This is a genomic window from Nocardioides sp. SLBN-35 (assembly GCF_006715725.1).
GTDB lineage: Bacteria > Actinomycetota > Actinomycetes > Propionibacteriales > Nocardioidaceae > Nocardioides.
Map to the genome: position 1 here is coordinate 3,483,368 of NZ_VFNU01000001.1, position 115,343 is coordinate 3,598,710.

Here is a 115,343-nt window from a genome sequence, read left to right on the forward strand (position 1 = left end):
ACGCGGGCCTCGAGCACGACGTCGAGGTTGGCGCGCTCGGCGCGCGCGGGATGGAGGTAGTGGACGGATGTCGACGAGCGGAGGTTGGTGTCGGGGGTGTAGCCGACCTCGAAGAAGCCCGCACCCTCGGCGCGCTCGTCGAGCCGGCCGTCGTTCCACGCCTCCTGCAGGGGTACGTCGAGCGCGGCCGCCGCGGCGGTCACCATGTCGGCGACCATCGGGTTGCGGTCCTCGGGCGCGACCGGCTGGATCGGCGTCCGCAGGCGGTCGAAGTACGGCTGCACCGTCGCGGCGTCCCAGCCGGCGGCGCCGCGCTCGACCCACTCGTCGAGGTCGGCGGCGAGCGTGCGCCAGGAGATCATGGTGTTGCCGTCGGAGCAGCCGCCGAGGATCCGCAGCCGGGCCTGGCGGATCGCGGAGTTGCCGCGCTCCTGCGCGACGCTGCGGTAGTCGAGGTCGTACTCCCCCTCGAGCATCTCCGCCCAGCGCCGCAGGTCTCGTGCCCGCGGCTCGTACTCGTCGTCGGGACCCCACTCGACCAGGGTCACCGACACGGCGGGGTCCTCGCTGAGCCGCGCGGCGAGCAGCGAGCCCGCCGTACCGCCGCCGATGACCAGGTAGTCGGAGGTCGCGACGGTCTGCGTCACGCGACGCCGCCCTGGGGCGCGGCCTCCAGCACCGGGCGGTGGCCCGAGAACCGGCTGAACCGTCGCATCAGGAACAGGTAGAGCGGGCAGATGACCGCCAGCCCGACGATCCAGGAGATGTCGACGTAGTTGAGCCTCTCGCCGATCGGGCCGGTGTACTTGGTGGTCACGAGGAACGGGACCTGGACCGCGATGCCGAGGAAGTAGCAGCCGACGGCGATCAGGTTGAACTTCCCGTAGCGGCCGCCGTCGCGCTCGAAGAGCGAGTCGATGTCGTACTCGCCGTGCTTGAGCAGGTAGTAGTCGACCAGGTTGACCGCGGTCCACGGCACCAGCACGCACAGCAGCAGGAGCATGAAGTTGGTGAAGTTGACCAGGAAGTTGTCCTTGCCGGCCAGCGCCATCACGACGGCGGCGAGGAAGAGCACCGCAGACACGACGCCGCGCGCGGCCGCGCCGGGCACCCACTTCGGGAAGATCGTCTGCCCGACGGTGATCGTGGAGAGCGCGCCGCAGTAGAGGTTCATCGCGTTGGTGCACGCGATGCCGATGCCGAAGACCGCGATCACGAGGCCGCCCACGCCGTGGGTCAGGTCCTGCAGGCCCGAGACCGTGTCGGACTCGGGCAGGGCGGCGCCGACGACGGCGCCGAGGATCATCGGGAACAGCGAGCCGAGCACCGCGCCGGCGTACGTCGCCCAGAACGCTGGGCGCACGCCGGTGTCGCGGGGCATGTAGCGGGTGTAGTCGGAGACGTACGGCGCGTAGGCGATCTGCCACAGGGCGGCGAGCGAGATCGTGCCCATGAACCCGGCGAGGGTGGCGCCGTCGGAGTGGAAGGTGCCGGTCGGCAGGTCGTTGACCGCGAGGATCCAGACGAACGCGAGGGCCAGGACCAGGCCGGAGACCAGGCTCATCAGTCCGGTCAGGGCGTGGATCATGCGGTAGCCGACGATCGCGCCGGCCACGCTGACCAGGCCGATCAGGATGATCGAGACCGTCTCGTCGAGCCCGAACAGGCTGGAGACCGCCTGGCCGCCGAGCACCATGTTGGAGGCGAAGAAGCCGACGTACATGAAGATCACGAGCACGACGACCAGCAGGCTGCCGTAGGAGCCGAACTGGGCGCGGGTCTGCAGCATCTGCGGGACGCCCATCTGCGGGCCCTGCGCGGCGTGCAGCGCCATCACGACGCCGCCGAGCGCGTGGCCGATGACGAGCGCGACCACGGCGGCCCAGATCGGCAGGCCGTAGACCGCCGTCGCGACGACGCCCGTGGCGACCGTGAGCAGCATGATGTTGGACCCGAACCAGATCGTGAACAGGTCACGAGCCTTGCCGTGCCGCTCCGTCACCGGGATGTGGTCGATGGTGCGCTTCTCCACCGTCATGGTGGTCTCGATCGCCTCGTCGTGCATGGGTCCCCCTCTGGGCCGTGATCCCGCTCACCGTAGGCCGCGGAGGAGGCCGCCGACCAACACCGGTTTTCGTTGCTCAGCATCGACAAAAGCGATGACCTGACGCATTGACATCACCTGGACCGCCACATGGGATGAGAGCTCCCACCGTCACGAAGGAGCACCCATGCAGGACAGCGTCACCATCGGCCTGGTGCAGTGGCACGCCGTCCCCGGCGAGCCCGCCACCAACCTCGCGACCGCGCTCACGCTGGTCGCCGAGGCGGCCGGCCAGGGGGCGGAACTGGTGGTCCTGCCTGAGCTCTGGGCGAGCGGGTACGACGCCCCGCGGCTCGGCTCCATCGTCGCTGCCGCCGCCGAGCCGGTGCCCGGCCCGCGGTCCGACGCGCTCGCCGCGGCCGCCCGGCAGCACGACATCTGGCTGTTCGCCGGGTCGGTCCCGGAGCTGGCCGGCGGATCGACGTACAACACCACGGTGGTCTACGACCCCACCGGCGCGATCATTGCCCGGCACCGCAAGGCCCACCTCTACCGCCCGACCGCCGAGGACGCCGTCTTCGCCGCCGGCTCCGAGGCCACGGTGCTCGACACCGAGCCCTTCGGCCGGGTCGGCATGGCGACCTGCTTCGACGGCGACCACGCGGCCTACGCCCGCGCCCTGCGCGAGCGCGGCGCGCGGCTGGTCGTGATGCCCGCCGCCTACGAGGCCGGCGCCGAGCGTTGGTGGGACCTGCTCCACCCGGCCAACGCGCTCGCCAACGGCCAGTGGTGGATCACCGTCAACCAGGCCGGCGGCAAGGGGGACGCCGCGATGTTCGGCCGCAGCCGGGTGATCGCCCCCGACGGCACGGTCGTCTGCGAGGCACCGCGTCACGACGCCGGCGGACCGGCCGTCGTGACCTGCACGGTCGACCTGGCCGCCGGCATCACGGACGCCGACGAGCACAACGCCGCGCTGTGGACCGACACGCGCCCGGAGCTGTACTGACGGTGGTTGAGGTGCCAGGAACGCTCGGCCCACCCGGTGGTTGAGGTGCGAGGAGCGCTAGCGACGAGCCTCGAAACCTCCGGACCCGCTGCACCCGCTGTGTCGGTCACAGTCCCGGCAGCGTGGCCGGAGGTTTCGAGGCTCGGCCACGGGCGGCCTCGCACCTCAACCGACGAAGGAGCCGACGGATCCACGGCGCCGTCCACAGGCCGGGATCGCACCTGTTTGTTCACAGCGCCGTTCCGGGCAGCTGCTACCCATGCCATGGACCTATCTGCTGCGATGCAGCGACGACACGTACTACGCCGGGAGCACCTGGGACATCGAGGGCCGCGTGTGGCAGCACCAGAACGGCGAGCTCGGCGCGGTCTACACACGTAAACGGCGCCCCATCGCGCTGGTCTGGTGCACCTGGTTCGACCGCATCGAGGACGCCTTCGCCTTCGAGAAGCAGATCCAGGGATGGAGCAGGAAGAAGCGTGAAGCGCTGATCGCCGGCGCCTGGGACGCCCTGCCCAACCTCTCCCGCAGGCTGTCCGTCCAGCAGAGACTCGCTGAGCACGCGAACGCCCGCCCGGAGGAGCCCCACCCCGATGGTTGAGGTGCGAGGAGCGCTAGCGACGAGCCGCGAAACCTCCGGACCCGCTGCACCCGCTGTGTCGGTCACAGTCCCGGCAGCGTGGCCGGAGGTTTCGAGGCTCGGCCGCGGGCGGCCTCGCACCTCAACCACCGGCAGGGACCTCAGGCCAGCGCGGTGACCTCACGCCGGAACGGCACCTCGTCGTTGGACGGCAGCACCGCGTCGAACTCCTCGGCGGCCCGGCGGCCCGACCACACCGCGGCGGCGATGGTGCCCGGAGCCCAGGCGTCGCCGATGCCGCGCACGGACGCGATCTCGCCGGCGTCGCGTCGGGCGACCAGGTCGAGGTACAGCTCCTCCCTGGGCAGGCGGGCCGTGACCATGACGACGGCGTCGCAGTCGAGGTCGCGCTCGGCGCCGGTGTAGGTCTCGCGGACCGTCACGCCGCCCGTGCCGACCGAGACGACGGCGTGGTCGAGGACCCGGGTGATGCCGTTCTCGATGATCCGGCGCTGGATCCGGTTGATCTCGAAGGTGTTGTTGGTCCACGAGGAGACCTGCGGGGCCGGGGTGACGATGGAGACGTCGTACCCCTTCTGGGCGAGCAGCTCCGCGACGACGCCACCGAGGTAGTAGTGGTCGTCGTCGTAGACGACGACCTTCCTGCCCTCGGGCAGGCGGCCGGCAAACAGGTCGTCCGGGCCGAGCACCTGGGCGCCCTCGGCGATCGGCATCGGCGCGGTGTGGAAGCGCGCGACGCCGTCGGTGCGCCAGGTGGCGCCGGTGGCGGTGATGACGTGCTCGAAGCCGAACTCGACGATGTCGTCGCCGCTCATCGGGCTCTCGCGGTAGATCTCGACGTTCGGGAGCTCGGCGAGGACGGCCTCGCGGTACTCCTTCACGCGGCCCCAGGCCGAGAGGCCCGGCAGCCTCGACTCGGCCGAGACCCGGCCGCCGAGGTCGCGCCCGGCCTCGGCGAGCACGACGTCGTAGCCGCGTACGCCGAGCGCGCGGGCCGCCTCGAGGCCCGAGGGACCGGCGCCGACGACGAGGATGCGGGCGTCGCTCTCCTTGGCGCGGATCCGCTCCGGGTGCCAGCCGCGGCGCCACTCCTCGCCCATGCTGGGGTTCTGGGTGCAGCGGATCGGCGACATGGTGAGGTCGCCGGACACGCAGATGTTGCAGCCGATGCACTCACGGATCAGGTCGAGACGGCCGTCGCGGATCTTGTTCGGGAGGAACGGGTCGGCGATCGAGGGGCGGGCGGCACCGATCAGGTCGAGGATCCCGGCCTTGACCTGGCGCACCATCGCGTCAGGCGAGGTGAACCGGCCGACGCCGACGACGGGCTTGGTCGTGAGCTTCTTCAACCCCGCGACGAACTCCTCCTGGCGACCCTCCGGCGCGAAGCGGGAGGTGACCGAGTCGCCCTCCCAGCTGCCCATCGCGAAGTCCCACAGGTCCGGCAGCTCGCCGAGCTCGCGCAGCACGCCCTCGATGTCCTCGCGGGTGATGCCGCCGTCGATCTCCTCCTCGACCGTGATCCGGCAGGCCACGGCGGCGCGGCCCGCGACCTCCTCGATCGTGTCCTCGAGCAGCTCGCGCAGCAGCCGCATCCGGTTCTCGAGGGAGCCGCCGTACTCGTCGGTGCGGTTGTTGTAGCGGCGCGAGAGGAAGTGGTGCGGGGCGCCGTAGCCGTGGGCGCCGTAGACGTAGACGACGTCGTAGCCCGCCTCCAGCGAGCGTCGTACGGCGTTGCGGTGCCAGCGCCGCAGGTCCTCGATGTCCTGCTCGGTCATCGCGCGGGCCTGGACCGGCGCGATCGTGTCGGGGGCGACGGGCAGGTGCTGCGGCCCGAGCGGGGTCTCGCGGCTGAGCTGGTTGGGCGCGTTCATGCCGTTGTGGGCCAGTTCGATGCCGGCCAGGCCGCCGCCCTCGTGGATCGCGTCGGCGATCCGCTTGAGCGCGGGCAGGTCCTGGTCGTCCCAGATCCGCAGCTCGATGAACGGCGCGATGTCGGAGGTCGCGTGGATCTCGACCTGCTCGGTGCACACCACCGACCAGCCACCCTCGGCCTTGATCTTGCGCATCGAGGCCTGCGCGCTCGGGTCGCGGTAGCCCATGCCGTTGCAGTGGGGCACCTGGTAGAAGCGGTTCTTCGTGGTGACCGGCCCGATCTGGACGGGCTCGAAGAGGATGTCGTACGGCGACGTCATCGGACGGTTTCCTTGATCTGGTTGTCGGGGGTGTCGGGAGTGTCGGGGGTGCCGCCAGCACTGCCGGCGCGCACGGAGCGACCGCACACGTAGCCGATGGCGCCGAGGGCGGCGATCACGGCGAGGGTGCCGAGGGTGAAGGCCTCGAAGGTCCCCTGGGAGACGCCCCAGTAGTCCTTGAACGGGTAGTCGAGGCCGAAGACGCGCTCGAGGGTCCCGGGGAAGACGGCGACCCAGGAGCCGAGCACGATCCAGGCGAAGGCCAGCCAGCCGAGCAGGGCGAAGCCGCGGTCGGAGACCGGCACCCGGAACGGGCGCTCCACGTCGGGGTACATCCGGCGCAGCTTGATCGCGGCGGGGATGACGAACAGGTAGGCGAGCAGGAAGGTCGAGATCGAGATCGTCAGCACCACGCCGAAGATCGCGCCGCCGGTGCCGGAGACCACCATCGCGGCCAGCATGAAGACGGTGGCCGTCACGCCGGAGAGCATGTTGACGCGCACCGGCGTGCCCAGGCCGGGGTGGAAGCGGCCGAAGAAGCCACCGAAGAAGGAGCCGTCGGCGGCGGTCATCGCCTGCATCCGGTCGGAGATGATCATCCACGCCGAGCCCTGGCTCATCAGCACGTAGACGACGACGATCGCGGTGATCTTGAGCAGCGGACCGGCTGCATCGCCGTACACGGAGAACACGGTCTTGACCGCGTCCAGGAAGCCGCCGATGCCGGTGATCTCGTCCTTCGGCACCACCAGCAGGATCGCGAGGATCGGCACCAGGTAGCAGAACGCGGCGGTGGCGCAGGAACGGGCGATGGAGACGGGTACGTCGCGGCCCGGGTTCTCCATCTCGCCGGCGGCGCTGTTGCCGGACTCGAATCCTAGGTAGGCGAACAGCAGGATCGGGACCGAGCCGAACAGGCCGAGCAGGGTGGGGCTGAAGTCGCCTGCACCGAGGCCCTCGACACCGTGCTGGACGGCGTAGATCGCGGTGGTCACGACGAACAGCACCAGCACGCCGATCTTGAGCACCGCGCCGCTGGTGGGCAGCCACTTGCCCTTCTGCAGGCTGACCACGGCCGCGAGCACGGTGATCCAGATGAAGACGATCTTGAAGACGTAGTCGGCGAAGGAGCCCGACGGCAGCGGGGTGATGTAGGTGCTCACCGTCTCGGCGGCGAGGAAGGACATCGAGCCGCCGACCCACACCGGCTGGGTGACCCAGTTGAGCAGCGAGGCGACCGCCGCGGCCGGGCGGCCGAAGGCGTCACGGACCCAGGTGTAGGCGCCGCCCTCCTCGCTGAAGGCGGCGCCGGTCTCGGCGAAGATCAGGCCGTAGGGCACGAGGAAGAACACGGCGAGCACGAGCGCCCAGGTGAACGCCTCGGCGCCGTACGTCGAGACCTGGCCGAGCGTCTCGAGGCCGACGACGGCGGCGATGAGCAGGAAGATGATGTCGAAGCGGCCGAGCGTGCGGTGCAGCAGGGCCTGCTGCTCGGCGGCGAGCTCCGTGGGGCGAACGGTGTCTGACATGGGTGCTCCAGGATTCAGTGGTTGATCCAGACGGTCTTGAGACCGACGTACTTGTCGAGGGCGTGCAGCGAGAGGTCGCGGCCGAACCCGGAGCCCTTGAACCCCCCGAACGGGGTCCAGGCGCTGAAGGCGTCCACGCCGTTGACCGTGATGGTCCCCGCGTGGATCCGCTCGGCCAGCCGGTGGGCACGGCCGAGGTTGCTGGTGGCGACGGAGGCGGCGAGGCCGTACGCCGTGTCGTTGGCGAGCGTGACCGCCTCGTCCTCGGTGTCGAAGGGCGTGATCGCCAGGACCGGCCCGAACACCTCCTCGCGGGCGAGGGTGGACGCCGGGTCGACGCCGTCGAAGACGGTCGGCTGCACGTAGCAGTCGCTGCCGTCGCGGGTGAGCCGCTCGCCGCCGGTGACCAGGCGGGCACCCGAGCCTCGGGCCTCGTCGACGAACTGCATGATCCGGTCGGTCTGCTCGGGCGAGACGATCGCGCCCATGCCCGCGGCGGGGTCGAGCGGGTCGCCGGGGGCGTACGCCGCCGCCTCGGCCGCGACCAGTGTCACGAACTCCTCGTGCACGTCGCGCTGGACGAGGACGCGGGAGTGGGCCGAGCACACGGCGCCCTGGTTGAACCAGATGCCGAAGGCGGTCTGCCGCGCGGTGGTGGCGAGGTCCTCGGCGTCGGCGAAGACGACGTGGGGGCTCTTGCCGCCGCACTCGAGCCAGACCTGCTTGAGGTTGGACTGCCCGGCGTACTGCAGGAAGTAGGCGCCGACCTCGGTCGAGCCGGTGAACGCGAGCACGTCGACGTCCGGGTGCAGGCCGAGCGCCCTGCCGGTGGTCTCGCCCAGGCCGGGGACGACGTTGAGGACGCCCTCGGGGATGCCGGCCTCGACGGCGAGCTCGGCGATCCGCAGCGCCGAGGACGGTGACTGCTCGGCGGGCTTGAGGACCACGCTGTTGCCGGCGGCCATCGCCGGGGCGACCTTCCACGCGAGCATGTCGACCGGGTAGTTCCACGGCACGACGGCGCCGACGACGCCCAGCGGCACCCGACGGATCAGGCCGAGGGTCCCCGGTGGGGTCGGCGCCACCTCGTCGTTGATCTTGTCGATCGCCTCGGCGTAGTAGCGGAACAGGTTCACCGAGAACGGCAGGTCGAGCTCGTGGGCGTCGACGACCCGCTTGCCCATGTCGAGGGAGTCGAGCACGGCCAGCTCGGCGGCGTGGTCGGCCAGCAGGTCGGCGAAGCGGAGCATCCGCTCGCGGCGGAAGGCCACGCCGGCGCGGCTCCACAACCCGGAGTCGAAGGCGGCCCGGGCCGCGCGCACGGCACGGTCGACGCCCTCGGCGCCGGCGTCGCTGACCTCGGCGAGCAGGGCGCCGGTCGCGGGGTTGCGGTTCTCGAAGGTGGCGGTGCCGGCGTCGACGAAGCCGCCTCCGACGAACGGGCGGGTCGGGAGGACGACCTTGGCGGCCTCGGCGAGCCAGTCCTGGTGAGTGCGCACGCGGGATCCTTTCTTTGCGCTTCGGCGCAAATATGACTCGGATCACCTGTCCCTGTCAACGGCGCCCCCGGAAATCCGGCAGGGCGCTACGGTGGTCGCCATGGCACGACGCAAGGACCAGGCCGCGCGCCGCGAGCACCTCATCTCGGCGACCCTGACCGTGATCGCCCGCCACGGCCTCAGCGGCGTGACGATGAAGAACATCGCCGAGGAGGCCGGCATCTCGCCGCGCCTGGTCGCGTACTACTACCCCGAGCTCGACGGGCTCGTCGAGGCTGCCCACCAGGCCGCGACCGACCGCTACTACTGGTCGCGGCAGCAGGTGGTGGCGGGCGAGCTGTCGCCGGTCGAGAAGCTGGCCCGGCTCATGTACTCAGGGCTTCCCCGCGGCGAGGACCTGCTGCTCAGCCAGGTGCTCGACGAGATCTCGGTCAGCGCCAGCCGCAGCCCGATGCACGCCACACTGATGACGCTCCTGTTCGACCGCGAGGTGTCTCTCTACACAGCGGTGCTCGAGGTCGGACGGGCCACGGGCGTGTTCACGCTGGCCGACGACGCCGACGCGATCGCCCGCAACTTCGTGGCCCTCGAGGACGCCTTCGGCCTGCACCTGCTGGCCCACAACTCGTCGCTGACCCTCGAGCGGGCCGAGCAGCAGCTGGCGAGCTATGCGCTGGCTGCCACCGGAGTGCGGGTCACTCCGGCCCGTCCTGACCTGCCGGCCACCGCAAAGAAAATCTAGGCAGGCCGGCGCCGACGGATCTCCTCGTTGATCGCCGGAACCACTTCGTGCAGGTCGCCGATGACGGCGTAGTGGGCCTTGGCGACCATCGGCGCGTCCGGGTCGGTGTTGATGGCCAGGATCGTCTTCGCGCTCGCGCAGCCCGCCCAGTGCTGGATCGCGCCCGAGATGCCGCAGGCGACGTACAGGTCCGGCGAGATGCGGCTCCCGGTCTGGCCGACCTGCTCGTGGTGGGGCCGCCAGCCGAGGCTGGTGACCACGCGCGAGACGCCCAGGGCGCCGTCGAGGAGGTCGACCAGCTCGAGCAGGTCGCCGAAGCCGTCGGCGCTGCCCGCTCCGCGACCGGCACCGACGACCACCCGGGCCGACTTCAGGCCGCCGGAGAGGTCCTCCTGTGCGGGCTCGGCGGACACCACGCGTGCCACCAGGTCGGCGGCGGCGACCTCAGGGGCGGTCGTGACGACGCGTCCCTCCCCCGGCGTCGCGGCGGTCGTCGCCTCCACGGCGTGCCCGGCGACGGTGAAGATCGCCGGCCGCTCGCCCAGGACCATGTCCTCGAGCGCGGCGCCGCCGACCACCTGCCGGGTCACCGTGAACGGCGCCAGGCCGTCGAAGGCCACCACGTTGGCGGCCATCGCCACGTCGAGGCGGGCGGCCAGGTGGGCCAGCACCTCCATGCCGCGCGGTGTGCCGGCGGCGGTCACGACCACGGACCCGACACTCGCGCGGACCGACTGCACCGCACTCGCCCAGGCGGCTCCGCCGTAGGCGCCGAACGCGTCGCCCGTGGCGTGGTGCACGTCGCGCACGCCGTACGACGCCAGCTGGGCGGCGAGGTCCGCCACCGGGCACGGCAGGGCACCGACGACGACCGCGTCGATCGGTACGCCGCCCCCCGCCGCGGACAGGTCGCGAGCGAAGGTCAGCGTCTCGCGGGACACCTCGACGGCACCCGTGGCGTCGGTCTCGACCAGCACGAGGATCATCGCGCCACCACGCCCAGCTGCTCGAACAGGTCGACCACCGCCGCGGCCGCGTCGGCGCCCTTGCCCAGCACCTGGACCTCGCTCGGCTGCGGGGGCGGCAGCCGGAGCCGGCGGCGGTTCGGGCCGGCCGGCTCGGTGCTGGGCGTGCGCTGCTCGATCTCGACCTTCTTGGCCTTCATCCGCCCCGGAACGGTGGGATAGCGCGGCTCCACGCCGCCCTCGAGCACGGTGACCACCGCGGGCAGCGGCACGCGGTAGGTCTCCCTGCCCTCGGGGCCCTTGACCCCGGCCACGACGTGGCCGTCCTCGACGGCGATCGTGGCCGCCCCGTTGACCACCGGACGCCCGAGCTCGTGGGCGAGCCGGATCCCGACCTGGAAGTCGCCGGTGTCGGCCGCGTCGTTGCCGAGCAGCACCAGGTCGTGCGGCCGCCCGGAGCCCTCGTGGTCACGGATCACCGCAGCGATCTCGCGGGCCACGTCGGCCGGGCCGAAGGCGCCGGGATCGGCCCCGATGTGGGTCGCCGCGGTACACCCGACCGCGAGCGCGGAGCGCAGCTGGTCGACCGCCTCGGGCTCGCCCAGGGTGAGCACGGACGCGCTGCCACCGGCAGCGGTGGCGGTCTGCACCGCCAGCTCGATGGCGCACTCCTCGTGGTTGCTCAGCGTGAACCCGGCGTACCGCCCGTCGACCGACTGCCCGTCCTCGGTCAGCACCACCTCGCCGGTGGAGTCCACGACCCGCTTGACGCAGACCAGGACGTCGAGGCTCATCGGATGCGCTCGTTCTGCGGGTCGAGGAGCGCGGTGGCGTCGACCGAGGCCACGGTGACCGGGTACAGCTCCTCCATGTAGGACACCGCGAGCTGGTTGCCGAGGACCGCCTGGTCCGGCGGGAGGTAGGCCAGCAGCACGTGCTTGCCGAGCGACGGCGCGGAGCCCGCGCTGGTGACGTAGGGGTGGTGACCGTGCCCGTCGGTGAGCGTGCCGCCGTCGCGGGTCAGGATCGGCTCGCCGCCGAGCATGTAGCGCTTCACGCCCGAGGCCGAGGTGTGGTCGTCGACGGTCATCGTGCACAGAACCGCCGCCGGGCCCGTGGTCGACAGAGCCTCACGCTGCGCGAGATAGGCCTCCTTGCCGACGAAGTCGGCGGCCTTCACCTTCGGCCGCTGCATCCCGGCCTCGACGATGCTCCGCTCCGAGTCGAGCTCGTAGCCGTAGGCGCGGTAGCCCTTCTCGATGCGGCCGGTCGTGCCGTAGACGCCGATCCCGACGGGTACGGCGCCGTGCGGCTGCCCCGCCTCGAGCAACGCGTCCCACAGCCGGGCCGCGTCGTCCATGGCGACGTAGAGCTCCCAGCCCAGCTCGCCGACGTACGAGATCCGCGAGGCGAGCACGGCGACACCGGCGACGGTGATCTCGCGACAGGTCAAGAACCCGAAGCCCTCGTCGGAGACGTCGTCGGAGGTCAGCGACGCGAGGATGTCGCGCGCCCTCGGCCCCCACAGCCCGATCGTGGAGACCTGGTCGGTGACGTCGACCAGGGTGGTGGCGGGATCGGTGATCTGGTCGCTGAACGTCTTGCGGTCGGCCATGCCGTGCGCACCGCCGGTCACGACCCGGAAGTGGTCCTCGCCCAACCGCATCACGGTGAGGTCGGAGAGGAAGCCGCCGTTGGCGTTGAGGACGGGCGTGTAGATCACCTTGCCCACGGCGACGTCGCACTGGGCGACACAGGTGCGCTGCACGGTGTCGAGCGCACCGGGCCCGGTGATGTCGAAGACCGCGAACGCGGACAGGTCCACCACACCGGCAGCCTCGCGCATGCGCAGGTGCTCGGCATTGATGATCGGGCTCCACCAGCGCGCGTCCCACTCGTGCTCGCGCGGCATCACCGCGTCGCCGTACACCTCCAGGAGCGGGGCATTCGACTCGTACCAGTGCGGGCGCTCCCAGCCGGCGGTCTCGAAGAAGAAGGCGCCGAGCTTCACCTGGGCGTCGTGCATCGGAGCGAGCCGCTGCTCGCGGTCCGACTCGTACTGCTCGGCCGGGTGCACGATGCCGTAGGTCTTGATGAACGACTCGGTCGTGCGCAGCCGGGTGTGCTCGCGGCGCATCTGGTGGGCGTGGAAGCGGGCGATGTCGCTGTGGTGGACGTCGATCTCGGACCAGCCCCGGGTCATCCACTCGGCGACCGCACGTCCGACCCCGGGGCCCTCCTTGATCCAGACCGCGGCAGCGGTCCACAGGCCCTTGACCTGGCTCTCCCCCAGGATCGGCGCACCGTCGCAGGTCAGCGACAGCAGGCCGTTGATCGCGTAGCGCATCTCGGCACCCTCGGCGCCGAGCAGCTCGGGCATCAGCTCGTAGGCCTGCTCGAGCTGCGGGTCGAAGTCCTCGGAGGTGAAGGGCAGCTCGGTCGGCGACAGCTTGGCCTGCTCGATCGAGGGGATGTCCTCGGGCTCGTGCAGGATCGCGCGGTGGGCGTACGAGCCGACCTCCATGTCGGCGCCGTGCTGGCGCTCGTAGCAGAAGGTGTCCATGTCGCGGATGATCGGGAAGGAGATCTCCCCCTCGCGCTCGGCCAGCTGCGGGCAGGGGCCGACGCTGATCATCTGGTGCACGGCCGGGGTGAGCGGGATGCTGATGCCGGCCATGTCGCCCAGCTTGGGGCTCCACACGCCGGCGGCGATGACCACGTGGGTGGTCTCGATGTCGCCGCCGTCGGTGCGCACCCGGGTGATCCGGCGGTGACCGTCGGGGCCCTCCTCGGTGTCCATGCCGATGACCTCGACGGTGGGCACGACGGTCAGCTCACCGGTCGCGAGGGCGGCCTCGCGCATGATGGTGCCGGCGCGCAGCGAGTCGACCACGCCGACGCTCGGCGTCCAGAAGGCGCCGATGAACTGGTCGGTCTCGATGAAGGGCACCTTCTCCTTCACGAACGCAGGGCTCACCAGCTCCGCCTCGATCCCCCAGGCCTTCGCGCTCGACATGCGCCTTCGCAGCTCCTCCATCCGCTCTTCGGTGCGGGCGATCTCGAAGCCGCCGGACTGCGTGAAGACGCCCATCTCCTGGTACTGCCGCACCGAGTCGAGGGTCAGGTCGGTGATCTCGCGGGAGTGGTCGACGGGGAAGATGAAGTTCGACGCGTGCCCGGTGGAGCCGCCCGGGTTGGGCAGCGCCCCCTTGTCGATCTGCACGATGTCGCGCCAACCCAGGCGCGCGAGGTGGTGCACCAGGCTGTTGCCGACGATGCCCGCGCCGATCACGACGACGCCGGCCGAGGTGGGAACGGTGGCCATGGGGACTCCTAGGAGAGTAAGCCGAGTGTTGCGTATTGTGCAACGCAATGCGCTATGCGAGACAGATCTAGAATCACCCGCGCCCGGCCGGGTGTCAATGCCCAGCCGGGCGCAGGTGTTGCTCGACGTCTAGCGGGTCACTGGAGCCAGGCGTCGACCTTGTCCTGGTTGTCCGCGATCCACTTGTCCGCGGCCTCCTCGGGCTTCATGTCGTCCTCGGCGATGTACTTGGCGACCTGGTTCTGGTCGTCGTTGGTCCACGTGAAGTTGGTGACCAGCCCGACGCCCGGGCCGCCCTCCTTCTGCCAGGAGGTGGAGACGATCTTCTTCAGCTCGGTCTCCGGGTAGTCGCAGGCGACCTTGGCCGGGTCGGCCTGGCAGCCGTCCTCGTACGGCGGCAGCGTCACCTTCTCGAGCGGGACGTCGGCGAAGAGCCACTGGGGCTCGTAGAAGTAGCCGATCAGGAACTCCTTGTTCTTCTCGGCCTGCTGGAAGGCGGTGATGCTGGCCGCCTCGCTGCCGGAGAAGACCACCTTGAAGTCCAGGTTGAGGTTGCTGATGATCGCCTCGTCGAACTGGACGTAGGACGGGTCGGCCCCCAGGAACTGGCCCTTTCCTCCCGACTCGGAGGTGGCGAACTGCTTGGCGTACTTGTTGAGGTTCTTCCAGTCCAGGATGTCGGGGTGCTCCTTGGCGAGCCACGGCGGGACGTACCAGCCGATGATGCCGACGTTGCCGTTCGGGCCGAGGTCCATGGCACTGCCGTCGCCCTGTTCGGCGAAGAACTTCTTCTCCAGGTCGGGGTGGCCCCAGTCCTCGATCACGACGTCGACGTCGCCGGTGCCGAAGCCCTGCCAGGACACGTCCTCCTTGAGCTCCTTGTAGTTGACCTTGCAGCCGAGCTGCTGGCTCGCCACCCGGCCCACCACGTAGCTGCTGGCCTCGTCGCCGACCCACGGGTTGACCGCGATGTTGAGATCGCCGCAGTCGCCGGCACTGCCGGCCTTGGACTCGTTGGCCTTGGTCTGCTCGTCGATCGTGCCGCCGCCGCAGGCGGCGAGCAGCATCGCCACGGACGCCGCAACCGAGGTGAGGCCGGTCGCCCTCCAACTGATGTGTCGCACTCTTTCTCCTTGGTTGTCGTGTCGGTCGTGTTGCAGGCTGTGGCGCTACCGGACGGCCGGGGCGCCGGAGCGGTGCGCGGCCGACCGGGCGATCCGGTCGACCATGATCCCGAGCAGGACGATGCTGATGCCGGCTGCCGCTCCCTTGCCCCACTCCTCCGACCTCGCGAACCCGAGCACGACGTCGTACCCCAGCGCGCCGGCGCCGACCAGGCCGCCGATGACGGCCATGGCCAGCACGTAGAGCAGGCCCTGGTTGGCGGCGAGCACCAGCGACGGGCGCGCCATCGGGAGCTGGACCTTGACGATCTCCTGCCAGCGGGTCGAGCCGGTGGACCGGCCCGCCTCGATCGTCGACGGCGACACCGCGCGCACCCCGTCGGCGACGAGCTTGATCGCGACCGGCGCCGCATAGACGACGCCCGCGACGATGGCGGTGAACCGGGTCGAGCCGAACAGGGCCAGCACCGGGATCAGGTAGACGAACGGCGGGATGGTCTGGCCGGCGTCGAGGGTCGGGCGGAGCACCAGGTCGACGGCCCGGCTGCGCGCCATCGCGACGCCGAGGACCACGGCCAGCAGCATCACCAGGACGGTGCCGACCAGGGTCATGTTGAGGGTCACCATCGCGTCGTGCCAGAGGCCGAAGTAGAGCAGGCCGCCGATGCAGACCACGGTCGGCACGAGGGCCCGGACGCCGCCGACGACCACGGCGAGCGCCAGGAGCGCGCCCGCCGCCAGCCACCACGGCGACTCGGCGAGCAGCGACTGGAGCGGGTCGAGGAGCGCGGCGCTCACCAGGTCCTTGAAGCCCTGCGTGAAGCCCCGGAAGGTGTCGGTGAACCAGGTGAAGAAGCTGTCGACGCCGTCGGCGACCTTCGGCGTCCACCCCGGGTCCTCGAACTGGGCCGCCCACGGGTAGGTGCGCGAGAGGTAGAGCGCGACCACCACCGGAACCGCCGCCCCGGCCAGGAGCAGCCGGCGCCGCCGCAGGTCCACTCCGCCGCGGGCCGCGGTCTCGGAGTACTCGCTGGCCGCGGTCGTCGAGCGGTCGAGCATCACCGCCATGACCACGATCAGGGCGCCGGGGACGAAGGCGCCGCCGACGTCGTTCTTGACCAGTGCGTCCAGCACCGGGCGGCCCAGACCCGGGCCGTCGACGTACGACGCGATGGTGGCCATCGACAGTGCGGCCATGATCGTCTGGTTGAGGCCCACGACGATGGTCTTGCGGGCCATCGGCAGCTGCACCTTGGTCAGCCGCTGCCACCAGGTCTGGCCGGCGGAGTCGGTCGCCTCGATCGTCGTCGTCGACACGTTGCGGATGCCGTGGCCGGCGATCCGGATGATCGGCGGCAGCGCGTACACCAGGGTGCACACGACCGCACCCGCGGCGCCGATGCCGAAGAAGAGCACGATCGGCAGCAGGTAGACGAAGGTCGGCATCGTCTGGAAGACGTCCAGCACCGTGTTGGTCACCGCGTTGACGGCGCGGTTGCCCGTGCCGACCAGGACCGCGAGCGGCATTCCGATCAGTACCGAGACCCCGACCGCGACGAAGGTGACGATCAGCAGGTCGACGGCGTCGGACCAGTAGCCGAACGCGCCGAAGGAGACGAACGAGAGCGCCACCAGTACGGCGATCCGCCAGCCCGCGATCGCGAGGCCCACCCAGGCCGCGACCGCCGTGACCCCCAGCCAGCCGACCTGCGGCACCGGGCGCGGGAAGTCCGGGATGGACAGCATCCGCTGGAACCAGTCGACCACCGAGGTGAACCAGGCGCCGAGGTCGTAGGTGAGCTGGATGACCGGGTTGTCGTCGCGACCGGCGAGGACGTCGTCGCGGAAGCCGCCGAGCGAGGTCTGCACGTCGGTGTGCTCGCGGCCGGCCAGGGCGAGGGTGTGAGTGCCCTTGGTCAGCGCCCACACCAGCACCCAGAGCACCACGACGCCGAGCGCCCAGGCCCACCGTGGGATGCCGTCGAACGCGCGGCGAGCGCCGCGCGGGCCGGGTGTCGGCGGCGCGGAGGCGGGCGGGGTCAGGGTGGCGGTCACGACTCGGCCTGTTCCTCCGCGACCACGACCCGCAGGATCGCGTCGTCGTCCACGATCCCGATCACGCGGTCACCGTCGACCACGCGGACCGGGTGCTCGGAGGCCAGCGCTGCCTTGGCGGCCTGCCGCACGATGGTGTCGCAGGACATCACCGGTCCGTCCATCGAGTCCTCGGGCCGCGGCTCGCGCATCACCCACTTCAGGGTGAGCACGTGGGAGCGGGGCACCTCGGAGACGAAGTCGCGCACGTAGTCGTCGACCGGCGCGCCCACGACCTCGTCGGGTGCGCCGACCTGCACGATCTCGCCGTCGCGCATGATCAGGATCCGGTCGCCGAGCTTGAGCGCCTCCTGCAGGTCGTGGGTGATGAAGACCATCGTCTTGCGCAGGTCGCGGTGGAGACGGATCACCTCGTTCTGCATGTCGCGGCGGATCAGCGGGTCGAGCGCCGAGAACGGCTCGTCGAACAGCAGGATGCTCGGGTCGCCCGCGAGCGCGCGGGCCAGGCCGACGCGCTGCTGCATGCCGCCGGAGAGCTGGTCGGGATAGGAGTGCGAGAACCCGTCGAGCCCGACGAGCGAGACGACCTCCTCGGCCTTGGCCCGGCGCTCCTTCTTCTTCATGCCGCGGATCTCGAGCCCGTAGGCGATGTTGTCGATGACCTGGCGGTGCGGCAGCAGCCCGAAGTGCTGGAAGACCATCGAGACCCGGTTGCGGCGCAGGTCGCGCAGCTGGGCGTCGGAGGCGGTCGTGACGTCGATCCCGTCGATCACCACCGAGCCCGCGGTCGGCTCGATCAACCGGGTCAGGCAGCGGACCAGGGTCGACTTCCCCGATCCCGAGAGCCCCATCACGACGAAGACCTCGCCGGGCGCCACCTCGAACGACACGTCCTTCACGCCGGCGACGCAGCCCGTCTTGGCCTTCAGCTCGGCGCGCGAGAGCTCCGCGTCCGGCGTACCGATGATCCGGTCGGCGCGGGGGCCGAAGATCTTCCACAGGTTGCGCACCGCCAGCGCGCTCTCGGCGGACGTCACCGGTACGACGTCCTTCTCGGTCGCCACGCTCATCTGTGCTCCTCACGGTTGCGGCTGTCGCCGGGTGGATGGAGAGGCATGTCGTCGCGGTAGCGGTAGTACGGCACGTCGAGGGCCGGCAGCGGCGTGTTGCCCGCGATCAGGTCGGCGGCCTTCTCGGCGACCATCATCACCGGCGCGTAGATGTTGCCGTTGGTGACGTACGGGAAGACCGATGCGTCGACGACCCGCAGGCCCTCGGTGCCGTGCACCCGCATCGAGGTCGGGTCGACCACGGAGGTCTCGTCGACGCCCATCTTCGCCGTGCACGAGGGGTGCAGGGCCGTCTCGGCGTCGGCCCGGACCCAGTCCAGGATCTCGTCGTCGGTCTCCACCGACGGGCCGGGCGACAGCTCGCCGTCGTTGTACGGCGCGAAGGCCGGCTGGTTGAGGATGTCGCGGGCCACCCGCACCGCCTCCACCCACTCCTTGCGGTCGGTCGGCGTCGAGAGGTAGTTGAACTGCAGGCTCGGGTGCACCCGTGGGTCCTTGCTCCGGATCCGGACCCAGCCGCGGGTGTCGGCGTACATCGGGCCGATGTGGACCTGGTAGCCGTGCGCGCCCTTCTCGAGGTTCTCGGGTGCCGAGCCGTCGTACCGGATCGCGATGGGCAGGAAGTGGAACATCAGGTTCGGGTAGTCCACCTCTTCGTTGCTGCGGCAGAAGCCGCCGCCCTCGAAGTGGTTGGTCGCGCCGAGCCCGCTGCGGTGGAAGAGCCACTGGTAGCCGATCCGGGGGCGCTCGCGCAGTCGCAGCCCGGGCGCGATCGACACCGGCTGCTTCGAGGCGTACTGGATGTAGACCTCGAGGTGGTCCTGGAGGTTCTCCCCCACCCCGGGCAGGTGGTGCACGACGGGGATCCCGTGCCGGCGCAGCAGGCTCTCGTCGCCGACCCCCGAGAGCTGGAGCAGCTGCGGGGTGTTGATCGCGCCGCCGCACAGGATGACCTCGCCGGCGCGCACGGTGTGGGCGCGCCGGGCCTGCGAGTAGTCCACGCCCACCGCCCGCCTGCCTTCGAAGTTGACCTTGGAGACGAAGGCGTAGGTCTTGACCGTGAGGTTCGCGCGGCTCTTGACGGGATGCAGGTAGGCGCGGGCCGCCGACCAGCGGCGGCCGCGGTAGACGTTGCGGTCGAAGCGGGCGAAGCCCTCCTGGCGGTAGCCGTTGACGTCGTCGGTCAGCGGGTAGCCCGCCTGCTGCGCGGCCTCGAAGAACGCGGCGAAGAGCGGGTTGCGGGCCGGGCCCTGCTCCAGCCGGAGCGGGCCGTCGCCCCCGCGCCAGTCGTCGGCCCCCACACTGCCGTCGACGAGGTAGCGCGTCTCCATCCGCTTGAAGTAGGGCAGGCAGTGCAGGTAGTCCCAGCTCTCCATGCCCGGGTCGCGCGCCCAGCGCTCGTAGTCCATCGGGTTGCCCCGCTGGAAGATCATCCCGTTGATGCTGCTCGAACCACCGAGGACCTTGCCACGGGCGTGGAAGACCCGACGCCCGCCCATGTACGGCTCGGGGTCGGTCTCGTAGCGCCAGTCGTAGAGCCGGTTGCCGATCGGGATCGGCAGCGCGGCCGGCATGTGGATGAACGGGTCGATCCGGTAGTCGGAGCGTCCGGCCTCCAGCACCAGCACGCTGGTACCGGGGTCGGCGGAGAGCCGGTTGGCCAGGGCGCACCCAGCGGAGCCTCCGCCCACGATCACGTAGTCGTACCGCTCCGCACCCATCTCGGTCCCGTCCCGTCTATCCGGCGAACCAGCGCTGCTCGGCCGGTCGGATGTTGTGCCACACGTGCTTGGTCTCGCGGTACTCCTCGAGTCCGGCCAGCCCGAGCTCGCGCCCGGTGCCGGACTGCTTGAAGCCGCCCCACTCGGCCTGCGGGACGTACGGGTGGTAGTCGTTGATCCACACCGTGCCCATCCGCAGCCGGCCCGCGACGCGCTGGCCCTTGCCCGCGTCCTGGGTCCACACCGCGCCGGCCAGGCCGTAGATGCTGTCGTTGGCGATCCGGACGGCCTCGTCCTCGTCGGTGAACGTCTCGACCGTCAGCACCGGGCCGAAGGACTCGTCCTGGGTGACGGACATGTCGCTGCGGCAGCCGTCGAGCACGGTGGGCAGGTAGTAGTACCCATCGGCCAGCTCGGGGTCGTCGGGTCGCCGGCCACCACAGCGCAGTACCGCTCCCTCGGCGAGCCCGGCGGCGACGTACGCCTCGACCTTGTCGCGGTGGGCGGCACTGGTCAGCGGCCCGGTCTCGGCCTTGTCGTCGAAGGGGCCGCCCAGCCGGATCCGGCCGGCCCGCTCGACCAGGGCGTCGACGAAGGAGTCGTGGACGGACGCCTCGACGAGCAGCCGGGCACCGGCCGAGCACACCTGTCCGGAGTGCAGGAAGACCGCGGTGAGCGCGAAGTCGAGGGCGACCGCGAGATCGGCGTCTGCGAAGACGATGTTGGGGTTCTTGCCGCCCAGCTCGAGCGCGACCTTCTTCACGGTGCCGGCCGCGGCCGACATCAGCCGCCGGCCGGTGGCCAGACCGCCGGTGAAGGACACGAGGTCGACGCGCGGGTCCTCGGCCAGCGGGGCCCCGGCGTCGGGGCCGGCGCCGAGGACCAGGTTGCCGACGCCGGCCGGCAGTCCGGCCTCGGTGAGCAGTCGCATCAGGTGGATCGCGGTGTGCGGGGTCAGCTCGCTGGGCTTGAGCACGAAGGTGTTGCCGGCGGCGAGGCAGGGCGCGACCTTCCAGGCGACCTGCAGCAGCGGGTAGTTCCAGGGCGCGATCAGGCCGCACACGCCGACGGGCTCGTGGACGATCCGGCTGACGACGTCCGGGTTCCCGGTGTCGACGACGCGACCGGCGTCCTCGGCGGCGATCCGCCCGTAGTGGCGGAAGACGCCGACGATGTCGTCGATGTCGTACTCCGACTCGACCAGGCGCTTGCCGGTGTCGAGCGACTCCATCCGCGCCAGCTCGGCCTTGTCGCGGACGAGCAGGTCGGCGACCCGCAGCAGCAGGTCGCCCCGCTCGCGGGCCGGCGTACCGGGCCACGGACCGGCGTGGAATGCCCGGTGGGCCGCGCCGATGGCGTCGCGGGTGTCCTCGGCGCTCGCCTCGTCGACCTCGGCCACCAGGGTGCCGTCCGCGGGACAGTGGATGGCCCGGCGGCCACCGGCGGCGGGAGCGCGCCACTCCCCGTCGACGAAGAGATCCGGCACCGCGCCACCTCCTTCCAGGACAGGTGTTGCGTATGACGCACAACACTTCTCGTTGCGCAACGCTCTGAGAATGCTGCGATCCCGCGCCCGCGTCAAGGACCCCCGCGGCCCGGGCTCAGCGGCGCGGGCTCACTCGCGCCAGCTCCAGCCCAGCCGGTGGGAGATCTCCCCGGCCGCGGCCAGGCACTGCGGGATCACCGCCTCGAGCCGCTCCGAGGAGAGCCGGAACGTGGGCCCGGAGACGCTGATCGAGGCGATGACGTCACCGTGGGCGTTGCGGATCGGCGCGGCCACCGCGGTGAGCCCGACCTCGAGCTCGTCGATCGCCAAGGAGTAGCCCTGCTCGCGGATCGTCGCCAGCTCCTTGCGCAGCTGCGCCTTGTTGGTGATGGTCGCCGGTGTGAACCGGGCCAGGGAGCCGAGCGCCTCGGCCAGCTGCTCGGGCGTGAGCTCGCTGAGCAGCACCTTGCCGTTGCTCGTCGCGTGCAGCGGGATGTGCTGGCCCACCCAGTTGTGGGACTGCAGTGCGGAGGAGCCCGCGACCTGGTCGAGGTAGAGCGCCGCGTGCTCGGCGCGCACCGTCAGGTTGACCGTCTCCCCCGTGTCGGCCGCCAGCTGCCGGGTGATCGGGCGTGCCTCCTGCACCAGGTCCAGCCGGGCGGTCGTGGCACCCGCGAGCCGGAGCAGTCCCACGCCGAGCGAGTAGCGGCCCCGATCGCCCGCCTGCTCGACCAGCCGGTGCGCCTCCAACGTGGAGACCAGCCGGAAGGCCGTCGACTTGTGGACCTCGAGCTCGGCCGCGATCTCGGTGACGCCCGCCGTGCCCAACCGGGCCAGTACCTCCAGGATGGTCAGCGCCCGGTCGACGGACTGGACCGTGGCCGCCTCACTGTTGCTCATGGCGCAACGATATGCCCGATGTGCGTCAGCGGAAGACCACCGTGCGGTGCCCGTTGAGCAGGACCCGGGACTCGGCGTGCCAGCGCACGGCACGAGAGAGCACCTGCGCCTCGACGTCGCGTCCCGCGGTCACCAGCTGGTCCTGGTTGAAGCCGTGGTCGACGCGGACGACGTCCTGCTCGATGATCGGGCCCTCGTCGAGGTCGGCGGTGACGTAGTGCGCGGTCGCGCCGACCAGCTTCACCCCGCGGTCGAAGGCCTGGTGGTACGGCTTGGCGCCCTTGAAGCTCGGCAGGAACGAGTGGTGGATGTTGATGGCCCGTCCGCTGAGCTCGGCGCACATCCGGTCCGAGAGCACCTGCATGTAGCGGGCCAGCACGACCAGGTCGACGTCGTGCTCGGCGATCAGCTCCCGCAGCCGGTCCTCGGCCTGCTCCTTGGTGTCGGGGGTGACCGGGACGTGCACGAACTCCAGGCCGTGGGCCCGGGCCAGCGGCTCGGCGTCGCGGTGGTTGGACACCACCACGGGGATCTCGATCTGCAGCGACCCGGTGCTGTGGCGGAAGAGCAGGTCGTTGAGGCAGTGCAGGTGCTTGGAGACCATGATCAGGGTGCGGTACGGCGCCTTCGCGTCCCACAGCTCGAAGGTCATCGCGAACCGTTCGGCGACCTCGGCGAAGTCGGCGCGCAGCCCCTCGGCGCTCACCTCCTCCCCGTCGACGACGAAGTCGAGCCGCATGAAGAAGGTGCCCGTGATCTGGTCGCCGAACTGCTGGCTCTCGATGATGTTGCCGCCGTGGGCCACCAGGAACCCGGACACGGCGTGCACCACGCCCGGCCGGTCGGGACAGGTGAGGACCAGGACGAAGTCTCCGGACGGGGCGCTGGCCACGCCGCCCACCCGCTCGATCACCCGCTCAGTCACCCGCTCAGTCACCGAGCTCGGCCCGGCGGCGGACGACGTACTCCCGCAGCTCCTCCTCGATCGCCGCGTCCAGCGGCGGCGCCTCGTACTCCTCGAGCTTCTTGCGGTAGATCTCCTCGGCCCGGGTGTTGGCGTCCTTGCCGCCGCCCCGCATCCACCGCTCGTAGTTCTCCGAGGACGACAGCAACGGGCGGTAGAAGCAGGTGCGGAAGCGCTCCATGGTGTGCATGGCGCCGAGGAAGTGGCCGCCGTGCCCGACCTCCTCGTGGGCGCCGAACGCCATCGAGTCCTCGTCGATCTCCAACGGCGTGAACTCGGCCTGCATCATCTGCAGCAGCTCGATGTCGACGATGAACTTCTCGTAGCCGGCGACCAGGCCGCCCTCGAGCCACCCGGCGGAGTGCATCACCCAGTTCGCGCCGGCCAGGAAGGTCGGCAGCATCGTCATCAGCGCCTCGTAGCCGGCCTGCGCGTCGGCCACCTGCGAGGAGGTCAGGCCGCCACCGGTGCGGAACGGCAGCCCGAAGTGCCGGGCGATCTGGCCGGTGCACAGCAGGCCGAGGCCCGACTCCGGCGTCCCGAAGGTGGGCGAGCCGGACTGCATGTCGATGTTCGACAGGAACGATCCGAAGATGACCGGGGTACCTGGCCGGATCAGCTGGGACAGCGCGATGCCGGACAGCGCCTCGACGATCTGCTGGACCAGGGCGGCCGGGATGGTCACCGGCGACATGGCGCCCATCAGGATGAACGGAGTCAGTACGACGGGCTGCCCGGCGCCGGAGTACTCGAACTGCGCCTCGAGCATGCGGTCGTCCCAGCGCAGCGGTGAGTTGCAGTTGATCAGCGAGATGGTCGCGGGCGTCTCCTCGATCGCCTCGCGCGAGCCGAACAGGATCGAGGTCATCGCCAGGGTGTCGGCGGCGTTGACGCCCGAGACGACATTGCCCATGTAGACCTTGTCGGTCAGCGTCTGCAGCGCGAGCGTCATGTCGAGGTGCCGGCTGTCGAGCGGGGTGTCGTTGGGCTCGCAGATGACGCCGCCGGCGGAGTCGAGGACGGGGAACGACTGGGCGAGCTTCGTGAAGCTGCGGAAGTCGTCCATGGTCGCGTCACGGCGGACCTCGCCCTGGCGCACGAACGGGGGCCCGTACACCGCGCCGAAGGCCATCGAGTCGCCGCCGATGTGGATGCTGTTGGCCGGGTTGCGGGCCTGGACGTCGAACTCCGCGGGCGCCTTCGCCACCTGCGCGAGCACGAAGTCGGGGTCGAGGAAGACCGTGTTGCCCTCGACGCGCTGGCCCGCCTTGCGGAAGAGCTCGAGCGCCCGTTCGTCCATGAACTCGACGCCGATCTCGGTCATCAGCCTGCGCCAGCCCTTGTCGAGCGTGGCCATCGCATCGGCGGAGAGCACTTCGTAGCGCGGCATCCGGTTCTGGAACATCGAGCCTCCTTGGGTCCTTGACCGGGAATCCTTCGGCATCCTAGCCTCATGATATGGGATCTGAGTTCCACATCATGGAACTCTTCGCGAACGAACGGAACCACGGTGAGCACCCGATGAGCACGCCCCCGAACACCGGCACGCAGGCGGTGGACCGCGCCGCCCTGCTCGTCGCCACGGTCGTGCGGGCGGACGAGCCGCTGAGCTTCGCGGACCTGCAGGACTCCTGCGGACTGCCGAAGTCGACGACCTCACGGATGCTTGCCGCCCTCGAGCGCAACGAGCTCCTCGAGCGCAACGCCGCCGGGTCCTACGTCGCCGGTCCGCTGTTCTGGCTCTACGCCGCGCGCCACGACCCGTGGGAGGAGCTGGTGCGGCTGGCCAGGTCCACGATGGACCGGGTCGGCGCCGACACCGGCGAGACCGTCCACCTCTCGGTGTGCCGCGGCGACCGGGTCGTGCAGGTGGCGCAGGTCGACTCGACGTACCTTCTCGGCACCCGCGACTGGACCACCGTCGACGTGCCCGCCCACACCTCGGCACTCGGCAAGGTGCTGCTGGCGCACGGCCTCGTCGACCTGCCCGCCGGCGAGCTCGACCAGGCGACGCCGCACACGGTCACCGACCGCGAGGTGCTGCGCCGCGAGCTCGCCCAGGTCGTCCGCCGCGGCTGGGCCGGCACCGTCGACGAGCTCGAGATCGGCCTCTCCGGCGTCGCCGCGCCGGTGCGGGGCAGCAGCGGCGAGGTGGTCGCGGCACTCGGCATCTCGGGGCCCACGCCGCGCCTGGCCGAGCGGCGCGACGAGATCGGACGACAGTTGAGCAACCGAGCGGAGCAGCTATCCGGGCTGCTGCGTCGGCGCACGCGCAAGGAGGGCGTGGCATGACCCCAGAAGAGATCCTGCAGGGCCTGTACGACGAGACGCTGGTCGGCAACGCCCCGCGGGTGCTCGAGCTGACCAACGACGGGCTCGCGCTCGACATGGAGCCGCAGACGCTGCTCTTCGACGCGCTCATCCCCTCGCTCGAGGAGGTCGGCGCCCGCTTCGAGCGCGGCGACTTCTTCGTCCCGGAGATGCTCATCGCCGGCCGGGCGATGGCCGGCGCCATGGAGCGGCTGCGGCCGCTGCTCGCCGAGACCGGGGTCGAGACGATCGGCAAGTTCTTGATGGGCACGGTCAAGGGCGACGTCCACGACATCGGCAAGAACCTGGTCAACATCATGCTGGAGGGCGCCGGGTTCGAGGTGATCGACCTCGGGGTGCAGGTGGCGCCGGAGAAGTTCGTCGCAGCGATCGAGGAGCACCAGCCCGACATCGTCGGGTTCTCGGCATTCCTCACCACCACGATGCCGATGTTCAAGGCCAACATGAACGCCCTCGAGAAGGCCGGGCTGCGCAACGAGGTCATCGTGATGGTCGGCGGCGCCCCCGTCACCCAGGAGTACGCCGACGCGGTCGGCGCCGACGGGTACGCCGCCGACGCCTCGCAGACCGTGAAGCGCGCCAAGGCACTGCTCCACGAGAAGCGCGCGACGGTCCCCGCATGAGCGCCCCCCGCCTCGAGACCCGGCTGCGGTCGGCGACCCAGGAGGTCGTGATCGGGCACGACACCCGGTTCTGCCTGATCGGTGAGCGGATCAACCCGACCGGGCGCCGGATCTTCCAGGAGCAGCTGCGCGCCGGCGACCTCTCGGCGATCGAGCGCGACGTCCAGGCGCAGGTCGAGGGCGGTGCCGACGTCCTCGACGTCAACATGGGCGTGCCGCTGACCGACGAGGCCGACCTGCTGGCCAAGGCGATCACGATGGTGCAGAGGCTCACCGACAAGCCGATCTGCATCGACTCCTCGGTCGTCGAGGCGCTCGAGGCCGGGCTGGCGGTCTACCAGGGCCGCGCGCTGGTCAACTCGATCACCGCCGAGGACGAGCGGATGGCGCAGATCCTGCCCCTGGTCAAGAAGTACGACGCCGCGATCATCGCCCTGCCCAACGACGAGGACGAGATCCCGATGGAGGTCGACAAGCGGGTCGAGCTGACCCGCAAGATCGTCCAGGTCGCGACCACGGAGTACGGCATCGCCCAGGCCGACATCGTGATCGACCCGCTCGCCATGCCGATCGGAGCCGACGGGACGGTCGCGCTGACCTTCTTCGAGACCGTTCGGCGCATCCGCGACGAGTTCGGCGTCAACATGACCTGCGGCGCCTCGAACGTCTCCTTCGGCATGCCCTCGCGGCACGCCCTCGGGGCGGGGTTCCTCCCGATGGCCATGCAGGCCGGCCTGACCTCCGCCATCATGGACACCCGCACCCCGCAGATCGTCGAGGCGGTCAAGGCCGCCGACCTGCTGCTCGGCCACGACGAGTGGGGCGGCGCCTGGATCGCGGCGCACCGGGCCCGGCAGGCGGCGACGGCATGAGGCCGGGATGACCTCCGACCCGGACGTCCCCGATCCGGACTTCTCGCTCGACCACGTCCGCCGCGAGGGGTTGATGGCCAGCCCCGGCACGGAGCTGGTGACCCATGACGGCGCCGGCCGGGTCGAGCTGTCGTTCAACGTCGAGGACGCCGGCGGCGCCCCGCCCACGCAGCGCAGCGTGCGGGTGCCGCCCGGCGTGACGGTCTTCGACTCCGCGTCCTGGAACGGCATCGCCATCGACTCCACCTGCGGTGGCCACGGCACCTGCCACAAGTGCAAGGTGCGCGTCACCTCGGTGGTTGAGGAGGTCGCGCAGCGACCGTCTCGAAACCCCACGCCCGTCTCGCGCCACGACGTGCGCACGTTCACCCGCGACCAGCTGGACGCGGGGTGGCGGCTGGCCTGCCTGGTGCAGGCAACGCGCGACCTGAAGGTCGACGTACCGCCGCTCACCACGCGTCCGAAGGCCGCGACCGTGGGCGTCGGGCGCCAGGTGATCCTGCGCCCGGCGGTGCAGAAGCGGTACGTCGAGCTGGCCGAGCCGGACCTGTCCGACCAGCGCACCGACCTCGACCGGCTGCTGGCGGCGATCGACGACCTCGCCCCACAGCCCGACCTGCACGCCCTGCGCCGACTCCCCCACGTGCTCCGCGCGGCGGACTGGAAGGTCACCGCGGTCGTCGTCGACGAGGTCCTCGTCGACGTCGAGCCCGGCGACACGACGGGGCAGCGCTACGCGATCGCGTTCGACCTCGGCACGACCACCGTGGTGGCGACACTGCTCGACGTCGCCCTCGGCACGCCGGTCGGCGTGGCGTCCATGCTCAACAAGCAGCAGCCGTACGGCGGCGACGTGATCACCCGGATCAGCGCCACGATGCTGGATCCGAAGACCCTGCCCCGACTGCAGCAGGCGGCGGCCACGACGCTCGCGGAGCTGGCCGCGCAGGTCTGCCGCGAGGGTGGCGTCGACCCGCGGCAGGTCTACGAGGTCGCGATCGCCGGCAACGCCACCATGACCGCGCTCGTGCTCGGCATCGCCCCCGAGCCGCTCGGCGTCGCGCCGTTCGTGATGGCCACCGCCCAGCCCCCGACCGTGCTGGCCAGCGACGTCGGGCTCGACGTCCACCCCCGGGCTCGGGCGGTCTTCTTCCCGGCTCTGGGCGCCTATGTCGGCGGCGACATCGTGGCCGGGATGCTCGCGACCGGCATGGACCGCGACAAGCGGACCCGGCTGTTCATCGACGTCGGCACCAACTGCGAGCTGGTCGTGAGCGACGGGGACCGGATCCTGTCGACCGCGGCACCGGCGGGCCCGGCGTTCGAGGGCGGCGCGATCAGGTGTGGCATGCGCGCCGCCGACGGCGCGATCGAGGTGATCAAGCTCGGCGCCACGCCCGAGGACGCCGTCCAGCTGGGCGTGATCGGCGACGTCGAGCCGAAGGGCCTGTGCGGCTCGGGGCTCGTCGACGCCGTGGCCGAGCTGGTGCGGGTCGGGCTGCTCGACGCCTCGGGACGGTTCGTGCCGGACGAGCAGGCGCCGGAGGTCGCGCCGGCGCTGGCCGACCGGCTGACCAGGATCGGCGAGGAGCGGGTCTTCGTGCTGCACCGTCCCCACGCGGACGCCGTACCCGAGGAGTGCGTGGTGCTCTCGCAGCGCGACGTGCGCGAGCTCCAGTTCGCGAAGGCGGCGATCTCCACCGGCTGGACGCTGCTGCTCGAGGAGCTCGGGCTGGAGCACCGCGACGTCCAGCAGGTGCTGATGGCGGGCTCGTTCGGCAGCTACATCTCCCCCGCCTCCGCGGTCCGGATCGGGCTGGTCCCGAAGCTGCCCGTGCTGCGCATCGTCTCGGCCGGCAACGTGGCCGGCGAGGGCGCGAAGATGGCACTGCTGTCCGTGCGCGAACGGGCCGGTGCGGCGGCACTGCTGCAGGAGGTGACCTATGTCGAGCTCTCGGACCGCCCCGACTTCAACGACCGGTTCGTCGACCAGCTCGCCTTCTGAGCCCGCCGGCCTGGACCTGATCGCCTGCGGGGCGCTCGCCCAGCCCGCGGCCGAGATCGCCGCGCGCCGCGGCTGGCCGGTCACCGTCCACCCGCTCCCCCCGCTGCTGCACAACCAGCCGCAGCTGATCGCCGGCGAGGTCCGGCCCTTGGCCGAGCGGCTGCTCGCGGCCGGGCACCGGGTCGCGATCGGGTACGCCGACTGCGGCACCTACGGCGCGCTCGACGCCGTGTGCGCCGAGCTCGGCATCGAGCGGCTGCCCGGGCTGCACTGCTACGACGTGATCGCGGGACCGGAGCGGCTGGCGCGGCTCTTCGAGGACCAGCCCGGCACCTACGTCCTGACCGACTTCCTGGTCCGCTCCTTCGCCCGCACCGTCGTGCGCGAGCTCGGCCTGGACCGCTACCCCGACCTGCGCGGCGACTACTTCGGCGCCTACACCCGGGTCGTGTGGCTCGCCGAGCAGCCGGACGACGAGCTCAGGCGGCTGGCCGAGGACGCTGCGGCGACCATCGGCCTGCCGCTCACCGTCGTCGAGGCCGGTCAGGCCGGCCTGGAGACTGCCCTGGCCCGCCTCGTGCTGCGAAGCGGCGCCGGTAGCGACCGGGCGTGATCCCGACGTCGGAGATGAAGCTCGCCCGGAAGGTCGCCGGGGAGTAGTAGCCGGCGTCGTGGCCGATCCGGTCGAGCGGCAGGTCGGTCGTCTCGAGCAGGCGCTTGGCGATCGCGATCCGCTCGGCGGCCACCCAGCGCATGGGCGTGGTCCCGATGTCGCGCTGGAAGCGCCGGGCGAGGGTACGAGGTGATGCCGCGGCCGCGCCGGCGAGCCGCTCGAGGGTGATGTCGTCGTGCAGGTGGGCGTGCAGCCAGGCCCGGAGGTCGTCGAGCCAGTGCGCCTGCTCGGTCAGCGGGTCCGCGGCGACGTACTGCGCCTGGTCGCCGTCACGGTGCGCGGCGATCACGAGGTTGCGCGCGATCGTGTTCGCGGCCTGCTGGCCGTGGTCGGTGCGGATCAGGTGGAGGCAGAGGTCGAGCCCGGCCGCCGAGCCGGCGCTGGTGAGCACTCCGTCGTCGACGTAGATCGCGCGGGCGTCCACGTCGATCGCCGGGTAGCGGCGCTGGAGGAGGTCGGCCCAGCGCCAGTGCGTCGTGGCCCGGCGGCCGTCGAGGATGCCCGCCTCCGCCAGCGCGAAGGCGCCGGTGCACAGCGAGACCATGCGTACGTCGGCGGCCGCGGCCCGGCGCAGCGCACCCACCAGCGCCGGGTTCGCCGGCTCGTCCGGGCGGATCGCCGGGACCAGGACGGTGTCGGCCTCGTCGAGCGCGGCGAGCGGCCGGTGCGGCACCAGCCGGGAGCCGCCGTGGACCCGCACGCCCCTCAGGTCGCCGTACAGCGTGACGTCGTAGAGCGGGCTCGCCTCACGGTCCCAGTCGTAGCCCAGCGCCTCGAGCGGCATGCCGATCTCGAAGAGCGTCATGCCCTCCACGATCGGGACCGCGATCGACGGCTGCGATGGCATGGCAAGAAACTAGCATTTGTTGTCGATCTTGCCACTACTCGCGAACGCTCGGCAGGCGGAGGGTTGAGGCATGACCACCTACCGGAACCTCACCACCACCGCCCTTCGATCCGCATGGCGGGTCGTGCGCGAGATCGCCCACGGCATCGACGCGGGCGCACTGGTCGCTCACGGTCGCCCCGTGCCGCCGGACCACCCCGCGCGCCAGCGTCGGCTCGACCACGAGGAGGTCGAGCGCCGTCTCGCCGAGCTCTACCCGAGGACTCAGCCGTCGAGCCGCGCCAGCCAGTCCCGGCGCCACGCCTCGGTCTCGGCAACCTGGTTGAAGGTGTAGACGTGCAGCCCGGCAACGCGCATCAGCGGGTCGCCCAGGGTCGGCGCACAGCGCTCCACGAACGACTCCCCGGTGAACCCGCCGGGGGCGACCAGGCGGGTCATCAGGCCCTTCTGCTTGGCCAGGAACCGGGTCGAGTCGCCGACGCCGATCTTGGTCGCCATGCCCAGCAGCTTGGTCCGCTCGACCGGGCCCGGGACACCGAGCAGGAGAGGCAGGTCGATGCCGCGACGCCGTACGCGTTGCAGCCAGTCCTTGATCACCGCCGGGTCGAAGGTGAGGTTGCTGACGATGTACGTCGCATGCTTGCGCTTGTCCCACATCGACTGCACGGTCAGGTCGTCGTGGATCTTCGGGTGGCTCTCGGGATAGCCGGTCACGCCGATCTGCGCGAACGGGCTGCCGATCGCGGTCAGGTCCTCCAACAGCGAGACCGCGTCGTGGTAGTCGCCGACCGGGTCGGCGTCGCCGCCGGGCACGAAGACGTTGGTGATCCCGGCCTCGGCCAGCCGCGCGGCGAGCTCCACCAGCTCGGCGCGACCGCTCACCATCCGCGCCGCCAGGTGCGGGACGACGGTGTAGCCGGCGGCGGCCAGGCGCTCCGCGGTGCCGACGGTGCGCTCGAGCCCCATCGACGGCGAGGCGGTGACCGTCAACGGGACCTCGGTCGGGACGGCCTCGAGGACCTTGGCCTCGATCGTCGCGGTCGGGAGGATCTCGTAGCGCGCACTTGCGAGCAGCCGGCGGACCGTGGCCCGGTCGTGGGTGCGCATCACGGGACCTCGTCGTCCTCGCGGGCGGCCTCGGGCGCGATGTCGGCGCCCAGGCTGGCGAGGGCGACGTTCTGGTGGTCGATGAGGTCGTACTTCTGCGCGTGCAGGACGGCGCGGCGTACGCGCGGAGGCAGCGTGGACTCGTAGGGCTCGGCCCGCAACGACTTCACCAGCGACACGCACATCGCGACGATGATCAGCATGAACGGCCCGGCGACGATGATCACGAGCGTCTGCAGGGCGCTCAGTCCGCCGGACCACAGCAGGATCGAGGCCACAGCCCCCTGGGCGACGCCCCAGAAGACGACCAGCCATCGCATCGGCTCCTCCTTGCCGTGCTGGCTCAGCATGCCCATCACGATCGAGGCGGAGTCCGCGCCGGTGATGAAGAAGATCGCGATGAGGAACACGGCCAGGACCACGGTCACCGACGCGATCGGATACTCGCGCAGGGTCGTGAACAGCGCGCTCTCGCTGCCCTCCTTCGCGAGCACCGCCCCCAGGTCGTCGGCACCGCTCAGCTGTACGTCGAAGGCGGACCCGGCCATGATCGAGAACCACACGAACGAGACCAGGCTCGGGACCGCGATCACGTAGATCACGAACTCGCGGATCGTGCGGCCCTTGGAGATCCGGGCGATGAACATGCCGACGAAGGGCGTCCAGGACACCCACCAGGCCCAGTAGAAGATCGTCCAGCCGCTGATGAACGCGTCGCCGCCGAAGGCGCCGGTGCGGAAGGACATCGCCGGCAGGTGGGTGAGGTAGCCGCCGAGCGACTCGGTGAACGTGCTCAGGATGAACACGGTCGGGCCGACGACGAAGAGGAAGAACACCAGCAGCACGGCGGCGACCGCGTTGGCGTTGGAGAGGATCTGCACGCCCTTGTCGACACCGCTCACCGCGGACAGCACGAAGCATGCCGTGAGCACCGCGATGACGCCGACGGTGAGCCACTTGGACTCCCCCGAGCCGAACACGTCGTCGAGCCCGCCGGTGATCTGCAGGGCGCCGAGGCCGAGCGAGGTCGCCGAGCCGAAGAGGGTCGCGAAGATGGCGATCACGTCGATCGCCTTGCCCGGTCCCTCGGTCGCCCGGCGCCCCAGCAGTGGGCCGAACGCCCCGGACACCAGGTTGCCCGCGCCCTTGCGGTAGGCGAAGTAGCCGATCGCGAGCCCGATGACGGCGTACATCGACCACGGGTGCAGGCCCCAGTGGAAGAACGCGTACTCCATCGACGTACGGGCCGCCTCGGGGGTGCCCGCCTCGGCCCGGCCCGGCGGGGTGCTGCCGGGGTCGGTCGACGTGAGGTAGGTCAGCGGCTCGGCGACGCCCCAGAACATCAGGCCGATCCCCATCCCGGTGGCGAACATCATCGACACCCAGGAGAAGGTCGAGAACTCGGGGGTCGAGTCGTCGGGACCGAGCCTGATGTTGCCGTAGCGCGTCACCGCGAGATAGCAGGACAGGATGAGGAACCCGGCGCTGACGAGCACGAACATCCAGCCGAAGTTCCCGGTGACCCAGGCCAGCGTCTTGCTCGTGCTGGTGGTCATCGAGTCCGAGTCGACGGCACCCCACAGCAGGAAGGCGAGGACGAGGGCCGCGGCCACACCGAAGGTGACCCGGTCCAGCGGGACCGGCGCCCCACCCGCGTGGCCCGGCTGGCCCGGCTGCTCGTCCCCGGGCCCCGTCGACTTCTCTAGCGTCACCTCGGCCATGTCCGCGTCCTCCCGGGAGGCAACCCGCGTTGCGCTATTCGCAACTCACTTCAGATAGCGCAACCACCATGCGCCGGTGGCACGTCTCTCGTCAAGCATCTGCTGTCGCGGCTCAGCGCACGCCCCACGAGTAGGTCTGCTTGACCAGCTTGAGATAGAGCAGGGTCTCGGTGCTCAGCACGCCGGGAAGCGGGCGGATCCGCCGGGAGATGATCTCGAGCAGGTGCTCGTCGCTCTCCGCGACCACCTCCGCGAGCAGGTCGAAGGAGCCGGCCGTGATCACGACGTAGTCGACGTCCTTCAGCTCCGCGAGGGCCTCGGCGATCGGCTCGAGCTCGCCGGTGGCGCGGATCCCGATCATCGCTTGGCGGGCGAAGCCGATCTCGGTGGGATCGGTGACCGCGACAACCTGCATCACCCCGCTCTCGACGAGCCGCTGGACCCGCTGGCGCACCGCCGCCTCGGACAGGCCGACGGCCTTGCCGATAGCGGCGTACGAGCGCCGTCCGTCCTCCTGGAGCTCGGCGATGATCGCCTTCGAGACGTCATCGAGGGGCGGCGACTTCGGCTTGGACACGCCTCGATCCTAGGGAAGTGCGGATTTCGTTGCAATCACGTAAATCCCCTTCGGAATCGCTTGTCACGTGACCTAGGTCATGCCACGATCGGCACGTTCTGTTCTGGGGAGGTGCAATCAGTGGTCCATGCCCGTCTGAGTCGCAGGGCGGCCCTTCGAGGAGGTGCCGGCGTCCTGCTCGGCGGCGCCAGTCTCGGCGTGCTGCCGCTGTTCGGCACCCCTGACCGCAAGCAGGACCCGGCGTCGTGCCGGGTCCGCGACCTGTCGTCGTCCGACAAGCGGCTGGTCGTGTCGAACTGGCCCGGCTACATCGACGAGGACGACGGGGACTACACCTCGACGCTCACCGAGTTCGAGAAGCGCACCGGGATCAAGGTCAGCTACACCGCCGACGTCAACGACAACCTCGAGTTCTTCGCCAAGGTCGTCAACCAGCTCGGCTCGTGCCAGTCCTCGAAGCGCGACATGTTCGTGCTCACCGACTGGATGGCGGCCCGGATGATCCAGGTCGGCTGGATCCAGCCTCTCGACAAGGCGAAGGTGCCCAACGTCCACGCCAACCTGATCGACTCGCTGCAGCACGTCGGCTGGGACCCGGACCGCACCTACTCGGCCCCGTGGCAGAGCGGCCTGACCGGCATCGCCTACAACAAGTCGAAGGTCAAGGAGGTGCGCTCCTTCGAGGAGCTGCTCACCCGCTCGGACCTGCGCGGCCGCATCTCGCTGCTCACCGAGATGCGCGACACGATGGGCCTGATCATGCTGACCGAGGGCGCCGACCCGGCGAACTTCGACCAGGACGACTGGGACAACGCCATCGACCGGCTGCGCAAGGCCCGCAACGACGGCCAGGTGCGGGCGTTCACGGGCAACGACTACATCCAGGACCTGTCCGCCGGGAACATCCTGGCCTGCGAGGCCTGGTCCGGTGACGTCGCGGCCGCCGAGGACGAGAACCTCGTCTTCGTCTCCCCCGAGGAGGGCCAGATGATCTGGTCCGACAACATGCTGGTCCCGAACCTCGCGACCCACCAGGGCAACGCCGAGGAGTGGGTCAACTACTACTACGAGCCCGAGGTGGCCGCGAAGCTCGCGGCGTACGTCTGGTACATCTGCCCGGTCAAGGGCGCCCAGGAGGCGATGGAGAAGGTCGATCCGAGCCTCGTTGACAACCAGCTGATCTTCCCGTCCGCCGAGTCGCTGAAGACGATGCACTCGTTCATGGCCCTCGAGGAGTTCCAGATCCGCGCCTACGAAGGAGATTTCGCCGATGTCATTGGCGGCTGACAGCGGCCGGAGTCTCCGGCTCACCGCGCTCACCAAGGAGTTCGCGACCTTCACGGCCGTGCGCTCCCTCGACCTCGAGGTCCCCGCCGGCAGCTTCTTCGCGCTGTTGGGCCCCTCCGGCTGCGGCAAGACCACGACGCTGCGGATGGTCGCCGGGCTCGAGGTGCCGACCTCGGGCACGATCCACCTCGGCGAGGACGAGATCACCTACGAGAAGCCGTACCGCCGCCCGGTCAACACGGTCTTCCAGAACTACGCGCTCTTCCCGCACCTCGACATCCACGAGAACGTCGCCTTCGGCCTGCGCCGGCGCAAGGTCAAGGACGTCGACGCGCAGGTCAAGGAGATGCTCGCACTGGTGGAGCTCGAGTCGCAGGCGAGCAAGAAGCCGCCGCAGATGTCGGGTGGCCAGCAGCAGCGTGTCGCGCTGGCCCGCGCGCTGATCAACCGGCCCGAGGTGCTGCTGCTCGACGAGCCGCTCGGCGCGCTCGACCTCAAGCTGCGCCGCGCGATGCAGATCGAGCTCAAGCGGATCCAGACCGAGGTCGGCCTCACCTTCGTGCACGTCACGCACGACCAGGAGGAGGCGATGACCATGGCCGACACCATCGCCGTCATGAACGGCGGCGTGATCGAGCAGATGGGCTCCCCCGCCGAGCTCTACGAGAACCCGCGCACCACCTTCGTCGCCAACTTCCTCGGCCAGTCCAACCTGGTTCCCGGCACCGTCTCGAGCGCAGAGGGCGACGTCGTACGCGTCGACATGCACGGCATCCAGGTCTCCATCCCCGCCGAGCGGGCGCACACCCGCAGCGGCGACGGCTGGGTCGGCATCCGGCCCGAGAAGGTGCTCATCGCCCCGGCCGGCGAGCCGATCGACGCCCCGGGCAACCACATGACCGGCGGCATCATCACCGACGTCAGCTTCGTGGGCGTCAGCACCCAGTACCTCGTGATGATGCCTTGGGGCCAGGAGCTGATGTCCTTCGAGCAGAACACCGGCCGCCGCGCCGTGCTCGACAAGGGAACCAAGGTCGACGTGTCGTGGCGCCCCGAGTTCGCATTCCTGCTGCCCGCCAGCCAGGACGTGAACGCCGGCGTGATCGAGGAGGCGTAGGGCGATGCGGCGCGGACGCTTCACCGGCTACTGGCTGATGCTGCCCGCGGGCCTGTGGCTCGCGCTGTTCTTCGTCATCCCGTTCTACTCGCTGCTCGCGACCAGCCTCTTCGACCCGAAGGGCTCCGTGCTGACCGGGTACGACGTCGACTACCGCTTCGCGAACTTCGTCGACGCACTCCACCAGTTCTGGGAGCCGCTCCTCCGCTCGTTGTGGTACGCCGGCGTCGCGACCGCGATCTGCTTGGTGCTCGGCTACGTGCTGGCCTACGCGATCGCGTTCAAGGCCGGCCGGTGGCGCAACCTCCTGCTGGTGCTGGTGATCGCGCCGTTCTTCACCAGCTTCCTGGTGCGCACCCTGTCGTGGAAGCTGATCCTCGCCGACGACGGGTTCGTCGTGGACACGCTGCAGTTCCTGCACGTGCTCGGCGACGACGGCCGGCTCCTGGCCACCCCGGTCGCGGTGATCGCCGGCCTGGTCTACAACTTCCTGCCGTTCATGGTGCTGCCGCTCTACGCCAGCCTCGAGAAGATCGACGGCCGGTTGATCGAGGCGGCGGGCGACCTGTACGCCTCCCCCGCGCGCGGCTTCCTGAAGGTGACCCTGCCGCTGTCGAAGCCGGGGGTCGTGGCCGGGACCCTGCTGACCTTCATCCCGGCCGCGGGCGACTACATCAACGCGGCGCTGCTGGGCAGTCCCAACCAGCGCATGGTCGGCAACGTCATCCAGAACCTGTTCACCAGCACCGGTGACTACGCCACGGCGGGCGCGCTCTCGGTGATCCTGATGGCGATCATCGTCGCCATGGTCATGGTCTACATCCGCACGGCGGGGACGGAGGAGCTCGTATGAACGGCGTGCAGCGCGCCGGGCGGTGGATCGGCGAGCACCTGGTGCTCGCGGCCGGTCTGCTCGTGCTGGTCTACATGTTCGTGCCCATCGCCGTCGTGATGCTGATGAGCTTCAACGACAACAGCAAGTCCCGCAACGTCTACGCGTTCCGCGACTTCACCTGGAGCAACTGGGCCAACCCGTGCCGTCCGGACGGCATGTGCTCGGCCGTCGTACGCAGCATCGAGATCGGCCTGCTCGCGACCCTCGTGGCGACCCTGCTGGGCACCCTCGCCGCGTTCGCACTGGTCCGCCACGACTTCATCGGGCGCTCGGTCGCCAACACCGTGATCTTCCTGCCGATGGCCTCCCCCGAGATCGTGATGGGCTCCTCGCTGCTCGCGCTGTTCGTCGCGGGCGGCTTCGGCGGACGGCTGGGCTTCGTGACGATCTTCATCGCCCATGTGATGTTCTGCCTGTCCTTCGTGATCGTGACCGTGAAGGCACGACTCTCCGGCCTCGACGAGAACCTCGAGCAGGCCGCGATGGACCTCTATGCCAGCGAGTGGACGACCTTCTGGCGGGTGACCTTCCCACTGGTCTTCCCCGGCATCGCGGCCGCCGCGTTGCTGAGCTTCTCGCTGTCCTTCGACGACTTCATCATCACGAACCTCAACGCCGGCCAGACCGTGACCTTCCCGATGTTCGTGTGGGGTGTCGCCCAGCGCGGCATCCCGATGCAGGTCAACGTCGTCGGCACGGTCATGTTCCTGATCTCGCTGTTCCTGGTGCTCACCAACATGCTGGTGACCCGCAAGCGGGCTGCTGCCTGACGTTGAGTTTCCGCTTTCTCGTCGTTGAGTTGCCGCTTCCTCGTCGTTGAGTTGCCCGTCTCGTCGTGGGACGGGCAACTCAAAGGTGAGGAAGCGGCAACTCAACACGGAGGATGCGGCAAGTCAACGGTGAGGACGGGGCAAGTCAACGACGAAGCGGCGGCCCGGGACCCCCACCGTCCCCGACCGCCGCTGCGTGGTGGCAGCGCTGCTGCGCGTCCCCGCGGCTACAGCAGCCCCGCCGCCTCGGTGAGGACGGCGCGGAGCTTCTGCTCCATCTCGTCGAAGTGCTCCTGGCCGCAGATCAGCGGCGGCGAGAGCTGGATGACCGGGTCGCCACGGTCGTCGGCGCGGCAGTAGAGGCCGGCGTCGTACAGCGCCTTGGAGAGGAAGCCGCGCAGCAGGCGCTCGGACTCGTCCTCGTCGAAGGTCTCCTTGGTCGCCTTGTCCTTGACCAGCTCGATGCCGTAGAAGAAGCCGTCGCCACGGACGTCGCCGACGATGGGCAGGTCGAGCAGCTTCTCGAGGGTGCCGCGGAAGGCGCCCTCGCGCTCGCGGACGCCCTCGTTGATTTTCTCGTCCTCGAAGATCTCCATGTTCTTCAGCGCGACGGCCGTGGAGACGGGGTGGCCGCCGAAGGTGTAGCCGTGCAGGAAGGTCTCGGTGCCGTGGGCGAACGGCTCGTAGATCCGGTCGCTGGCGATCATCGCGCCGAGCGGCGAGTAGCCGGAGGTGAGGCCCTTGGCCGAGGTGATGATGTCGGGCTGGTAGCCGTAGCGCTCGGCGCCGAACATGTGGCCCAGCCGGCCGTAGGCGCAGATGACCTCGTCGGAGACCAGGAGGACGTCGTACTGGTCGCAGATCTCGCGCACCCGCTGGAAGTATCCCGGGGGCGGCGGGAAGCAGCCGCCGGCGTTCTGGACGGGCTCGAGGAAGACGGCGGCGACGGTGTCGGCGCCCTCGTTCTCGATGGCGACCGCGATCTGGTCGGCGGCCCAGCGGCCGAAGGCCTCCAATGACGCAGCGTCGGAGCCGTCGAGGAAGCCGCCGGTGATCTCGGAGGCCCGGTAGGCGTTGGTGTTGGGCACCCGGAAGGTCGAGGGCACCAGCGGCTCGAACGGAGCCTTGAGACCGGGCAGCCCGGTGATCGACAGCGCGCCCTGGGTGGTGCCGTGGTAGGCGATCGCGCGGCTGATCACCTTGTGCTTGCCGGGCTTGCCGACGAGCTTGAAGTAGTTCTTGGCCAGCTTCCAGGCCGACTCGACGGCCTCGCCGCCACCCGAGGTGAAGAACACCCGGTTGAGGTCGCCGGGCGCGTAGCCCGCGATCTTCTCGGCGAGCTCGATCGCGGTCGGGTGGGCGTAGGACCACAGCGGGAAGAAGGCGAGCTCGGAGGCCTGCTTGGCCGCCACCTCGGCGAGGTCGGTGCGCCCGTGGCCGAGCTGGCTGACGAACAGGCCACCGAGGGCGTCGAGGTACTTGCGTCCCTGGGCGTCCCACACGTAGGCACCGTCACCGCGGACGATGATCGGCACGTCGGCCGTGTCGTACGACGACATGCGGGTGAAGTGCATCCACAGGTGATCCCGCGCGGACTTCTGGAGGGCGTCGTGCGCCGTTGCGTCTACCACTCGACCATCTTGACGCCCACGCGCGGAAACAGCAAGCGAATCCGTGGCCTCTCGCCTGATTTGCAACGGATTTCGTTGCCCCCGGGCTTTCGCGCGGCGGAGATGCTGGCTACGCTCCCCAGCCATGACCGCCCTGCGCAACTTCATCGACGGCGCATCCGTCGACGCCGCCTCCGGAGCCACCTACGACATCGTGAACCCGGCGACCGGCCGGGCCTACACGACCGCACCGGCCAGCGACGCCGAGGACGTCGACCGCGCGATGCGCGCCGCCGAGCGGGCCTTCGCGACCTGGGGCGAGACCACCCCGAAGGAGCGGCAGGAGGCGCTGCTGCGCATCGCGCAGGCGATCGAGGACCGCGCCGACGAGTTCGTGCGGGCCGAGTGCGAGAACACCGGCAAGCCGATCGGCATCACCGCCGACGAGGAGCTGCCGCCCAGCGTCGACGAGTTCCGCTTCTTCGCCGGCGCCGCCCGGGTCCTCGAGGGCAAGAGCGCCGGCGAGTACCTCAAGGACCACACCTCGTGGATCCGCCGCGAGCCGATCGGCGTCGTCGGCCAGGTGACGCCGTGGAACTACCCGCTGATGATGGCGATCTGGAAGATCGCGCCGGCACTGGCCGCCGGCAACACGATCGTGCTCAAGCCGAGCGACACGACCCCGGCCAGCACGGTGCTGCTCGCCGAGGTCGCCGCCGAGTTCCTGCCGGCGGGCGTGCTCAACGTCGTCTGCGGCGACCGTACGGCGGGCCGCGCGCTGGTCGAGCACAGGACCCCTCAGCTGGTGGCGATCACCGGCTCGGTGCGGGCCGGCATGGAGGTCGCCACCTCGGCCGCCGCCGGCCTCAAGCGGGTCCACCTCGAGCTCGGCGGCAAGGCCCCGGTCGTGGTCTTCGACGACGCCGACGTCGAGTCGGCCGCCGCGGCGATCGCCGGGGCCGGCTACTTCAACGCCGGCCAGGACTGCACGGCCGCCACCCGCGTGCTCGCGGGCGCAGGCATCCACGACGAGCTCGTCGCGGCCCTGGCCGAGCAGGCCCGCGGCACCCGCACCGGCCTGCCCGACGACCCCGCGGCGGCGTACGGCGCCCTCAACAACCCCGACCAGCTCGCCCGGGTGGCGGGCATGGTCGAGCGGCTTCCCGACCACGCGCGGATCGAGGCCGGCGGCGGCCGGCCCACCGTCGCCGGCGGTGAGGGCGGCTACTTCTACGACGCCACCGTCGTCTCCGGACTGCGCCAGGACGACGAGGTGATCCAGAACGAGATCTTCGGCCCGGTCATCACCGTCCAGCGCTTCGCCGACGAGGCCGAGGCGGTGCGCTTCGCCAACGACGTGCAGTACGGCCTGTCCTCCTCGGTGTGGACCAGGGACCACGGCCGGGCGATGCGGATGTCGAAGGCCCTCGACTTCGGTGTGGTGTGGATCAACGCCCACATCCCGTTCGTCTCCGAGATGCCGCACGGCGGGTTCAAGCACTCCGGCTACGGCAAGGACCTGTCGATGTACGGGCTCGAGGACTACACCCGGGTCAAGCACGTCATGTCCTACACGGGAGCCTGACCCGGCGTCAGCACGCCCCTGGGTCCTGGCTCTCTAGGATCTCGTCATGGCCGACCAGTGGCGCCCGTACGACGCACCCGGGAACGACAGCGCCCCGCCGCCGACACCCGCGCCCTACGCAGGCGGCACCTACCCGGCGTACGACGCGGCCGGCGAGCGCCGGCGCCTGCGCCGCCGGGTCGGCATGCTCGTCGTCGGTGCCCTCGTGGTGCTCGGCGGCGCCGGGGCGGGGATCACCGCGCTCGTCGTGAGCGCCCTCGACGACGACAGCACGACGACGTCGACGACCACCACGACCACCACCCGCACCGAGATCCACAGCTCCGGCAGCGGCGACGTCGACTTGTACTCCACGGCCGCGACCAGGGCCATGGCCGAGGCGCTGGTGAAGGAGACCGGCTCGCCGAAGGTGCTCGAGGTCGTCCTCTTCCAGGCCCACGCGGTGCTCACCGTCCCGGACGGCGGCGGAGCGCGCAGCATGCTGTGGGACGGCACGTCGCTGACCGACGCCGGCGAGGTCGCCTCGACCCGCCCGTCGGCGTTCGACCTCGGCGACCTCGACGGCGCCGTGGTCCGTGACCTGTGCGGCAAGCAGCCGCTGCGGTGCACCGCGGTCATCGGCCGACCACGGCCGGGCGACAACGGCGCGTGGATGACCATCGCCTCCCCCAGCGGAGTCCACTTCACGGACCTGCAGGGCAGGTAGCCGCGACGATCAGCCCTCGGCCGGCTCCGCGTTGGTGATCGGCGTGATCCACGACTGGTGGGTCGTGGTGTTCTTGGTGATCGCCAGCAGCTCGTCCATGTGGGGCTCGAGGCCGGTCACCTTGTCGAGCGGGACGCCGATGATCAGCTGGAAGCCGAGGCCCTTCCAGGCCTGCACCGCGCGGCCCGCGAACTCGGAGTCTGCCTTGACGAAGCCCTCGTCGAGGAACACCGGCGCGAACCGCGGTCGCGAGCGCATCTCGTCGCCGAGCCGGAAGCGCAGTGCGGAGCCGACGATGAACGCCACCAGCTCCTGGCTCTCGCCACCGGACTTCTCCCCCAGCGTGCGGTACGTCGCGCGCAGCTCGCCGGTGAGGTGGTCATAGCGCTCGGCGCTGATCTCCACGTGCCGGCGTACGTCGAGCAGCCGGTCGCGGTCGGTCGTGACGGTCGGGCCGTCGCCGGACTGGGCCGGCTTGCGCAGCTGCTGCATGAACCGGCTGAGGTCGGTGAACCTCTTCTCCAGAGCGGCCTCGTCGAGCTCGCCACTCACCCCGGACGACAGGGCCCGCAGGTCCTTGAGGAACACCTGCACGTGGGCGGGCGCGAGGCGGCGCAGCCGGATCCGGAGCCGGTCGCCGGAGGCACCACCGAACTCGAGACGGCGCAGGATCGCGTTGATCGGCTCGAGCCGGTCCTCGATCTCCTCGACCGAGGAGGACATCGCTCCGAGCAGCGGCACCAGGTCCTGGCCGCTCCACTCGGTGAGCCGGCGGCGCCACTCCGCGCGGCGCTCGGCGAGGCCCGTCCCGCGGATCTCGTCGAGGATGCGGGCGTAGTCGGCGTACGAGTCGGCGGTCGCGCCGAGGTTGGGCGAGTCCCACTGGAACTTGTAGTGCTTGAAGATCAGCGCCAGGTCGTCGTCGCAGCGCCTCATCTCGGCCTCGGCGTCGGCGACGGCAGTGCGCAGCCGCTCCCCCAACCGGTGGGAGTTGTCGGCGAACCGGTCGAGGTCCTCGGGGTCGGACGGGGCGGCGGCCGCGGCGAAGTCGGCGGCCAGCGCGGCCTCCTGCTCCTCGCTCAGCTCGACGGCGCCGCCCTTCTCCATCGCCTCGAGCCGGTCCTTGACCAGGTCCTCGGAGTCGACGAGCTCGCTGTGCCCGGAGTTGAGCTCGCGCTGCTTCTGCTCGAGCGCGAACCGCTCCTGGCGCGCGTCGTCGAGCCGGTGGACCAGCTCGTCGATCTGCGCCTGGAGCACCTTGAGCTGGTCGTCGGAGGTGAGGATGTCGGTACGGCGCTGCTCCAGCTCGGCGATGCGCCGGTCGCTGCCCGCGACGTCGACGTCGTCGAAGCGGACCATGGCGATGGCGTCGTACGCCTTGCGCTGCTGCTCCAACAGCCGGCCGCGCCGGTCGAGGTCGGCGAGCTGGGCGTCGACCTGCTCCATCCTGCGCTCGAGCTCCTCGAGCTGTGCGTCGATCTCGGCGATCGCGTCCTCGTTGGAGAAGCCGATGATGTTGCGGTGGTCGCTGCGCCCGTGGGTGCCGCGGTCGCCGTTGCGGGTCTGGCCGGCGGCCGTGACCCGGAACCCGGGACCGTCGAGATCGGCGGCGCTCTCGACGCAGAACGCGTTGCGCGACGGCTCCTCGACGTGCTGCTGGACCCAGCCGGAGAACGGCGAGTCCTTGAACAGCAGCTTGCCCGCGACCCGCTCGGGGTCAGCGGGACCGGTCTCGGGCAGGTCGAGCTCGACGCCCTGGAAGGTCAGCCTGCCGGGCAGCCGCAGGCCGTCGATGGCGCTGGAGAACTCCGCCAGCCGGCCGATCGGGACCAGCATCATCCGGGCCGTGCCGCCGAGGACGGTCTCGATCGCCGTACGCCAGCGCGCCTCCTCGGGCGCGAGGTCGATCAGCTCGGCGACGAAGGGCAGCTCCTCGACCGACAGCCCGCTCGCGTCGGCGACGGCGGCCCGCAGGTCGTGGAGGTACGACGGCACCCGGCCGTTGCGGTTCTCCATCGAGGCCCGCTCGCGCTTGAGCACCGCTTGCTCGTTCTTCAGCGGCACCAGCGCGTCGCGGACCCGGTCGCGCTCGGCGCGCAGCGTGGCCTGCTCGGCCTCGCCGGCGGTGAGCCGCTTGCGAGCCAGCAGCTGCAGCTCGGCGAACGCGGTCGCCGAGTCGAGGGCGGACTCGAGGTCGGGTGCGTCGGCGTCGGTGAGCCCGACCAGCGGGTAGACCCGCTCCTCGAGCTCGGCGAGCCGGTTGCCGCGCTCCTGGCGGATCACCCGCTCGTGCTCGGCCTGGGCGGCCAGCGCCTGCAGGTCGCCTCCGCCCGCGGCGCGGTGCGCCTCCTTCGCGGCCTCGAGGTCGCCGGCGAGCGTCGTCTCGGCGGAGCGAGTGGCGGTCAGCGCCTCGACCGTGCCCTGCCGCGAGTCGCGGTTGCCGGCGACGGCGGCCTCGATCAGGCGCAGGTGGGTGCGCAGCAGCCACAGCCGCAGCGGGGTGTCGCCGGAGAGCGTGACGCCGTACGAGTCGAGCTCGGCGAGCCGCTTGGTCGCGGCGACCTGTCGCTCGTGGAGGTCGGTGATCGGCTCGAGCAGCTCGAGCTTCTGCTCCTCGGTGCGCATCGCGGTGTAGGACGCGTCGAGGTCGTCGAAGTGCTCGATCGCACGGTCCGCGGCGGCGTACGTCGTGGGCCGCTCGAGGACCATGTCCTTGTAGAGCTCGTCGACGCTGCGGACCTGGTTGCCGGCCTGGATCCGGGCCAGCAGGCGCAGCGCCTTGGAGCCGTCGCCGTTGGCGCCGATGCCGAGGCGCGCGTGCAGCACGGCCGCGAACTCGGCGTAGGTGCGGTGCACGCGGATGCCGGGGAACAGCTTCTTGAGGGTGTTGGCGTGGAAGCGCTCGGGTACGGCGACCTCCAGCGTCTCCAGCGACAGGGCGCCCTCGTGGGTGGCGAGCTGCATCTGCACCTCGCCCGAGCGCGCGGCGCGGCGTGGGACGTAGTAGGTGCGCACCGCGGTGAACCGACCGCCCTGGTCGTTGACGAAGGTCATCGCGACCGCGCCCCAGGTGTCGGAGCCCTTGCCGCGCAGCAGCTTCTCCTCGGGCCGCCCGGTCTTCGGGTTGTCGACGACGTCGACGGCGCCGCGCAGGTAGGACAGCAGGTTGCGCTGGCCGGCGCTGCGGGCGCGGCCCGCGACGGCGTCGTTGGAGGCACCGTTGAACTTGGTGTCGGACGGCATCATCAGCGCCGTGTAGGCGTCGAGGATGGTGCTCTTGCCGACACCCGAGGCACCGGAGATCATCGTCGCGTCGCCACGCAGCGGGACCGTGGTCAGGCCGCCGAAGCCGCCCCAGTTGACCAGCTGCAGGAGCGCGGCGCGCCACTGGACGGTGTCGTCGGCGGGTGTCGCGACGACCTCCTTGTCGAAGAGGCCGTCGGTGCCCTCGACCTGCTCCATCTCGTCGACGGACATCAGGCGTCCTCCTCCTCGAACAGGTCGTCGTCCTGCGCCACGGCCTCCACGTCGGAGCCGTTGGCCCGCTGGAGCGCCTCGAGCAGCTCCTGCAGCAGCTCGAGCGGGAGCAGCGGCTCGACGGCCTCGCTGATCTCGTAGCGGTCCTCGGACGCGGACCCGATGAGCAGGCCCGCCTTGATGATGCTGGAGACGGCGTTGCGGGCCCGCTTCTCGTCGCCGGCCTCGTCGGTGGCGTGGCCGGGGCGGAAGCTGGCGACGTACTCGACGATGTCCTCGCGGTCGATGTAGACCCGGGCGTCGCCGCTGGCCAGACCGGCCCGCAGCCGGTCGCGCAGGTGGACGAGCACCAGGGTCTCCTCGCGCGACCACGCGGTGTCGTGGAGCAGGGTCGGGAACCGGCTGGCGGTCTCGGACGTGGCCTGCCGCTTCCAGGCGACCTCGCGAGTCGGGTCGACCTGGAGGTCGAGGAAGAGGTCGTTGAGCCGCGAGCGGATCACCCGCTCGTTCTCGACCAGCACCTGCCAGTCGCGCGGGTGGGTCCGGGCGCTGATGAACCGCTGCTTGAGCAGGGTGACCAGCGCGTGCCGCTGGGCGTACTCCAGTCCGCCCTCGTCGCCCTCGAACAGCGAGACCGAGGTCTCGTCGGCGACCTCGTCGAGGTCGTCGAAGTCGTTGGCCTGGTCGCTCTCAGCGGTCGGCTCGTCCAGCTCGACACTCACCGGCGGGACTCCTCTCGGTTCTTCTCGAGGTCGGGGTCGGGAAGCGGGGTGCGGGGTACGGCGAAGGTGCGCCGCGACCCGTCGGGGCGGACGGCGGCGAACTCCTCCAGCGCGTCCTCGGTCGTCCACTCCCGGTCGGCGGCCAGGTGGAGCAGGCCGAAGATCTCGACCGGGCGGCGCAGCGAGGGCTCCAGCGCGTCGAACAGCTCGCCGAGCGAGCCGGCGGGCACCAGGTCGCCCAGCGCGTCGTCCAGCCGCTGGCGCAGCGAGCCGAGCTGGGGGCCGCCCTGGGCCATCAGCTCCTCGAGCGACAGGGTCGGCGCCTCGGCCGGGTCGGCCGCGGTGATCGGCTCGGGCAGCACGTCGTCGGCCGGGTCGTGGAAGCGCTCGCGCAGGTGGTCGACGTTGACCCGGCTCGGCAGCAAGGACACCTCGTGGGTGGCCCGCGGCCCGGTCGTCGACATCCAGGTCATCAGCTCGGACTCGACCTGGCGCAGCGTCTGCTCCAGCTCACGGTCGCGGGCCGCGTCGTGGGAGACGATGTACTCCTTGAGCGTCGCGGTCACCCGGCTGCGCTGGGCCAGCACCCGGTCGAGACCGTCGCGCACCAGCTTGACGGTCCCCCGCAGCTCGGCCCGGTCGGCCTCGCCGAGGATGCCCGGCGACAGCGGGTGCTCGAGCAGCGCGTTGAGGTCCTCGCGCAGCTGGGTCACCAGCCCGTCGTCGCGCAGCAGCGCGAACGCCCCCTCGAACGCCCGGCCCTCCTGGGTCGCGGTCATCAGGGCGTCGGCGCGCGCGAGGTAGTCGTCGATCACCTCGCCCGCCGGACGGTCCTCGGCCCGGAAGGCCGCCAGGATCTCGGTCCGGATGGTCGCGAACCGCTCCTCGACCCGCGCGAAGTCACTCGGCAGCGCGCTGATCAGCGACAGCAGCTCGGTGAACCCCTCGAGCATGTAGTCCTCGGTCGCGCTCACCATCTCGGCCCCGTCGACCAGCCGGTCGCGCTCCACCTTGAGTCGCGCGATCTCGTCGTTGAGCAGGGTCACCCGCGCGCTGCGGTCCGGGTTCGCCTCGGAGTTGAACCGTCGTACCGTGCTCAGGATGGTCGCGATCCGGTGCTCGCTCAGCGTGGCCCGGTCGCGCGCGAGGTTCTTGACCAGCTCCAGGGCCTGCTGCGCGTGGGACGTCAGTGAGTAGACCTCGTTGCCCTGCTCGTCGAGCGAGCGCACCAGCCACTGCCCCCGCATCCACCGCTGGCAGATGTCGCGCCCGCTGCCCGTCGGCAGGTCCGTGTCACCCGCGCCGCGGATCTCGGCGAGGTGCTCCTCGACCTGGGTGTGCAGCCGCGCGGTCGGGATCGGCTTGTTGTTGCGGCCGAACGCGGCCCGGAAGATCGTGATCACGACCGGCGCCTGTCGCTGGTGGAGCAGGGTCAGCGTCGGCTGCCCGAAGGCGCCCTTGACGCGCGCCAGCTCGGCGGCGATGTCGCTCAACCCTGTCCCCCGGTGTCCGTCGTCGTGGCGTGGCCTGCTAGATGCGAACGAAAAGCATCACACAGGGGTACGAGGCGCCCGAAAGCAGGCTCACCCTCGGGTGACGACCGGCTGGGCGGGTACCGCGCTGACGACGACGGTCCCCAGCCGATGAGGAGCAGGCCCATGACCCTCGACTCCGTGCAGCACCACGAGGACTGAGCATGTCGCCCGCGACCGCCGACCTCGCGCCGGCGCTGGACATCGACACCCGGCTCGCGGAGCTCGAGCGAGGCGTGAACCTGCTGCTCAACACGACGCCGGTCAACGCCGCCGAGGCGTGGGCTGACTTCGAGCACAGCGACTTCGCGACCGCTCCCACCCTTCGGCTCCGGCCGCTGGACTTCGCGCCGGACCTCGCGCTCCGTGACCTCTACGACGTCCGGGTCGAGGACGTGGCGGACCCCGCGCTGCACACGCTGTTCTGCGCGAAGCGCGACGAGATCGCGCGGCAGGTCACCGTGCTGGTGGACCGGGACACGTCGCGCGCCGTCTACGGCTCGCTGCAGCTGTACGGCGGAGTGTCGTCGCCGCTCGCGGCCGCCGCGAGCGAGCTGCTGGACGCCGTCCCGGCTCCGCCGCCGAGCACCCAGAGCGTCACCGCCGGCGTGTTCGCCGACGCGGCTCGCGCGGAGATCGACCGCTACCGCTCGGTCCAGCCGGACTTCTCGGCGGACATCGAGGTGCGTGACGACGTCTCTGAGCTGATGGTGTCCTTCGGTCGGCTGCTCATCCCGGAGGCAGCCACGTTCAGGGCCGACCGGGTCGAGCCGCTCGTCCACCACGAGGTGGGCACCCACGTCGTGACCTACCAGAACGGCGCACGCCAGCCGTTGACCCTGTTGACGGTCGGCCTTCCCGGCTACGACGAGACCCAGGAGGGACTCGCCGTCCTCGCCGAGTACCTCACCGGAGGATTGGACCCGCGGCGACTGCGCGTCCTGGCGGCGAGGGTGCTCGCCGTCGGTCAGATGCTCGACGGAGCCGGGTTCCTGGAGATCTTCGAGAGCCTGCGCGCCGAGCACCAGCTGCCGCCGAGGACGGCGTGGTCCATCGCCGTCCGGGTCGTCGTCGGGGGCGGTTCGGTGAAGGACGCGATCTACCTGCGCGGCATCATGCACATCCTCGAGACCCTGGCCGAGGGAACCGACCTCGAGCCGCTCTTCGTCGGCAAGCTCGCGCTGGACCACCTCCCGTTGGTCCAGGACCTCCTGGACCGCGGGGTGCTGACCGCGCCCTGGGTGCGGCCCCGATGGCTCGAGGTGCCCGGCGCTCAGGCGCGCCTCGAGCGCCTGCGCGCGGGGGTGTCGGTGACCGATCTGTACGAGGGAGGGTGATGACGTGCGCCTGGCACTTCTCGTCAACGACGTCGCCACCGAGGTGGACGAGTACACGACGACCCGTCTCGCCCGAGCCGCGGCGCAGGGCGGGCACGAGGTCTGGTACGTCGGGGTCGGTGACCTCGAGCTCGGGCAGGACGACGGACGGCTCGTGGCACGCGCGCACCGCGCCGAGCTCAACGGCCAGGACACCCTCGAGACGTTCATGGAGCGGATCAAGGACGGCGAGGTCCGACGAGTCGTGATGGACGACCTCGACGCATTGTTCCTGCGCAACGAGTCGATCGACGAGCTGCACGCGCGACCGTGGGCCAGCCCCCTGGGCGCCGTGTTCGGCCAGATGCTCAAGAACCGGGGCGTCACGGTGGTGAACGACCCGAGCTCGCTGGTCCGCGCAACCAGCAAGCTGTACCTCGAGGAGTTCCCGGAGAGCATCCGGCCGCGCTCGCTCGTGACCCGCGACCCGGAGGCGATCGAGCGCTTCGTCGGTCAGGTCGGGCACTCGGTCGTCAAGCCGCTGTACGGGTCCAAGGGCCGCAACGTGTTCATGGTCGGCGACAGGAGCGACACGAACCTGGCGCAGATGACCGAGGCCGTGCTCCAGGACGGCTACGCACTGGTGCAGGAGTTCGTCGACGGCGGCGAGAACGGCGACGCGCGGATCTTCCTGCTCGACGGACAGATCCTCGAGCGGGACGGGACGCCGGCCGGGTTCCGGCGGGTGCCCAAGGACAACGAGACGCGCGCGAACATCAGCAAGGGTGGTCACCCCGTCGGCATGGAGGTCGGCGAGGTCGAACGCGGGATCGTGCGGGCGATGAGCGAGAAGCTGGTGTCCGACGGCATGTTCTTCGTCGGCATCGACATCATCGGCGGCAAGGTGGTGGAGATCAACGCGGAGAGCCCCGGCGGGATGCAGAGCCTCGAGCGGCTCTACGGGGTCGACGTCGGCCCCACCGTCATCGACGCCCTCGCGGACCGCGCGGGCGCCGGGGGGTGATCGCCCGGGCGACGGCCGCCGCGTGCCACGAATGGTGGATGCCGGCCGTCCCGCAGCGGCGTACGGTCCGGAGAGGGACCGAACCGCTCCGAGGAGGTCGCAATGAAGTACGTCATCTCGTGGCTGGCCAAGCCCAGCCTGGGCGAGGCCGAGATCGCCCGGTCTCTGCAGGTCTTCGGCAAGTGGACGCCGTCCGAGACCGTCACCTTCGAGCAGTTCGTGGGTCGCGCGGACGCCAGGGGCGGGTTCGCTGTCGTCACGACCGACGACGTCAATGCGGTCGTGCGCGACATGGCGACCTTCGGCACCTGGTTCGACATGGAGGTCGTGCCCGTCGTCGAGATGGGCGACCTGGCGACCATCTCCGCCGAGGCGGTCGGCTTCATCGCGTCGGTCGGCTGAGCCTGCCACGAGCCGGCTCCACCTGCCCCTCGCGCTCGCGACCGTGGTGTTCCTCGCCGTGCCCGCCTCGGCGCGCTCGTCGACCCGGACACCGGCGTGAGCACGGCGATCACGATCACCGGCGGCGAGCTGGCCCCCGGTACGCCGGACGGTCTCCAGCTCGAGGGGCACCGGCTCTTCGTGGTCGAGAACTTCGCGAGCACGATCGTCGAGCTCGCCTGTCGGACGACCTCACCACCGGCACCCTGGCCGACGCCATCACGTCCGACCGGCTGCACGTGCCCACGACCATGGCGGTCAAGGGCGACACGATCGCAGCGTCAACGGCCGGTTCGACCTCGGACTACCGCCGCCGTTCGGGCCGGAGGCGCCGCCCGGGACGACGTTCGACGTCGCGCTGGTACGCCCCTAGGAGGCGTGCCTCACAGGCGGACCCGGTGGCGAGTGCCCTCCACGCCACCGGGTACTGGCGGGGCGTCCCCGAGACCCGACCAGCGGAGGAGCTCCCCGTGATCCACCTCGCCCCGATCGGCACGATCAAGCACATCGCCGGCGCCGCCGCGAAGGCACCTGCAACCGTTGCCGGAACAGTCGTAGGGATGGCCCGGACGGCCGCCCGGCGGGTGCGCGGTGGGGACGCCGAGCGGACGCCGACCATCTCGCCCGACGAGCCCGTCAACGTGACCGAGGAGCTCGGCCTCGACCCGGCGCCCGTCGCGAAGCCCCGTCCCCGCAAGACGCCTGCCCCGCCGCCCGTCACGGGCATCGACGCGCAGGCCGACCCCGGCCATGTCGACGCCACTCCTGCCGACATCGCCGACGCGGTGAAGAAGGACTGAGCCGGGCGTGGCCTACGCGACGAAGGGCAAGGCCTTCGAACGGGACACGAGGTACGTCCCGGACCGCATCACCCGCGACGAGGGCCACAGCCAGGACCCCCACGTCGCCCGCCTCGACGTACCGACCTGGCCCGTCGAGCCTGGGCGCTACCGCCTGGTCGCCGCCCGAGCCTGCCCCTGGGCCAACCGCTCGATCATCGTGCGGATCCTGCTCGGCCTCGAGGACGTCGTCTCGCTCGGCCTGGCCGGACCGACCCACGACAAGCGCAGCTGGCGCTTCGACCTCGATCCCGGTGGCGTCGACCCGGTGCTGCGCTACGAGCGCCTCGAGCAGGCCTACCTGGCGCGGGACCCGTCGTACGACCGGGGCGTCACCGTCCCGGCAATGGTCGACGTACCGACGAGGTCGCTGGTGACCAACGACTTCCCGGCGATCACCCACGACCTCTTCTTCGAGTGGCGCGACCACCACCGGCCCGACGCACCCGACCTGTGGCCCGAGGAGTGCCGCGAGGAGATGGACCAGGTCATGGAGCGGGTCTTCACCGAGGTCAACAACGGCGTGTACCGGTGCGGCTTCGCCGGGACCCAGGAGGCGTACGACGCGGCGTACGACCGCCTCTGGACCGCGATGGACTGGCTGGAGGACCGGCTGACCGACCGGCGCTACCTGATGGGCGAGGCGATCACCGAGGCCGACGTGCGGCTGTTCACGACACTGGCGCGGTTCGACGCGGTCTACCACGGCCACTTCAAGTGCAACCGCAACAAGCTGAGCGAGATGCCGGTGCTGTGGGCCTACGCACGCGACCTGTTCCAGACGCCCGGCTTCGGCGAGACGATCGACTTCGACCAGATCAAGCAGCACTACTACGTCGTGCACGAGGACATCAACCCGACCGGGATCGTGCCGAAGGGGCCGGACGAGGCTCCCTGGCGCGCCACGCACGGGCGGGAGAGGCTCGGACGACCGGCGTCCCGATCCGCTTGATATCGAACACCAGTTCGACTACCATACTCGTATGGCACCCACCGTCGACACCAGCGCAGCGGAGCTGCTCGCTGCCGAGGAGGCCGGCGTGCGCCACAGGAGGCAGCTGGAGGTCGACGCGCTGCTGCGACTCCTGGCCTGGTGCGACCTGCACTCGCTCGACCCGCAGTCCCAACCGGGCGCCGTACCAGTGCGGTTGGGCGGCGACCGCCTCGTGCGCCTGGGCGGCGAGGGCACGCCGCAGACCTCCGAGCTGTGCATGGCCGAGTTCGCCGTCGCCAGCAACGCCGGATGGATCGCCACCTCCCACCGCGCAGCCGCGGCACTCGACCTGCGCCACCGCCTCCCCCGCCTGTGGGAGCGGGTCCAGCGCCTCGACGTCGAGGTGTGGGTCGCCCGCAGGATCGCCGACCTCTCCCGCAACCTCACCCGCGCCGCGGTCGAGATCGTCGACATCTCCCTCGCCGCGGCCTGCGACCTGACGCCGGGCAAGCTGATCGAGCTCGCCGAGGCCCGCATCATCGAAGCCGACCCGCAGGCCCACCGCGACCGGATCGCCGCCGAAGAGGCCCGCGTCGGCGTGTTCGCCCGCCGTCGCCGCGCCGGCGACGCGGTCGCCGACATCGACGGCCAGGCAGGCGTCCAGCCGATCACCCTCAGGCTCCCCAACGCGGGCGCCCTCGAGTTCACCACCAGCGTCGAGGAGCTCGCGCAGGCCCTGGCCGACCACCACGTCCCCGACGACGAGGACGACGTCGCGACCATGGACCAGCTCCGAGCCCGCGCGGTCGAACTGCTCGCCGCCCCCCATGCCGCCGTCCGCTTCCTCGAAGGGCTCCGGGAGCCCGAGACACCCGAGACTCCCCCGGCGCCGACGACCACACGAGCACCGCGCAAAGCCACCGTCTACGTCCACATCGACGCCGCCGTCCTCACCGGTCTCACCACCGGTCTCACCACCGGTGTCGCCACCGGTGTCGCCACCGGTGTCGCCCGCGTGGAGGACCTGGGACCGATGCTCCTCGAGCAGATCGCCGCCCTGGTACGCCACCGCTCCATCGACCTGCACCCGGTCATCGACCTCAACTCCGGCACCGCCGTCGACGCCTACGAGCACCCCACGGCCTGCAAGGAGCGCACCCAGCTCCGCACCGGCGGCGACGTCTTCCCCCACTCCGCCTCCCGCACCCGCCGCCTGGACCACGACCACGTCACGCCCTACGACAAGAACGGACCCCCCGGCCAGACCGGCGACCTCAACGACGCCCCACTCACCCGCCGACACCACCGGGCCAAGACCCACCTCCCCTACCGCACCCGCCAGCTCGGCCTCGGCGCCTACCGGTGGGAGACCCCGCACGGCCTACTCCGCGTCGTGACCCGGTACGGCACGACCGTCGCCGAACCGCTGCGCACCACCGACGGCACACTGATCGGCGAGGTCTACCCCGCGCGGTATGACGTGCGGTACGAGGGCAGCGCGCCCGCGTCTGCCTGATCTGACTGCGGCGGTGCGTCAGTTCGCCCAGAATGACGCTCCAAGCTCTGTCTAGGACGCCTGACTACAAGACCGCGGGTCGGGGCACGGCGCGCCTCCCCTCCACGCCGCATCCAGGAAGAAGTCTTCTAAGATCCCATGGAGCGTCATTGAATCCGAGCTGAGAAAAGGAGTTGTGTTGGCCGAGCCACGTCAGCTTTCCTTCTCGGTCGACACCCACCTGCTTCGCGAACTCGGCGCACTCCTAGTCGGGCGCGACTCCACCGCCCTGCTTGAGCTCATCAAGAACTCCTACGACGCGGACGCGACCGCTGTGACAGTGCATGGAGAACGGCTCGGCGAACCGGACGGGCGCATCGTCGTCAGCGACGACGGCCTGGGCATGACCCTGAAGCGATTCGAGGACTCGTTCCTCCGCATCGCCGGTCGCACGAAAGAGACCGGCAACCGTCGATCCCCGAAGTATCTGCGCCGCTTCACCGGAGCGAAAGGCATCGGACGGCTCGCAGCTCACAAACTCTCGAGCCGCCTTGAAGTGACCAGCGTCCCTGACGACCTGATGCTCGGCGACGAAGGCGACGAGCGGTTCGGCGTTCGCGCGACCCTGAACTGGGACGCGATGGAAGAGCGCAGCGACGACATCACAGCCCTCGACAAAGAGTCGCTGTACGCGCTCCCCCTCGAACCTGCCGAAGGGTCCCCCCACGGGACCACGATGGCGTTGGAGAATCTTCGCGGCGACTGGCCGAGCCGACGCCTGAGCGACTTCCTCAGCGAGATCCGGAGCTGTCAACCGGCCCGCGTACTCGTCGCTCCACTCCCCACCACCGCGGTCGACCGAGAAGTGCTCTTCAAGTACCCGGTGGTCCGCGACTCGGGAAAGGAAGACCCGGGGTTCGAGGTCGAGTTCACCGGAGAGCTCGCGGGCAGTGAAGAGATGTGGCAGACGCTCACCGAGCGCGCTGACTGGATTTTGGAAATCGACGCCAACAGCAAGGGCATCACCTACGGAATTGCCCCGACGCTGCGTAGGCAACGGAGCCTGCCTGATGAACTGGGTCCCTACGCCGATGAGTGGCTTCTGGGCCGCACCTACAGCCGCGACCACCCGCAACCGAAAGACGGTCCGTTCTTCCAGGCTCGCATCCTTATCACCGAAGGCTCCGTCGGCACCTCACGGAAGGCCGGGGGGCTACGCGCCTTCGAGATGCAGGAATCAGGCATCCGGGTCTTCCTCGAGGGTTTCCGGGTTCTCCCCTACGGCGGCCGGCGAGATGACTGGCTCGGCCTGGATGCCGATTATGTCCGCCGAGTCCGCGACCTAGACATCCCGGACGACATTGACCTCGACCGGCGAGCGAGGGAAGGTTTCGTCCTTCTCGGGAACCGTTCCTACTACGGGGCTGTGTTCCTCACCGAGGACGGCGTCAAGCATCTTCAGGCGCTCGTCAACCGCGAAGGTTTCGTTCCCGACACCTACTTCATCGCGCTGCGCGACATGGTGCGTACCGGACCGGATCTGGTCACCCGGACCCGCGCCGCCATCCGAGACCTAGCGGCCCAGTACAAGTCCGAACTCGAACCTGAAGACGACGAGGACGAAGACGACGCATCCGGCGAGGACGGCGACACCGACGGCCAGGCCGGCGACGAAGCGACCCAGGACGCCGACGAGGAAGCCGAGGACGGCGATGGGTCCGACGACGCCGCCGATGACGACGAGGCCTCCAACGACGGCGACTCGGAAAGCGACGAACCTGCGGCTGACGACGACATCATCGACGCCGAGGTCCCCGCAACAAGTGAGCTGGAACGACTGGTCACCGCCGCGGCGATCACCGCCTCAGACATCCGCTCGGCTCCGACCGAATCGTTGGTTCGGACAAAGCACTCCGAACTCCAGTCCGTGCTCCGGTCCATCTCGCTCCGCGTAGAAGCCGCGGAGAACGAGCAGGCGAACCTGCGTGCGCTGGCCTCAGTCGGTGCGCAGTACAGCGCCTTCATCCACGAGATCAACGGTCTCCTTGGACAGGCACAGACACTGCGTCGCCTTCTCGACGCCTTGCTGTCGGACTTGACCGCATCGAAGTCAATTGGCACCGCACAGAGACGCGAACTGCGCACCATCATCGGGGCAGCCGACGAGCTCGTCCTCTCCCTCACTCGCCAGGCGAGCTACCTCACCGAAATTGTCGGCCCCGACGCACGGCGTCGCCGCACCCGCATGCGTGTCGAGGACCGCGTTCAGTCGGTTCTGAGGCTCCTCGCCCCCCGTATCCAGGACCGCAACCTGCAGGTCAGCTTGGGCATCGACCCAGAACTGAAGTCTCCACCGATGTTCGCGGCCGAGGTCGCCATCGTGATGACGAACCTACTCAGCAATGCCATCAAGTTCGCCGGCGACGGCGGCAAGATCGCGATCTCCGCTGGCATCGACGACGACGCCCGCCTTCACCTGCGCGTCGAGAACACCGGCGCCCGGGTCGGCCAGAAGGACCGGACGCGGTACTTCCGGCCGTTCGAGTCCAGCACCACCGAAGTCGACGTCATCCTCGGTCAAGGCATGGGCCTAGGTCTGCCGATTGTGCGGAACCTGGCCGAGGACTACGGCGGCGAGGCCTCCTTCGTCGATCCCACCGCCGGGTACGCGACCGCAGTCGAGGTCATTATCCCGGACCCGCGGCCCGACCTCGCACGCCGTCGATCAAAATGACCTCAGAACACCTCCCCGTCCGCCCTGACCCAGTAAAGCCCCGAGGAGTCTCGGTGACTGACAAGCCCACGATCTACCTTGTCGATGATGACGACCAGAAGGGACAAGCACTCGACCTTTCCAGGCACGGCGTGGACGCACAGTGGCTGTACCCGATCGAGATCACCCAGTCACACCTGCGGGCAGCGACACTTCTCGCTGTCGATGAGTACTTCAACCTGCGCGCGAGGACCGACAACGAGGACTGGGACCTACCGACCGGCCTCCCGGTAGCCGTCGTGCCACCGGACGGGCTCGCGCTCGCCGCCGTGCTTCGCTCCGCCACCGTCGAACTTTCCGACCGGTCCAAGGGCCCCATCGGCATCACGATGCGAACCTCGAACCTCGCTCAACTCGCACAGGGCCTTCCGAAAGCGGTCAGACAGCCTCTGGTGGCTGCGCAGTACGACCTGGAATGGGCGGTGACCAAGGAGAACGAGGACGGCGTCGACCCGAACCAGCAGCTCGCGGCGCTCGCGACGGCACTTCACACATACCCGACCGACTGGGAGACCGGCCCGACCGACGTTGGACTCAAGTGGCTCGACATTCCAGCCGAGCCATGGGCGCACACCGCCCGTCGGCAGGTACTAGCGTGCCGGCCACCGATGAACACAACGACCAAGAACCGTCACCACCTCGCGTGGCTTCGATGGCTGGCCCAGCGGGCGCTGCCATTCCCGACCTTCGTGGTCTCCGACATATATGCCGCCACAGCTCTCGGCATCACGGTCGATAGCTTCCGCGCCGCTCAAACGAATCTTGCCAGCGGGTTGGGACAACTGCTGGCAGCCGTGATCTACAACGGTCCACTTGCCGGACTCCAGACCACCCGGTACTGGAGGGCGGGCATCCATCACATAGCTGCCTCCGCGGTCGAGGACCCAAGCGATGCCGACGACGCCCTCGAGGTCGGTCATGCGCTCGCGGAAGCACACCCGGACCTGGTGCCACTCGGCCTCGATGACCCAGTGGTTGTCGTCGACGATCAGTACTACCCCGCCGACCAACCGGTCGAACGAGTCGACGCCACCCGGCTCGCACCCGACTACTGGCCAGCGTTCGCCGACTCGGCGTGGGCAACGGCGGCGGACGCATCCGAAGCTGCGATGCAGCGCCTCCTTCCCCCGAAGTTGAAGTGACCGCCCAGCCGCCGAAGGCGCAACCGCAGAAGACCAGTGTCGTCGTCGCCGACACCGGTCCTCTTCTGTGCGTCGGCGCTCTCGGCACAAACGGCTTCGACCTCCTTCGGCGCCGATTTGTCGCAAACGGCATCGACGTCATCAAGCCGGCGACGGTTCATTCCGAGCTCTACAACCGCAGCGTAAAGAACGACGCCCTCAGTCTTCCCGCACTGCGGGCGTATAAGAGTTCAATGCTGAAGGTCGACAATCGGCAGTTGAACCAATCCGTTCGCGACGTGCTGCGCAAGCAGATCGAGGCGGAGGTCATCAAGCGCGCTCAGCTCCAGGGACGCACGGTGACTCCCGACCCCAACGCCAATGGCGGAGAGATCGACGCAATCATGGTCGCAAAACACGAGAACAGCTTGCTGCTGTGCAACGAGCGTCCCGCCCGAAAGGTTGCCACCGGCCTGGGCCTCACGGTGGTTACGTTCGCACACCTTCTCCGTGCCGCGATGGCGGACGGTGAGATTGCCGCGGCCGACGTCGACCAGTACCTGAAGCACCTTCCACCGGCGACCTTTGACATCGGCATCAAGAACCCGACTTCGCTGACCATCAACTCGCTCCCAAGAATTCCCGACCTGTGACTGCCGCGCCACTGCGTAGCCAACAGACCTCGGCGCCGTCATCCTTCGTGAGCAGTTCGCAGATGCCTTCAGCCGAAGATGCACTGGTCGTGGTCACCGACGCGATTGCGTGGACACGAACCGCGAAGTACCGGGCTCTCCCCGAAACTGCCGTGCCAGGCACGACCACAAGCGAACGACGAGCCCTCGCGGCACTTGGCGCCCTGGTAGCCGAGGTCATCGACCCGAGCTCAGTCGCTGACGCTGACGTCCCAGAGGACATCGTCGGCTGGCTCAGGCCGCACGCCCGCATACAACCCGACTCACGCGTACTGAACGAACTTGCCGACCGCTTGCGAGCAGTACTCGCCGTCAACGGACCGATCGACGCGCTCGCTGCCATCTACGAGGGCATCATCGCGGGCCCCAATCGACGTCACCTCGGCACCTTTTTCACCCCTCCTCATGTGGTCCAGCACATGCTCACCCTCTGTCACTCCGAACTCCCAACGATTCCGAACCACGTCATCGACCCCGGCGCAGGCGTAGGCGCCTTCACTCTTGCCGCACCGGCGATCTGGCCCGAATCAGACATTCACGCCATCGACATCAACGTCGTCACCCTCGGCATGCTCCTCGCACGCCCATCGACGATTCGACGTAGTGGCAACCAGATCCACCATGAACTTGACGACTTCCTGAGGTGGCTCACGACCTCCGCAGTCGAGCTGACGGGACCCCGTCTCTTTCTGGGCAATCCGCCATACACACGCGTCCACGACATGTCCCCGGCACTTCGCGCATCGGCTTTCGAGGCATCAGGGGATCTCGTCGCGAATCGCCTTGCCGGGCTTTCCACCCACTTCACGGCAGCAATCCTGCGCAGCCTGCGTCCAGAAGACTCCACCTGCCTGCTGATTCCCGGCAACTGGTCCTACACCAAGTACGGCTCCGAACTTCGCGCATGGCTGTGGACCCAGGGCCGCCGGCATGTTCGACTCTCGTACTTCCCGGTTGAAACCGAAGTGTTCCCCGGGACCCGCGTGACGGCGATGATCCTGTACGTCGGCCCAGAGCGGGGAGTCGAACAACCGTTCACCATTGAACGCCTCCGCTACACGCCGGACTCGGTCTCAGTGGGATCGGAACAGGTCGTCCCTCGCACCGGCCCCGCGCCCGGTCGGTTCGACTCCATAGCCCTCGGCCGCGCCACCATTCCCCCGAACGGGGGCAACGTCGCACTGGTGAAGCTCGGCGAGCTCGTGACCACACGGCGCGGAACCGCGACCGGAGCCAACCACTTCTTCTTCGTCGATGACACCACTGCTGAGCGCCTAGGACGTCATCACTTCGTTCCAGGCATAACCCGCGCCACACACGTCGACGGAAACACCCTGACCAACGCGAAGCACGCCGCTCTCGCAGATGCCGGTCACCCCGCTTGGCTCCTCCACCTAACCGAAAAGCCAGATGAGGGCGACCCTATCGCCGCCTACATCGCGGAAGGTGAATCCCACGGCCTCCAGCACCGATATCTCACCAAGGACCGACAGAACTGGTGGGATGTCGAGAAGGTGGCCGCACCCGACCTTCTTTTCACGCCGTTCAGTAGAGACCGCTACCGGTTCATCGTGAACTTGGCCAAAGCCGTTCCCTCGAACAACCTGTACGGCATGACTCTCAAACGTGGATGCAGTTGGACGGCGAAGCAGCTCGCCGAGTACCTGTCCAGCGACGCAGGCCGAAGCGCGCTTCGAGGAGTGGCTCGCCAGTATCAAGGTGGTTCGTTCAAGCTTGAGCCGAGAGAAATGTTGGACGCGTTGGTGCCGGTCGTCCCACCTTCACTTTGAAGGTCACTCTCAGTTGAGATCCAAACAACGATGAGGCGGGCTATCTGTTTGTGACTCGCGGTCCCGAGTGACTCTATGCAGACGAAGGCGCTGCACGGCATCACGGTGAAAGTGAACAAGTGTGGCTGCAGACGATGCGGGGGCTTGCGACGTTCCTATACCCGCGACCGATCTGCATGTGCACTCCGCCGCCACTCCTAACCGCGAACAAAGCTGCGTCACACCGCCACCTGCGAGCCACCGAACTCCGGCAGCGTAGTTAGAAGTCCCCTGATCGTTCAGCAGTCCCCATCGCGGAAATCCAAGGCCGTTAACCCGCCCGAGCGCCGATCGCGGGGCAGCCTGTTTGTCCCAGTCTGCCGCATCACGGACTCGTCCGAATCGGACGAAACCCTCCCTGCACCGCGTAATCGCCTGAGGCCCTCGGCCTCGTCGGCCGGTCGGCAACCCTCGAGCGGGCTTACGAGCAGTTGTCTTACGCTCCGCGTGTGGCTCGACGACGTCCTGGGAGATGCGCACTCTGCGCTCAGCACGCTGACCTCCTAGAGGAGGAGGACATCTTCCCTACATGGGCGCGCAATGAACTCCAAGCGGCGCTGGCTGAGTCCCCGATCAATGGACAATGGCCGCCAAGAGTGGTATTCCGAGCATGCCCGGACTGTAACCGTGGTCTCGGTAGAGAGTTCGAGGACCCTGCCGCACCCATCCTGAAGCCGTTAGCCCGCGGAGAGCGCGCCACCCTAGACGCTGGTCAGATGGCGATTATCGCGGGGTGGGCGTGGCTCAAGGACATCGAATACATCCTCGGCCGTGACCGTCTTTGGACGCAGCGAGAGGGCGAGACCGTTCTCACCGATCGCAGTCGGGCACATTGGCAAGCACAACTCACCGAGCTTCGGATGTGGCGGCGGCCCCCGACGGGATACATCCTGCGCCTCGCCGCGCTTGGTCCCGCCGCCGAGGATGCGCACTACCGGCCGTTCCTCCCGACTGGTTGGCGCCCGGGACACGCGCAACTCAGCACCTGCAACGGAGTTGGTCTACTCATCATCGAGTCGGTGCTGACGACGCCCGACAATGCTGCCGCTGTTGTCGAGAGCACGCGGCGAGACAGCCGGGCGAAGGTGATCTGGCCACTCCAGCGGCCAGTTGTAGAAGTTGGGGCCGAGACTGTGCCGCTCAACCACCATGACCGATGGCGCGACGAGCATCGATTCCACCCGAGAAGTGCTTGGGGCGGAGGGTGGCGTGTTCGGGTGCCCAGAGACCAAGCGATCGGGCCGAATTCGGGCGCCTCTCACGTTGACCGAGCCCCCTGACACGGTGCCCGGTCGAGTCGCGGACATAGGTGCCACGGTTGGCTTCAATACTTCCCCCTCGTGCCACTGGACGGAGATGCTCGCCCACAGGTCGGCGGTCGAAACACTGCCCGCTTGGGAACTCAGTCGAAGGTCGTCGGCGGGTACTCGGCGAGCTGCGTCAGTCCGCCGCGAGTGGGCTGGCAACCGCGGACGCCAGCCCAGCTCTCCGGGAAGGTCGAGGCGCCCAGTCACGCCCCTCGGGCCAACTCCGCCCGCCACCAGCCGCCGCCCTCGATCCGCTCCACCCGACGCATCTCGAGCCCACCGGCAGCGAACTCCTCGACTTCGCCCCGCGTCAGCGGCCACGGCGGTCCGGCGACCTCGACCCCGTCATCGCGCGCGGTGGCCAGGACCAGCAGCGTGCCACCGGGAGCCACCAGCGCTGCGATCGTCTGCGCGGCCGACGAGTGCTGCTCGGGCGGCATCGACTGGACGGTCAGGCTCTCCACCACCAGGTCGAACCTGCCGTGCCAGTCGGACGGAAGGTCCAGGACGTCGGCGACGAGGTAGGTCACGGTGCTGGCGGGGTGCTTGCGCCGGGCGGCGGCGATCGCGGTCGGCGCGAAGTCGAAGCCTGTGGTCCGGTACCCGAGCTGGGCCAGGTACTCGGCGTCGGCGCCGTAGCCGCACCCCACCACCAGCGCCTCGCGGCCGCCGCCCGCCAGCCCCTGCTCCTCAGCCCACTCCACCAGCTGGGGCCGGGCGGCGCCGTGGTCCCAGGGCGGGCGCGCCTGACCGGCCTCGGCCCCGGCGTAGATCGCCTCGAACATGTTGGAGGGCTCGCCCGTCATGACTCGAGGCTACGCACGGTGGCAGATCGCCTCCAGGAATTCTTCGCGGTCGATGTCGAGAACCCGGCGCCGGGTCCGTCCCTGGAGTGAATGGCACCAACGCCCCTGAGGAGAACCACCATGCAGGACAACACCACCGTCACCCTTCGCCGCAGCCTCCCCGTCCCGCCCGAGCGCGTCTGGGAGCTGTGGACCACCGCCGCGGGCATCGCGGCGTGGTGGGCACCCGACGGGTTCGAGACCACGGTCGACCGGATCGAGGTGCGCCCGGGTGGCTCGCTCGACTACACGATGACGGCGACCGGCCCGGAGCAGGTCGCGTTCATGGAGCAGGCCGGGATGCCGCTGTCGACGGCGTCGCACAAGGAGTTCACCGAGGTCGTCGAGCCGACCCGGCTGGCCTACGTGTCACTGATCGACTTCGTGCCCGGCGTCGCCCCCTACGACCATCTGACCGTCGTCACCCTCGAGCGCACCCCGACCGGGACCGACGTCGTCATGGAGTCCGAGCGGCTGCACGACGAGGAGTGGACCGGGCGCATCGTCGCCGGTCGCACCAACGAGCTCGACAACCTCGATCGGCTGGTGGGCTAGAGGGTGGCTGGGTCGACCTCGTTGAACAGCTGGTCACCGCCCGCGAGCAGGTCGAGCATCGGCCCGACCTTCGGGAGCTCGTGGGTGAGGAAGTAGCGGCCGGCGGCGCGCTTGCCGTCGTAGAACGCGCCTCCGCGGTCGCCGACCGCGACCAGCTGGTCGAGCCAGGTCCAGGCCACCACGATGTGGCCGGCCGCCTCGAGGCCCGTCGTCGCGTTGACCAGAGCGGCGTGGGGGTCACCCGACTCCCACGCCGCGGCGACGGCCGCGGCGAACCGGTCGGCGGCGGCCGACACCCGCTCTGCGTACGACGCGAGCACCTCGTCACCCGTCCCCCGGGCTCGGTCGACGGTCTCCCGGACCGCCTCGAGCAGGAGCTGCAGGCCGGTCCCGCGGGACTGGACCAGCTTGCGGCCGAGCAGGTCGAGGGCCTGGATGCCGTGGGTGCCCTCGTGGATCGGGTTGAGGCGGTTGTCGCGGTAGAGCTGCTCGACGCCGTACTCCCTCGTGTAGCCGTAGCCGCCGTGGACCTGGATGGCCAGGTCGTTGGCCGCCAGGCACCACTGCGAGGGCCAGCTCTTCACGATCGGGGTCAGCACGTCGAGCAGCGCGCCCGCGCGCTCGCGGGCCTCGGCGGACGGGTGGGTGTGCTGCTCGTCGAGCAGGAGCGCGGCGCGCAGTACGAGCGCGAGCCCGCCCTCGACGTACGACTTCGAGGCGAGCAGCATCCGGCGTACGTCGGCGTGCTCGGCGATCGGGACCGGCGGGGTGGCCGGGTCCTTGCCTGCGAGCGGACGGCCCTGGACCCGCTCCCGCGCGTAGGCGAGCGCGCGCAGGTAGCCGGTGTAGCCCAGCGCGACCGCGCCGGCGCCGACCCCGATCCGGGCCTCGTTCATCATGTGGAACATGACCGCGAGGCCGCGGCCCTCCTCGCCGACGAGCTCGCCGACGGCGCCGGGCGCACCGCCCGGGAGGTGCCGGCCCTCGCCGAAGTTGAGCACCGTGTTGACGGTGCCGCGGAAGCCCATCTTGTGGTTGAGCCCGGCCAGGGAGACGTCGTTGGGCTCGCCCCGATCGCCGGACGCGCTCACGACGTACTTCGGCGTCGCGAACAGCGAGAGCCCCTTCACGCCCGGCGGCGCGCCCTCGACCCGGGCGAGGACGAGGTGGACGATGTTCTCGCCGAGCTCGTGGTCGCCGCCGGAGATCCACATCTTGTTGCCGAACAGGCGGAAGGTCCCGTCCGGCTGGCGTACGGCGCGGGTCGCGACGTCGGCCAGCGAGGAGCCGGCCTGCGGCTCGGAGAGGCACATGGTGCCGAACCAGCGTCCGTCGAGCATCGGGGGCACGAGGCGCGCGACCTGCTCGGGTGAGGCGTGCGCGAGCAGCAGGTTGGCGTTGGCCATGGTCAGCATCGGGTAGCCCGACGTCGACACGTTGGCCGCCTGGAACCACGCGAAGCACGCCTGCTGTACGACGTGCGGCAGCTGCCCGCCGCCGACCGACTCGTCCATCGCGGCCGACACCAGCCCGGCCTCGGCGAAGGCCCGCACCGCCGCGCCCACCTCGGGCACGATCGTGACCTTCTCGCCGTCGAACTGCGGCTCCTGGGCGTCGCTGAGCGCGTTGTGCGGGGCGAACTGCGCCGCCGCCAGCTCGGCGGACAGGTCGAGCACCGCGTCGAAGGTGTCGCGGCTGTGCTCGGCGTACCGCTCCCGCGCGCACAGCGCCGCCACGTCGAGCCACTCGTGGAGCAGGAACGCGAGGTCTCGGCGGGCCAGCAGCAGGTCGGGGCTCATGGGGTCAGCCTGCCTCACGCCGGAGGTACGACGACCGGCATCCCCGCGAGCGGTGCACCTGCCACGGTCACCACCCCCACCATCCGTGCCGACGCCCCGAGCAGCGTCGCGCCGTGGTCGGTGCGCAGTGCCGAGCGCCCGAACTGGACCTCGAGCACGCCGATCCTCAGCCGGCCGCCCTCGCGGACCAGCGCCACCTCCCCGCGGCGCGGGCGCCGGTCGGTCGAGACCAGCAGCTCGGTCCCGGCCGGCCACCCGTGGGAGGCGAGCGCGTCGTTGCGCAGCCGGATCCGCACGTCCTCGCCGTCGGTGACGACCTTGGCCGCCGCCGGCCTGGCGCGGGCGGCCGGGGGCTCGGGCGGTGGCAGGTCGAGCGGCAGGCACTCCTGGGCCGCCACCCCGCCTCGGACCGAACGCATGTTCGAAGCCTAGCGGGTCCGCGGCCGATCTTGGTACGTCCTAGGATCGACGCGATCGCCATGAACCCCGTCCCGGACCGTCCCCGCAGGCTGCTGCTCGCCGTCGACGCGCCGTCGCTGCTGCACCGCAACCACCACGCACGCGCCCACACCCGGCACCGCGACCGGGGCGGGCGGCCGGCATGGGCGCTGCACGGCATGCTGCGCCAGATCATCGAGTCGATCGACCAGTTCGCACCGGACGCGGTGATCTTCGGGCTCGACGACCGCGTGGCGTCGCACCGCCGCGACGCCTATCCCGACTACAAGGCGGGCCGGGCCGAGAAGGACGCCGACCTCGTCGACCAGCTGGACCGGGCCGGCGCCCTGCTCGACGCGCTCGGCATGGCCACCCTCACCCCGCCCGGACTGGAGGCCGACGACGTCAACGCGTCGGCGGCGACCTGGGCCGGCGAGAACGGGTGGGACTGCGTGATCATCACCTCCGACCGCGACTCGTTCGCCCACATCAGCGAGCACACCCGCGTGCTGCGGCTGATCAACGGCGGCATCAACGGCTCTCCCCTGCTGACCTCGGCCCACCTGCGCTCGATGTACGGCGTGCCGGCGGAGCGCTACCTCGAGTTCGCGGCCGTGCGGGGCGATGCCAGCGACAACCTGCCCGGGGTGGCCGGGATCGGCGAGAAGACCGCCGCCTACCTGCTGTCCCACATCGGCTCGATGCGCGAGATCTGGGCCGACATCGAGCACGACGAGGGCCGCTCGGTCGTCGCGGCGCTGGACGCGTGGGCGGAGGAGACGGGCGCGCGTCGTACCGGCGCGACCGTGCTCAAGCGGCTCTCGGCACCGGGCGCACGGGACACCTACGAGTTCAACCTGCGGATGATGGCCGGGCGCACCGACCTCGACCTCGGTCTCACGCCCGACGTCCCGGGCACCCCCGGCCTGCTCCCCCTCGACATCGCCCGCGTCGAGCGGGTGGTCGGCCACCTCGACATGGAGTCGACCACGACGCTCGCGCTGCGGGTCCTCACCGGAGACCCGGCGTCGGTCCCGCGGGCCTGATGCTCCACACGGGCAGCCCGGCGGCGGGATCCCACCCGGTGCCGGTACGGCGGCCGGTCAGCTCCTCCCAGCGCAGCTGGATCCACACCTCGTCGTCGCGCCGCACCCAGCGCGGCGGCCCGTGCAGCCGGCGTTCGGCGGCGGTGCGGGCCGCATCGAGCACCCGCTCGCCGTGGCCGCGGGCCAGGACCGACCAGCCGTGGGAGCGCGGATGGTCGACGTGGTCGACCTCGAGCACCAGCGGCGCGCCGTCGGCGTACCTGTCGAGCAGCGAGCCCGGGGCGGTCCGCACCCACACGGCGTCGTCGTGGGTCGTGTAGTTGACCGGGATGACCTCGATCCGGCCATCCGCGACCAGGACCAGGCGACCGTAGACCCCGGCCCGCAGCAGCCGCTCGCACTCCGCGGTCTCCATCTCCATGAGCACCGACCGGTCGGTCATCGCCCGCTCCCTCCACGTCGTCCGCTTGACGCCACGAGCCTCTCGCCCCCACACCCGCACGCACAGGGCCGATGCACCCGCCGTGACGGGACCAAGGACCCGGCATGATGACCGGGTGACCGACGCACCCCAGGACGCGCCCGCCGACGCTCCGGCGCAGGGCCTCACCGAGCTGCTCGCCCGCCGCTTCCTCACCACCGACGAGGCCCGGACCGAGAAGGTCGCCCGCTGGCACGCCCGTGGTCGTCGTACCGCTCGTGAGAACATCGCCGACCTCGTCGACGCCGGCTCGTTCGTGGAGTACGGCCGTTTCATCACCGCGGCCCAGGAGCAGCGCCGGCCGCTGGCCGAGCTCGTCGTCGAGGCCCCCGCCGACGGCATCATCGGCGGTACGGCGACCATCGGCGGCCGGCCCGCCGCGGTGCTGTCCTACGACTACCTGGTCATGGCCGGCACCCAGGGCATGCGCGGTCACCGCAAGTCGGACCGGTTGATCGAGCTGATCGGCCGGATGCGCCTGCCGACGGTCTTCTTCACCGAGGGTGGCGGCGGCCGGCCCGGCGACGTCGACCTGCCGATCGTGTCCGCGCTCGACGTCGGCTCCTTCGCGCTGTGGGGCGAGCTGGAGGGCGTCGTCCCGCGGATCGCGGTCGTGTCCGGGCGTTGCTTCGCCGGCAACGCGGTCCTCGCCGGGTGCGCCGACCTGCGGGTCGCGACACCGGACGCGAACCTCGGCATGGCCGGGCCGGCGATGATCGCGGGCGGCGGGCTGGGGCACTACGCCGCCGAGGAGATCGGGCCGGTCGGGGAGCAGGCCGCCAACGGGGTGATCGACGTCGTGGTCGACGACGAGGAGGAGGCGGTGGCCGTCGTACGACGACTGCTGGCCTACCTCGACGGCCCGTCCGGCTCCGGCGAGGCCGAGGACCCGGCCGCGCTGCGCACCATGCTGCCGGCCAACGACCGGGAGGCGTTCGACGTGCGCCCGGTCGTGGAGGCCCTGGCCGACGTCGGCAGCGTCACCTGGCTGCGCGAGGCGTGGGCACCCGAGCTGGTGACCGCGTTCGCGCGGGTCGAGGGCATCCCGCTCGGCGTCGTCGCCAACCAGTCCACCCACCTCGCCGGCGCGCTGACCGCCGACGCGTCGGCCAAGGCCGCCGACTTCCTGGCCCTGTGCGAGCGCTGGGGACTGCCGGTGGTCTCGCTGGTCGACACCCCCGGGTTCATGGTCGGCCCGGAGGCCGAGCGGACCGGCCTGGTGCGGCACGCATCGCGGATGGTCACCGCCGGAGCCCGGCTCACCGTGCCGCTGGTCGGCGTGGTGCTGCGCCGCGGCTACGGCCTGGGCGCGCAGGCGATGCTCGGCGGCAGCACCCACCGGCCGCTGCTCACCGTGGCCTGGCCCGACGCCCACCTCGGGCCGATGGGGCTGGAGGGCGCCGTACGCCTGGCGATGGCGCGCGAGCTCGCCGCGCTGCCCGAGGACGAGCGCGAGGCGACGGTCGCCCGGCACACCGCCGAGCTGCGCACCCACGCCAGCGCCCTCAACGCCGCACGGGTCTTCGAGATCGACGACGTGATCGACCCCGCCGAGACCCGCACCGTCGTCGCGGCGACGCTCAGGGCCGCGGCCGGGTGAGCGGGGCGCGGCGCGGTCAGTGCACGAGGTCGCGCCAGTTCACCGGCACCCGGCCCCGCGGCCCGGGGGCGGCCTGGTCCTCGGGGTGGCTGGTGGGGGCGGCGAGCTCGGGGCCGGCGTAGTAGTCCTCGCTGGCGTAGTCCCAGAACCAGTCCTCCCCCGGCTCGTACGACTGCACGATCGGGTGCCCGCTGTCGCGGAAGTGCGCGGTGGCGTGCTGGGCGGGCGAGCTGTCGCAGCACCCGACGTGCCCGCAGGCGGCGCACCGCCGCAGGTGGACCCACCAGCCCTCGGCAGCGGTGCACTCGGCACAGCCCGGTCCGCTCGGCGGGACGTCGGTCGCGATCGCGGGGGTCTCCTCGGCCATGCCCCCGAGCCTAGGAAGGCAGGTCAGGGGATGTACAGGGTCGCCCGGATCGGGTTGTGGTCGGAGGCCATGGGGGTGGCGTACCGCCCGCCCGACAGCACCGCGATGTTGTCCCAGTTCGGCACGGTGATGCCGGGTGAGACGAAGATCCGGTCGACGTGGGTCGGCCAGGTCGACGAACGCGGCGGGTCGGTCTTGAAGGCGTGCGCGGAGTTGAGGTGCGGGTAGGTCAGGTGGGCGGCGATGTCGCTGGCGTCGGCGAAGCCGGCGGCCTCCATGACCACGCGCGGCGTGTCGGTCTGGCCGCGTCGGTCGAGCCCTCGGTGGGAGTTGAAGTCGCCGAGCACGACCGTGGGCCGGCCGGGGAAGGCCGAGGTGACCCGGTTGAGGACGTAGGCCGTCTCCTGCTGGCGGACGCCGTCGGCCTTCCCGTCGCGCAGGTGGATCGCGGCCACCGCGACCTGCTTGCCGCTCGCCCGGTGCGAGAGGAGCGCCTGGCAGAACCCGTGGTCGCGGTCGCCGAACCTCTTGAAGCGGCTGCCCTTGCTGTTGTGCTTGGCGTCGACCACGTCGTACACGCTGGTGCGCACGTAGAGGGTCTGGCTGTAGAGCCTGCGCTTCTTGCTCTTCTGGGTCAGGCAGGCCAGCGTGTAGCCGCGCTTGGCCATGGCCTTTCCGATCCAGCGCTTCTTCTTGCCGTACTTGTGGGCGACGTGGCCCTCGACGAACACCATGATGTCGGCGTTCATCCGGTCGATGTCGGCGACGACCTGCCTCTGCCGCTTCTTCCACTTCCAGCCGCTGTTGCACTTCGACTTCGAGCCACAGCGCAGGTTGAAGGTGGCGGCGGTGGTGGGCGTCGCGGTCGGTACGACGGCCCTCGAGGCCGGCGGGGTGACCTTGCAGCTGCGCTCGCCGCCGTTCTTGTCGAGCGTCACCGCGTAGCAGTAGGTGGTCCCGGGCACGAGTCCCTGGACGTCGGCGTGGGTGGCGCTGGCCGGCACCCTCATCTGGACTGCATCACCGGGGTACACGTCCGGCCCGGCGGTGGACACCAGGACCTCGTAGCTGCCCGGACCGGCGAAGTCCCAGTCGAGACTCACGGTGACGGTGCCGCGTGTCACCACCTGGGCGGACACCCATGGGGCACCGGGGTGGGCCGCGGCGCTCGCCGGCGACAGGGCGGACAGCACGCCGAGCGCGACGGCGAGGACGGTCATCAACGACAGCAGGCGACGCATGTCTCCACCTTCGGCCAAAGGGACACCACATGCACGTTCGTACCCCAAAAAGGTGATGACATGACCGATCGGTCGTGCTCCGATGACTCACCAGGGTGAGGGCTCGTAGTCCTTCACGAAGCATCCGTACAGGTCCTCGCCCGCCTCGCCGCGCACGATCGGGTCGTAGACGCGCGCGGCGCCGTCGACGAGATCGAGCGGCGCGTGCCAGCCCTCGGCGGCGATCCGCAGCTTCTCGTGGTGCGGTCGCTCGTCGGTGATCCAGCCGGTGTCGACGGCCGTCATCAGGATCTTGTCGGTCTCGAACATCTCGCCCGACGAGGTGCGGGTCATCATGTTGAGCGCGGCCTTGGCCATGTTGGTGTGGGGGTGACCGGCGCCCTTGTAGCGGCGGGAGAACTGTCCCTCCATCGCCGAGACGTTGACGATGTACGCGCGACGGGCACCGTTCTGCACGGCGGCGCGCAGCGCCGGGCGCAGCCGGGAGTTGATGAGGAAGGGCGCGATCGAGTTGCAGAACTGCACCTCGAGCAGCTCCAGCGGGTCGACCTCGTCGAGCACCTGGGTCCAGGAGTTGTTGTCCTGGATGTCGGGGATCAGGCCACCGGCGTCGATCGCGGTGCCGGCCAGGTGCTGCTCGAGCGAGGCACCGCCCGCCTTGAGCGCGAGCGCGGTCATCGAGGCGGCATTGTGGGCGGCGAGCGCCGCCTCGGCGGACTCCCCCTCGTGGTGGGCGACCGCGTGGTCCGCGAGGGCACCGGCGATCGCCGCCGGGTGCGCCTCGGAGATCCGGTCGAACGCCACCATCTCGGGCAGCTCCTCGATCCCGAGCGACTCGGCCGTCGGCAGCGGCGCCAGCTCGCCCTCGGTGAGGTGCGTGTAGGCGCCCGGCAGCCGTCGTACGGTCTGGCAGGCGTTGTTGATGATGATGTCGAGCGGGCCGTCGGCGGCGACGTCGTCGGTGAGCGCGATGACCTGGGTGGGGTCGCGCAGGTCGATGCCGACGACCTTGAGCCGGTGCAGCCAGTCGGCGGAGTCCTCCATCGCGGCGAACCGGCGTACGGCGTCCTTCGGGAACCGGGTCGTGATCGTCGTGTGCGCACCGTCGCGGAGCAGGCGCAGCGCGATGTACATGCCGATCTTGGCGCGGCCGCCGGTCAGCAGCGCGCGCTTGCCGGTGAGATCGGTGCGCTGGTCCCGCTTGGCGTGGCTCATCGCCGCGCAACGCGGACACAGCCAGTGGTAGAACGCGTCGACGAGGGTGAAGTCCTCCTTGCAGATGTAGCAGCCGCGCGCGGTGAGCAGCTCACCGGCGAAGGCGCCCTGCGCGGTGGAGACCAGCGGGATGCCGGCGGTCTCGTCGTCGATCCGCATCCGCGAGCCGGTCGCGGTCCTCTCGATGATGTCCTGGTCGTGCCGCTGCCGCTCCATGCGGATCTCGGCCCGCCGCTGCTTCTTGATCAGCTTGTACATGTACGACGCGGCGCGCTTCATCGTGCGCACGTCGTCGTGCTCGGGGTCGAGGAGCGGGACCTGACGGAGGACCTTGAGGGTGATCGCGAGCTCGTCCGGGTCGATCCGGGTCAGCTGCTCGTCGGAGTCGGGGCGAGGCACCGCCCGATGGTACGGGGACCCGCTGCCGGATGCCGTATGCTCGCCCTGCGCCATGATGCGCGTCACAACTCAACATCGCGCCGTTCGAACCCCGGCGGGAGAGCCCCGGTCCCACGAGGACGGGCGCCGAAGGAGCAAATCTCCCCAAGAATCTCTCAGGCCCCCTGACCGCCGGGACGAGGCGAACTCTGGAAAGACGGACCGGATCCACCGGTCCGCACCCACGGTGCAAGCCGCCCGGCCGGGCGGTGAAGCTCTCAGGTAGCGATGACAGAGCGGGGAGGCAACCCAGCCACGAGCGCGGCACACCGCTGCGCTCTTCACGAGGAAGCCTCCCGATGAGCACACCTTCAGCGACCCCGCGGCTCACGCCGCTGCACGACGTCCATGCCGCTCTCGGCGCGTCGTTCACCGACTTCGCCGGCTGGCAGATGCCGGTGCGCTACGGCTCGGAGACCGCCGAGCACCGCGCGGTGCGGACGACGGCCGGGCTGTTCGACCTGACCCACATGGGCGAGATCGAGCTGGTCGGTCCCGGTGCCGGCGCCGCGCTCGACCACGCCCTGGTCGGCCGCCCGTCCGCGATCGGCGTCGGCCGCGCGCGCTACTCGATGATCTGCGCCGAGGACGGCGGGATCATCGACGACCTCGTCGTCTACCGCCTCGCCGAGGAGCACTACCTCGTCGTCGCGAACGCCAGCAACGTCGCCGTCGTGGCGCCCGAGCTGGTCGCCCGTGCCGAGGGGTACGACGTCAGCGTCACCGACACGTCGGCCGACTGGGCACTGCTGGCGGTCCAGGGCCCCGCTTCGGCGCAGATCCTCACCGGCCTCACCGAGCTCGACGTCCCGTCGCTGAGGTACTACGCCATCGATGCCGGCACGGTCGCCGGCGTCGACGTGCTGCTCGCCCGCACCGGCTACACCGGCGAGGACGGCTTCGAGGTCTACTGCCGCCCCGCCGACGCGGCTGCCGTCTGGGACGCGCTGAGCAGGGCCGGTGAGTCACACGGCCTGGTCCCCGCGGGCCTCGCCTGCCGCGACACCCTGCGCCTGGAGGCCGGGATGCCGCTCTACGGCCACGAGCTGGACCGCGCCACCACGCCCTTCGAGGCCAACCTCGGCCGGGTCGTCGTACTCGACAAGCCCGGGGGCTTCGTCGGCCAGGCGGCGCTCGCCCGGCGCAAGGAGGAGGGCCCGCAGCGGGTCCTCGTCGGCCTGGTCTCCACCGGTCGCCGCTCGCCGCGCGCGGGCTACCCGGTCCTCGACCCGGCCACGGGCGCCGAGGTCGGCGTCGTCACGAGCGGCTCGCCCTCCCCCACGCTGGAGAAGCCGATCGCGATGGCCTACGTCCCGCCGGCGCTCGCCGCCCCGGGCACCCGGCTCCAGGTGTCGCTGCGCGGCACCCTCGAGGACGCCGACGTCGTCGAGCTCCCCTTCTACAACCGCAACCGCTGAGACCTCAGGAGACCACCATGAGCAACCCCACGAACCTCCAGTACACCGCCGAGCACGAGTGGATCGCCGTCGACGGCGACAACGCCAGGGTCGGCGTCACGGCGTACGCCGCCGACGCCCTCGGCGACGTCGTCTACGTCGACCTGCCCACCGTCGGCGACACCGTCACCGCGGGCGAGCCCTGCGGCGAGCTCGAGTCGACCAAGTCGGTCAGCGACCTCTACGCGCCGGTGACCGGTGAGGTGGTCGAGGTCAACGACGCCGTCGACGCCGACCCGAGCCTGGTCAACAGCGATCCGTTCGGCACGGGCTGGCTGTTCGTCGTCAAGGTGACCGCGACCGGCGAGGTGCTGGACGCCGCGGCGTACGACGCGCTGATCGCCGGGGCATGACCGCCGTCGTGCCGGAGGGGCGCAAGCTCCTCCGCCTGGAGGTCCGCAACGCGGAGACCCCGATCGAGCGCAAGCCGTCCTGGATCCGCACCAAGGCCACGATGGGCCCCGAATACCGGTCCCTGAAGAGCCTGGTGAAGTCCGAAGGCCTCCACACCGTGTGCGAGGAAGCCGGCTGCCCCAACATCTTCGAATGCTGGGAAGACAAGGAAGCCACCTTCCTCATCGGCGGCGACCAGTGCACCCGCCGCTGCGACTTCTGCCAGATCGACACCGGCAAGCCCCAACCCCTCGACCGCGACGAACCCCGCCGCGTCGCCGAGTCGGTCCAGACCATGGGCCTCAAGTACGCCACCATCACCGGCGTCGCCCGCGACGACCTGCCCGACGGCGGCGCCTGGCTCTACGCCGAGACCGTGCGCGCCATCCACGACCTCAACCCCGAGACCGGCGTGGAGAACCTCATCCCCGACTTCAACGGCGACCCCGCACTGCTCGCCGAGGTCTTCGAGTCCCGCCCCGAGGTCCTGGCCCACAACGTGGAGACCGTGCCACGGATCTTCAAGCGGATCCGCCCCGGCTTCCGCTACGAGCGCTCCCTCGACGTGCTCACCCAGGCCCGCGCATTCGGACTGGTCACCAAGTCCAACCTGATCCTCGGCATGGGCGAGACCCGCGACGAGGTCTCGGACGCGCTCCAGGACCTGCACGAGGCCGGCTGCGAGCTGGTCACCATCACCCAGTACCTGCGCCCCAGCCTCCGGCACCACCCCGTCGAGCGCTGGGTCAAGCCCGAGGAGTTCGTCGAGCTCGCCACCGAAGCCGAGGAGATCGGCTTCGCCGGAGTGCTCTCGGGACCGCTCGTGCGTTCGTCGTACCGCGCCGGTCGTCTGTATCGTCGAGCCATGGAACTCAGGAGCCAGTGATGGCGCTGAGCGTCTTCGACCTCTACTCCATCGGCATCGGGCCGTCGTCCTCGCACACGGTCGGCCCGATGCGGGCGGCGCACACCTTCGCTGCCGGCCTCGCGGCCGACGGCGAGCTGCCGCGTGTCGCGCGGGTGCGCGCCGAGCTGTTCGGCTCGCTCGGTGCCACCGGGCACGGCCACGGCTCGGTCAAGGCCGTCATCCTCGGGCTCGAGGGCGACGACCCGGCGACGACCGACACGGCGACCTACGACGCCCGCGTGGCGGGGATCCTCGAGCACCAGCAGCTCCGGCTGGCCGGCGAACAGGTCATCCACTTCGAGGCCGACGACGTGGTCATGCACCGGCGCCAGTCGCTGCCGGCCCACCCCAACGGCATGGTGTTCACGGCCTACGACACCGAGGGCGCCGAGCTGCGGGCACGCACCTACTACTCGGTGGGCGGCGGCTTCGTGGTCGACGAGACCCAGGTCGGCGCCGACCGGGTGGTGGTGGACGACACGGTGCTGCCGCACCCGTTCTCCACCGGGGGCGAGCTGCTCGCCGCGTGCCACGACGCCGGGATGAGCGTCTCCGACGTGATGCTGGCCAACGAGCTGACCTGGCGCACCGAGGCCGAGGTCCGGGCCGGCCTGCTCGAGATCTGGCGCGTGATGGCCGCGTGCGTCGAGGAGGGCTGCCACCGCGAGGGCGTCCTGCCCGGCGGGCTCAAGGTGCCGCGGCGCGCGCCCGAGCTCTACGCCACGCTGCGGGCGGCCGGGAGCGACGACCCGCTCGACGTCATCGACTGGGTCAACCTGTTCGCCCTGGCCGTCAACGAGCAGAACGCGTCCGGCGGCCGGATCGTCACCGCGCCCACCAACGGCGCGGCCGGCATCGTGCCGGCGGTGCTGCACTACTGGGTGCGCTTCCAGGCCAAGGACCAGCCCCAGGAGCAGGTCGACGACGGCATCGTCCGGTTCCTGCTCACCGGCGCGGCGATCGGCATCCTGGCCAAGATGAACGCCTCCATCTCGGGAGCGGAGGTCGGCTGCCAGGGCGAGGTCGGCTCGGCCTGCGCGATGGCGGCCGGCGCCCTGTGCGAGGTCCTCGGCGGCTCCCCGGAGCAGGTCGAGAACGCCGCCGAGATCGGCATCGAGCACAACCTCGGCCTGACCTGCGACCCGGTGGGCGGACTGGTCCAGATCCCCTGCATCGAGCGCAACGCGATCGCCTCGGTGAAGGCGATCAACGCCGCCCGGCTCGCCATCCACGGCACCGGGTCGCACAAGGTCAGCCTCGACAAGGCGCTCAAGACGATGCGGGAGACCGGACGCGACATGAAGACCAAGTACAAGGAGACCTCACGGGGCGGCCTGGCCGTCAACGTGATCGAGTGCTGACTGCTTCGGTCGGCGTACCCGCTGCCGATGTGCCCTGTGAGGCCGTCGAGGAGAGGGGAGCGCGAGCCGTGGCACGACGCGTCTGTCGAGCTGTGCTGCCCGGGGCCGGGTTCGCGGTGGCGTACGCGCTGGCCATCCTGCTCGGCAGGGCGACCCGGGTCGAGGGCAGTGAGGTGTCGCTCGTGTGGCCCGCGGCCGCGGTCGCCGTCCTGTGGGGGCTGCATGCACACGACCTCCCGCGCGTGCAGGCAGCGCTCCACTGGACCGGCCTCGTGGTGCTGACCTTCGCCATCAACCTGGCCACCGACGCCCCCGTCGGCCTGTCGGCCTGGTTCGTGCTGGTCAACGTGTCACTTGCGGCGGTCACCACCATCGTCCTGCGGTACGGCGACCGTCCGGCCCGCCTGCGGGAGCCGGCCGACCTCGGCCGGCTGGTCGGGGCGATCGTCGCGGGCACGCTGGTCGCGGCCACGCTGGCCGTGGCGTGGTTCGCGCACGAGGGCCAGGACGACCTGGTCCGCACCTTCGCCCTCTTCGCCATCCGCAACGGGGTCACGGCTCTCACCGGGGTGGCCGTGGCGCTGCGACTCGGTGAGGCGCAGTGGCGGCGCCATCGGCCCTCACCTGCCCGGATGGCCGAGACCGCGGCCCTTCTCGTCGTCACGTCGATCGTCTTCATCCGGGTCTTCTGGCTCAACCCCGGACACCCGAACGCGTTCGGCGTCATGTTGCCCGCCATGTGGGTCTCGTTGCGCTACGCCACGACGACGAGCACCGTGTTCCTCGCGGCGTCCGGTGTCTCGATCGTCTGGGCGACCCTCCTCGGCCGAGGGGCGCTCAGCGAGGTGGACCCGCCGCAGCAGGCGCTCCTGGCCCAAGGCCTGGTCGGCACGCTGACGATCGTCGTGCTCAGCCTGGCCCTGTTCCGCGACTCCCGCAACGAGCTGATCGAGGAGCTGCGCCAGCTGGCACTGCACGACCCGCTCACCGGGCTGGCGAACCGGTCCCTCCTCATGACCCGCCTGGAGCGCGAGCTCGACGAGCAACAGCCGGGCGCGGTCGGGGTGATCGTGCTCGACCTCGACGGATTCAAGGCCGTCAACGACGCCTGGGGCCACAGCGAGGGAGATCTCCTGCTGGTCGAGATGGCGACGCGACTGCGTGCTGCCGTGCGACGGCGAGACACCGTGGTCAGGCTGGGCGGGGACGAGTTCGTCGTCCTGTGCCCCGGCCTGGCACACCACGACGAGCTGCACCAGTGCGCCGAGCGGATCCGCGAGGCAGTGGCCCGACCCTACGGCATCGCGGCCGACGCCCCTTTCGACCGCATCACCGCGAGTGTCGGCACCGCCGTCTCGGACCGGTTGAGCACGCCCCGCTCGCTGCTGGCGGCCGCGGATCGCGCCATGTACGAGGCCAAGCGCGCCGGTCGCAACCGGACCGCGGCCGCGCCGTACGCCCTGCGCGCGGGGTGAACCGCGCCTTCAGAGACCGGGGAGCACGCGCCGCACGATGGCCAGGAGGGCCTCACGCAGCAGCAGGTGCGCCTGCTCGCGGCTGAGTGTCTCCTCGCGCGACCACTCCCGGATCGCACCCCGGGCGAGCTCGCCGAACGAGCGCACCACCGCCCGCGCCGCCGGATCGGCCGGGTCGCCGCCCACCATTTCCAGCACCCGGCCGGCCGCGAGGTCGTGCGCCTCGTCGAGGATCGCGCGCACCTCGGCGTCCTCCCCCACGCCCTCGGCCGCCCGGACGGTGAGGTACGTCGCCCGCTCGGGCGTGATCGAGCCGAGGAACCAGCGCACGGCGGCGTCGACGCGAGCGGCCAGCGAGCCCGACGGGAGCGGGACGTCCTCGAGGGTGGGGAGCAGCGAGGCGCGTCGTACTACCTCCAGGTAGAGGGTCCGCTTGTCGCCGAAGTAGTGGTTGAGCAGACCCCTCGCGACGCCCGCTTCGTGGGCGATCCGCGTGGTCGACACCTCGGCATAGGACTGCGCGGCGAACAGCCGCTCGGCGGCCACCAGGATCTGCTCGCGTCGCTCGTCCGGGGCGAGGCGCTGGCGTCGGGCCGTCTCGGTCATGGACCCAACCTACTATTGGCAGCCTGCCAATAAAAGGCTAGCGTGGCCGCCATGGCGACCAGCACACCGTCCCCGAGGGTCCGCGACCTGCCCGTGCCCATGGGCTTCGACATGCGTGACCACGTCTCCGGCATCGGCGCGCACCTCGCCGGGCCGGCCAACGTGATCATGCAGCTGAGCTGGCCGGGTGTCGGCTACGGCGTGATGAACAGCCGGGTCCACGACGGCGCCGCCACCAAGCGGCCCTTCAAGCGCGGCCGGACCACCTTCACCTACCTCGCCGTCGCCCTGCTCGGCAACGACGAGGACCGCACCGCCTTCCGCAAGGAGGTCAACCGGCAGCACGCGCAGGTCGTGTCGCGGCCGGGCGAGAAGGTGCAGTACCGCGCCATGGACCCCCGGCTGCAGACCTGGGTCGCGGCCTGCCTCTACTACGGCACCGTCGACATGATCGAGAAGATGCACGGTCCGCTCCCCGACGCCGAGGCCGACGCGCTCTACGCCCACTGCGCGCGGTTCGGCACCACCCTGCAGATGCCGGCCGACGCCTGGCCGGCCGACCGCGCTGCCTTCCGGCGCTATTGGGAGGAGGCCGAGGCCGAGGTCGACATCGACCCCGCCGTGGCGGCGTACCTCCTCTCGCTGACCCGGCTGCAGAACTTCCCGAGGCCGTTCCACCCGCTCGCGCCGTTCGTGCTGTTCGTGACGACCGGCTTCCTGCCCCCGCTGTTCCGCGACGCGATGGGGCTGCCGTGGACCGCGCGCCAGCAGCGCCGCTTCGACCGCCTGTTGCGCACCCTGGGCACCGTCGAGCGCCGGATGCCTCGCGTGCTGCGGAACTTCCCGTTCAACCTGTGGCTCGCCGACATGCGACTGCGCCGCCGGTTCCACCGCCCCCTCGTCTGACCGATCACACCCAGGGAGCACCGATGGACTTCGACCTGCCCGAGAGCGCCCTCGCCGTCCGCGAGGGCGTCGCCGCCGTCTCCGCGCGCTACGACCACGCGTACTGGTCGCGCTGCGAGGAGGAGCACCGCTTCCCGCAGGAGGTCTTCGACGACCTCGGCAACGGCGGCTGGTTCGGGCTGTGTGTCCCCGAGGAGTACGGCGGCGGCGGGCAGGGCCTGCTCGAGCTGGCCGTGGCCAACATGACGCTGTGCGCCTCCGGTGGCGTCGCCGGCACCTTCTTCTACGTCACCACGCCCGGCTTCGGCGCGATGACGCTGACCCGGCACGGCACCGACGAGCAGAAGCAGCGGATCCTCCCCGGCCTCGCCACCGGTGACGTGCAGTTCTGCCTCGCACTCACCGAGCCGGATGCCGGCAGCAACGCGATCGAGATCAGGACCGCCGCCCGCCGTGACGGCGACGAGTTCGTGATCAAGGGCCAGAAGGTCTGGATCTCCAACGTCGAGAACGCCGACTGGATGGTCGCCGTCACCCGCACCATCCCGGCCGCGGAGACCCGCGAGCGCGGACTGCCGCGCACGGCCGGGTTCACGCTCCTCCTCGTCGACGTGAAGCAGGCCCTGGCCGACGGCACCCTGTCGTACACGCCGATCCCCAAGATGGGCAGCAACATCCTGCACTCCAGCCAGGTCTTCTTCGACGACGTCCGCGTGCCCGCCGTCAACGTGATCGGCGAGGTCGACGCGGGGTTCGCCGTCCTGTGGGACGTGCTCAACCCGGAGCGGATCCTCGCTGCCTCCGGCGGCATCGGTACGGCGGACGCCGCCCTGCGGATCGCCTGTGACTACGCCCGCGAGCGCGAGGTGTTCGGCCGCCCCATCGGCGCCAACCAGGGCCTGCAGTTCCCGCTCGCCCAGATCAAGGCCAAGGCCGAGCTGGGCCGGTTGATGACCTACCAGGCCGCCTGGCTCTTCGACCAGGGCCGGCCCTGCGGCAACGAGGCCAATGTCGCCAAGCTGACCGGCGCCCAGGTCGGCTGGGAGGCCGCCAACCAGGCCTTCCAGACGCTGGGCGGGATGGCGTACTCGAAGGAGTACCCGGTCGAGCGGATCTTCCGCGACGCCCGGATCGCCAAGAACATCCCCGTCGCCGAGGAGCTCGTGCTCGCCCACATCGGGACCCAGATGCTGGGACTGCCCAGGTCCTACTGACGCGACAGCGCCCGGGTCACCATCTCCAGTGACCCGGCCGGGACGCCGGGGCTGTAGAGGTAGCCCTGCACCTCGTCGCAGCCGCGCTCGCGCAGGTACTGCTCCTGCGCGGGCGTCTCGACCCCCTCGGCGACCACCGTCATGCCGAGCGCGTGGGCCATCACGATGATCGCGTCCACGATGGCGGCGTTCTCGGCGGTACTGATCTCCTGGACGAAGGAGCGGTCGATCTTGAGCTTGTCGATCGGGAACCGGGTCAGGTAGGCGAGGCTGCTGTAGCCGCGGCCGAAGTCGTCGACCACGATCGAGACGCCGAGCGAGCGCAGCGACTCGAGCATCGCGACGACGTCGCCGTGGTCCTCGATGAGCAGGCCCTCGGTGATCTCGACCTCGAGCTGGGAGGGCTGGATGCCGGCGAGGTCGATCGCGGCGGCGATCTCGTCGAGCCAGGCGCGGCCGCGCAGCTGGCGCGGCGAGACATTGACGGCCAGGCGCAGGGGGCGGCCGATCTGGTCCTGGACCCCGGCGAGCGCCGTGCACGCCGTCGCGAGGACCCAACCGCCGAGCTGGGCGATCATGCCGCCGTCCTCGGCGACGGGGATGAACCGGTCGGGCGGCACCGGGCCCAGGGTCGGGCTGGTCCAGCGGGCGAGCGCCTCGACGCCGACCACCTCGCCGCTGAGCAGGTCGACCTGGGGCTGGTAGACCAGCGAGAGCTCGTCCTGCTCCAGCGCCTGGCGCAGTGCGGCCGAGAGCGCGAGCCGGTCGTTGTTCTCCTCGAGCATCGCCGGCTGGTACCAGCGGATCTCGTTGCGCCCCGCGGCCTTGGCCTGGTACATCGCGATGTCGACGTTCTTCAGCAGGGTGGCCGCGTCCCGGCCGTCGGCCGGGCAGCGCGTCCCGCCGACACTGGCCGTGACCGCGAGCTCGTAGCCGTGCACGACGACCGGCGCGAGCACGTCGGTCATCAGGTCCTCCAGCCGCCGGTCCAGGTCGGTGCCGGGGACCAGGTCCTCCAGAACGATCACGAACTCGTCACCCCCCAGTCGGGAGACGAGGTCGTCGGAGCGGGTCCACGCCAGGAGCCGCTCGGCGACGACGATGAGCAGCTCGTCGCCGATGTGGTGGCCCAGCGAGTCGTTGATCCGCTTGAACTGGTCGAGGTCGATGAGCACCAGCGCCAGCTCGGTGGCGTCGCGCTCGGCCCGCTCGAGCGCCTGGTCGAGGTGTCGCACGAGCAGGGAACGGTTGGGCAGGTTGGTCAGGCTGTCGTGGGTGACGATGTGCTCGATCCGCTCCCGCGCCTCGATCCGCTGCGTGATGTCGTAGGCGACCACGAGGAAGCCACCCGGCGCACCGTCCTGCGGCGCCAGCGGCACGATCCACTCGTGCACCGGCACCGTGCTGCCGTCCTTGCGCCGGTAGGTCCACTCGGCCTCGTCGCCCAGCGCGTGGGCGAGCACCGGCGTCCCGTCGGGGTAGAGCTGGCGCTGGGACCCGTCGATCTGGACCAGCGAGCGCCCGATCAGCTCGTCCTGGGCGCGGCCGACCAGGTCCGCCGCGGCCGGGTTGGCGGTCCGGATCCGGCCGCTGGCGTCGGTCGCGATGATGCTGAACGGCATGGTGTCGAGGATCGAGCGGCGCAGCGCGTCCTCCCGCGCGACGACCAGCGCCTCCTGACCGCGCAGCCGCTCGGTGATGTCGATGATCGAGGCGAGGACATAGCGCCCCTCCCCCACGGTGATCGGGTTGAGGCCGATCTCGATGGGCATCTCGGTGCCGTCGCTCCGCAGACCGAAGAGCTCGCGTCCCACACCCATCGCACGGCGGTCCGGACGGGCGGCGTACGTCGTGCGCTCATGGCCGTGTCGCTCCCGGAACCGCTCGGGCATCAGGTCCTCGACACCGAGCGCGAGCAGCTCCTCGCGGGTGTAGCCGAAGGCTCGCTCGGCCTCGGAGTTGACCAGCACGATCCGCCCGCACGCGTTGACGAGCACCATCGCGCTCGGCACGGCCTCGATGATGAGCCGGAGTCGCTCGTCGTCGGTCGGGTCACGGAGCATGCCGATCCGTTCGGCCCGGGACCGGAGGATCGGAGGGGATCGGGACCATGGTCCCGGATCGGGCTGTCGATCGGACGGCATCGCGCCGTTCCTCGAACTTTCGCGTCCCGTCTGCCTAGGGTCGAGCCGGAGGGAAGGGGATCTCGTGCGCTGGTTGCAGCGGGCAGTAGGACTGCTCATTCTCGGGACGGCTCTGGCCGGTGCCGGCCTGTTGTGGTGGTCGGTCTCGGACACCGCCCACGGGCGGGCGACGCCGTCCGAAGGCCTGGTTCTCGGCGCGTGGCACGTGCTGTACGACACCGAGGCGCCCACCGTGCCGACACTGGCCGCGGCCGCCGGCCTCGCCCTGCTCTTCGCCGCCGGTGTCGCGACGCTCGAGCGCCGCATCGCCAACAAGGCCCGGCGCAGCGACGACGACGCGCAGCTGCCCCTCTCGCCACGCCACGTGATGGCCGAGACCCGCGGCGTGTTCCACGGCGAGGTCACCTTGACCGTGCTGGTGCCGGCCCACAACGAGGCCCAGGGCATCGCCGCCACCCTCGCCTCGCTCACCGCCCAGTCGCGCTCGCCCGAGCGGATCGTCGTCGTCGCCGACAACTGCACCGACGACACGGTGGCCATCGCGCGCCGCTGCGGCGCCGAGGTGATCGAGAGCGTGGGCAACAAGCACAAGAAGGCCGGCGCGCTCAACCAGGCCCTGGCCCAGATCCTGCCCGCCCAGGGCGAGAACGACCTGGTCATGGTGATGGACGCCGACACCGTGCTCGACGACGGCTTCCTCGCGTCCGTCGTACGCCGGATGACCGCGGACCGGGCCCTGATGGCCGTCGGCGGCCTCTTCTACGGCGAGGACGGCAGCGGCCTGATCGGACAGTTCCAGCGCAACGAGTACACCCGCTACGCGCGCGACCTACGCCGCCGCCGCGGCCAGGTGTTCGTGCTCACCGGCACGGCGACCGTGTTCCGCCCACGCGCCCTGCGCACCATCGCCGCCGAGCGCGGCAAGCTGCTGCCCGGCGTACCCGGGGACGTCTACGACACCCTCGTCCTCACCGAGGACAACGAGATCACCCTGGCCCTCAAGTCCCTCGGTGGGCTGATCATCTCGCCGTCCGACTGCACCGTCGTCACCGAGGTGATGAGCACCTGGCGCACGCTGTGGGCGCAGCGACTGCGCTGGCAGCGCGGCGCGTTGGAGAACCTCGGCGAGTACGGCCTGCGGCCCTCCACCTTCCGCTACTGGGCCCAGCAGCTCGGCATCGGGTACGGCGTGATCGCCCTGTTCGCCTACCTGTTCCTGATGCTGCTCATGGCATTGTCCTTCGACCACTGGGTGTGGTTCCCGTTCTGGGTCGGCACCGGCCTGGTCTTCACGATCGAGCGGGTCGCGACCGTGTGGCGCGGCGGGTGGAAGGCGCGGATCCTCGCCGCCACGCTGTTCCCCGAGCTCTTCTACGCCCTGTTCCTCGACATCGTCTACCTCAAGGGGATCATCGACATGTCCCTCGGCCGCAACGCGCAGTGGGGCAACCACACGCCCGCTCCCGCGCGGCAGGAGGTGGACGCATGAGCGCCCCACTGCTCTCCACCCTCGGCATCCTCTTCCCCGAGTCGCTGGTGCGCTCGCACGCGTTCGCCGTCCTCGCCGCGTTCGTCGCGATCAACACGATGGTCTACGTGACGCTCTCGGTCGCCAAGGCACTGCCGAAGATCTGGGTCCGCGACTACCTGCCGCGTGGCTACGAGCGGGCGGAGACGCGCAGCATCTACCCCGACGGACCGCGCTGACCTCTCGGCCCTCGCCCACCGGCTCCGGGCGCTGATGTGCGACAAAACGCCAGCTCTCCCTCGCTGGTCGAGGCGCGAGGAGCGCCAGCGACGAGCCTCGACACCACCGGGCTGGTCGCGTGGCCTGTCCGCGGGCTTCGGTGGCGTAGGTGGTTGCGTTCCGAAAGGCAGCGACGAAGAAGGTCGGGAGGTGGCTGGTTTCCGCGGTCGGGCCGCGGTCCGCGCCCGGAGGTCGAGGAGGTCGTGCAGCGACCGTCACGACACCACCGCAACCGACCTCGGCCGACGGTTGAGGTGCGAGGAGCGCCAGCGACGAGCCTCGAAACCTCCGGGCCATCGGCGCGAACTGTCCGCGGGCTTCGGTGGCGTAACCGGTCGCGTTCCGAAAGCAGCGACGAGAACGTCGGGAGGTGGCTGGGTTCCCCGGTCGGGCGACGGTTCGCGCGCGGTCGAAAACTCCCTAGAAACAAGGGGAAAGTCCGCAACGGGCCTCGTCATTCGAACATATGTGCGATAGGATCGATGCATGATCTCGGAGCCCTCCAACGTCACGCCGGAGCAGTTGCTCCACGCGGCCGAGGACGGCGTCCGGATCCGCCGGCTCCACGAGGTCAGGCAGCTCGAGCTGCTGCTCGCGTGGGCCGACCTGCACTCGGGTGACCCGCAGGCCGAGCCCGGCGCGGTCCCGGTCCGGTTCGGTGGTCCGCGGCTCATCTCGTTGGGTGGGGACGGGACTCCGGAGGTCGCCGACCTCGCGCTGGTGGAGATGGCGATCGCCCGGCACGAGCACGTGCTCGCGACCCGTGGCGCGCTGGCCGATGCGTTCGACCTGCGCCACCGCCTCCCCGCCGTATGGGAAGGCGTGAAGTCCGGCCGGTGCGAAGTGTGGGTGGTGCGGCGGGTCGCACGGATGTCCCGCGCGCTCGACCGCCACCGAGTTGCGCTCGTCGACACCGCCGTCGCAGCTGCTCTGGACCAGTCGCCGTCGCGGATCCTTGCCATCGCCGAGGCCAAGGTGATCGAGGCCGACCCGGTCGCTCATCAGACCCGGATCGACAAGAACCAGAACGACAAGGGTGCCTGGTACCCCAAGCCCCGCCCGGGCTCCCAGGCCGACGACAACGATGCGGTCAACACTGCCGGTATCGGGACCGTGTTCGCCCGGCTCGACGAGGCCGACGCCCTCGCCCACCAGCACACGGTCGACGACCTCGCTGCCGCTCTGGCCGAGCACGCCGACGTTCCCGTGGGCGCGGAGCCGCTGGACATGGACCACTGGCGGGCCGAGGCGTTCGCGATGCTCGCCGACCCCGCAGCCGTCCTCGCGTTCCTCCACGGCATCGACGACACCTCGGAGGTCGAGGAGGTTGCGCAGCAACCGTCACGAGACCCCCGCCGGGCCGCGGAGATCGTCGTCCACGTCTCCCTCACCGACACCGGCGCGTTCGGACCCCTCGCCCGGGTCGAGAACCTCGGCCCCCGACTCCTCACCCAGGTTTCCGACCTGCTCCGCCGGCACGCGACCATCACCGTCCAGCCCGTCATCGACCTCCACACCGGACGGTCGGTCAACAGCTACGAGCACCCCACCGACGTCAAGCACCGCACCCAGCTACGCACGATCGGGGACGTGTTCCCCCACGCCACCGGCCTCTTCGCCAAGTGCGGCCGACCGCCGGACCACGACCACACCGTCGCCTACGACAAGCACGGACCACCCGGCCAGACCGGCGATCACAACGACACCCCAATCACCCGGCACCACCACCGAGCCAAGACCCACGTCGCCGGCTACACGGTGCTGCAGCTCGGACCCGACAAGTGGATCTGGGGCACACCCAACGGCCTCTACAGGCTCGTGACCGGCGGCGGCACCCGACCCATCACCCAGGCCGAGTACCACGTGTACGCCCACCAGGCCGTCACGCTCGCCGGCGACTACGCCGCCTGAACAGTCGCAACTCCCTGCCGCGAGGACTCCCCCGAAGGCGTCAGAGATGCGTCAGCCACTCACCGAGCGCCGCTACGGCGCCTGCCGACATCCCGTGCCCACCGGCGTCGCGCCAGGTCGTGGTGACCGAGCCCGCGTCACCGGTGAGGTAGGCCCAGGTCGCATCGAGCAGCTCGCGCGGGATGACCAGGTCGGCATCGCCCAGCGCCACGAACACGGGCACGCCAGCCAGCCTGCCCGGCGCCACGGGCACTCCTGCGTCGAACGGCAGCGTGCCGTGCAGGATCGCGGCGCCGGCGAAGCGCCCCGGGTGAGCGAGCAGCAGTCCGCCCGCGAAGGCCGCGCCGCCGCTGAACCCGACGAGCACGACCGGCCCTCCCGCGGCACCGTCGGGGTGCTCCGCGTCGAGCCAGGCCCGGAACCAGCCCATGGTCTGTGCCAGCGAGGTCGCGACCGGGCGGCCGATCCCGCGGTTGGCGAACCATGCGTAGCCGCCGCCCTCGGCGATCGGCGCCCGCACGGCGACATACGACGGGCCGGCCGGAAGGTGGTCGGCGAGGCCGATGATCGAGGCCTCGTCGGCGCCGCGACCGTGCAGCAGGACGACGACCGGCGCCGTGGGGTCGTCGCTTCCGCGGCGGACCACGACGGGCTCAGGGGACAAGGTCACGTCCTCAATATACTTGAATCTTCAACCAAATGGGAGTGATGATGGCTCCGTGACCCTCGATCCCGCCGCCGCAGCCGCCACCCTCGCCCACGCGCGAGCCACCCGCACTCCCCTGCCGGCCTTCACCACGACGCACCCGGACCTCGACGCCGACTGGGCCTACGCCGTCCAGGACCACGACCGCGGGACCCGCCTTGCACACGGCGAGACACCGATCGGGGCCAAGCTCGGGCTGACCAGCCCGGCCAAGCAGGCGCGGATGGGCGTCGAGGAGCCGGTGATCGGCTTCCTCACCGACGCGATGCGCCTCGGGCCCGACGCCGTCGGGGCGGCACTCGACACCTGGATCCAGCCGCGGATCGAGCCCGAGATCGCGTTCGTCCTCGCCCACCGCGTCCGCGCCGCACTCACCCCGGAGCAGGCCCGCGCAGCCGTCGCCTCCGTGGGCATCGCCGCAGAGGTCATCGACTCGCGGTACGCCGACTACCGGTTCCGGTTCGCCGACGTCGTCGCCGACAACACCAGCGCCGCCGGGGTGATCGTCGGCGACCTGCACCCGGCGGCCGGCGTACCCGACCTCGGCGAGCTGCACTGCACGGTCACCGTCGACGGCGAGGTCCGGCATGAGGCGACCGGCGCGGCGATCCTCGGCGACCCGTACGCCGCGCTCGTCCACCTCACCCACCACCTCGAGGCCCGCGGCGAGACGCTCCCGGCCGGCGCGCTCATCCTCGCCGGCGCGCTCACCGACGCCGAACCGCTCGTCCCCGGCAGCGGCTACCGACTCGAGATCGAGTCCCTCGGCACGATCGAGGTCGTGGCCGGCCCGGCCGCCGAGGCGAACAACCAGCCGTAGAACGCGAGCAGGCCGAGCCACGAGGCGATGACGACGCCGTACATGGTCGTCCACAGCCACACCGGCACGTCCGGCTTGCGCTCGCGCTGGAGCATGAACGGCTCGTGCACGAAGGCGACGTCGGTGTCGTCGTCGACCTGGACCAGGCCGGCCGCGGGCCCCTTGATCGCGGTGTCGGCCGGCATGTGCACGGGGATCGACACCAGGGTGCGCAGCGGCAGGTGCAGCCGGACCAGCACCTTCCAGCGGCCGTAGAGCGGCAGCGGCTCGGCACTGCGGTACTCCCCGGCCCGCCCGGTCGGCTCCATCGCGACGCTGAGCACGCCGTCACCGAGCCGCTGGGACTCCGGCTCCTTCTTGCCCTGGTAGGCCAGCGCGGAGAACCAGATCGCGTCGTCCACGTCGTCGGGATCGGCCCGCACCGTCACGACGGCGGTGCAGCCCTGGGTGCCGATGCAGTCGTCGTCGTACGAGACATGGCCCATGATCACGCCGGTCCCGTCGACCGGCTGGTAGGTCGTGCGGCACGCGTCGCCGTCGCACTGCTTGACCACGTCGACCTCGCCCGCGCCCGCGGGGGCCGCGAAGACGGCCATCAGCCCGATGAACACCAGCGTGCCCGTCGTACCGACCCACCGGGCCCGGACCGGGCCCGCGACACTGCCCGGCTCGGTGCTCGGCCCGAGGTCGCCGATCCGCTCGACGTGGCGGGCGAAGGACCAGCCGAGCAGGCCGCCGCCGACTCCTGCGACGCCGCCGATGGCCAGCATCAGCGGCATCTGGGAGGCGTCGGGCGGCAGCGGGTAGGGCAGGAAGGCATCCATCCACCACCACTCCGTCGCCAGTCCGAGAGTCCCGGCGAGCAGGCCGGCGACCCCGGCGAAGAGCGGCCCGCGCTCGCGCCACACCAGCGCGAGCAGCTCGATGCACAGCGCCGGGCCGAGGAACAGCAGCCAGTGCGCGCGATGGATGTCGGGCACCGGCAGCGTGATCGCGTAGATCAGCACCCGGATCCCGATGTACGTCGCCCACGTGACGAGGGCGCCGCCACGCCCCAGGAAGATCCGGCCGGCGACGAAGATCCAGCCGGTCAGGAAGCCGGAGATGACGAACAGCGTGGTCGCCGGGAACTGCGGCACGCCGAGGTCGAACTCCATGAGGAAGGCCACCGGGATGATGCAGAGGCCGATCACGACGGTCATCACCAGCCGCGTCATCCTGCCGTGGAACGGCGGCCGTCCGACCTGGGCCGCCTCGGCGTAGAGCAGCGGCAGCGCCAGCACGCAGGTCACCGCGCCGCCGATCATCATCACGTGGGTCGGCCCCCACTCGGTGACGTCCTGCCCGAACAGCCGGTGCCACACGTCGTCGGCCGGGAACCCGGCGGCGGCGATCAAGCCGGCGCCGAGCAGCACCAGGGTGCCCATCGGCACCCGCCACCTCGGCGTCAGCCGGACGGTACGACGCGGCAGCGGCGCCTTCGCGAGACCGGCCGAGATGACACCGGAGGCCAGGAACCCGAAGATGCCGAACATGATCGGGAAGTGCGACGGGTTGGCCAGCGGCCCCTCGTCACGCCCGTTCTGCATGTGGATCGGGACGTCCCAGTAGACGCCGAACGCGCACGCGATCAGCGAGACCAGCGCCAGGTAACCCGGCAGCCCGGCCCACCGCGGGAGTCCGTCGAGCGCGGCGACGCGGTCGGCCAGCCGCCCCAGCAGGGTCGGCTTGCCCTCGCGTTCGCGCAGCAGGAAGATCCCCAGCGGGATGTAGATCGCGGCGAAGGCGCCCGCCGCGATCAGGACCTGGTCGAGCGCGGCGCCGCCGGCCGGCGGCGCGGTGGGTTCAGCAACGAGGAGCATGGCGTACCTCCGGAGTCGGTACCGAAGACGTTACTGGTCGTCACAGGTATCTGAACAGCGTGACGTTGCCGACTCGACCTGCCCCGGGGCGGGCGCCGCGACGGCGAATGTGGACATGTGTCAGGTCAACCGCCCCCTTCTGGCCCCAACGTTCCGGTGATGTGTCTATGATGTGCGGTGTCGGGCCGCGACCGACCCCCCCAGAGGTCGCGGCCCGGCGCCTATTTCACTCCCAGAACACCCGGTCCACCACGGCATGCGCATGCCGGGTGACGCGCAGGTAGTCGTCGAGCAGCCGGTCGGTCTCGGTGGGCTGGTAGCCGAGGATCCCGGCGACCGCGCGGCGCTCGAGCACGGTGCGCGGGAACTCGTCGCCCGCCCGGCCCCGGGCGAGCAGGACGGCGTTGCGGACCCGGGTCGCCAGGCGCCAGGAGGCGCCGAGGGTCAGCGCGTCGTCGTGGGTGATCAGCCCGGCTTCGGCGGCGGCGGTGAGGGCGGCGAGGGTCTGGGTGGTGCGCAGGCCGGGGAGCTCGGCGCCGTGGCGCAGCTGGAGCAGCTGGACGGTCCACTCGATGTCGGCCAGTCCCCCACGCCCGAGCTTGAGGTGGAGGGCGGGGTCGGCGCCGCGCGGGAGCCGCTCCTTGTCGACGCGCCCCTTGATCCGGCGTACCTCGACGACGTCGTCGTCGGTCAGCCCGCCGGCCGGGTAGCGCAGCGGGTCGATCAACGCCGTGAACCGCTCGCGCAGGTCGAGGTCGCCGACGACTGCGTCGGCGCGCAGCAGCGCCTGGGCCTCCCAGACGTGCGACCACTTGGCGTAGTAGGCGGCGTACGCGTCGAGGGTGCGGACCAGCGGGCCCTGGCGGCCCTCGGGGCGCAGGTCCGCGTCCACGACGAGCGCCGGGTCCGGCCCGGGTACGGCGAGCACGCGGCGCACCTCCTCGGCGACCAGCCGCGCGAAGGTGGTGGCCTCGTGGGCGTCCGCGCCCTCGACCGGGTCGTGCACGAAGAGCACGTCGGCGTCGCTGCCGTAGGAGAGCTCGAAGCCGCCGTAGCGACCCATGGCGACGATCGCCATCCTCGTGGGCACGACCGCGATGCCCCGCGAACGGGCGGTCGACTCGATCGCACCGCGCAGCGTGGCCTCCAGCGTGGCGTCGGTGAGCCGGGTGAGCGCGAAGCCGACGTCGGCGACGTCGATCAGGCCGAGGACGTCGCCGGCGGCGATGCGCAGCAGCTCGCGACGGCGTACGGCACGCACGGCCCGCACGCCCTTCTCGAAGCCCTCCTGGCGTCCGCCGGTCGCGAGCATCTCGTCGGTCAGCGCCGCCGAGCCGAGCGGGTGCAGGTCGCCCCCGAGCAGTCGGACGCCCGCCGGCTCGCGCTCGAGCAGGTCGGTGCAGTAGCGCGAGGTGGCCAGCAGGTGGGCCAGCCGCTCGGCGGCCTCGCCCTCGTCGCGCAGGGTGGAGAGGTACCACGGGGTGCGCCCGAGCGCCTCGCTGATCCGACGGAAGCCGAACAGGCCGCCGTCGGGGTCGGGGCACTCGGCGAACCACTGCAGCATCGCGGGCAGCAGGGTGCGCTGGATGGCGGCGGTGCGGCTGACGCCGCTGGTCAGCGCCTCCAGGTTGCGCAGCGCGGCCTGCGGGTCGGCGTACCCGAGGGCGGCGAGGCGGGCGCCCGCGGCCTCCGAGGAGAGCCGCACCTCGTCGGCGCCGATCCGCGCGACGGCGGTGAGGAGGGGGCGGTAGAAGATCTTCTGGTGCAGCCGGCTGACCTCGCGGCGGTGGTCCTGCCAGGTCTCCTCGAGCAGCTTCTGCGACTCCTTGAAGAAGCCGAGGCTGCGCCCCAGCCGCCGCAGCGCCGCCTCGTCGGAGGGCACGACGTGGGTGCGCTGCAGCCGGTGCAGCTGGATGCGGTGCTCCAGCTGGCGCAGGAACGCGTAGGCGCGGTGCAGGGACTCGCCGTCCTCGCGGCCGACGTAGCCGCCCTCGGTCAGCCGCGTCAGCGCGCTCAGGGTCGTGGCCGGGCGGATCGACTCGTCGGCGCGGCCGTGGACGAGCTGCAGCAGCTGGACGGCGAACTCCACGTCGCGCAGCCCGCCCGCGCCGAGCTTGAGCTGCCGGTCGGCCTCGCGGGCCGGGATGTGGTCGAGCACCCGGCGCCGCATCGCGCGTGCGGCATCGACGAAGCCCTCGCGGTCCGCGGCGGACCACACCATCGGCGCGACCATCGCGGTGAACTCGCGCCCCAGCTCGAGGTCGCCGGCCACCGGGCGCGCCTTGAGCAGCGCCTGGAACTCCCACGGCTCGGCCCAGCGCTCGTAGTAGCTCTCGTGGCTGGCCAGGGTCCGGCTCAACGGCCCCGCCTTGCCCTCGGGCCGCAACGCCGCGTCGACCGGCCAGATCGTGCCCTCGGCGGTGTGGTCGGCGCAGACCTGCATCATCTGCGCGGCCAGCCGCGCCGCCACCCGCTCGTCGCCCTCGTGGACGAAGAGCACGTCGACGTCGGAGACGTAGTTGAGCTCGTGCCCGCCGCACTTGCCCATCGCCACCACCGCCAGCCGTACGCCGGCCGCCAGCTCCCCCACCCGAGCCCGGGCCACGACCAGCGCCGCGTCCAGGGTCCCGGCCGCGAGGTCGGACAGCTCGGCCGCGGCGTCGTCGACGCCGAGGTGGTGGGTCAGGTCGCGGGCCGCGAGCCGCAGCAGGTGGCGGCGGTACTCCACCCGCAGCGCGTCGACCGCCGCCTGGTCGGGCTTGTCGGTGACCGCCTCGATGAGGGAGGCACGCACCGCCCAGGCCGCCGGCCGGGTGGACCCGAGCGCGGGATCCGCGAGCTCACGCCACTGCGCCGGATGGGTGGCCAGGTGGTCGGCGAGCGCGGCGCTCGCGCCCAGGACGCAGAGCAGCCGCATCGCCGTACCCTCGTCGTCGCGGACAGCGGCGAGCAGCTCGGCCCGCTCCCGAGGCCCCCCGACCGCGTCGGCGAGACGGACCAGGCCCTGCAGCGCGGCATCCGGGTCGGCCGTGCGGCCCAGCAGCGCGAGGAGGTCCGTGCCGCCCGGCCCGAGCCGGTCGAGGTCGGCCACCGCCCGGTCGAGGTCGACGAACCCGAGCCGGAGCAGCTCGGTGCGCTGCGACGTCCGGTTCATGCCCGACGCCCCGCGATCAGAGGACCGGGAGCATCCGGTCGCGCTCGAAGGCCGAGACCTGGCCGCGGTACTCGTCCCACTCGGCCCGCTTGTTGCGCAGGAAGTAGTCGAAGACCTGCTCCCCCAGCGTCTCGGCGAGCAGCTCGGAGTGCTCGGCGATCGCGATCGCGTCGTGCAGGCTCTTGGGCAGCGGCTCGATGCCGAGGCTGCGGCGTTCGCGCTCGGTCAGCGCCCACACGTCGTCCTCGGCCTCGCGCGGGAGCTCGTAGTCGTTCTCGATGCCCTTGAGCCCGGCGGCCAGCACGGCGGCGTAGGCGAGGTAGGGGTTGCACGCCGAGTCGATGGTGCGCAGCTCGACCCGGGTCGACTGGCCCTTCATCGGCTTGTACATCGGCACCCGGACCATGGCGGAGCGGTTGTTGTGGCCCCAGCAGATGTACGACGGCGCCTCGCCACCGAACATCATCCGCTTGTAGGAGTTGACCCACTGGTTGGTCACGACGCTGATCTCGCTGGCGTGGCGCAGGATGCCGGCGATGAACTGGCGCCCGGTCTTCGAGAGCTGGTACTCCGCACCGGCCTCGTAGAAGGCGTTCTGGTCGCCCTCGAACAGCGACAGGTGGGTGTGCATGCCAGAGCCCGGGTGGGTGGTGAAGGGCTTGGGCATGAACGTGGCCCAGATCCCCTGGCTGAGCGCGACCTCCCGGATGACCGTGCGGAAGGTCATGATGTTGTCGGCGGTGGTGAGCGCGTCGGCGTAGCGCAGGTCGATCTCCTGCTGGCCGGGACCGCCCTCGTGGTGGCTGAACTCCACCGAGATGCCCATCGCCTCGAGCATGGTGATCGCCTCGCGGCGGAAGTCGGAGCCGTGGGAGTGCGCGGCGTGGTCGAAGTAGCCGCTGCGGTCGATCGGCACCGGCTCGTCGCCCGAGCCCGGCTCGTCCTTGAACAGGTAGAACTCGATCTCGGGGTGGGTGTAGAAGGTGAAGCCCTGCTCGGCCGCCTTGCCGAGGGTCCGCTTGAGGACGTTGCGCGGATCGGCGTACGACGCGGAGCCGTCCGGCATCACGATGTCGCAGAACATCCGGGCCGTCGCCGGCCCCTCGGTGCTGCGCCACGGCAGGATCTGGAAGGTGGTCGGGTCGGGCAGCGCGAGCATGTCGGCCTCGTAGACCCGCGCGAAGCCCTCGATCGCCGAGCCGTCGAAGCCGATGCCCTCGGAGAAGGCGCCCTCGAGCTCGGCCGGCGCCACCGCGACGGACTTGAGGAAGCCCAGCACGTCGGTGAACCACAGCCGCACGAACCGGACGTCACGCTCCTCGAGAGCGCGCAGGACGAAGTCCTCTTGCTTACCCATGGCCGCAGCCTAGTGATGTCGCGTGACGGGCGTGTTGCACCGGGACCCTTTGGTGAAACATCACCGCTTTGTGTCGGACGGTCCCAGGACCATGGTCCCGGCCGGGCGCTCCCGGTCACTGAAGCGAAACAACCGTGGGGAGAACACATGTCTGTCTGGAAGAGCCGCACCGCGGCCGTCGCCGTGGGCGCCACCATCGTCGTGGGTCTCGGCGCGAGCGGGTCGGTCGCCGCCGGCCTGATCACGTCGAAGGACATCAAGAACGAGACCATCAAGTCCAAGGACGTCAAGGACGGCACGCTCAAGGGCAACGACGTCAAGGACGGCGGCCTCACCGGCGCCGACATCGCGGACGGCTCGATCGCGCTCGCCGACCTCGCGCCCGGCGCCCGGGGCGCCGCGCCCGCCCAGGGGGTCGGCGTCAACGGGCTCGAGGCCGCCACCCTGGCCGCCCCGGTCACGGTCGCCCACATCGGCGGCCCGATCAACGACAACAACACCAACCTCAACACCTCGCTGACCCTGCCGGCGGGCACGTACCTGGTCACCGTCGACGGGTCCTTCGAGCGCTCGGCCAGTCCGGACAACCCCGCCGTCGACGTCTTCCCGCAGCTCTCGCTGTGGCTCGACAAGAACGGCGACAACGCCTTCAAGTGGCAGGACGGCGAGGGCGACATCAGCCCCAACACCCTGCTGCCGACGGTCACGGGCCGGCACCGCTCGGTCAGCGGCACCACGGTCATCACGCTCACCGCGCCGACCAAGGTCGGCCTGCTCGCGTTCGGCTACGACAGCGCGCAGGGCACCGAGGGCAGCGGCGACATCAAGGTCACCGCGGCCACGATCACCGCTACCCCGCTGAGCTGATCGCCCCCACGATGCGCCGGGCTCGGGCCCGGGGCGTCAGGTGAGCGCGAACATCCGCAGGAGCGTCGGGAGCACGACGACCGACGGCCCCCTCTCGGCCAGCGCCTTCGCGAGCACCGTCCCGATCGTCCCGGGCGTCGCCTCGTGCGCCGCGACCCCGAAGGCGCGGGCGACGTCCACGAACGAGGGCCGGGACAGCTCGGTCGCCGTGGCCGCGCCGAACGCGCTGTTCATGTACTCCCGCAGGATCCCGTAGCCCCCGTCGTCGACGATCAGCCAGGTGACGTCGGCGTCGTGCTGGCGGGCCGTGGCCAGCTCCGCGATCCCGTACATCGCGCCGCCGTCGCCCGAGACGGCCAGCGTCGGCCGGCCGCCCGCGATCGCCGCCGACAGCGCCGCAGGGAAGGCGAACCCGAGCCCGCCGGCGCCCTGCGCCGAGTGGAAGCCGCCCTCGCGCGGGTCCCAGGCCGACCAGGCCCAGTAGCCGGCGATCGTCATGTCCCAGAACGTGTGCATGTCGTCGGGTACGACGGCCCGCAGGTCGGCGAGCAGCGTCCGCTCGGGTGCCAGGTCCTGGCCGGCCAGGCGCTCCTCGACCTGCTGGCGCAGCCGGGCCGCGACCGCCGCACCCTTCCGGCGCGCCTCGTCGCCGGCGTCCGGGAGCTGGTCCGCGATCGCGGCCAACGCCAGGCCCGCGTCGGCGTGGATGCCGAGGCACGGGTGGTTCGAGCCGAGCACCCGCGGCTCCGCGTCGACCTGGATCAACCGGCCCGTCGGCGCGAACGTGAAGTAGTTGCTGGTGACCTCGCCGATCGTCGTTCCGACGGCGAGCAGGACGTCGGCCCGCTCGAGCAGGTCGGTGGTGTGCCGGTCCTCGATCCAGCTGGCGGCGGAGAGCGGGTGGGCGAAGGGGATCGCGCCCTTGCCGCCGACCGTGGACACGACGGGCGCGCCGAGCGCCTCGGCCACCCGGACCAGCTCGGCCGGGCCGGTACGGGAGCGTCGTACGCCGCCGCCGGCGAGGATCACCGGACGTTCGGCCGCGGCCAGCAGGCGCGCGGCCTCCGCGGCGAGCTCGGCCCGCGCGGGCCGGTCCGGGATCGTCACGACGGCCGAGGTCACCGGCGGCACGGGGGCGTCCTCGAGCAGCACGTCCTGCGGGATCTCGACCCAGGTCGGTCCGGCCGGCACCGCCTGGGCCAGCGCCCACGCGTCGGCGATCGCGGACGGGAGGTGCGCCGCGTCGAGCACGACCGCGGTGGACTTGGTGACGTTCTGAGCGCTCTTCTGCTGGTCGTCGGTCTGGTGCAGCAGGCCGTTGCGGCGCCCCCCGATCCCCCGGCGTGGGACCTGGCTGCTGATCACCAGGACCGGGACGCCGGTCGTGTACGCCTCCTGGAGCGCGCCCAGGGCGGTCAGTGCGCCGGGCCCGGTCGAGACGAACATGACCGCGACCTGGTCGGTGACCCGGGCGTAGCCGTCGGCGCCGAAGGCGGAGTTGTTCTCCACCCGGGAGCTGACGAACTGCAGGTCGCTGCGCCGGATGGCGTCGAACAGCCCCAGGGCGTGCTGGCCCGGGATGCCGAAGACGTGGGTGACGCCGAGCGCCGTGAGCGTCTCGACCACGACGTCCCCTCCGTTGCGGATGTGGGTGCCGGTCATGCGCTCAGTCTGACCCGCGCGCAGCATCCCGGCCCCGGCTCGACCGGCTCGACGGTGGCAGCGGACCGGCGCGCGACCGCGGTGAGGAAGCTGCGGTTGACCCCGCAGACCAGGTCGCGGTGGTCGGCGGCGAGCCGGTCGAAGGGGCAGTTGGCCAGGCACAGCGTGCCGTCGTCCTCGGCGCGCGGCTCGTAGCCGAGCGGCGCGAGGGTCTCGAGCAGCGCCTGGCCCTCGACGGCTCCCGCGGTGACGGCGTCGGCCGCGTCGTCGGCCGCCGCGGCGAGCGCGTCCGGCATCGGGGTGCCGGCCAGGGTGCGCTCCACGGCGTCGGCGAGCACCTGCCCCGCGAGGTCGTAGCGGCGGCTCGGCACGCTCACGGTCAGCTCGCGGCGCGAGCGGCGGTACAGCTTCGCCGGCCGTCCCGCGCCCGGGCCGGTGCGCCCCGTCAGGCGACGGAACTCGGTCACGAGCAGCCCCTCGTCGACCAGCCGCTCGAGGTGGAACTTCGCCGTGTGCCGCGGTACGTCGACCCCGCTGGCCGCCTGGTCGCGGCTGACCGCGCCGGGCTGCTCGGCGACGAAGCGGTACAGCGCCCGTCGTACCGGATCGGCCAGCGAGCCGACCCGTGCCACCCGCTGCCCGAACGCCTCGTCCATGGCCTGCTCCCTCCCCCGGATCTCTAGCAGACACGAGTCTTGTCGAAAGATCGCCGCAGGTCTACCGTCAATCGTGATGTCCCTTACAAGCCGGGACCGCTCGAGAAAGGGGCCAACCATGGCCAGCACCCACGCGTGGGACAACCTCACCCACGACATGCGCGAGGAGATGCACGACCTCACGCACTTCGCCACCGTCGACGCCGCCCACCAGAGCCGCGTGGCTCTCTGGGCGACCTTCGTCGCGCTCCCCGTCCTGTGGGGGCTCGACATGATGACCAACGCCGTCACCGACAGCACCACGTGGGAGGGCTCGATCTCGACGTGGGCCGACAACTTCCTGCCCGGCAACGCCGCCGACGCGGTCATGTGGGTCGGCGCGATCACCCTGCTGCTGGGGCTGCTCGTCGCCGCCGTGCCGCAGTTCGGCGCCGACGTGCTCGGCATCTGGTTCGTCCTGCTCGCGGTCAACCTGTTCAGCGTCGACCAGATGGCCTACCTCGCCCTGGGCATGCTGGCCCTCGCCGTGTGCTGCTTCTGCATGGCGCGGATGATGCGAGGTGATCACCGCAGGGAGGCGTAGTCCTCAGTCTGTGGGGACGTCGGCCGCCAGCTCGGCCAACCACGCGGCCGCGCTGGCGTCCGACGGCATCCGCCAGTCCCCGCGGGGCGACATGGTTCCACCGGGGCTGACCTTCGGCCCGTTCGGCAGCGCCGAGCGCTTGAACTGGCTGCTGAAGAAGCGCCGGACGAAGACCTCGAGCCACGTGCGGATCGTCGCGATGTCGTACGACGCCTCACCGCTCCCCCATGCGTGGTGGGCCAGGAACGCGATCTTGCTGGGCCGGTAGCCGCGGCGCAGCACGTGGTAGAGCGTGAAGTCCTGCAACGCGTAGGGACCGACGGAGTCCTCGGTGCGCTGCTCGCCACCGGGGATCAGCTCGGGGGTGATCTCCTGCTCGAGGATCGCCTGGAGCACCTGGTCGGCCTCGTCGTCGTAGTGCCCGTCGTGGAGCTGGTCGGTGTCGATCACCCAGCGGATCAGGTACTGGATCAGGGTCTTCGGGACGCCGGCGTTGACGTTGTAGTGCGACATCTGGTCGCCGACGCCGTACGTGCACCAGCCGAGCGCGAGCTCGGAGAGGTCGCCGGTGCCGAGCACGATGCCGCCGCGGTGGTTGGCGAGGCGGAAGAGGTAGTCGGTGCGCAGCCCCGCCTGGACGTTCTCGAAGGTGATGTCGTAGACCGGCTCGCCCGCGCTGAACGGGTGGCCGAGGCCCTCCAGCATCGTGCGCGCGGCCGGCTTGATGTCGAGCTCCTCGAAGGTGCAGCCGAGCGCCTGGGAGAGCCGGGTCGCATAGGACTTCGTGGTGTCGCCGGTCGCGAAGCCCGGCATCGTGAACGCGTGGATGTCGCTGCGCGGGCGGCCGAGCCGGTCCATCGCCTTGGCGGCGACGATCAGCGCGTGGGTCGAGTCGAGGCCGCCGCTGACGCCGATCACGATCTTCGGCTGCCCGATCGCGGACAGACGCTGCTCGAGCCCCGAGACCTGGATGTTGTAGGCCTCGTAGCAGTCCTGGTAGAGCCGCACCGGGTCGTCGGGCACGAACGGGAAGCGCGCGACCTCACGCCGCAGCCCGATGTCGCCGGACGGCGGCTCGAGCTCGAACTCCACCCGTGTGAAGTGCGACGCCTCGATGCCCTCGGCCGCGCGGTTGTCGTCGAAGGTGCCCTGCCGCATCCGCTCCTGGCGCAGCCGGTCGAGGTCGACGTCGACCACCGTGGCCCGCGGCCCGTCGGGGAACCGCTCGCTCTGCCCCAGCAGGTCGCCCATCTCGTAGACCATGGTCTGCCCGTCCCACGACAGGTCGGTCGTCGACTCGCCCTGGCCCGCCGCGGCATAGATGTACGCCGCGTTGCACCGCGCGCTCGCGCTCCGGGCCAGGAGGTGCCGGTCCTCCGCGCGGGCGATCGTGATCGGGCTGCCCGAGAGGTTGGCCAGCACGGTCGCGCCGGCCAGGGCGGCGCTCGCGCTCGGCGGGATCGGCACCCACATGTCCTCGCAGACCTCGACGTGCAGGTCGAGGCCGCGCACGTCGGAGGCCGAGAAGATCAGGTCGTTGCCGAACGGGACGTCCTCGCCGTTGAGCTCGATGCTGTCCTCGGCTGCACTCCGGGTCGCCCCCGCCGCGAACCAGCGGGCCTCGTAGAACTCGCGGTAGGTCGGCAGGTAGGACTTCGGCGCCACGCCGAGCACCCGCCCGCCGTGGATCACCACCGCACAGTTGTAGACCCGGTTGCCGCTCGCCAGCGGCGCCCCCACCACCAGCACCGGCCGCAGGTCGGCCGACGCGACGGTCAGGTCGAGGATCGCCTCACGCACCGCGTCGAGCAGCGTGTCCTGCAGGAAGAGGTCGTCGACGGCGTACCCGGTCAGCCCGAGCTCCGGGAACACCGCGACCGCCACTGCGTCGTCGTGGAGCGCGCGGGCCTGCTCGAGGATCCGGGCGGCGTTGGTCGCCGGGTCCGCGATGGCGACGGGCAGGGTCACCGCCGCGACCCGGGCGAACCCGTGGGCGTAGGCCGAGTAGAAGTCCACGGGGCGAGTCTAGGGAGCCGATGAGTCTGCGGGGTGGACCCGGTCTGCCCCGGCATGAGCCTCGCGAGCAGCCACATCCAGCCGTGCCTGTGGTTCGACGACCGGTTGGAGGAGGCCGCGCGCTTCTACACCGCGATCTTCCCGAACTCCTCGATCAGCCACCTCGGCCCGGTCGCAGGCGAGTTCACCCTCGACGGGCTGACCTTCCGCGGCGTCAACGGCGGTCCCGAGATCGCCTTCTCCGAGGCGGTGTCCTTCTCGATCGTGTGCCGCGACCAGTCCGAGGTCGACTACTACTGGGACTCGCTCGCCGACGGCGGCCAGGAGTCGGTGTGCGGATGGCTCAAGGACCGGTTCGGGCTGTCCTGGCAGGTCGTCCCCGCCCGGCTGCACGACCTGCTCTCCGACCCCGACCCGCGGCGCGCGGAGGCCGCCAGCCGGGCGCTGCTCGGGATGCGTCGGATCGTGGTCGCGCAGCTGGAAGCGGCGGCCGATGCCGCCCGTGCGGGGTGACGGAGCACACAGCGCGCCGGGCCGTCGTACCGGACTAGCCTCGTCTGTGCCCGTCAACGAACGTGGACCCACATCGGTGGGCCGCGAGTCACCAGGAACGGAGCTCGACGATGAGCAGCACCACCCCCGAAGAGACCGCCCCGTACGGCGGCGCCGCCCCCGCGGCGCCCTCCGGATCCGCGCCGATCAAGCGCATCCGCACCCACCACCTGCGCGACCTCAAGCAGCGCGGCGAGCGCTTCTCGATGCTCACCAGCTACGACCAGCTGACCGCGCAGATCTTCGACGAGGCCGGCGTAGAGGTCCTCCTCGTCGGCGACAGCGCGTCCAACAACGTCCTCGGCAACGCGACCTCGCTCCCCGTCACGGTCGACGAGCTACTCCCCCTCACCCGCGCTGTCAGCCGCTCGGTGTCGCGGGCCCTCGTGGTCGGCGACCTGCCGTTCGGCTCCTACCAGGCCTCGCCCGAGCAGGGCTACCTGACGGCCGTGCGCTTCATGAAGGAGGGCGGCGCCCACTGCGTGAAGCTCGAGGGTGGCGTCGAGATGGCCCCGCAGATCGAGCGGATGACCCGCGGCGGGATCCCGGTGATGGCCCACATCGGCTTCACCCCCCAGTCCGAGCACGCCCTCGGCGGCTACCGGGTCCAGGGCCGCGGCGAGGCCGCCGAGCGGATCCTGCGCGACGCCCTCGCCGTCCAGGAGGCCGGCGCCTTCTCGGTCGTGATGGAGATGGTCCCCGGCGACGTGGCCGCCGAGGTCACCGCCAAGCTCGACATCCCGACCATCGGCATCGGCGCCGGCAACCAGTGCGACGGCCAGGTCCTCGTCTGGCAGGACGCCTTCGGCCTGCGCACCGGCAAGCTGCCCCGCTTCGTCAAGCAGTACGCCGACCTGCGCTCCGTCCTACTCGACGCCGCCCGGGCCTACGACGCCGAGGTCAAGGACGGCAGCTTCCCGGCTCCCGAGCACACGTTCTGACCGGCTGACCGGCTGACCGGCTGACCGGCTGACCGGTTGACGACGGCGGGGCGGCGTACCGTCCCTGCATGCGTGCGCGTCCCGCCGTCCTGCTCGTCCTCGCCCTGGTCGCGACCCTCCTCGCCGCCACCCAGGCCCGTGCGGCCGCGTTCCGCGTGGAGGTCGTCGCCACCGGGCTCGACCATCCATGGGAGGTCGCGGTCCTGCCGAGCGGCGACCTGCTGGTCACCCAGCGCGACCGGAGCAGGCTGACCCTGGTCGACCCGGGCTCCGGTGCGAAGCGCGACCTGGCGTTCCCGTCCGCGCAGGTCTGGAACCGGGGCGAGACGGGCCTCCTCGGGCTCGCGGTCGACCCGGCATTCGCCACCAACCGGCGGATCTACACCTGCTCGGGCTGGCGCGCCGACGACGGCTCACACGACATCCGGGTCAACGCCTGGACTCTCGACGCCGCCCTGACCACCGCGACGCTCGCGGGTCCGCTCGTCACCGGGCTGCCGCCGAGCCGGACCGGCCAACACGGCGGGTGCCGCCTCCTCGTCGCCGCTGACGGCTCGCTGCTGGTCGGCACCGGCGACGCCAAGCGCTCCCGGCTCCCCCAGCGCCGCGGCTCGCTGGGCGGAAAGGTGCTGCGCCTCGACCGCCTCACCGGCGCACCCGACCCCCGCAACCCCTGGGCCGACCGCTCCGGCAAGCGCCGCTACGTCCTCACCTTCGGCCACCGCAACGTCCAGGGCCTTGCCCAGCGGACCGACGGCACGCTGTGGTCGGTCGAGCACGGCACCGACCGCGACGACGAGATCAACCTGCTGCACCCCGGCCGCAACTACGGCTGGAACCCCGGCCCCGGCTACGACGAGTCCCGCCCCATGACCGACCACCGCCTGCCCGGCAGGCAGTACACCGCCCGCTGGCGCTCCGGCTTCCCCACCATCGCCCCGTCGGGAGCCGCCTTCGTCACCGGCCCGGCCTGGGGCCGGTTCGACGGCTGCCTGGCCGTCGCGGTGCTCAAGGGGCGGCGGCTGATGTTCGTGAGGCTCGACGACCGCGGCCGGGTCCGCTGGACCCGCGCCCCGCGGGCGCTGCGGGGCCACGGCCGGCTGCGCGACGTGACCGCCGCACCCGACGGCTCGCTGCTCGTCACCACCGACAACGGCGGTGGGCGGGACGTGGTGGTGCGGGTTCGGCCGGCCTGAACGAGTTGGGTGGGTCAGCCCGGCCGCACGGCACATCCGCCGCACGTCCAGCTCGGCGGTCGACTGAGCACCGCTCCCGATCTCCGCCAGCGCCCGGCGGAACCTGTCGGCGCCCCTGAGCGGCTGCATGCGCCCGATCCACTCCTCCAGCCTGTTCGGCGAGGTCAACCCCTGCTGGACGACTGCAGCGAGCGCGCCTTCCGCGACCCGCGGGTTCCGCTGGGTCGAGGCGAAGCGCAGCACCGCGGGTTCGACGCGGCACACCGGCAGTCCGCCGCCGCGCCGCCGCCAGTCCCGCAGCGGCCGGCGCGTCCGCACGAACACCACGCCCGGGTGCCCGGCTCCGACGAAGGAGCCGTGCGGGACAAGGATCGTCACGTCGTCGCGATGCCAGTTCCGCAGCCCGGCCACTTCGGCCGCGGACAGGTCACCGACCACGGCGTCCGGGCCACCGTGGAGCACGCCGAGCCAGAGCAGCTGCGCGCGTGACAGCTCGCCGGTCGTCGTACCGATGACCGTGGGTGTGTGCGCGACCCATCGCTCGGAGGCGAGTCGGTGCCGGACAGCCCAGCGGTCGACGCCAAGCGCCCGCAACTGCTCGCGGGTCAGCAGGCCGCCCTGCAGGGCAGCAAGCCGGCGCCAGTCGTCGGAGACCACGCCCCGAAGCATCCGCCATCGGGCGCGACCGCGCGGGCGTCCTCCACAGGCTCAGCTCAGCCCGCGCCGCGCGAGCAGCGGCTCGATCGGCGCGGGCCGCCCGCGCCACTCGGCGTAGGAGTCCAGCGGGTCGCGGGTGCCGCCGATGCCGATGACGTGGCGCAGGTAGGCCTCGCCGTTCTCGCGGGTCAGCCCGCCGTTCTCGCCGAACCATGCGACGGTGTCGGCATCGAGGACCTCGCTCCAGATGTAGGAGTAGTACGCCGACGCGTAGCCCGAGCTGAAGCTGTGGGCGAAGTACGGCGTGGAGTACCGCGGCGGCACCGCCGGGTTGTCGAGGCCGGCGGCGGCGAGGGCGCTCTGCTCGAACGCGGCGACCTCCTCGACCGAGGTCGGCACGTCGTCGGGGGCGAGCTCGTGCCAGGCGAGGTCGATCAGGGCGGCGGCGAGGTACTCGCTGGTCGCGAAGCCCTCGTTGAACGTCTCGGCGGCCCGCAGCCGAGCGACGACGTCGGCGGGGATCGGCTCGCCGGTCTTGTGGTGGACGGCGTAGCTGGCGAGCACCTCGGGCCACAGCACCCACATCTCGTTGACCTGGGAGGGGTACTCGACGAAGTCGCGGAAGACGGCGGTCCCGCCGAACTTGGGATACGTCGCCCGCGCGAGCAGCCCGTGCAGGGCGTGGCCGAACTCGTGGAACAGGGTCCGGGTCTCGTCCCAGGTCAGGAGGGTCGCCTCCCCTGCGGCCGGCTTGGGCACGTTGAGGTTGTTGACGACGACCGACGTGTCGATGCCGAGCAGGCCCGACTGCGTGACGAAGCTGCTCATCCACGCGCCGCCGCGCTTCGTGTCGCGCGTGTAGAGGTCGAGCAGGAACAGGCCGATCGGCGTGCCCTCGCGGCTGACCTCGAACACCCGGACGTCGGGTTGGTAGCCGGGCAGGTCGGGACGCTCCTCGAAGGTCAGCCCGAAGAGCCGGCCGGCCGCGAAGAAGACGCCGTCGCGCAGGACCCGCTCCGCCTCGAACCACGGGCGCAGCGCGGCCAGGTCGACGTCGTACCGCGCACTGCGGACGCGCTCGGCGTAGAACGGCCAGTCCCACGGCTCGACGGGGAACCCGGCCAGCTCGGACATCGCGTCCTGCTCGGCGCGGGCGTTGCGGGCAGCGGGTACGGCGAGCCGCTCGAGCAGCGAGCGCACCGCCTGCGGCGTACCGGCGGTGTTGTCGGCGGTCACCGCGGCCGCGTGGTTCTCGAAGCCGAGCAGCCGGGCACGCTGGGCGCGCAGCCGCAGGATGTCGAGCGCGGTCGCGCGGGTGTCGTGCTCGCCGCCGCGACTGCCGCGGCTGCGCTGCGCCTCGGAGAGCCGGCGGCGCAGGTCGCGGTCGGTGAGCGAGGCGAGGTGCGGGTGCGCGGTGGGCAGCACCAGTGTCAGCAGGTGGCCGGGCACGCCGCGCGCCTCGGCCGCCGCGGCGGCGGCGGACACCTCCCCCGGTGTCAGCCCGTCGAGCGCGGCCGGGTCCTCGACGACGACCGCGAGGTCGTTGGTGTCGGCCTGCAGCGCCAGCTCGAAGGCCGTCTCCTGGCTGGAGATCCGCTCGTTGAGCTCGCGCAGCCGCGCCTTGTCGTCCTCGCCGAGCGCGGCGCCGGCGAGGCGGAACTCGGTGAGGTAGCGCTCGACGAGGTAGGCCGCCTCGGCGTCCAGGCCCGCCCGGTCCTCGGCCACCGCCTGCAGCCGGGCCCACAGCGCCGGGTCGAGCAGGATCGCGTCGGTGTGGGCCGCGAGCCTCGGGGCGAACGCCGCCCGCACGGCGTCGATGTCCGGGTTGGCGTCCGCACTCGCCTTGTTCCAGAACACCCGCAGCACCCGCGCCATCGTGGTCCCGCTCAGCTCGAGCGGGACCAGTGTGTTGGCGAACGTCGCCGGCGCCGGGTCCGCCGTGATCGCGGCGACCGCGGCGAGCTGCTCGGCCATGGCCGCCTCGATGGCCGGCGCATAGTCGTGGTCGTCGATGTCGGCGAACCGCGGCAGCTGGTGCGGCAGGTCACTGGTCCCGAGAAGCGCGTCCGTACTCACGCCCTCACCCTAGGAGGTCGGCCCCTCCTGCGGGGTGGGCTCGGTCGCCGGCGGCTGGTCAGCGGGAGTCTGGTCGGCCGGCGGTACGTCGACCGACGGGGTCTGCTCGGGCGTCGGCTCGGGCGTCGGCTCGGGCGTCGGCTCGGGCGTCGGCTCGGAGGTCGGCTCCGGCGTGGGCTCGGGTGTGGGCTCGGGCTCGGGCTCCGGCGTCGGCGTGGGCTGCGGCTCGGTCGCCGGAGGCACCACCGGAGCGGCCGGCTGCTCCGGCTCCGGAACGACCGGCACGACACCCAGCGCCGAGCGGGCCCGGGTCAGCACGGCGACGACGTCGGCGCAGCAGTCCGGCGTCACGTCGGCGGGCAGCGCGATCGGCACCGCGGCCAGGGCGGACATGTCGGCGGCCTCGGCACGGTAGTCGGCCACCAGGCTGCCCACGGTGCGCGCGAAGTGCGGCGTGGCGTCGTAGGAGTGCAGCGCCTTGCGCAGCGCCTTCGCCCGGGACAGGTCCTTGCCGCTGGCGCACAGCAGGACCGCCGCTCCCAGTGTCGCGTCGTCGAGGTCCTGCACGTTGCGCACCCCGTCGCCGTCGGCGTCGACCGCGACCTGCGACCACGTCTGCGGCAGCAGCCCCATCGGGCCGAGGGGGGCGTCCCAGCGCGGGTTGCCGTCGAGGTCGCCGGCATCGGTGTCGGAGACCTCGCTGCGCCCACCCCTGCCGTTCAGCGCGCGACCGACCAGGGCCGGCTCGACCCCGCCCTCGGCCGTGATCCGGTGGCTGACGTCGTCGCCCTGGCCGTGGTTCGACGCGAGCCGGCCGATCGCCGCCAGGACCAGCCAGTCGAGGTTGCAGGGTGCGGCGGCGTCGATGACCGTCGCTGCGCGCTGGTACGCCGCCACGGCCGCGGCCGGTGCGTCGACCAGCCGGTCGCCGTACCCCTCCGCGGTGGAGACGTTGCGCACCACCGCCTCGGGTGCCTCGACGACGGCCTCGACCGCCGCCGGGGGCGCACTCGCGGTGACGTCCGGGGCCGACGAGCCGGGTCCGGTCGCGGCGGCGGACCGGTCCCCGCCCGCGGGCGGGGACGTGCGTCTGCCGACCACCCCGGTCGTGGTCAGGACGACGGCGATGGCCGCGAGCACCGAGATGATCGTGATGGCCCGACGGACTCTCCGCCCGACAGGCCCGGTGGCGACCCCCATGGTCCACCTGCTTCCTGGTTCTGGGGAGGCTCCAGTGTTCTCCCACCGGTCCCTCTCGCGCAGCCGAATCGGGCGTTCTTCACCTGATGCGGTGGAATTCGTCCCCAAGATGGGTGAGAGGATGCGCCGGTGGCCGAGCTGATCTTCCGTACCGGGACGATGGACGCCGGCAAGTCCACCCTGGCCCTGCAGACCAACCACAACCACGCAGCCCGTGGGCGGCGCGGCCGGCTGTTCACCAGCCACGACCGCGCCGGCACCGCGATGGTCTCCTCCCGGCTGGGCCTGGTCGCCGACGCCGAGGAGGTCGCGCCGGACTTCGACTTCTGGCGCTACACCGTCGACGCGCTCACCCAGGGCGCCCGGATCGACTACGTCATCTGCGACGAGGCGCAGTTCTACACCTCCGAGCAGATCGACCAGCTCGCGAAGGTCGTCGACGAGCTGCAGATCGACGTGTTCTGCTTCGGCATCCTCACCGACTTCCGCACCCGCCTGTTCCCGGGCTCGGCACGCCTGGTCGAGCTGGCCGACCGCACCGAGGTCCTCCAGGTCGAGGCCCTGTGCTGGTGCGGCAAGCGCGCCACCCACAACGCCCGCACCGAGAACGGCGTCATGGTCACCGAGGGCGAGGTGATCGTCGTCGGCGACGTCGACCCCGCCGACCACCCGCCCGCGGCGGTCGACGACATCGAGGTCGCCTACGAGGTGCTGTGCCGCCAGCACCACCGGCGCGGCATGACAGCGGCCCGGGCGCGGGCCGTCAGCCTCTCGCCCGAGCCGCTGCCCTTCACCTGATCAGCAGGAGCTGGACCGTCAGTCGACGAGCACCGGGATCAGCATCTCGTCCGGGGTGAGCGAGCCGTGCATGCCGATCAGCCTGTTCTCGTAGGGGAACCCGTCGGTCGACAGCACGGCGAAGTCCCCGTGGCAGGCCACCACGACGTCCCCGATCCGCGGCAGCACCGCGGGGTCGACCGGGCCGAACCAGCCGCGGCCGATCGCCTCGGAGCGGGTGAGCACCTCGGCCCGCTCTCCCAGCCGCTCGCGCCAGGTGGCGACCACGTCCGGCACCGCTCCGCCGGTGCAGTAGAGATGGCGGAACCGCGCCTCGCCGCCGACCAGCGCGATGCCCGAGCGCAGGTCGTCGTCGGCCGAGACGTCGATGCGCGAGGAAGTGGGTACGTCGACCATGCCGTGGTCGGCGATCACGACCAGCCGCCGGTCGGCGGGCAGCGCCTCGCGCAGCTGCTCGGCCTCGTGGTCGATCATGGCGAGCTGCTGCAGCCACTGGCTGGAGGCCACGCCCCAGCGGTGACCGGTCCAGTCGAGGTCGCCGTCGTACACATAGGTCAGCGTGGGCTGCCGCGGCGCCGGGGCGGACGCGGCGACGACGGCGGCGATCCGCTCGCCGACCCGGTCGACGCCGACGTAGTCGGCGCCGCGGTGGGCCGCGACGGTCAGGCCGCTGCCGTTGAACTCGCGCTTGTTGACCACGGTCACCCGCACGCCCGCCGCCTGCAGCGAGGAGAACGTGGTCTGGTGCGGCTGCCACTGCACCGGGTCGACGTCGCCGTCCCAGAGCAGCGCGTTGAGCAGGTCGCCGGTGCCGGGGATCCGGGTGGTGAAGCCGACCAGGCCGTGCGCGCCCGGCGTGAGGCCGGTGCCGAGCGTGGTCAGCGAGGTCGAGGTGGTCGAGGGCACGCTGGCGGTCGCGGGCGTGGAGGTCTCCAGCAGCGAGGAGAGGTACGGCGCCGCGTGGGCGTACCGCTCGAGCAGCCGGGCGCCGAGCCCGTCGATCAGGAACACGACGTACGACGCCGCGTCGGGCAGCACGAGCCCGGTCGGGGCCGGGCCCAGTGGGCTGCCGAGGGCGTGGGCCGCGGCGGGGACGATGTCGCCGAGAGAGCGGACGCCGTACGCCGGTTCGCAGAACGCGGCGACCTCCACCCGGTCAGCCCCTCGTCAGCGCCGACAGCGACGCGGCGAAGGAGAGCAGCCCGCCCACAGCGTCGGTGCCGTCGGCAGCGGCCGAGACGCGCAGGGAGAAGTCGTCGGAGGACAGGGATCCGGTGTAGCCGTGGTCGGCCTCGCACTGCGGGTCGTTGCAGCCGGCCGGCTCGAGGTCGAGCCGGTTGACCGCGCCCCAGCCGATGGTGAGCACCGCCTCGGCGGGCGGGCGCGGGCCGGCCGTCGGGTTGGTCGTCATCCGGGTCACGACCACGGAGTCCACCGAGCGCAGGCTGACCGCCTCGGTCGAGGTGGACGTGTAGGGCTCGGGCAGCAGGTCGTCGCCCGCGTGCTCGTCGGTGTGGGCCAGGATCAGCCGCGACGGGGTCAGCACGATCACGGTCTGGTGCCGGCGTACCTCGTCGCGCTCGAAGGTCGGCTCGTGGTGGACGTAGTAGGACACCACGGCCTCGCCCGCGACCGCGTCGGCGACCGCGTCGGCGACGACCTCCGGGTAGTAGCCGGTGCGATTGATCGCAGCGCTCAGCTCGGCGCTCCGGTCCCGGTCAGTCATGCGCGAATCCTCGCACGCTCACTCGGGGATCGTGGTGACGAGGTCGGGCATCCGGCGCACGAGCGAGTCGGGGCGCGGGTCCTTCACCGCGGCGACCCGCGCGGACGCGGTGAGCACCGCCGCGGAGTCGACGCCGGCGAGCACCAGCGAGAGCTCGAGGGCGCTGACCTGCGGCAGGTCGCCCTGGAGCGCGGCGACGCGGGTGATCAGGTCCTCGATCGCCGACACCTGGACGGGATCGGCGCCGCGGTAGCCGAACAGCAGCGGCGAGCTCTTCACCTCGCGCACCATGCCGGAGACCTCGTGCGCGCTCAGCGGCGGGATCCGGTAGGACCAGTCACCCAGCAGGTCGATGACCGGACCGGAGATGCCGAACGACACGACCGGCCCGAACAGCGGGTCCTCGAAGGACCGCACGGAGATGGGTACGCCGGTCGGCGCGTTGCGCTGCACGACGAACCGCCCCACGGCGGGGTCGATGAGGCCGGACAGGTAGTCCCAGGCCTCCGTCATCTCGTGCGCGTCGGGGATGTTGCGCCACACGTGGATCTGGTCGGGCCGCTCCCGCACCGACGACAGCGTCGACTTGAGCACGACGTCCCAGCCCAGCCGCTCGCCCGCGGCGACGGCCGCGTCGACGTCGGCGACGGGCTCCGAGGGCCACAGCTCGATGCCGTAGGCGTGCAGCAGGGCACGGACCTGGTCCTGGTCGAGCTCGACCTCGCGGTCGGCGGCGACCACCTCGGGGTCGGCGAGGACCCGGTCGACCAGCCGCCGGGCGCTGCGGGCGTCGACCTCGCCGGCGTCGGCCGCCGGCCCGTCGGGGGCGTGCAGCCACACGGCGTACTCCACGACCCGGGCCAGGGCCCGGACCGCTGCCTCCACGGCCGGGTACGACGGCACCGAGCCGCGTCCCGCCGAGGACCCGGCGACATCGGGGACCCGCAGCAGCTCGGGGATGCCCTCGGCCCCGAGGAAGGACGAGACGAGGGGCTTGTCGGACTGCTCCCCCACGGCCGCGAGCACGTTGGCGACCTCCTCGCCGGACACGTCGAGCGGCGGGATGTAGACGGCGATCACCGAGTCGACGTCGGGGTCGTCGATCGCGTCGTCGAGGGCGTCCTCGAAGTCCTCGGCCGTGGCGTCGGCACCGAGCGCGACCGAGCGGTTGACGACCAGGCCCACCGCGGACGCGGCGTCGGCGGCGAGCAGGCCGAGCGCGTCGGAGTTGCCGACGATCGCGACCCGGCGTCCGCGCGGCAGCGGCTGGTGGGCCAGCAGCTGGGCGACGTCGAACATGTCGTCGAGGGTGTCGACCTGGATCACGCCGGCCTGGCGGAACATCGCGTCGACCGCGGCCTGCGGGGCCCCGATCCGGCGGACCGTGTGGCCCATCGGCACGCCCTGCGTCGTGCGCCCGGACCGGACCGCGACGATCGGCTTGCGGGCCGAGACCCGGCGCGCGATGCGGGAGAACTTGCGCGGGTTACCGATGGACTCGAGGTACATCATGACGACCTCGGTGGCGTCGTCCTCCTCCCAGTACTGCAGGAGGTCGTTGCCGGACACGTCGGCGCGGTTTCCCGCGCTGACGAAGGTCGAGATGCCGAGACCACGGTTCTTGACCTTCTCGAGGATGGCCGAGCCGAGCGCACCGGACTGGCAGAAGAAGCCGGCACGGCCGCGGGCCGGCATGACCGACGACAGCGACGCGTTGACCTGCACCGCCGGTTCGGTGTTGATCACGCCCAGGCAGTTGGGGCCGATCAGCCGCAGCCCGTAGGAGCGGCACAGCCCGGCGAGGTGCCGCTGCCGCTTGCGGCCCTCCTCGCCGGTCTCGGCGAAGCCCGAGGAGATGACGATCAGGCCGTGCACGCCCTTGTTGGCACAGTCGAGCACCACGTCGGTGACCGCGTCGGCCGGGACGGCGACGATGGCGACGTCGACGTCGTCGGGGACCTGGTTGACGTTCTTGTAGGCCGGGAATCCCGACACGGCCGGCGCGCTCGGGTTGACGACGTGGACCCGGCCGGCGAAGCCGCCGTTGACCAGGTTGCGCACCAGCACCTGGCCGATGGTGTCCTGCCGGCGGCTGGCGCCGATGATCGCGACCGATCGCGGGTGGAAGAAGCGGTGGATCGACTCGGCCTCCGCCGCGTGCTCGCGGTCGCGCATCACCCCGATCGCGGTGTCGGTCGGGTCGATCGGGAACTCGAGGGTGATCACGCCGTCGTGGTAGCCGCTGACCACCTTGTAGCCGGCGTCGCGGAAGGTCTGGATCATCCGGGAGTTGTCCGGAAGGACCTCGGCGGTGAACCGGTCGACCCCGCGCTCGCGACCGGCCTGGGCGAGGTGCTCGAGCAGCAGCTGCGCGATGCCGCGGCCCTGGTGCTCGTCCTCGACGAGGAAGGCGACCTCGGCCTCGCGGTCCTCCACGACGTCGTAGCGGCCGACGGCGATCATCCGCTCCTGCAGGATCAGCACCAGCGCCACGCGGTCGCGGTGGTCGACGTGGGTGAACCGGCGTACGTCGCGCTCGGAGAGCACCGGCATCGGGGAGAAGAAGCGGTAGTACTTGGACTCGTCGGAGACCCGTGCGTAGAACTCGACGAGCAGCTCGTCGTCCTCGGGACGGATCGGCCGGATGTGCGCCGTACGCCCGTCGCGGAGCAGGACGTCACCCTCCCAGTGCGCCGGAGGCGCCTCGATCTCGTCGGTGGGGGTCGGGTCGCCGGGGCTCACAGGGAGAAATCTATCGGGTCCCCGCGAGCCCCCGGTCGGCTTGTCGGGGGCACCCGGAAGAATGCCCCCCATGGCACGGCGCACGAAGGCAGAACCCCTCCCGGAGGACTTCGAGGAGCACATCCTCGACACCGACATCCGCGACGAGATGCAGTCGTCGTTCCTGGAGTACGCCTACTCCGTCATCTACTCGCGGGCCCTGCCCGACGCGCGCGACGGTCTCAAGCCGGTGCAGCGCCGGATCCTCTACACGATGAACGACATGAACCTGCGGCCCGACCGGGGGCACGTGAAGTCCGCCCGTGTCGTCGGTGAGGTCATGGGTCGGCTCCACCCCCACGGCGACGGCGCGATCTACGACGCCCTGGTCCGCACCGCCCAGTCGTGGTCGCTGCGGCTGCCCTACATCGACGGCCACGGCAACTTCGGCTCGCCCGACGACCCGCCGGCCGCGATGCGCTACACCGAGTGCCGGATGGCGCCGGCGGCGCTGGCGATGACGGAGTCGATCGACGAGGACACGGTCGACTTCAAGCCCAACTACGACAGCCGCGAGTACGAGCCGACGGTGCTCCCCTCGGCGATCCCCAGCCTGGTCGTCAACGGTACGACGGGCATCGCGGTCGGCATGGCGACCAACATGGCGCCCCACAACCTGGTCGAGGTGGTCCAGGCGCTGCGCCACCTGATCCAGCACCCGAAGACCGACATCGACGGCCTGATGAGGTTCATCCCGGGCCCCGACCTGCCGACCGGCGGCAAGATCGTGGGCCTCGACGGCATCCGTGACGCCTACGAGTCGGGCCGCGGCGTGTTCAAGATGCGCGCCACGGCCCGGGTCGAGACGATCGGGCGGCGCAAGGGCATCGTGGTCACCGAGCTGCCCTACGGCGTCGGGACCGAGAAGGTCGTCGAGCGGATCAAGGTGCTCGTGCAGTCCAAGAAGCTGCAGGGCATCGCCGACATCAAGGACCTCACCGACCGCGAGAACGGCCTGCGCCTGGTCATCGAGGTCAAGAACGGCTTCGTGCCCGAGGCGCTGCTCGAGCAGCTCTACAAGCTGACCCCGCTCGAGGACTCCTTCGGCATCAACAACGTCGCCCTCGTCGACGGCCAGCCCCGCACCATGGGCCTCAAGGAGATGCTCGAGGTCTTCCTCGAGCACCGCTACGACGTCGTCCGCCGCCGCTCGCAGTTCCGCCGCAACAAGAAGGCCGCCCGCCTCCACCTGGTCGACGGCCTGCTGCTGGCCCTGATCGACATCGACGAGGTCATCCAGGTCATCCGCACCAGCGACAACTCGGCGGCCGCCAAGGAGCGGCTGATGAGCGTGTTCGAGCTCTCCGAGGTCCAGGCCGAGTACATCCTCGAGATGCAGCTGCGCCGGCTCACCAAGTTCTCCCGCCTCGAGCTCGAGAAGGAGCAGGAGGAGCTGCGCCGCGAGATCGAGGAGCTCGACGCGATCCTCGCCGACGAGGGCCTGCTCAAGAAGCTCGTCTCCACCGAGCTGGCCGAGGTCGCCAAGACGTTCGGCACCCCGCGTCGTACCGTCCTGCTCGAGTCGGCCGGCACCACCGCCGTCGCCGCCGCGGCCGCACCGCTCGAGGTCGCCGACGACCCGTGCTTCGCGCTGCTGTCCTCGACCGGCCTGCTGGCCCGCACCAGCAACGCCGACGAGATCGGCACCGGTGGCAGCCGGGCCAACCACGACGTGGTCGTCTCCGCCGTCCGCACGACGGCCCGTGCCGACATCGGCGTGGTCACCTCCGCCGGGCGACTGATCCGGCTGGCCGTCCTCGACCTCCCGGCGATCCCGCCCTCGGCCAACGAGCCCAACCTCCAGGGCGGCCTGCCGCTGACCGAGGTCCTCGAGCTGGCCGCCGGCGAGCGGGCGCTCGCCCTGACCACGCTCGCCACCGACGGCCCGGGCCTCGCGCTCGGCACGAAGCAGGGTGTCGTCAAGCGGGTCAACCCCGAGGTGCTCAGCAAGGACGAGTGGGACGTCATCGGTCTCAAGGACGGCGACGAGGTCGTCGGCGCGGTCGAGCTGCGCACCGGCCAGGAGGAGCTGTGCTTCGTCACCTCCGACGCCCAGCTGCTCCACTACCCGGCCGACTCGGTGCGTCCCCAGGGCCGGTCCGGCGGCGGCATGGCCGGGGTCCGGGTCGCCGAGCGCGAGCGGGTGGTCTGGTTCGGCGTGCTGGACCTGAACTCCCCCGGCGGCGTGGTCCTGGTGACCTCGTCCGGCTCCTCGACCGCCCTGCCCGGCACCGAGCCCGGGTCGGTCAAGGTGACCGACTTCTGGGAGTACCCCGCCAAGGGCCGGGCCACCGGCGGGGTGCGCTGCCACCGCTTCCTCAAGGGCGAGGACACCCTGGTCTTCGCGTGGGCCGGGCCCGCGCCCGCTCGGGCCGCCGCCGGCAGCGGTGCGCCGGTCGACCTGCCGGAGGCCACCGGCCGCCGCGACGGGTCCGGCGTGCCGAGCAGCCAGGCGCTCGCCGCGGCCGCCGGTCCGCTCGCCGTCACCCTGGGTGTGTCAGGGTGAGCGCATGACGACCCCGACCCGCGTGGCCGCCGGCCTGCTCACCGCTCTCGTCGCCGTCAGCGGCCTGACCGCCTGCTCGGGTGACGACGGCGGCTCGAAGGCCGCGTCGTGGTCCGACGCCGGCGCCAAGGCCAAGAAGCTGCTCGACGAGACCAGCGGAATCGAGGTCTCGCTGTCGACCGGCGACGATCCCGGCACCGACTACCTCTCGGCCGCGAGCGGCACCATCGTCGCCGACCCGGCCGCCTTCGAGGGCTCCGTCGCGGGCCGGGTCAGCGGGTTCGAGGCGAGCTCCATCAACGTCGTGTCCGTCGACGGCACGCTGTGGATCGACGCACCGATCATCGGCTGGACCGACAAGTACCAGGCGGCCGACCTGTGCGCCCCCGACCCGGCACAGCTGCTCGACCCGTCGACCGGCGTGTCGAGCGTGCTCACCAGCAGCACGGACGTGAAGGCCGGCAAGTCCGAGCGCGGCGGCAAGGACAACAAGGAGATCTTCCACACCTACGCCGGCACGGCCACGGGCGACTCGATCCGCAAGATCCTGCCGTGCGCCGAGGGCGACGACTTCAAGGCGACCTACCGTCTCGACGACAAGGGCTACCTGCGCACCGCCCGGCTCACCGGTGTCTTCTTCAAGGACTCCGAGCCGCTGACCTACACCATCGACGTCACGAAGTACGGCGTCACGAAGGACATCTCGGCTCCGAAGTGAGCCACCACCGATGAGCGCGGCGAACCGGCTGCTGCTGGCCTTCTGCGCGGTCGCCGTGGCGTTCGCGGCGGTGGACACCTATGTCGTCGTGCTCGCGCTGCCGGACATGATGGCCGGCGCCGGCATCCCGGTCGAGGAGCTCCAGCGCGCGGCGCCGATCGTCTCGGGCTTCCTGCTGGGGTACGTCGCGATCCTGCCGCTGGTGGGCCGGATCGCCGACCTGCGCGGTCAGGTCCCGGTCCTGGCGATGTCGCTCGTGGTGTTCTCGATCGGCTCCCTGGCGACCGCGATCTCCTACGACCTGCCCAGTATGGTCGCCGGCCGGTTCCTGCAGGGCGTCGGCGGCGGCGGGCTGGTGCCGGCGACCATGTCGCTGGTCGCGGCCCTCTACCCGGTCGAGCGACGCGGGCTCCCCCTCGGCATCGTCTCCGCGGTCCAGGAGTTCGGCAGCGTCCTCGGACCGCTGTTCGGCGCCTTCGTGCTCTCCTTCACCACCTGGCGTGGGATCTTCGCGATCAACCTCGCCGTCGGGGCGCTGCTCGTCGTCGCGGTCGGCCTGGTCGCCGCTCGCCCGGAGGTCGAGGAGGTCGTGCAGCGACCGTCACGAGACCACCGCAACGTCCTCGACCGCACGATCGGCATCCTGCTGCTCGTGGCGACCCTGGTCGCCGGCTTCCTCACCTTCGTCGAGCCCGGCGGCCTGCAGCGCGACCTGACCTGGGGCCGGCTGTTCATCCCCTACCTCGACGGCGGCAGCCGCTGGGTCACCCCGGTCGGCCTCGCGGCGGTCGTCGCCTTCGTGCTCCTCGTCGCCTGGTGCTGGTTCCGGCCGCGGGCCCTGGTCGACCTGCGCGGCTGGCTCGGCCACCTGCTCGCCGCCGACCTGCTGGGTGCAGGCCTGCTCGC

At 71.0% G+C, this 115,343-nt stretch carries 93 protein-coding genes and 1 riboswitch (2 of these 94 running past the window's edge); of the genes, 48 read left to right on the plus strand and 45 right to left on the minus strand.

Annotation, left to right across the window (positions count from 1 at the left end):
* Both FBY23_RS16905 and FBY23_RS16910 read right to left on the minus strand, forming a co-directional pair.
* Positions 1-647, minus strand: the start of a protein-coding gene (locus FBY23_RS16905; protein WP_141799209.1) for a GMC family oxidoreductase. The gene continues 904 nt to the left of window position 1, outside the view; the window shows 647 of its 1,551 coding nt (coding positions 1-647); the start codon lies at positions 645-647; the stop codon falls past the left edge of the window.
* Positions 644-2,065, minus strand: a complete 1,422-nt coding sequence (locus tag FBY23_RS16910; RefSeq protein WP_141799210.1) for a cytosine permease — start codon at positions 2,063-2,065, stop codon at positions 644-646. The genes FBY23_RS16905 and FBY23_RS16910 overlap by 4 nt, the downstream gene beginning before the upstream one ends.
* A gap of 166 nt (positions 2,066-2,231) precedes the next feature.
* Between FBY23_RS16910 and FBY23_RS16915 the strand changes: the two genes are divergently transcribed.
* Positions 2,232-3,053 carry a carbon-nitrogen hydrolase family protein gene (locus tag FBY23_RS16915; protein ID WP_141799211.1) on the plus strand — a complete coding sequence of 274 codons (822 nt, stop codon included), beginning with the start codon at positions 2,232-2,234 and terminating at the stop codon, positions 3,051-3,053.
* A gap of 259 nt (positions 3,054-3,312) precedes the next feature.
* The gene (locus FBY23_RS16920; protein WP_141799212.1) at positions 3,313-3,654 is read left to right on the plus strand and encodes a GIY-YIG nuclease family protein; all 342 of its coding nucleotides are present in this window, start codon (positions 3,313-3,315) and stop codon (positions 3,652-3,654) included.
* A gap of 140 nt (positions 3,655-3,794) precedes the next feature.
* On the opposite strand, the gene FBY23_RS16925 is transcribed toward FBY23_RS16920, so the two are convergent.
* The 3 genes from FBY23_RS16925 to FBY23_RS16935 are packed head-to-tail and all read right to left on the minus strand — an operon-like array spanning position 3,795 to position 8,877.
* Positions 3,795-5,849: an FAD-dependent oxidoreductase gene (locus FBY23_RS16925; protein WP_141799213.1), complete on the minus strand. Its 2,055-nt coding sequence runs from the start codon at positions 5,847-5,849 to the stop codon at positions 3,795-3,797.
* A complete protein-coding gene (locus tag FBY23_RS16930; RefSeq protein ID WP_141799214.1) occupies positions 5,846-7,378 on the minus strand; it encodes an APC family permease in 1,533 nt (510 codons plus the stop codon). Before FBY23_RS16930 ends, FBY23_RS16925 begins: the two co-directional genes overlap by 4 nt.
* Before the next feature lie 14 nt (positions 7,379-7,392).
* Positions 7,393-8,877: an aldehyde dehydrogenase gene (locus tag FBY23_RS16935; protein WP_141799215.1), complete on the minus strand. Its 1,485-nt coding sequence runs from the start codon at positions 8,875-8,877 to the stop codon at positions 7,393-7,395.
* 100 nt (positions 8,878-8,977) lie between these two features.
* On the opposite strand from FBY23_RS16935, the gene FBY23_RS16940 reads away from it, so the two are divergent.
* Positions 8,978-9,619, plus strand: coding sequence for a TetR/AcrR family transcriptional regulator (locus tag FBY23_RS16940; RefSeq protein WP_141799216.1), 642 nt, complete (start codon positions 8,978-8,980; stop codon positions 9,617-9,619).
* Here FBY23_RS16940 and FBY23_RS16945 read toward each other — a convergent pair.
* The 11 genes from FBY23_RS16945 to FBY23_RS16995 form a co-directional block, all read right to left on the minus strand.
* Entirely contained in the window at positions 9,616-10,605 is a 990-nt protein-coding gene (locus FBY23_RS16945) for an electron transfer flavoprotein subunit alpha/FixB family protein (RefSeq protein WP_141799217.1), read from the minus strand. The two genes, FBY23_RS16940 and FBY23_RS16945, sit on opposite strands and share 4 nt — an antisense overlap.
* Positions 10,602-11,378, minus strand: a complete 777-nt coding sequence (locus FBY23_RS16950; protein WP_141799218.1) for an electron transfer flavoprotein subunit beta/FixA family protein — start codon at positions 11,376-11,378, stop codon at positions 10,602-10,604. The genes FBY23_RS16945 and FBY23_RS16950 overlap by 4 nt, the downstream gene beginning before the upstream one ends.
* A complete protein-coding gene (locus FBY23_RS16955) occupies positions 11,375-13,909 on the minus strand; it encodes an FAD-dependent oxidoreductase (protein ID WP_141799219.1) in 2,535 nt (844 codons plus the stop codon). Before FBY23_RS16955 ends, FBY23_RS16950 begins: the two co-directional genes overlap by 4 nt.
* Positions 13,910-14,046: 137 nt before the next feature.
* A complete protein-coding gene (locus FBY23_RS16960) occupies positions 14,047-15,033 on the minus strand; it encodes an ABC transporter substrate-binding protein (RefSeq protein ID WP_260806060.1) in 987 nt (328 codons plus the stop codon).
* A 45-nt stretch (positions 15,034-15,078) separates the two neighbouring features.
* Entirely contained in the window at positions 15,079-17,088 is a 2,010-nt protein-coding gene (locus FBY23_RS16965; RefSeq protein WP_260806061.1) for a proline/glycine betaine ABC transporter permease, read from the minus strand.
* A complete protein-coding gene (locus FBY23_RS16970; RefSeq protein ID WP_141799220.1) occupies positions 17,085-18,158 on the minus strand; it encodes a glycine betaine/L-proline ABC transporter ATP-binding protein in 1,074 nt (357 codons plus the stop codon). Before FBY23_RS16970 ends, FBY23_RS16965 begins: the two co-directional genes overlap by 4 nt.
* Positions 18,155-19,879 carry a choline dehydrogenase gene (gene betA / locus FBY23_RS16975; protein WP_141799221.1) on the minus strand — a complete coding sequence of 575 codons (1,725 nt, stop codon included), beginning with the start codon at positions 19,877-19,879 and terminating at the stop codon, positions 18,155-18,157. The genes FBY23_RS16970 and betA overlap by 4 nt, the downstream gene beginning before the upstream one ends.
* 16 nt (positions 19,880-19,895) lie before the next feature.
* Positions 19,896-21,365: an aldehyde dehydrogenase family protein gene (locus FBY23_RS16980; protein WP_141799222.1), complete on the minus strand. Its 1,470-nt coding sequence runs from the start codon at positions 21,363-21,365 to the stop codon at positions 19,896-19,898.
* 129 nt (positions 21,366-21,494) lie between these two features.
* Positions 21,495-22,265, minus strand: coding sequence for an IclR family transcriptional regulator (locus tag FBY23_RS16985; protein WP_141799223.1), 771 nt, complete (start codon positions 22,263-22,265; stop codon positions 21,495-21,497).
* A gap of 25 nt (positions 22,266-22,290) precedes the next feature.
* On the minus strand, positions 22,291-23,190 hold the full coding sequence (gene purU, locus FBY23_RS16990; RefSeq protein WP_260806062.1) for a formyltetrahydrofolate deformylase: 900 nt from the start codon (positions 23,188-23,190) through the stop codon (positions 22,291-22,293).
* 4 nt (positions 23,191-23,194) lie between these two features.
* Positions 23,195-24,673 (minus strand): trimethylamine methyltransferase family protein, encoded by a 1,479-nt coding sequence (locus FBY23_RS16995; RefSeq protein ID WP_160158273.1) that lies wholly within the window; start codon positions 24,671-24,673, stop codon positions 23,195-23,197.
* 77 nt (positions 24,674-24,750) lie between these two features.
* Here FBY23_RS16995 and FBY23_RS17000 point away from each other — a divergent pair, with 77 nt between their 5' ends.
* From FBY23_RS17000 to FBY23_RS17020, 5 genes are read left to right on the plus strand one after another with little or no spacing between them, the layout of a single operon-like run.
* Entirely contained in the window at positions 24,751-25,521 is a 771-nt protein-coding gene (locus FBY23_RS17000; protein WP_160158274.1) for an IclR family transcriptional regulator, read from the plus strand.
* On the plus strand, positions 25,518-26,183 hold the full coding sequence (locus tag FBY23_RS17005; RefSeq protein WP_141799226.1) for a corrinoid protein: 666 nt from the start codon (positions 25,518-25,520) through the stop codon (positions 26,181-26,183). The genes FBY23_RS17000 and FBY23_RS17005 overlap by 4 nt, the downstream gene beginning before the upstream one ends.
* Positions 26,180-27,055 carry a dihydropteroate synthase gene (locus tag FBY23_RS17010; RefSeq protein WP_141799227.1) on the plus strand — a complete coding sequence of 292 codons (876 nt, stop codon included), beginning with the start codon at positions 26,180-26,182 and terminating at the stop codon, positions 27,053-27,055. The genes FBY23_RS17005 and FBY23_RS17010 overlap by 4 nt, the downstream gene beginning before the upstream one ends.
* A 7-nt stretch (positions 27,056-27,062) precedes the next feature.
* The gene (locus FBY23_RS17015) at positions 27,063-29,060 is read left to right on the plus strand and encodes an ASKHA domain-containing protein (protein ID WP_141799228.1); all 1,998 of its coding nucleotides are present in this window, start codon (positions 27,063-27,065) and stop codon (positions 29,058-29,060) included.
* Positions 28,999-29,673 carry a DUF1638 domain-containing protein gene (locus tag FBY23_RS17020; RefSeq protein ID WP_141799229.1) on the plus strand — a complete coding sequence of 225 codons (675 nt, stop codon included), beginning with the start codon at positions 28,999-29,001 and terminating at the stop codon, positions 29,671-29,673. The genes FBY23_RS17015 and FBY23_RS17020 overlap by 62 nt, the downstream gene beginning before the upstream one ends.
* On the opposite strand, the gene FBY23_RS17025 is transcribed toward FBY23_RS17020, so the two are convergent.
* A complete protein-coding gene (locus FBY23_RS17025) occupies positions 29,585-30,580 on the minus strand; it encodes a GlxA family transcriptional regulator (RefSeq protein ID WP_141799230.1) in 996 nt (331 codons plus the stop codon). The two genes, FBY23_RS17020 and FBY23_RS17025, sit on opposite strands and share 89 nt — an antisense overlap.
* A 70-nt stretch (positions 30,581-30,650) precedes the next feature.
* Here FBY23_RS17025 and FBY23_RS17030 point away from each other — a divergent pair, with 70 nt between their 5' ends.
* Positions 30,651-30,914 carry a hypothetical protein gene (locus FBY23_RS17030; protein WP_141799231.1) on the plus strand — a complete coding sequence of 88 codons (264 nt, stop codon included), beginning with the start codon at positions 30,651-30,653 and terminating at the stop codon, positions 30,912-30,914.
* Here the strand turns inward: FBY23_RS17030 and FBY23_RS17035 are convergent.
* The 3 genes from FBY23_RS17035 to FBY23_RS17045 all read right to left on the minus strand — a co-directional run bounded on the left by FBY23_RS17035 (position 30,845) and on the right by FBY23_RS17045 (position 33,985).
* A complete protein-coding gene (locus FBY23_RS17035; protein ID WP_141799232.1) occupies positions 30,845-31,687 on the minus strand; it encodes a methylenetetrahydrofolate reductase in 843 nt (280 codons plus the stop codon). The two genes, FBY23_RS17030 and FBY23_RS17035, sit on opposite strands and share 70 nt — an antisense overlap.
* A complete protein-coding gene (locus FBY23_RS17040; protein ID WP_141799233.1) occupies positions 31,687-33,408 on the minus strand; it encodes a BCCT family transporter in 1,722 nt (573 codons plus the stop codon). Before FBY23_RS17040 ends, FBY23_RS17035 begins: the two co-directional genes overlap by 1 nt.
* A 112-nt stretch (positions 33,409-33,520) precedes the next feature.
* The gene (locus FBY23_RS17045) at positions 33,521-33,985 is read right to left on the minus strand and encodes an Lrp/AsnC family transcriptional regulator (RefSeq protein WP_141799234.1); all 465 of its coding nucleotides are present in this window, start codon (positions 33,983-33,985) and stop codon (positions 33,521-33,523) included.
* A gap of 120 nt (positions 33,986-34,105) precedes the next feature.
* Here FBY23_RS17045 and FBY23_RS17050 point away from each other — a divergent pair, with 120 nt between their 5' ends.
* Genes FBY23_RS17050 through FBY23_RS17065 form a run of 4 tightly spaced genes read left to right on the plus strand, consistent with a single transcriptional unit; the run spans position 34,106 to position 38,054 of the window.
* Complete coding sequence (locus FBY23_RS17050; protein ID WP_141799235.1) at positions 34,106-35,272, plus strand: spermidine/putrescine ABC transporter substrate-binding protein; 1,167 nt, start codon at positions 34,106-34,108, stop codon at positions 35,270-35,272.
* Positions 35,256-36,389, plus strand: coding sequence for an ABC transporter ATP-binding protein (locus tag FBY23_RS17055; RefSeq protein WP_141799236.1), 1,134 nt, complete (start codon positions 35,256-35,258; stop codon positions 36,387-36,389). The genes FBY23_RS17050 and FBY23_RS17055 overlap by 17 nt, the downstream gene beginning before the upstream one ends.
* A 4-nt stretch (positions 36,390-36,393) precedes the next feature.
* A complete protein-coding gene (locus tag FBY23_RS17060; protein ID WP_141799237.1) occupies positions 36,394-37,242 on the plus strand; it encodes an ABC transporter permease in 849 nt (282 codons plus the stop codon).
* Positions 37,239-38,054, plus strand: a complete 816-nt coding sequence (locus FBY23_RS17065; RefSeq protein WP_141799238.1) for an ABC transporter permease — start codon at positions 37,239-37,241, stop codon at positions 38,052-38,054. The genes FBY23_RS17060 and FBY23_RS17065 overlap by 4 nt, the downstream gene beginning before the upstream one ends.
* A 227-nt stretch (positions 38,055-38,281) precedes the next feature.
* Here FBY23_RS17065 and FBY23_RS17070 read toward each other — a convergent pair whose 3' ends face one another.
* Positions 38,282-39,685, minus strand: a complete 1,404-nt coding sequence (locus FBY23_RS17070) for an aspartate aminotransferase family protein (RefSeq protein WP_260806063.1) — start codon at positions 39,683-39,685, stop codon at positions 38,282-38,284.
* A gap of 124 nt (positions 39,686-39,809) precedes the next feature.
* Here FBY23_RS17070 and FBY23_RS17075 point away from each other — a divergent pair, with 124 nt between their 5' ends.
* Complete coding sequence (locus FBY23_RS17075; RefSeq protein ID WP_141799240.1) at positions 39,810-41,249, plus strand: gamma-aminobutyraldehyde dehydrogenase; 1,440 nt, start codon at positions 39,810-39,812, stop codon at positions 41,247-41,249.
* Positions 41,250-41,295: 46 nt separating this feature from the next.
* On the plus strand, positions 41,296-41,955 hold the full coding sequence (locus FBY23_RS17080) for a hypothetical protein (RefSeq protein WP_141799241.1): 660 nt from the start codon (positions 41,296-41,298) through the stop codon (positions 41,953-41,955).
* Positions 41,956-41,964: 9 nt separating this feature from the next.
* Here FBY23_RS17080 and FBY23_RS17085 read toward each other — a convergent pair whose 3' ends face one another.
* Genes FBY23_RS17085 through FBY23_RS17095 form a run of 3 tightly spaced genes read right to left on the minus strand, consistent with a single transcriptional unit; the run spans position 41,965 to position 47,647 of the window.
* Entirely contained in the window at positions 41,965-45,432 is a 3,468-nt protein-coding gene (locus FBY23_RS17085; protein ID WP_260806064.1) for an ATP-binding protein, read from the minus strand.
* Positions 45,432-46,154 (minus strand): DUF4194 domain-containing protein, encoded by a 723-nt coding sequence (locus tag FBY23_RS17090; RefSeq protein WP_222117853.1) that lies wholly within the window; start codon positions 46,152-46,154, stop codon positions 45,432-45,434. Before FBY23_RS17090 ends, FBY23_RS17085 begins: the two co-directional genes overlap by 1 nt.
* The gene (locus FBY23_RS17095) at positions 46,151-47,647 is read right to left on the minus strand and encodes a DUF3375 domain-containing protein (protein WP_141799242.1); all 1,497 of its coding nucleotides are present in this window, start codon (positions 47,645-47,647) and stop codon (positions 46,151-46,153) included. The genes FBY23_RS17090 and FBY23_RS17095 overlap by 4 nt, the downstream gene beginning before the upstream one ends.
* A gap of 203 nt (positions 47,648-47,850) precedes the next feature.
* Between FBY23_RS17095 and FBY23_RS17100 the strand changes: the two genes are divergently transcribed.
* The 10 genes from FBY23_RS17100 (at position 47,851) to FBY23_RS17145 (ending at position 60,111) form a co-directional block, all read left to right on the plus strand.
* Positions 47,851-49,023: a flavohemoglobin expression-modulating QEGLA motif protein gene (locus tag FBY23_RS17100; protein WP_141799243.1), complete on the plus strand. Its 1,173-nt coding sequence runs from the start codon at positions 47,851-47,853 to the stop codon at positions 49,021-49,023.
* Positions 49,024-49,027: 4 nt separating this feature from the next.
* A complete protein-coding gene (locus tag FBY23_RS17105) occupies positions 49,028-50,026 on the plus strand; it encodes a glutathione synthase (protein ID WP_141799244.1) in 999 nt (332 codons plus the stop codon).
* A 102-nt stretch (positions 50,027-50,128) separates the two neighbouring features.
* Positions 50,129-50,428: a DUF3303 domain-containing protein gene (locus tag FBY23_RS17110; RefSeq protein WP_141799245.1), complete on the plus strand. Its 300-nt coding sequence runs from the start codon at positions 50,129-50,131 to the stop codon at positions 50,426-50,428.
* Between the two features lie 437 nt (positions 50,429-50,865).
* Entirely contained in the window at positions 50,866-51,267 is a 402-nt protein-coding gene (locus tag FBY23_RS17115) for a hypothetical protein (protein WP_141799246.1), read from the plus strand.
* Between the two features lie 7 nt (positions 51,268-51,274).
* Complete coding sequence (locus tag FBY23_RS17120) at positions 51,275-52,258, plus strand: glutathione S-transferase family protein (RefSeq protein ID WP_141799247.1); 984 nt, start codon at positions 51,275-51,277, stop codon at positions 52,256-52,258.
* A 31-nt stretch (positions 52,259-52,289) separates the two neighbouring features.
* Positions 52,290-53,756 carry a hypothetical protein gene (locus tag FBY23_RS17125; protein ID WP_141799248.1) on the plus strand — a complete coding sequence of 489 codons (1,467 nt, stop codon included), beginning with the start codon at positions 52,290-52,292 and terminating at the stop codon, positions 53,754-53,756.
* 178 nt (positions 53,757-53,934) lie between these two features.
* Positions 53,935-56,469 carry a sensor histidine kinase gene (locus FBY23_RS17130; RefSeq protein WP_141799249.1) on the plus strand — a complete coding sequence of 845 codons (2,535 nt, stop codon included), beginning with the start codon at positions 53,935-53,937 and terminating at the stop codon, positions 56,467-56,469.
* Between the two features lie 53 nt (positions 56,470-56,522).
* The gene (locus tag FBY23_RS17135; RefSeq protein WP_141799250.1) at positions 56,523-57,650 is read left to right on the plus strand and encodes a hypothetical protein; all 1,128 of its coding nucleotides are present in this window, start codon (positions 56,523-56,525) and stop codon (positions 57,648-57,650) included.
* Entirely contained in the window at positions 57,647-58,282 is a 636-nt protein-coding gene (locus FBY23_RS17140; protein WP_141799251.1) for a hypothetical protein, read from the plus strand. The genes FBY23_RS17135 and FBY23_RS17140 overlap by 4 nt, the downstream gene beginning before the upstream one ends.
* A gap of 62 nt (positions 58,283-58,344) precedes the next feature.
* Complete coding sequence (locus FBY23_RS17145) at positions 58,345-60,111, plus strand: hypothetical protein (protein WP_141799252.1); 1,767 nt, start codon at positions 58,345-58,347, stop codon at positions 60,109-60,111.
* Between the two features lie 1,549 nt (positions 60,112-61,660).
* Here the strand turns inward: FBY23_RS17145 and FBY23_RS17150 are convergent.
* Positions 61,661-62,263: a bifunctional 2-polyprenyl-6-hydroxyphenol methylase/3-demethylubiquinol 3-O-methyltransferase UbiG gene (locus FBY23_RS17150; protein ID WP_141799253.1), complete on the minus strand. Its 603-nt coding sequence runs from the start codon at positions 62,261-62,263 to the stop codon at positions 61,661-61,663.
* 120 nt (positions 62,264-62,383) lie between these two features.
* On the opposite strand from FBY23_RS17150, the gene FBY23_RS17155 reads away from it, so the two are divergent.
* Positions 62,384-62,857 carry an SRPBCC domain-containing protein gene (locus tag FBY23_RS17155; RefSeq protein ID WP_141799254.1) on the plus strand — a complete coding sequence of 158 codons (474 nt, stop codon included), beginning with the start codon at positions 62,384-62,386 and terminating at the stop codon, positions 62,855-62,857.
* On the opposite strand, the gene FBY23_RS17160 is transcribed toward FBY23_RS17155, so the two are convergent.
* Both FBY23_RS17160 and FBY23_RS17165 read right to left on the minus strand, forming a co-directional pair.
* Positions 62,854-64,656: an acyl-CoA dehydrogenase gene (locus FBY23_RS17160; protein ID WP_141799255.1), complete on the minus strand. Its 1,803-nt coding sequence runs from the start codon at positions 64,654-64,656 to the stop codon at positions 62,854-62,856. The two genes, FBY23_RS17155 and FBY23_RS17160, sit on opposite strands and share 4 nt — an antisense overlap.
* 14 nt (positions 64,657-64,670) lie before the next feature.
* Complete coding sequence (locus tag FBY23_RS17165) at positions 64,671-65,075, minus strand: hypothetical protein (RefSeq protein ID WP_141799256.1); 405 nt, start codon at positions 65,073-65,075, stop codon at positions 64,671-64,673.
* A gap of 60 nt (positions 65,076-65,135) precedes the next feature.
* Here FBY23_RS17165 and FBY23_RS17170 point away from each other — a divergent pair, with 60 nt between their 5' ends.
* A complete protein-coding gene (locus tag FBY23_RS17170) occupies positions 65,136-66,140 on the plus strand; it encodes a 5'-3' exonuclease H3TH domain-containing protein (protein WP_141799257.1) in 1,005 nt (334 codons plus the stop codon).
* Here FBY23_RS17170 and FBY23_RS26020 read toward each other — a convergent pair.
* The gene (locus FBY23_RS26020) at positions 66,106-66,582 is read right to left on the minus strand and encodes a pyridoxamine 5'-phosphate oxidase family protein (RefSeq protein WP_160158275.1); all 477 of its coding nucleotides are present in this window, start codon (positions 66,580-66,582) and stop codon (positions 66,106-66,108) included. The two genes, FBY23_RS17170 and FBY23_RS26020, sit on opposite strands and share 35 nt — an antisense overlap.
* 115 nt (positions 66,583-66,697) lie before the next feature.
* Here FBY23_RS26020 and FBY23_RS17180 point away from each other — a divergent pair, with 115 nt between their 5' ends.
* Positions 66,698-68,221 (plus strand): acyl-CoA carboxylase subunit beta, encoded by a 1,524-nt coding sequence (locus FBY23_RS17180; protein ID WP_141799259.1) that lies wholly within the window; start codon positions 66,698-66,700, stop codon positions 68,219-68,221.
* 16 nt (positions 68,222-68,237) lie between these two features.
* Here the strand turns inward: FBY23_RS17180 and FBY23_RS17185 are convergent, their stop codons facing one another.
* The 3 genes from FBY23_RS17185 to FBY23_RS17195 all read right to left on the minus strand — a co-directional run bounded on the left by FBY23_RS17185 (position 68,238) and on the right by FBY23_RS17195 (position 71,443).
* Positions 68,238-68,588 (minus strand): UBP-type zinc finger domain-containing protein, encoded by a 351-nt coding sequence (locus FBY23_RS17185; protein ID WP_141799260.1) that lies wholly within the window; start codon positions 68,586-68,588, stop codon positions 68,238-68,240.
* A gap of 23 nt (positions 68,589-68,611) precedes the next feature.
* A complete protein-coding gene (locus FBY23_RS17190) occupies positions 68,612-69,829 on the minus strand; it encodes an endonuclease/exonuclease/phosphatase family protein (RefSeq protein WP_141799261.1) in 1,218 nt (405 codons plus the stop codon).
* An 87-nt stretch (positions 69,830-69,916) separates the two neighbouring features.
* Complete coding sequence (locus FBY23_RS17195) at positions 69,917-71,443, minus strand: SDR family NAD(P)-dependent oxidoreductase (RefSeq protein WP_260806065.1); 1,527 nt, start codon at positions 71,441-71,443, stop codon at positions 69,917-69,919.
* Between the two features lie 85 nt (positions 71,444-71,528).
* Positions 71,529-71,624: riboswitch (glycine riboswitch) on the plus strand.
* Between the two features lie 157 nt (positions 71,625-71,781).
* Between FBY23_RS17195 and gcvT the strand changes: the two genes are divergently transcribed.
* The 5 genes from gcvT (at position 71,782) to FBY23_RS17220 (ending at position 77,075) form a co-directional block, all read left to right on the plus strand.
* Positions 71,782-72,900 carry a glycine cleavage system aminomethyltransferase GcvT gene (gcvT, locus tag FBY23_RS17200; protein ID WP_141799262.1) on the plus strand — a complete coding sequence of 373 codons (1,119 nt, stop codon included), beginning with the start codon at positions 71,782-71,784 and terminating at the stop codon, positions 72,898-72,900.
* A gap of 17 nt (positions 72,901-72,917) precedes the next feature.
* Entirely contained in the window at positions 72,918-73,292 is a 375-nt protein-coding gene (gene gcvH / locus FBY23_RS17205; RefSeq protein WP_141799263.1) for a glycine cleavage system protein GcvH, read from the plus strand.
* On the plus strand, positions 73,289-74,218 hold the full coding sequence (gene lipA / locus FBY23_RS17210; RefSeq protein ID WP_141799264.1) for a lipoyl synthase: 930 nt from the start codon (positions 73,289-73,291) through the stop codon (positions 74,216-74,218). The genes gcvH and lipA overlap by 4 nt, the downstream gene beginning before the upstream one ends.
* On the plus strand, positions 74,218-75,600 hold the full coding sequence (locus tag FBY23_RS17215) for an L-serine ammonia-lyase (protein WP_141799265.1): 1,383 nt from the start codon (positions 74,218-74,220) through the stop codon (positions 75,598-75,600). Before lipA ends, FBY23_RS17215 begins: the two co-directional genes overlap by 1 nt.
* Before the next feature lie 68 nt (positions 75,601-75,668).
* Positions 75,669-77,075 (plus strand): GGDEF domain-containing protein, encoded by a 1,407-nt coding sequence (locus FBY23_RS17220; protein ID WP_222117854.1) that lies wholly within the window; start codon positions 75,669-75,671, stop codon positions 77,073-77,075.
* Positions 77,076-77,084: 9 nt separating this feature from the next.
* On the opposite strand, the gene FBY23_RS17225 is transcribed toward FBY23_RS17220, so the two are convergent.
* Positions 77,085-77,681, minus strand: a complete 597-nt coding sequence (locus FBY23_RS17225) for a TetR/AcrR family transcriptional regulator (RefSeq protein ID WP_141799266.1) — start codon at positions 77,679-77,681, stop codon at positions 77,085-77,087.
* Positions 77,682-77,732: 51 nt separating this feature from the next.
* Here FBY23_RS17225 and FBY23_RS17230 point away from each other — a divergent pair, with 51 nt between their 5' ends.
* On the plus strand, positions 77,733-78,587 hold the full coding sequence (locus FBY23_RS17230; protein WP_222117855.1) for an oxygenase MpaB family protein: 855 nt from the start codon (positions 77,733-77,735) through the stop codon (positions 78,585-78,587).
* 23 nt (positions 78,588-78,610) lie between these two features.
* Positions 78,611-79,801: an acyl-CoA dehydrogenase family protein gene (locus tag FBY23_RS17235; RefSeq protein ID WP_141799267.1), complete on the plus strand. Its 1,191-nt coding sequence runs from the start codon at positions 78,611-78,613 to the stop codon at positions 79,799-79,801.
* Here FBY23_RS17235 and FBY23_RS17240 read toward each other — a convergent pair.
* Positions 79,795-81,864: a bifunctional diguanylate cyclase/phosphodiesterase gene (locus tag FBY23_RS17240; protein WP_160158276.1), complete on the minus strand. Its 2,070-nt coding sequence runs from the start codon at positions 81,862-81,864 to the stop codon at positions 79,795-79,797. The genes FBY23_RS17235 and FBY23_RS17240 overlap by 7 nt on opposite strands.
* A 145-nt stretch (positions 81,865-82,009) precedes the next feature.
* Between FBY23_RS17240 and FBY23_RS17245 the strand changes: the two genes are divergently transcribed.
* The 3 genes from FBY23_RS17245 to FBY23_RS17255 all read left to right on the plus strand — a co-directional run bounded on the left by FBY23_RS17245 (position 82,010) and on the right by FBY23_RS17255 (position 85,603).
* Positions 82,010-83,434, plus strand: a complete 1,425-nt coding sequence (locus tag FBY23_RS17245; protein WP_222117856.1) for a glycosyltransferase family 2 protein — start codon at positions 82,010-82,012, stop codon at positions 83,432-83,434.
* Positions 83,431-83,652, plus strand: coding sequence for a hypothetical protein (locus tag FBY23_RS17250; protein ID WP_222117857.1), 222 nt, complete (start codon positions 83,431-83,433; stop codon positions 83,650-83,652). The genes FBY23_RS17245 and FBY23_RS17250 overlap by 4 nt, the downstream gene beginning before the upstream one ends.
* 526 nt (positions 83,653-84,178) lie before the next feature.
* On the plus strand, positions 84,179-85,603 hold the full coding sequence (locus FBY23_RS17255; protein ID WP_141799270.1) for a hypothetical protein: 1,425 nt from the start codon (positions 84,179-84,181) through the stop codon (positions 85,601-85,603).
* A 40-nt stretch (positions 85,604-85,643) separates the two neighbouring features.
* On the opposite strand, the gene FBY23_RS17260 is transcribed toward FBY23_RS17255, so the two are convergent.
* A complete protein-coding gene (locus FBY23_RS17260; protein WP_141799271.1) occupies positions 85,644-86,273 on the minus strand; it encodes an alpha/beta hydrolase in 630 nt (209 codons plus the stop codon).
* 49 nt (positions 86,274-86,322) lie between these two features.
* Between FBY23_RS17260 and FBY23_RS17265 the strand changes: the two genes are divergently transcribed.
* Positions 86,323-87,129 carry a 2-keto-4-pentenoate hydratase gene (locus tag FBY23_RS17265; RefSeq protein WP_160158277.1) on the plus strand — a complete coding sequence of 269 codons (807 nt, stop codon included), beginning with the start codon at positions 86,323-86,325 and terminating at the stop codon, positions 87,127-87,129.
* On the opposite strand, the gene FBY23_RS17270 is transcribed toward FBY23_RS17265, so the two are convergent.
* The 3 genes from FBY23_RS17270 to FBY23_RS17280 form a co-directional block, all read right to left on the minus strand.
* The gene (locus FBY23_RS17270; protein ID WP_141799273.1) at positions 87,051-88,991 is read right to left on the minus strand and encodes an ABC transporter permease; all 1,941 of its coding nucleotides are present in this window, start codon (positions 88,989-88,991) and stop codon (positions 87,051-87,053) included. The genes FBY23_RS17265 and FBY23_RS17270 overlap by 79 nt on opposite strands.
* Before the next feature lie 226 nt (positions 88,992-89,217).
* Positions 89,218-92,145, minus strand: a complete 2,928-nt coding sequence (locus tag FBY23_RS17275; RefSeq protein ID WP_141799274.1) for a bifunctional [glutamine synthetase] adenylyltransferase/[glutamine synthetase]-adenylyl-L-tyrosine phosphorylase — start codon at positions 92,143-92,145, stop codon at positions 89,218-89,220.
* A 16-nt stretch (positions 92,146-92,161) separates the two neighbouring features.
* Positions 92,162-93,502 (minus strand): glutamine synthetase family protein, encoded by a 1,341-nt coding sequence (locus FBY23_RS17280; RefSeq protein WP_141799275.1) that lies wholly within the window; start codon positions 93,500-93,502, stop codon positions 92,162-92,164.
* Positions 93,503-93,649: 147 nt separating this feature from the next.
* Between FBY23_RS17280 and FBY23_RS17285 the strand changes: the two genes are divergently transcribed.
* Positions 93,650-94,369 (plus strand): hypothetical protein, encoded by a 720-nt coding sequence (locus tag FBY23_RS17285; protein WP_141799276.1) that lies wholly within the window; start codon positions 93,650-93,652, stop codon positions 94,367-94,369.
* Positions 94,370-94,405: 36 nt separating this feature from the next.
* On the opposite strand, the gene FBY23_RS17290 is transcribed toward FBY23_RS17285, so the two are convergent.
* The gene (locus tag FBY23_RS17290) at positions 94,406-96,031 is read right to left on the minus strand and encodes a thiamine pyrophosphate-binding protein (RefSeq protein ID WP_141799277.1); all 1,626 of its coding nucleotides are present in this window, start codon (positions 96,029-96,031) and stop codon (positions 94,406-94,408) included.
* The gene (locus FBY23_RS17295) at positions 96,028-96,687 is read right to left on the minus strand and encodes a metalloregulator ArsR/SmtB family transcription factor (RefSeq protein ID WP_141799278.1); all 660 of its coding nucleotides are present in this window, start codon (positions 96,685-96,687) and stop codon (positions 96,028-96,030) included. The genes FBY23_RS17290 and FBY23_RS17295 overlap by 4 nt, the downstream gene beginning before the upstream one ends.
* Before the next feature lie 118 nt (positions 96,688-96,805).
* On the opposite strand from FBY23_RS17295, the gene FBY23_RS17300 reads away from it, so the two are divergent.
* Positions 96,806-97,270 carry a hypothetical protein gene (locus FBY23_RS17300; RefSeq protein WP_141799279.1) on the plus strand — a complete coding sequence of 155 codons (465 nt, stop codon included), beginning with the start codon at positions 96,806-96,808 and terminating at the stop codon, positions 97,268-97,270.
* 3 nt (positions 97,271-97,273) lie between these two features.
* Here FBY23_RS17300 and FBY23_RS17305 read toward each other — a convergent pair whose 3' ends face one another.
* Complete coding sequence (locus FBY23_RS17305; RefSeq protein ID WP_141799280.1) at positions 97,274-99,286, minus strand: NAD(+) synthase; 2,013 nt, start codon at positions 99,284-99,286, stop codon at positions 97,274-97,276.
* A gap of 33 nt (positions 99,287-99,319) precedes the next feature.
* On the opposite strand from FBY23_RS17305, the gene FBY23_RS17310 reads away from it, so the two are divergent.
* The 3 genes from FBY23_RS17310 to FBY23_RS17320 all read left to right on the plus strand — a co-directional run bounded on the left by FBY23_RS17310 (position 99,320) and on the right by FBY23_RS17320 (position 101,975).
* A complete protein-coding gene (locus tag FBY23_RS17310) occupies positions 99,320-99,799 on the plus strand; it encodes a VOC family protein (RefSeq protein WP_222117858.1) in 480 nt (159 codons plus the stop codon).
* 110 nt (positions 99,800-99,909) lie between these two features.
* Positions 99,910-100,779 (plus strand): 3-methyl-2-oxobutanoate hydroxymethyltransferase, encoded by an 870-nt coding sequence (panB, locus tag FBY23_RS17315; RefSeq protein WP_141799281.1) that lies wholly within the window; start codon positions 99,910-99,912, stop codon positions 100,777-100,779.
* Positions 100,780-100,847: 68 nt separating this feature from the next.
* Positions 100,848-101,975 (plus strand): sorbosone dehydrogenase family protein, encoded by a 1,128-nt coding sequence (locus tag FBY23_RS17320; RefSeq protein WP_141799282.1) that lies wholly within the window; start codon positions 100,848-100,850, stop codon positions 101,973-101,975.
* A 708-nt stretch (positions 101,976-102,683) separates the two neighbouring features.
* Here the strand turns inward: FBY23_RS17320 and FBY23_RS17325 are convergent.
* Positions 102,684-104,708 (minus strand): M3 family metallopeptidase, encoded by a 2,025-nt coding sequence (locus FBY23_RS17325; RefSeq protein WP_222117859.1) that lies wholly within the window; start codon positions 104,706-104,708, stop codon positions 102,684-102,686.
* 9 nt (positions 104,709-104,717) lie between these two features.
* Positions 104,718-105,848 carry a hypothetical protein gene (locus FBY23_RS17330; protein ID WP_141799283.1) on the minus strand — a complete coding sequence of 377 codons (1,131 nt, stop codon included), beginning with the start codon at positions 105,846-105,848 and terminating at the stop codon, positions 104,718-104,720.
* Positions 105,849-106,037: 189 nt separating this feature from the next.
* Between FBY23_RS17330 and FBY23_RS17335 the strand changes: the two genes are divergently transcribed.
* Positions 106,038-106,706: a thymidine kinase gene (locus tag FBY23_RS17335; protein WP_141799284.1), complete on the plus strand. Its 669-nt coding sequence runs from the start codon at positions 106,038-106,040 to the stop codon at positions 106,704-106,706.
* An 18-nt stretch (positions 106,707-106,724) separates the two neighbouring features.
* On the opposite strand, the gene FBY23_RS17340 is transcribed toward FBY23_RS17335, so the two are convergent.
* Genes FBY23_RS17340 through FBY23_RS17350 form a run of 3 tightly spaced genes read right to left on the minus strand, consistent with a single transcriptional unit; the run spans position 106,725 to position 111,174 of the window.
* Positions 106,725-107,858 carry an alkaline phosphatase family protein gene (locus FBY23_RS17340; RefSeq protein ID WP_141799285.1) on the minus strand — a complete coding sequence of 378 codons (1,134 nt, stop codon included), beginning with the start codon at positions 107,856-107,858 and terminating at the stop codon, positions 106,725-106,727.
* 4 nt (positions 107,859-107,862) lie between these two features.
* Positions 107,863-108,432 (minus strand): DUF5998 family protein, encoded by a 570-nt coding sequence (locus FBY23_RS17345; protein WP_141799286.1) that lies wholly within the window; start codon positions 108,430-108,432, stop codon positions 107,863-107,865.
* A gap of 18 nt (positions 108,433-108,450) precedes the next feature.
* On the minus strand, positions 108,451-111,174 hold the full coding sequence (locus tag FBY23_RS17350) for a GNAT family N-acetyltransferase (protein ID WP_260806066.1): 2,724 nt from the start codon (positions 111,172-111,174) through the stop codon (positions 108,451-108,453).
* 70 nt (positions 111,175-111,244) lie between these two features.
* On the opposite strand from FBY23_RS17350, the gene FBY23_RS17355 reads away from it, so the two are divergent.
* The 3 genes in view from FBY23_RS17355 to FBY23_RS17365 are tightly spaced (at most 10 nt apart) and all read left to right on the plus strand, a layout consistent with a single transcriptional unit that may run on beyond the window.
* Positions 111,245-113,719 carry a DNA topoisomerase (ATP-hydrolyzing) subunit A gene (locus FBY23_RS17355; protein WP_141799288.1) on the plus strand — a complete coding sequence of 825 codons (2,475 nt, stop codon included), beginning with the start codon at positions 111,245-111,247 and terminating at the stop codon, positions 113,717-113,719.
* Between the two features lie 4 nt (positions 113,720-113,723).
* Positions 113,724-114,437, plus strand: coding sequence for an LppX_LprAFG lipoprotein (locus tag FBY23_RS17360; RefSeq protein ID WP_141799289.1), 714 nt, complete (start codon positions 113,724-113,726; stop codon positions 114,435-114,437).
* Between the two features lie 10 nt (positions 114,438-114,447).
* Positions 114,448-115,343: the 5' portion of an MFS transporter gene (locus FBY23_RS17365; RefSeq protein ID WP_141799290.1), read on the plus strand. Its footprint extends 832 nt past the window's final position; the window shows 896 of its 1,728 coding nt (coding positions 1-896); its start codon is at positions 114,448-114,450; its stop codon lies off the right edge, out of view.

Bases quoted from the DNA above. Each gene is read 5' to 3' on its own strand.
- FBY23_RS16910 (WP_141799210.1), bottom strand. From the start codon at position 2,065: ATGCACGACGAGGCGATCGAGACCACCATGACGGTGGAGAAGCGCACC.
- FBY23_RS16915 (WP_141799211.1), top strand. From the start codon at position 2,232: ATGCAGGACAGCGTCACCATCGGCCTGGTGCAGTGGCACGCCGTCCCC.
- FBY23_RS16920 (WP_141799212.1), top strand. From the start codon at position 3,313: ATGCCATGGACCTATCTGCTGCGATGCAGCGACGACACGTACTACGCC.
- FBY23_RS16925 (WP_141799213.1), bottom strand. From the start codon at position 5,849: ATGACGTCGCCGTACGACATCCTCTTCGAGCCCGTCCAGATCGGGCCG.
- FBY23_RS16930 (WP_141799214.1), bottom strand. From the start codon at position 7,378: ATGTCAGACACCGTTCGCCCCACGGAGCTCGCCGCCGAGCAGCAGGCC.
- FBY23_RS16940 (WP_141799216.1), top strand. From the start codon at position 8,978: ATGGCACGACGCAAGGACCAGGCCGCGCGCCGCGAGCACCTCATCTCG.
- FBY23_RS16945 (WP_141799217.1), bottom strand. From the start codon at position 10,605: ATGATCCTCGTGCTGGTCGAGACCGACGCCACGGGTGCCGTCGAGGTG.
- FBY23_RS16950 (WP_141799218.1), bottom strand. From the start codon at position 11,378: ATGAGCCTCGACGTCCTGGTCTGCGTCAAGCGGGTCGTGGACTCCACC.
- FBY23_RS16955 (WP_141799219.1), bottom strand. From the start codon at position 13,909: ATGGCCACCGTTCCCACCTCGGCCGGCGTCGTCGTGATCGGCGCGGGC.
- FBY23_RS16970 (WP_141799220.1), bottom strand. From the start codon at position 18,158: ATGAGCGTGGCGACCGAGAAGGACGTCGTACCGGTGACGTCCGCCGAG.
- betA (WP_141799221.1), bottom strand. From the start codon at position 19,879: ATGGGTGCGGAGCGGTACGACTACGTGATCGTGGGCGGAGGCTCCGCT.
- FBY23_RS16985 (WP_141799223.1), bottom strand. From the start codon at position 22,265: ATGAGCAACAGTGAGGCGGCCACGGTCCAGTCCGTCGACCGGGCGCTG.
- FBY23_RS16995 (WP_160158273.1), bottom strand. From the start codon at position 24,673: ATGCCGAAGGATTCCCGGTCAAGGACCCAAGGAGGCTCGATGTTCCAG.
- FBY23_RS17000 (WP_160158274.1), top strand. From the start codon at position 24,751: ATGAGCACGCCCCCGAACACCGGCACGCAGGCGGTGGACCGCGCCGCC.
- FBY23_RS17005 (WP_141799226.1), top strand. From the start codon at position 25,518: ATGACCCCAGAAGAGATCCTGCAGGGCCTGTACGACGAGACGCTGGTC.
- FBY23_RS17010 (WP_141799227.1), top strand. From the start codon at position 26,180: ATGAGCGCCCCCCGCCTCGAGACCCGGCTGCGGTCGGCGACCCAGGAG.
- FBY23_RS17015 (WP_141799228.1), top strand. From the start codon at position 27,063: ATGACCTCCGACCCGGACGTCCCCGATCCGGACTTCTCGCTCGACCAC.
- FBY23_RS17020 (WP_141799229.1), top strand. From the start codon at position 28,999: ATGTCGAGCTCTCGGACCGCCCCGACTTCAACGACCGGTTCGTCGACC.
- FBY23_RS17025 (WP_141799230.1), bottom strand. From the start codon at position 30,580: ATGCCATCGCAGCCGTCGATCGCGGTCCCGATCGTGGAGGGCATGACG.
- FBY23_RS17030 (WP_141799231.1), top strand. From the start codon at position 30,651: ATGACCACCTACCGGAACCTCACCACCACCGCCCTTCGATCCGCATGG.
- FBY23_RS17035 (WP_141799232.1), bottom strand. From the start codon at position 31,687: ATGCGCACCCACGACCGGGCCACGGTCCGCCGGCTGCTCGCAAGTGCG.
- FBY23_RS17040 (WP_141799233.1), bottom strand. From the start codon at position 33,408: ATGGCCGAGGTGACGCTAGAGAAGTCGACGGGGCCCGGGGACGAGCAG.
- FBY23_RS17055 (WP_141799236.1), top strand. From the start codon at position 35,256: ATGTCATTGGCGGCTGACAGCGGCCGGAGTCTCCGGCTCACCGCGCTC.
- FBY23_RS17060 (WP_141799237.1), top strand. From the start codon at position 36,394: ATGCGGCGCGGACGCTTCACCGGCTACTGGCTGATGCTGCCCGCGGGC.
- FBY23_RS17065 (WP_141799238.1), top strand. From the start codon at position 37,239: ATGAACGGCGTGCAGCGCGCCGGGCGGTGGATCGGCGAGCACCTGGTG.
- FBY23_RS17075 (WP_141799240.1), top strand. From the start codon at position 39,810: ATGACCGCCCTGCGCAACTTCATCGACGGCGCATCCGTCGACGCCGCC.
- FBY23_RS17080 (WP_141799241.1), top strand. From the start codon at position 41,296: ATGGCCGACCAGTGGCGCCCGTACGACGCACCCGGGAACGACAGCGCC.
- FBY23_RS17085 (WP_260806064.1), bottom strand. From the start codon at position 45,432: ATGTCCGTCGACGAGATGGAGCAGGTCGAGGGCACCGACGGCCTCTTC.
- FBY23_RS17100 (WP_141799243.1), top strand. From the start codon at position 47,851: ATGTCGCCCGCGACCGCCGACCTCGCGCCGGCGCTGGACATCGACACC.
- FBY23_RS17110 (WP_141799245.1), top strand. From the start codon at position 50,129: ATGAAGTACGTCATCTCGTGGCTGGCCAAGCCCAGCCTGGGCGAGGCC.
- FBY23_RS17125 (WP_141799248.1), top strand. From the start codon at position 52,290: ATGGCACCCACCGTCGACACCAGCGCAGCGGAGCTGCTCGCTGCCGAG.
- FBY23_RS17145 (WP_141799252.1), top strand. From the start codon at position 58,345: ATGCCTTCAGCCGAAGATGCACTGGTCGTGGTCACCGACGCGATTGCG.
- FBY23_RS17150 (WP_141799253.1), bottom strand. From the start codon at position 62,263: ATGACGGGCGAGCCCTCCAACATGTTCGAGGCGATCTACGCCGGGGCC.
- FBY23_RS17155 (WP_141799254.1), top strand. From the start codon at position 62,384: ATGCAGGACAACACCACCGTCACCCTTCGCCGCAGCCTCCCCGTCCCG.
- FBY23_RS17160 (WP_141799255.1), bottom strand. From the start codon at position 64,656: ATGAGCCCCGACCTGCTGCTGGCCCGCCGAGACCTCGCGTTCCTGCTC.
- FBY23_RS17165 (WP_141799256.1), bottom strand. From the start codon at position 65,075: ATGCGTTCGGTCCGAGGCGGGGTGGCGGCCCAGGAGTGCCTGCCGCTC.
- FBY23_RS17170 (WP_141799257.1), top strand. From the start codon at position 65,136: ATGAACCCCGTCCCGGACCGTCCCCGCAGGCTGCTGCTCGCCGTCGAC.
- FBY23_RS26020 (WP_160158275.1), bottom strand. From the start codon at position 66,582: ATGACCGACCGGTCGGTGCTCATGGAGATGGAGACCGCGGAGTGCGAG.
- FBY23_RS17185 (WP_141799260.1), bottom strand. From the start codon at position 68,588: ATGGCCGAGGAGACCCCCGCGATCGCGACCGACGTCCCGCCGAGCGGA.
- FBY23_RS17190 (WP_141799261.1), bottom strand. From the start codon at position 69,829: ATGCGTCGCCTGCTGTCGTTGATGACCGTCCTCGCCGTCGCGCTCGGC.
- gcvT (WP_141799262.1), top strand. From the start codon at position 71,782: ATGAGCACACCTTCAGCGACCCCGCGGCTCACGCCGCTGCACGACGTC.
- gcvH (WP_141799263.1), top strand. From the start codon at position 72,918: ATGAGCAACCCCACGAACCTCCAGTACACCGCCGAGCACGAGTGGATC.
- lipA (WP_141799264.1), top strand. From the start codon at position 73,289: ATGACCGCCGTCGTGCCGGAGGGGCGCAAGCTCCTCCGCCTGGAGGTC.
- FBY23_RS17215 (WP_141799265.1), top strand. From the start codon at position 74,218: ATGGCGCTGAGCGTCTTCGACCTCTACTCCATCGGCATCGGGCCGTCG.
- FBY23_RS17225 (WP_141799266.1), bottom strand. From the start codon at position 77,681: ATGACCGAGACGGCCCGACGCCAGCGCCTCGCCCCGGACGAGCGACGC.
- FBY23_RS17230 (WP_222117855.1), top strand. From the start codon at position 77,733: ATGGCGACCAGCACACCGTCCCCGAGGGTCCGCGACCTGCCCGTGCCC.
- FBY23_RS17235 (WP_141799267.1), top strand. From the start codon at position 78,611: ATGGACTTCGACCTGCCCGAGAGCGCCCTCGCCGTCCGCGAGGGCGTC.
- FBY23_RS17240 (WP_160158276.1), bottom strand. From the start codon at position 81,864: ATGCTCCGTGACCCGACCGACGACGAGCGACTCCGGCTCATCATCGAG.
- FBY23_RS17250 (WP_222117857.1), top strand. From the start codon at position 83,431: ATGAGCGCCCCACTGCTCTCCACCCTCGGCATCCTCTTCCCCGAGTCG.
- FBY23_RS17255 (WP_141799270.1), top strand. From the start codon at position 84,179: ATGATCTCGGAGCCCTCCAACGTCACGCCGGAGCAGTTGCTCCACGCG.
- FBY23_RS17270 (WP_141799273.1), bottom strand. From the start codon at position 88,991: ATGCTCCTCGTTGCTGAACCCACCGCGCCGCCGGCCGGCGGCGCCGCG.
- FBY23_RS17275 (WP_141799274.1), bottom strand. From the start codon at position 92,145: ATGAACCGGACGTCGCAGCGCACCGAGCTGCTCCGGCTCGGGTTCGTC.
- FBY23_RS17280 (WP_141799275.1), bottom strand. From the start codon at position 93,502: ATGGGTAAGCAAGAGGACTTCGTCCTGCGCGCTCTCGAGGAGCGTGAC.
- FBY23_RS17285 (WP_141799276.1), top strand. From the start codon at position 93,650: ATGTCTGTCTGGAAGAGCCGCACCGCGGCCGTCGCCGTGGGCGCCACC.
- FBY23_RS17290 (WP_141799277.1), bottom strand. From the start codon at position 96,031: ATGACCGGCACCCACATCCGCAACGGAGGGGACGTCGTGGTCGAGACG.
- FBY23_RS17295 (WP_141799278.1), bottom strand. From the start codon at position 96,687: ATGGACGAGGCGTTCGGGCAGCGGGTGGCACGGGTCGGCTCGCTGGCC.
- FBY23_RS17300 (WP_141799279.1), top strand. From the start codon at position 96,806: ATGGCCAGCACCCACGCGTGGGACAACCTCACCCACGACATGCGCGAG.
- panB (WP_141799281.1), top strand. From the start codon at position 99,910: ATGAGCAGCACCACCCCCGAAGAGACCGCCCCGTACGGCGGCGCCGCC.
- FBY23_RS17320 (WP_141799282.1), top strand. From the start codon at position 100,848: ATGCGTGCGCGTCCCGCCGTCCTGCTCGTCCTCGCCCTGGTCGCGACC.
- FBY23_RS17345 (WP_141799286.1), bottom strand. From the start codon at position 108,432: ATGACTGACCGGGACCGGAGCGCCGAGCTGAGCGCTGCGATCAATCGC.
- FBY23_RS17355 (WP_141799288.1), top strand. From the start codon at position 111,245: ATGGCACGGCGCACGAAGGCAGAACCCCTCCCGGAGGACTTCGAGGAG.
- FBY23_RS17360 (WP_141799289.1), top strand. From the start codon at position 113,724: ATGACGACCCCGACCCGCGTGGCCGCCGGCCTGCTCACCGCTCTCGTC.